Raw genomic sequence first — 115,343 nt, 5'->3', positions numbered from 1 at the left:
TGATCATATCGTTGCCGCTGCCCATTAGGCTTAAGGTTTCTGTAACTTCATTAGTTTCCAATTTGATTACTGAAATTGTGCCGTCCTGACCATTGACCACATAAGCGGCAGGATAGTTTATATTCAGTTTTGGATCGGACATATTCATATCATCCATTTTACTGCAAGAAAACAGCGAAACGGTCCCTAAAATTAAAACTCCAAGCATTGAACTAACGGTTATTATATTTTTCATTTTTTGATTTGGGATTATTTGATTGTTTCTATAGTTGATCCACAGCTTAACATCTGTGAACCGTAATACGGATTCTTGATGCCGCTTTCTTTGCTGAGCCAATTCGCATCAACCATTGGACAATGATTATAATAAACCGGCTGCGGCTGATCAGCAGTTTTTATAAGATCGTACGTGTTTTTGGAAAGGCTTTTAAAGGATTCCCTTTGCTTTTTTACATCTTGGTTTTCAGAAATATTTGTGGCATCTGAAGCTAAACTTTTCATTGCATTCATCCATGCAGTATGTTCTTTTGGCTTTAGGTTCTCCATTTTAATAGCATTGATTGCAGTAAGGAGCTCTTTAGATTTCAATGCGGCAGTTTTAGCATCTGTTTTCACCAAAGCATCTTTTACATCAAAGTAGCTGTCGAAAATTGCTTTAAAAGGACTGTTTTCTTGTGCATCTGCAGGAACTGCGGCTGTATGCTGTGAATGATCCATTTTACCCATATCCATTTCGGATTTTTTTATTGGAGCCGCCATATTTGTTCTTTCATATTGGCAGCATTGTGGAAGTTTTGCATAGGCGTCACCAGGAGCTAAGAACTGGTCGCTGTCATATCCTGCTAAGGCAATTCTTTTCAGGACTTCATCCTGATTTGTTTTCTTCTCATCATAGGTAATAGCCGCTATTTTGGTGTTTTCATTCCAGTTTACCGAAGCGATATTTTTGATGTTTCCTGCTTTTTCAATAGCAGTTTTGCACATTAAACAATTACCATAAATTTTTGCATTTATGTTTTTTGCATTTTTTATAGGTGCGCCAAACACTATGACTGACAGCAATAGAGTGATTGCCATCAATCCTTTTTGAATTGATTTCATTTTAAAATGTATTTGAAGTGAATATTGCTTTTGAGAAATAATTGCATACAAGAACTGTATAGAGAATTATTCTACAAAAAGCGAAAAATAAAAAAATGAAGCAGTTAGGCTTCCTTTTTTGACACACGTATGGCTGTCAAAAAAGGTATTTAGCTTATTTTAGGGATAAGCCAGATAGTATAGAAACCAGAGAGAATGGAGGTTTCTGAACTGTGGAATTTTTGTTTTTTAGAAAAAACACTTATAGTGATGTTTTTAAAGTCAAGTTGGTTAAAGAAAGTAATTCCTCCGTTACAGATTGAGACACAACCGCATGACTTGTGCCCACATTTATGACCGCAGCAGCCATCATTATTTTTTTTGGAATGACTGCCATCTTTCGAGCAGCAATCATTGTCATGATTTTTGGAAGCTTCTTTAGTATAAGAAATCTTTCCAGAAAGTTTTCCACAAGCAAAAGTAGCCATTGGCATCAAGAAGAAACCTAAGGTAATAATTACTATGATGTGGAATCTTTTCATAAGACATGTAAAATCGTAAACAAAGATAATTATAAAAATATCTCTGTTTATAAATGAAATGTTAAAATTGTTATTTTTTCATAGTTTATTTAGAAATGGATTTTTCTTCCCCTGTTTAATAGTCTGCATTGAAGGCAGTACGCTATTGAACAGTAATTATTTTTTTTTGATTTGAACAATCTAAGAGGAAGATTGCTATAAATCAGCAAGGAAAATTTCAGTGTCTGAAATGTTATAAAGCGGAAAAACCGAAAGTTCTTCGGTTTTTCCGCTTTTAGCATTGTTCTGCTTTCTTCTTTTTCATTCGGGAGCGAATCTGATAAAGGTTTTTTTTCATCAAACTGAAAATAGCTTTATGATGTTTTGAATTGTGATTCCTCAAACCACGGCACTGTGCTATTTCCATTTTAGAAAGAGAAACCTCTATAGTTTCGATTGGTTTGTTGTCAATGCGTGCAGAGAAGAGCAGGGAATCTATCTTTTTGAAATACTCATTGGTAAAAACACAGTGTCTCAGGCTGTCGCCTTCGGTCATAAATTCAGAAACATTCTCCAATACTGAAATAGTAATTCCTGCCCCTGAAAAGCATAACCCGAAAAACTGTTTTTTCTCCTCAGCATACAGACCTTGCGCTTTTTCTATTTCCGCACGCATTTTCACAAGATATTTTTTTCTCAGCAACTGCTGTTTTTTCTCCACCAATCTGTCATGCTCCAAGTGTAAATCAGCAGGACAGACGAGCAGGGCGGAGGTTATGTCTTTTTTAAACCAACGCAAAAGTTCGATATAATCCTCCCAAATTCCAAAATCGGAAACTGTATAATTCTTTTTAAGACATATTTTTACGGCCTGCCAGTTGCGCAGGACATGCTGATGGGGAGATTCAAGGTAATAGCGGAGCCATGAAATCTGCCTAGTTTTCAGCAGAGTTTCAGCACAGTGGTCTTTTAATAATGATGAAAGCAACACCTGAGGTGCTACCTCATAAAAACTTGTCTTAAAGCCATTTCGTTTCAATACGGGAAGCACTTTCAAGCGTGGATAAAACCTGTAGGGGTTGATTCGGTACTTGGGAGAGTTCTGAAAATCCTTTGGGCGGATTTCAAGGGGCGAATAGTACTGCCATGCATCGTATGCGTGCGAAAAAACATTTGTACTGCGTGACATGGTGCGCACTTCGCCTTTTGGGTTTATCCAATGCTGCATCACTTCGGTATGGGAATAGGAGGGCAGACAGTTCTTCTTCATCTGTTTGGTCGAACAAATGATGCGCACTATTTGAAAATCCGAAAGACAAGTTACTACTGCGCTGTATTCTATTTCCTTGAAATGCACTTGATTGCAACCGTGCATTTTAAGTTTTCCTTTACAGGCTAAGCAAGCCGTAAATTTCGCAGACTGTTTTTCGGATTCGGGTTTCCAAGCGTTTCCACAGTCCAGACAGTGAAATTTTCCACGTGATAAAACGCCCCATTTCAGAAAAATGGTCTTTTCTGCCCATGAGTGTATTTCGGGGGTAATGGGCGCAAGGGATTCGCTTAATGCGACTATCTGTTTTTCTATGGCGGTATGCGGTTTCATAAGTCAAAAAGTGTTAAGGTTTGCTGTACGGGTTTCGCTGTATGCAACACTACAGTTTCAGGTCTTGCGACCTGCGGAGTCATTTCAGGAGCAGAGCTGAATAAATCAGCCTTTACAGGCTGATTTACCACCACTTTACAGTTGATTGGTGCAGGCGCACCAATACTGTCATCGTTATAATATTTGAGTGCCATATCAAAGATTTCCTGATTGTCAAAGGCGCACAATCCTGTTTTTTTGACCTCGCCAAAAATGTAACTGCAACAGCTCTCGATGTTTTTGGTTTCTTTGGCAAGGCTTTGGGCAAAGGCTGAATCGCCCTGCGCAGTTGTATTGAGATAATTCTCTATAGCAGTTTTAAAGTCTTCAGATGGTTTCATGATGGAAAAAGTTTGATTAATAGCTATTGTTCAAAGACATCTCTGTAAATGCCGTAGCAGTACTCCTCAAAGCAGAGCCAGCATAAAAAAGTATAGTGGGGCAGTTTATAGCGGTTGGCTACAGGCTCTCCGAATGCTTCTTCCAAGTCCTCTTTGATGCCTTCCAAATCTTCAATGTGTTTGATGTAAAAAGCTTTGCAGTCGTTGTGGTAGATAAATTCCCCTATCATACCGCTGATACAGCCCCCTTTCTGTAAGTCTTCGAGGAAAGACTTCAACTGCTGTTTTTTCTTTCCGTTATAGCTATCCAAATGGCTTAAAATGATTTCGTTGAATACATGGCTTACATCGTAGTCCGTATACTCGTTTTTGTCTAAGGCTTTCATAATGTGATTTTTTGGCGTTTATAAATACAATCCTAGTATCTGCCTTAGAAAGGCAGGTCATCGGGATCGTCTGAGGAATTTTGTTTTTTAGGTGCAGAAACTGCGCTCGCAGATGTGTCCTCTTTTTTGGCAAAAGCCAAAATCTTAAGGCTGTTGATGTGAAAGGTTAAAGACCCCATAGCCGAGCCGTCGTGACCGATATAAGTACTCAGCCCCACACGCCCGAAGAGCTGAACTAGCGTCCCTTTTTTAAGCCATTCGGCAAGTTTGGCATTGAGCCAATACGAGCAGTCGATAAAAGTTGTAATCTGTTTGTACTCGGTGCTTCCTTTGGGTTTGTAGCTATCATTGATGGCAATGGAGAAGTTAACGACCTGTTTTTTATTTCCCACTTTACGGGCTAATGCATCTTTTGTAATACGTCCTGTGATTTCCATGATTTTAAATTTTAGCGTTACTGTTATTTAAAATTTCTTTCTCCCTGCACTCCCAAAAATTGTTTTCAAAAGAAAAAACGGGAAAAAAGAAAGCAAGAATCAAGTGACCGGTTATGAGGATGCGGAGTGCTATAAGTCCCGAAGGGTGGCAAGCGAAAGCGGCGCCATTATGCGCATGCAGCATACGGCGGGCACTATCTTGGCTGCCTTTTTATGCCGTTTCGAATGAAAATGAATACTTATCTATTTGCTGATTTTTAAAGTTTTATGCAGTTGGTTTTACTACAACAAATGTGGCAGGACTTGAATTCTCATCTTTAGGGTACTGGCTGGATTCGTTATTAGGATGGGTTATGGTCAGCTAGCTATATGGGAGTTATTTTGAAAGAGAATTGATTGTAATCTTTAAGTAAATTTTTTAGATATGCTCTGAATACTGCTGAAGTCCAATATTAGCGAGGTTTTATAGGTTTGTTTGTGTGGTAATATTACGGTTAACCGTAAAAAAAATACGATTTTTTAAAAAAATATTACACTTTTTGTGTTTTGAATATCAAAATTTATTAAATTTGTACCATAACCTACAATAAAAAAACAGAAAATGTACACTGAAATATTAAGAATCATAGAAGGAGGATTGTCGAAAGACTCTAGCAAAGTTTATAGTTATGCTAAGCTTCTTGCTGATAAAGTCATGAAAGACGGTGATGAAAAGATGTCAAAAATGATTTTAAAAGTAATCGAGAAAAAAGAGCCCAGTGTGGCTGTGACTATGGATGAGTTATTGACTGTGCCTGTAGATCATGAAAGCAGAATGAGTATTGTTGATATTGAGATTCCAAATAAAAACGCCAGTCCAATTGTGCTGCCCCCATTGATGCACAATAAAATTTTGGATTTTATAAGTGCAGTTAAGCATCAGAATAAGTTAATTGGACACGGAATCGAAACTTCTAATACTTTGTTGTTGTATGGTATGCCTGGAGGCGGAAAGACAACTCTTGCGAGATATATTTCTCAGCAGACAGGCCTGCCTTTAGTTATTGCAAGATTTGATGCAATTGTATCTTCTCTACTTGGGAATACCGGAAAAAATATCAGAAAAATATTTGATTTTGCTGATAATAAACCCTGTATTTTGTTTTTAGATGAATTTGATGCAATTGCAAAAGCACGAGACGACCAGCATGAACTTGGTGAGTTAAAAAGGGTAATAAATAGTTTATTACAGAATATTGATAGTTTTTCATCAAGTAACATACTTATTGCGGCAACAAATCATCCTGAATTATTAGATAAAGCGATTTGGAGAAGATTTAATCATGTAATAGAGGTCGGAATGCCAAAGGAAAATGAAATCAGTGAATTATTAAAAGAGTTTGTAAACGATTTTAAAACTGATTTTTTTGATGATAAAAAGAAATACGACAGACTAATAAAATTATTGGAGGGTAAATCCCCATCAGATATAAAAACAATAGTTAATAATTCAAAGTCACAGGTTATTATTCATGAGAAAGAGGTACTAACTTATGATGAGCTACTTTTTGAAATTTTTGAATTTAATAATCACGGATCTTTTTCTTATGACAAAATGATTGAATTTTTAAATGATAATGGTATTTCACAAACAGCAATTGCAGATAAAATGAATGTTTCATTAAGACAGGTAAGAAATTATCTAAATAAATAATTAAGATATGGCAACCGAAAGAAATTTACCAATTAAGTTTTTCCAGAAAAGAGAAAAAGATGAATCCGGAACTGAAGGTGCCGGAGGAGGTCCTATGCCTAAATGGGTAAATAAGGACAACATCGCTGGAAAATCTATAATTTTTAGAGAGAAATTGATTGAGGTTGACCAGCTTTTGAAACGAAAAGTAAGTTCGGATAATTATACTCCAACTGTTTTAAGACTTAAAGTCAACGAAGACGCACTTGCCAAGAGATTTCGTAAAGAAATAGCTTTGATCTTCAATGTGGATAAAAAACTTAATTTAATAGGTTTCAATTCAGAAAGTGAATTACTGGTTAAAGTGGACAATGCACGTGATGTTAAGAAGATGATCGATAATTTTGCAAAAGCAGATCAGAATTTTATTTCAGATTCAATTATAATGGGTATCGATGCTATTGAGAATATTGAAGTTTATCATCCATTAATTAATGTTAATCCAAATACCGAATCTAAGATAAAAGTTAAGCTGTTTAATTATGGAGACAGTGAATTAAATAGAATTCTTATCCAGAACTTTGAATCTTTCTGCCAAAACAATGATATTGATGCAGAACAAACTGTTTATTCTGCAGACCTCAACATATATAGTATCGCTTCTATTACTGAAGATGCTCTTGATTTGCTGCAGGATTTCGATGGAATACAAATGATAACAGAAATGCCTACTTATGACATTACTTTTGATGAAATGATCGGTGAAGACGAAATTCCCATAAAATATCCAAAAGCTGGAAAAGAATATCCGATAGTAGGGATACTGGATTCGGGTGTGGCAAACATTCCGCATTTCGAGCCATGGTTGGAGAATGACCGCAGCACTTATTTTATTGATGATGTTATTAATAAGGGGCATGGAACTTTTGTTGCAGGCGTACTGTTGTATGGAGATGATTTCCAGGGTAATAAATATACCGGTCTTGAAGGGTGCAAAATTTATGAGGCTATCGTTATTGCAGATAAAAACAAACAGGCTATTTCTGAAGATGAGCTCATTGAAAACATCAGGGATGCGGTAAGCAGAAATAATCATATAAAAATTTGGAATCTCTCACTTGGTACTGCTACAGAAGCAGATTTATATGAGTTTTCAGATTTTGGAAAAGCATTGGATGAAATTCAGGATCACAACGATGTGCTGATTTGCAAATCGGCAGGAAATTGTGAAAATTTTAAATTCAAAGCACCAAAATCAAGAATCGCTAATTCAGCTGATACGGTTAGAGGGCTGGTAGTGGGATCGATTTCACATGATCAGAATGCAACGGATCAGGTAGGAAAGCATAATCCTTCGCCTTTTTCCAGAAAAGGTCCCGGGCCTTCCTATACGATAAAGCCTGATCTTACTCATATTGGAGGAAATGCAGGTTTGAATTCTAGAAATACTGCAATTTACAATACTGTTAAGTCATTTTCGACCTCTGGAGGGGTAGCTCATAATGTCGGTACAAGTTTTTCGACACCGCGTATTACAGCTATTGCTGCGGGTTTAAATTTTAAGCTAAACGAAATGTTTAGCCCAACGCTGCTTAAGGGCTTAATCATACATTCTGCGAAATATCCAGATGAGATGAAGATGGAGCTTGCGGAAAAATTAAATCATGCCGGATTTGGTCTGCCTACCAATATTGATGATATCTTGTATAATGAACCAAATGAGATTACATTAATTCTGCAGGATAACTTAGAAAAGGGAAGCTTTATTGATATTTTGGATTTTCCATTTCCTCAGAGTATGATTGATGAGGATGGATATTATTATGGAGAAGTTACAGTTACGCTGGTAACTTCTCCAATTCTCGAAGTTTCACAAGGAGTAGAATACTGCCAAAGTAATATAGATGTTATGTTTGGCAGTTATGATACTAAAGTAGCCAGGGACATTACCCAGAAAACGATTAAAAACCCAATTGGAGCAGATAATCGACAAAATCTTTTGGCGCCTAATCTTTATTCACGAAAAACGCATAAATCTGTAACGGATAAATTTTCAACAGAGCGTATGCTTATTTCTTACGGAAATAAATTTCAGCCGGTCAAAAAGTGGTGCGTTAATTTTGATGATTTCACTCCTGCCAATAAAGAGCATTATTTAAAAGGCCCTAAAAACTGGTATTTAAAACTCGAAGGTTTGTTCAGACATTATACCGAGGCGAAGGCAGAAGCTCAGAATTTTACACCTAGTCAGGAATTTTGCTGCATAATAACAATAAAAGACACAAAGAAGCGCGGTAATATTTATAATGAAGTTACTCAGCTATTGAATAGTTTTAGCTTTATCCATGGCAATGTTAAAATTAGACAAGAAGTTGAAGTGAGAGTTGATAATAAAAATTAATAAAATGAGATAATTGATAAACATAAAAAAACCCAATCAGAACTTGGCGGTGCGGATTGGGTTAGGGAATAAGTTTGTTCGACTTCTATATAGAGGCTTATCACCTCTGTATCCCTGCATTTGTTGTGTAAAACTAAGTTGTTTTTTTATCAAAAACAAAATTTTAACAACAAAAGTCTGGTTCTTCCACCTCTTGGAAGTTCTTAAAGTCTTTAGAGGAAATTTTATATAAATAATAAAACACAAGTACAATGGAAAACTCCAATAATAAAAGCGGTCATGTAGAACCAAATAAGCATGAGGATAAAAACTCAGGCTCTGTCCTTAAATATGTAATTGAAGGAAAAGACTATTTCACAAAAGACCAGTATAAGACCGGTAAGGAATTAAAAGCAGAAGCAGGTATTCCTCTTGAAACAGAACTTTACCTGTCCATACGCAAGCCTTACAGTGATGAATTAATTGATAACGATACGAAGGTCAATCTTGCCAGACCAGAAACAGAGTATTTTTTTGTGAAGAAGAAATTGCATTTCACCATAAACAAAATACCCTTTATTTGGTATAAGCAATTTATCAATGGTGCCAAGATTAGGGAATTAGGCAATATTGATCCCAATGACGATTTGTATCTCGACATCAAAGAAGGCTATGAAGATGATTTTATTACTGATGATGAGATTGTAGATCTTGCGCGCCCTGGTGAGGAACATTTTTTTTCCAAGCCAGCAAAGGCTGATTTCATAATTATTGTAAATGCAGCTCCAAAAGAATGGAAAAAAAGAACCATATCCTTTCAGGAAGTTGTTGTGCTGGCATTTGGATTGTATGATGATAATCCAAATAAGGGATACACGGTTACTTACAGTAGAGGTCATGATCCTAAACCAGAGGGAACGATGGTTAAGAATTCGGTGGTTAGGGTTAAACATAAAATGATTTTCGATGTCACAGCAACTGATAAGTCATAGTGTAGATCTGAAGCGTCTTAGAGACGAAGGATATGAAATTGAAGTAAATGGTGGATTTTTATTAGTCCACCATATACCTTATTTGAATGATAAGAGGGAACATCTTTTAGGAATATTGGTAAGTACATTGACCTTAAAGAACAATGAGACTACTGGCGTGCCTGATAATCATGTGATTTACTTCATTGGTGAGAACCCATGTAATGAAGACGGCTCCCTAATAACGGCTATTCAGCACAGTAACGTTGATGCAACGCTCCGTGATGGAATAACGGTGAATCGTTCTTTTTCTAATAAGCCTGCCGCAGGTTATCCTAATTACTATGAGAAGGTAAAACGTTATGCGGATATTATTTCGGCGCCAGCTAAATTTTTAAACCCCTCGCTTACCGAGAAGACATTTAAAGTTATAACTGATCATGATAATCAGGGTGTATTTCATTATTTGGATACTAATTCAAGCAGAGCAAATATAGATATGCTTAATAATACATTCTCTAACCAAAAGATAGCCATTATTGGTTTAGGCGGTACCGGAGCGTATATTTTAGATTTGGTAGCCAAAACACCAGTAGCCGAAGTGCATATCTATGATGGTGACAGTTTTGATCAGCATAATGCTTTCCGCTCGCCTGGTGCAAGCTCCATTGAAGATCTTCGTGCAAATTTGAAGAAGGCAGAGTTTTATGGTACAACCTATTCTAAAATGCACAGGAGAATAATTTCTCACCCTTACTATGTAAGGAAAGATATTTATAGCGAACTTGATAATATGTCTTATGTATTTATTTGTGTTGACAAAAACAGTGTCAGAAAATCTATATCTGATTATCTTGCAAGTAAAGGCATATCATTCATTGATGTAGGACTAGGGGTAAATGTGGTGGGTAATAAACTTATGGGAGCAGTTCGCGTAACATCCGCAACAGCAGAAAAAAGTGATCATTTGCCCGATAGGATATTTAGCGAGGACAATGATAATAATGATTATGTCACCAATATACAAATCGCGGATTTGAACTGTCTTAACGCTGCATTAGCGGTAATAAAATGGAAGAAGCTCAGTGGTTTTTACGTCGATCTGGAGGGGGAGCATCACAGTTCCTATTCAATTGGTGTTTCTAAAATTTTCAATGAAGATGCTACAGTATAGATTCGTTGAATTTATACCGGAAATATTGGAAGACGGAGTCTTGTATGTTTCCATGGAATATTGTACAGCCATACACAAATGCGTGTGTGGCTGCGGCAATAAGGTAGTGACCCCAATTTCTCCTACTGGCTGGCAACTTGAATTTGACGGTAAATCGATCTCATTATCTCCTTCTATTGGAAACTGGAATTTTGATTGTCAATCGCATTATTGGATTAAAAAAAATGAAATTAAGCATGCAATAAAGTGGAATCAGGATGAAATACAAGAAGGCAGGGATAATGATTTGAAAATGAAAGATGATTTTTATTTTTCTGCAGATAAAAGATTAGATAAGACAGAAGAAATATTAGATAAGCCCAAGTCGAGACATTGGAACTTAAGGCACTTTTTTAATTTTTTTTATAAATTTTAATAATCAGTTTAAAATTCATTTGCAGAATATGATAATTGGTACTTCTACTTAAAAGAAATGTTAATCATAAAATGAGAAGCAGATTATAAGTTTTAAGTAATAAGTTCTTTTAAATTAAATTGAACTTATTACTTTTATTTTTTAAATTTTAGATTTGTAATATATTCATTATGCTAAAATTGCCTGCTCATTTGAGTACATGTTCTTGTATAATAAATGTAGATGTAAGGTTGTATTGCAGTTAGATGACTGATTTGTTATGATTTCATTTTCTGTCTGGGCAGATTAATCTCATGTTCCTGCGGATAAGGTTTACGATGTGTCATACTTACATCTTCTCGAATCTGTTCGTGCACTTTATATTGTCTGTCATTGGTATTTGAATATCTGGGGTCAGCAATGAAAGGCATTTTGGCCATTTTGGTTACAGTAATAGTAGGGAAGTGATAATCGACCTCAACATTTCCTAGTAATAAATAACAGCCTCCTCCCTGAAATGGATATTTTGCAAGACTGTCTGTAAAATGTGCAGTATCGAAAAATTCCCCATCAGCATCAATCCAAGTTCCGAAATACATAGCACCCATCTTAGTAGGGACATGCTTGCGTGAGATGAGATATGCCAGCATGCGGACAGTTTTCTTATGATGCATCAATAAATTCTTTGCCATTACATCACCTCTGAATTTTGTCTGCAATAAATCAAAAGGGGAGCAGGATACAGGGAAACTTAAGAGCTCTATTTCATCAAAGGCATCTTCAAATTCAGAACGTTCCAGTTTTGGAAGCTCATATTCCTTGACAGGTTCCTGAATAAGCATCAGGTTTCGGTTCTCAGGCTTAAAGTTGACTAAAATAAGCCGTGCAATTACAAGCAGCTGGTTTTTTGATTTACCTGTGAAACGGAATGCGCCGATGAAAATAAGGATCTGTATTCCTTCGATACCGATAGGAATGCGGTTGATAAAATCTTCAAGCGATTTGTATGATCCGTTTTTTTCACGTTCCTGCTGTATAAGAAGAGCGATTTTAGATTCAAAACTCTGAAGGTGCATAAAGCCCAGATAGACATCTGTGCCGTATAGTGTGGTTTCAAATTCACTTTTGTTTACACAAGGATTGTGAATTGCAGCTCCCGACATTTTTGCTTCATAGACATATACTTCTGTGCGATAAAATCCTCCCTGATTGTTGATTACAGCCACCATAAACTCAACAGGATAATAAACCTTGAGATAAAGGCTCTGATAACTCTCTACCGCATAAGATGCAGAGTGTGCCTTACAGAAAGAATAACCAGCAAAAGACTCTATCTGGCGATATATTTCCTCACTTAGCTTTAGCGGATGGCCTTGCTGTACACAAGATAGAAAGAAATTATCCTTCACTTTCTGCAGTGCTGCCTTAGAACGTCCTTTCCCTGACATGGCACGGCGCAGTATATCTCCATCAGCTGCTGGCAGTCCGCCATAATGCAGTGCGATTTTGATAACATCTTCCTGATATACCATAATACCGTAAGTCTCGCCCAATTGTTCCTGAAAAACAGGATGGAAATACTCAAATTTGTCTGGATGGTTATGGCGGAAGATATACTCTTTCATCATTCCTGACTGCGCCACGCCCGGGCGTATGATAGAGGAAGCCGCTACCAAAGTTTTGTAATTATCACAATTTAAACGACGAAGCAGTCCCCGCATGGCTGGGCTCTCAATATAAAAACAGCCTATAGTCTTTCCTATTGCAAGGAACTCATTGCACTTAGCCTCATTTTTTGAAATTGTAGTATCACGGATGTTAAGACGAATACCACACGGCGCATTTTGAGGGCTCTCCGGATGAGAGCGGGTAAGTATAGCTCAATATGGTGCCAAGTCCGCTTGCTTCGCTCAGGCGGTACGCCAGCATTGTCTGCTGCATGAATTCCGGATTGTCGTAGTAGCACATGAAAGCTATCGGATCGCTGCCGGAATCACAGCCGTTCAGCTCTAGGAATACATCAGTGGCGTCAAAGACAGATGTCGAAATAAAATCGGCAATCAATTCTGCCGCGGTTCCTCTGGCGCTGCCCGGAAAAGCATCGGAAAGATGGGATATCCGGAGACTGCTGGATTGGGAACTGCGGCCGCTGTAGTGCAGCACGTCAGCGTCGGGAATAATAATGAGATTCCCCTTGAGCTTTTCAGTTTTTAATTCGCGGCGAAGCTGCAGAAGAGAAGCGGCGGCGTAAAATCCGCCTTCTCGGATTCCGGCCGCTACGGTAAGGGTTGGACCTTTTTCGCGCCCCCTGATAAGGGTTACCGGAAGGTCAGCCCAAACCGAATCCGAGGATTTCAGACAGATGACCGTATCAGTTATCGAAGCATCCTGTTTTTCCAGGTACTTCTTAAGCGAGTTCTTTTGAGACCGACCGATGCAGGCTTGCCAAATGAAGCTGATAGGATCAAGGGCGGAAGCCTTTATTTCCGGAGAGCCTTCCCCGAAGGGAAGGCAGTTCCGGAAAAGCCTAATTAAGCTTTCAGACCAGCACGCTGAGTGCGGCAGGCTCTGCCGAAATCCGGCAGATGTTGGTCCTTAATTTATAATGCTCCCCGTCGATCTGCGCGTCGGTGAAGATCTTCATTGGCATTTCGATCTGCAGGCTCTGCACCAGATGGTGCTGTGCCTTTTTGAATCTGCTCACCGAACGGGTCAGGATGCGGTATCCAAGGGCTATCTTTTCGAAAAAGGAAAGCTCGGGAATGAGCACCAGGTCAAGTTTTCCGTCGGTCAGCATCGCATCGGGGGTAAGGGTCATATTATAGCCCATTTCATTGGAATTGGAAACAAAAACGATAAAAGGCCTGATGGGAATCACCCTGTCATCAAAAGAAACGATGGCCGGCTGTGCCCTGTACTCAAAGGCTGCCGCAACTGCGGCCTTTACATAGGCAAAAAGCATCCTTTTTCCGGAATGCTCGTACTTTCTGATGATCATGGCGTCGATGCCGATGCCGGTGTTGCTGAAAAAATAATGCTGGTTGATCCTTCCCGCATCTATTCTTATTTTCCTTCCTTCCCTGATCACTTCAAGGGATTTTCCGATCTCATGCGGTATGTTCAGATGCGAGGCCAGGCCGTTTCCCGACCCCAGCGGGATGATTCCCAGCTTCACATCGGTGCCGATCAGGCAGGAAGCCACCTCATTTACGGTTCCGTCGCCTCCGCAGGCGACGATAATGTCGGGATTATGCTCGAGGGCCTTCTGCGTGAGGACAAGCGCGTGCTTTCTGCTCATGGTGTAGTCTGTCCTGATCTTATACCGGTCAGAGGGAAAAAACTGCCTGATGTAAAAATCGGGCATGCTGTGCCGTCCTGCTCCGGAGACCGGATTTATTATGAAATGTATATAGGTCATCGCTTATTTTAAAAGTTTGTTTGTAAAAAGGTAATCGGCGGTCTGGTACCATGCGATGGTCTCCTCAAGAAAGGGCCTGTCCATCGGAAGGGGGCTCAGGCTGTTGTCCGATTTTTTCCAGCTGTAGAAAGCCTGCTTCTTCTGGTCGGAGAGTATCATGACCCGGCTGCCTTTCATGAGCGCGAGCTTGCGGTAAGTCCCCAGGAAGGCACGCTGCTCGAAATCGGGGTCAAGGATGTCCCTGCCGAAGAAATCGGATTCGTAGTGCCATTTGAACATCGAAAAGACGGTAGGCCAGAGATCGATCTGCGAGCACTGCTTGTCCACTTTTTGGCTGGCCGTTTGGGGCATATTCACGACAAAGGCTGGGATATGGTAGTTGGCAATGTCTATCTCATCCTTTCCGGCGCTGCTGGCGCAGTGGTCGGCAACGACGATGAAGACGGTATTCTTGTACCAGGGCTTTTTGGACGCTTCTGCAAAGAGCCTTTTCAGGGCATAGTCGGCATATTTGACGGCGCCCTCGCGTCCCGTGCCGGACGGGATGTCTATCCGGCCCGAAGGATAGGTGTACGGCCTGTGGTTGGAGGTGGTCATCACGAAATTCAGGAACGGTTTTCCCTGCTTATGCTTCTGGTCGGCAGTGGTAATCATTTTATTGAAAATATCCTCATCGCAGATTCCCCATGCATTCTCGAAGGTGACCTCGCTGTCTGCGATATTGCGCCTCACCGTGCTGATGCGGTCGCTGAGCACGCTTCCGCGCCCTCGGTCATAAATGCTGAAGCCGTTGCCCCCGAAATAGGAGTTCATGTTGTCGAAGTAGCCGTCACCTCCGTAAAAAAAGCTGCAGTCATAGTTCTTGGAACTGAAGACATTGCTGATGGTGTAGAGATCCTGGTTTTCAGGCCTTTTGACAATCGACTGTCCCGGGGTTGGCGGTATGCACAGTGTCAGCGCCTCCATACCGCGCACGGTTCTGGTTCCGGTGGCGTACATGTTGGTGAAAAAGACGCTCTTCTGGGCAAGGCTGTCCAGGAAAGGGGTCAGGTTCTGCCTGTTTCCGAATTCTGCCATAAAATCCGCACTGAAGCTTTCCATGAGGATAAAGACAACGTTGCTGCGCTGCAGCGGCGACTGGGCATCCTTTATGCTGCGGTGGATCGAGTAGCCTGTGGTGGCAAAGGATACCGTGCTGTCTGCCAGTTTTGATTTGACGATTCTGAACGCGCGGTCATTTTCGATGGAGGTGTAAAACTGTTCGTACTTCATCTGGTTATTGCGGAAAGCGGCAAAAAAGGAATAGATCCCCGATTTGGAAATTTCGGAATTGTAACGGTTGGCGGACCATTCTGCCTGGCTGCTGGAGATAAAAGTGATATAAAAGGATGCCGCCGCCGTGAAGAGCAGCAATATGGAAACCCTCTTCACTATGTCCGTGTTGCGGGAGAATGCGGCGGCAAAGGCTCTTGATCTGTAAAAGGCAAAAAGCACAAGTGCGGTAACTATCACGACAGCTGATACGAGAAGTGGCAGCGGATAGGACTCCTGTATATTGGCAATGACCTCGTAGGTGTAGATCAGGTAGTCCACGGCAATAAAATTGAAGCGGGTCCTGAATTCCTCCCAGAAGGTGATTTCGGCCAGAAAGGTGAAAACCAGTATGAAAACATTCAGCGCCGTAAAGAACCAGATTACGATCCTGTCGGCCAGCGAGCCTGTCCATCGTCCCGCAAATACGGTATAGTAGAGAACGGCAGGATAAGAAATAAGCGCAATGGTTCCGATATCAAAAAAAAGCCCTGTAAGGAGCGTGCGGATGACATCAAAAAGGCTTTGCGAGACCTGGCCATGCTGCCAGATAAAAAGGATGATGCGCAGCAGCTGCGAAAACAGCAGAAACCATGCAATAAAATGAACCAGCAGTGCGTATCTGCCGGTTCTGATAGACAATTTACCCATAACTCAATAATAACTCAGCAAAGTTTACATTGCAATGTTGTAGTCATTCTGAATTTTTGGTTTTTATTAAGAAATAATAGCCCTGTTTATGAAAAAAAAGCGCATTGCGGCCTGCCGTTCTCCTATGACGCATCCGAGCGGAAACTGCCTGCGCAATCAGGTGCCGCCGCTAGAATTTTACGCTGAAGCAGTGGAAATCGTTATAATAGGAGTAGGAGATCTTCCAGCCGCTTATCTCGGTTATCTTCCTGATGATGGCCAGACCCAGCCCGCTGCCGTTTGCCGAGGCGCCGCCGCTGAAAAAGCGCCCGAAGAGCTTCTCAATGGGAAGCGGTTCGGCCTTTCCGGTGTTGAGGACCATCAGCTCGCGGTCCAGCGTCCTGATTATGATATTTCCCTCGGTGCGGTTATGGCGGATGGCGTTAAGCACCAGGTTGTTGATCAGGATTTCGGCAAGGACCGGGTTGGCTTCTATTTCGAGCCTTTGGGACAGCTGCACATTGATGGCGACCCATTTCTGGCCGGCCTGCTCGGTAAAGAAGTCCAGATGCTTTTCTATATGCCCATTGACCGAGATGCAGGTTTTTTCCAGATAGATCTCATGCTCTATTTTGGATAGCAGCAGCAGATTTTTGTTGAGCCTGTTGAGCTTTGCCACATCCCTGCTCAAGGCTCCCAGCACGCGTGTCTGGTCCTTGTCGAGCCTCATCTGGAAAAGGGTGTCGATCTTGTTCTGGAACAGTGCCAGGGGGGTCTGAAGCTCATGGGCCGCATTTTCGACAAACTCCCGCTGGCTTTTATAGATGGCCGTATTTTTTTCGATCAGTGCCTCAAGGCTTCTGTTCAGGCGTTCAAATTCGTCGATGTCAGTCTCCAGGAAATGGGGGGGCTTGTTCTTGTCGATCTCAAATTCATGGATCTGGTCCAGGGTGTCATAGAAGGGCTTCCACCGTTTGGAGGCCGTCTTTTTGGAGAGCCATACAATGCCGATGAAAAGCACCAGAAGGATAAAGGTGAACATGCCTGCGATGGTGAAAACCATCCTTTCCATTTCCAGCAGGTGGATCTTTTCGGTATAGGTGTATTTTTTGCCGGCAATTTCCACAGGGGCGTATATGATGCGGAACGGCTCCTTCTCTTCCGCTGTCGAGTCTTCGATCACGGTGCCCACAATGGAATCCCTGGTGACGCCCATATCGGGCATAATGGTGAAATGCAGGTTGTACCTGTTCCAGGTCTTGATGTCTTCGGGAGTGAAATTGCGGCTGGACTGGTTAATGAATGCGTTTTTATGCTGCACGAGGACCTCCTCGGTTTCGTAGATGAAAAGCCACTGGCTGACAAAGTAGAAGATCGGAGCGCAGATTAGAAGGATGACGGCGGCAAGCACGAGAAAATCGCGCGTGGTTTTGCTGAGCAGTTTTTTACGATTCATTTTTCCCATTTGTATCCTTCGCCGTAAACGGTTTTAATGTAGTCGCCCGATCCGGCTTTGGCGAGTTTCTTTTTGAGGTTTTTGATGTGCGCATATATGAAGTCATGGCTGTCGAGCATATCGGCCATGTCGCCCGATAGGTGCTCGGCGATGGCTGCCTTTGAGAGGACCTTGTCATTGTTGCCGATCAGGAACAGCAGAAGGTTGAGCTCCTTTCTGGTCAGTTCGAGCTTTTGGCCATTGACCAGCACGGTTTTGGTGAACACTTCAATCCTGATCTCCTGGAACACCACGCTGTTGCTACCCTTGAAGTTCCTGCGGCGCACCAGCGCCTGCATCCTTACCAGCAGTTCGGCAAGGTGGAAGGGTTTGGTGAGGTAGTCGTCGGCGCCAAGGCTGAAGCTTTCCAGCCTTGTTTCCAGGGTCTCTTTTGCCGAAATGATTATCACCCCGTCGGTCTTGTCTTTGCTTCGCAGCTCCCTGAGGATGTCAAAACCGTCCCCGTCGGGAAGGCCAAGATCAAGAAGTATGCAGTCGTAGTCATAATTGTCGATCTTATGGATGGCCTGCACATAATTGTGCGCCGTTTCGCATTTTACGCCGTTGTCCTTGAAATAGCTCTGTATGCTTTGAGCGATATCCTGTTCGTCTTCTATGATTAAAATTTTCATGATGCCATTTTCTTACCGCCCCATGACAGTGCATATGCCCACTAAATTTAAGAATTTATGGCAATATGTGCGCTGCGGGGCATCATTTTTTTTTAAACGGCGGGGCCGTTTATATATTACAGTCTGTAATAATACGGCTCAATTTTGAATTAATTCTGAATTTTTGCCTGCAGCGTGTTTTTTTGCCTCAAAAACTGCCTTAACCTATCCGGGCTTTGATAAAGATTCCCCCAGCCATGAAAACTGGATGCCGGGAGAATCAGATCAAAAAAAACACGGTTTGGGAACATATAAATGTTCTTGTAAGGCTTTATTTTTCAGCGCTGGACCATGCTGGAAATAATATTGATGCTCAATGCCAGTATGGTGGTGTTGAACATAAAGGAAAGCACGCCGTGCACCAGTGCGGTCCTCCTTATCTTCCTGTCCAGTATGGCGACATCCGATACCTGGAAAGTGGTGCCGATCACAAATGAGAAATAGACAAAGTCCAGATAGTCAGGTTCGCCTTTTCCGGGAAAATCAAGGCCGTTGAGCGAATAGTGGAGGTTGGCGTATTTGAAGGCAAAGGTGGTATGGACCACCGCCCAGGCAGTTCCCACCGATGAGAGCGTCATCACCACGTGCAGCGCCAGCTCGGAACCAGTCTTCTGGTCGGCTGAAACATACAGCAGCACTATGCCCAGAAGGCTTACTGCCGTTGTAAGTAGCATGAACAGGGACAGCACAGCGCGTCCCGAGTCCTGGTCTTTGGCGTTCTTCTTGAGCTCGGCCACACGGCAGGTGAATATGGTGAACCAGGAGAAAAACAGCTGGGTTAGCGAAAAAGCCAGCCAGACCGCCATGATGTGCACCGAAGGCCTGCTGGTTCCTATCTCAAGGACAAGGGCCGTGAGCAGCCCCGCCGAAGCGGAAATTGCCAGCCTTGACCTGTTGCTGAGCCGGTTGATAAATACTGTTCCATTCATATGAAATTATTTTTATGGCCGAGGCCGGTTGTTGATCCTATCGGTAAATGTTCATATTTTCGTCGTAGATGGGGCTTTCCACATCCAGAAAGTTCAGCACGCTGTGAAAGACATGGTACTGGGTCACCGTTTTATTGGCCTTCAGCTTTTTTGAGCCGGGCGATGCCCAGACAATAAAGGGTATCTCGAACTGCTCCTTCGGGGCAATGCTCATCGGAAGGCCGTGCATGTAGAGATTGTTTTCCCCGAGGGACTCTCCGTGGTCGGAAACAAAAATCATGGTGCTGTCAAATTCCTTGAGCTCTTTCAGGTTCTGGATCACGCGGCTGAGCAGGTAATCGGTATAGACTATCGTATTGTCGTAGGCGTTCATCAGTTCCTGCTTTGAGCAGTCGGCAAGCTCGACGCTGCTACAGACCGGACTGAACTTCCGGAAGCCTGCCGGATACTTGGCGCTGTAATTCGGGCCGTGGCTGGTGCTGGTATGCAGCACCAGGAGTATCTTGTCTTTTCTGCTGGCCAGTATCTGCTCTTTGAAAAGCGCCAGCAGGATTTCGTCATAGCCGCAGGCTTTTCCCCTGCAGGCTGCGCCAAGGTATTTCCTGTCCTGGTAATTTTTGATGTGCAGCGGCGGCTCTCCCCAGTTGGCGGTCCTCCATATGACCTCCACATTGTTCCGGAAGAGGTAGTTGGGCAGTATTTCGTACAGCTCATCCGTCTTTTTGTAATCCAGGATCGCCTTTACCCCGGCCGTGGTGTAGGTTGCGGCGGAAACCGCGTCCAAAGGGTGCACATTTTCTATGTCTGCAAGCATCGGATTGGTGTTCTTCGGATAGCCGTACAGGGAGAAATTGGCCTTTCTTGCGGATTCCCCGATGACCAGCACCACAATGGATTTCTTCCTGCTGCTGATGCGGGCATCGGGAAGAAGGATTTCCTTCTGGTTTTTCTTATACTGGTGCACGTAGAAAAGAGTGGTGTTGACCGCATAGGACCAAGGCATTGCCAGGCCTCCCAATTTTTTGGAATTCTTGTCGATCCAAAGCCAGCCGGCAGAATTGATAAAAACCAGTGCAAGCGCAATGAGAAAGCTTCCCGAACAGAGCGCTGCAAACCTTTTAAGGGGCTCTTTTACGGTCCTGATCCTCAAGAGCGCCGCCGAGGGAAGTATCCCGAGCACGAGCACATAGAGGGCCAGGGTGATAGAAAAATAGGCGCTTGATTCCGCATAATTGGTGTTGAGGATATTCCCGATCATGCTTTCGTCTATGATCACGCTGTAGGCATTGATAAAATACAGGGCCGCCGCGCTGAGGGCAAAAAAAAGCGAAATGATAATTCTGCCGATAAGTCCGGCAAGGTAGACCAGCAGATAGAAGACCAGGAAATCCAGCACAAGCATCAGCAGGATGAGGCTGGCTATGGTCATCATGCCGCTGAATCCCGCGTAATTGAGGTTCCCGACCACAAAAGCGAAGAAGGGGATATGGAAAAATATGCAGTTGGCCAGGCTTGCTAAAGCCGCCAGACGGGCTGCCGGAAGACTACCTTTTAACATATGCGGCGGTTATTTTAAATAAAGATACGGATAATGCGGCAATTGAGATGTAAAATACCAATAGGTTCTCCTGCAGGATCTTTCCGGCCAGCGCAAGCCAGCACACCGTAAAGCCAATGATGAAGAAGGGATAGTATCTTCTGCAGCCTATCCATTTCCAGATGCGCAGGCGCAGGGAGATGAAAATTCCGGCAAGGGCGCAGCAGTATCCCAAGATGCCCCCGATAAGAACATCAATAGGGTAATGGGCGCCCACGGCCACACGTGTGAGGATGAGCGCGATTCCAGCGGCCACAAAAGCCGCGCACCATAAGATCCTGTGCCTCAATCTTGCAGGCATGAAGGCAAACATCAGGAGGGAAAGCGCCGTAAAAATGGTGATGGAGTGCCCGGACGGCAGGCTGCTCTGCCCGGACAGGACCTTTCCGATTATGGTAAAGCTGCCGGTATCATAAAAAGCCGCCGGCCTTGGGACATGGAAGATTTTTTTCAGCAGGCTGGAAAGCAGGCAGGAAACCAGGAGGGCGGAGGCAAGGCATTCCCATATTTTCGGGGCGTGGAGCACAAAAATGCTGAGCAGGGAAACCACCACCAGCGCATTTCCGGTTTCGGTGAGATTGTACTGCACTTCGGGATATCTGGACAGGGCCGAATTGAGCAGGAAGAAATATTCCCGCTGGACCATGATGTAGGATTCCGCGCGCAGCGCATCAAGCATGAACAGGAATGCGGCGATGAGCAGCAGCAGGAGCGCAGGCAGGACGAAAAGCGATGGACGCAGCCTGGAGAAATTGAATGAGACATAAATATCCATCAAGGGATTCACCTTTTCGGACCTGATTTTCTGGATGCCCCCATCGGCATCTTCAAGGAATAGCTGGCGCATTGTCTAGGACTTAGTTAATGATGGCTTTACATTGGCTTAACCAGGGCAAAACATATCGGATTATTTTTGCCGAAAGTTTACAATCCAATTTTGTAATCATCCTGAATTTTCGCCCCTCCAATAGCGGCGGGAGGAATCCTGCACGCTTCAATTCGCTTGCATACAGCGCTTTACGGGTTATGCTTTTTCTTAAAAATAATCTCCGGCGCCGCGGGAAAGGCGGCAGATAATGGAGGCATGGAGGCCGAGAATTTTATAATTGAAAAATTTAGATTATATAAGGGTGCGCATGGCATAATTTGCTAATTTTAGTTCCGTGAAATTCATCTGCAGCATACTGGCCCTGATCATAGTCGCCCTTTCCAGCATTCCGTGCGAGAAGGGAGCGGGCTCTTCGCGTGGGGCGCACCCCGCTTTGAGCATGGCTTCGGGCAGTTTTCAGCCTGCCGATGCGTGCTGTCCGTTCTGCACCTGCCTGTGCTGCCGCAGCATGCCGGCTCTTGCGCCTGCCGCTGCGCTGCAGGCTCCCGTGCCGCCTTGGTCACCTTTCCCATGCGCAGGCTATATCAGGCCTAAAGCCTATTGCGCCTTCCGCTGCTCCATCTGGCAGCCTCCGCAGACTGGCCGCTTTTTATCCTCCTAGGGTTCAGAGGGGCCATAGGAGCGGATCTGCGCATACCTGCTGCAGCTTCCGCACTTCCATTCACGTCCAGACCGCTGCAGGCGGGGCTCGCGCATCAGCGTCTGAGCCCGGCCGCCATTTCTGCGCTTTCCATGCGCCGCCCGCCGCCATAAGGACGGCAAAGCGCAAGCCATGGACGGATGCAGGGGCATGCCGTTTGGCTTTTCAAAAATTTTAGAATTACATTATGCAGAAAATATCCAAAGCGCTCTATGCGGCGGCAATGCTGCTGCTGGCGGCTGCGCTCGCTTCGAATGCCGCGCTCTATTTTTCAGAAGGGGGAATCCCGGAAACGGCGAAGGCCCTTAATATCATGACTCCCATTGTTACCCTGGCGTATCTGCTGTCGGCTGTCATCATCTATAGAAGATCTAAAAAAAGCAGCAGAAATGGGAAGCGCTAAAATAACATCAGCAATAAAGGAAATGGCAAAAGCGCTTGGTCCGGGCCTTATTACGGGGGCCAGCGATGACGACCCTTCGGGAATCGCAACCTATTCGCAGGCGGGCGCCCAGACGGGCCTTGCGACCTTATGGACCGCGCTGCTGACTTTCCCGCTGATGGCCGCCATCCAGGGAATGTGCGCCAGGATCGGACTGGTTACCGGCAGGGGCCTCACCCTGACCATCAGGGAGCATTATCCAAAGGGGCTGCTCTACGGCGTGCTGCTGATGAGCTTTCCCGCCATTACCCTGAACATCGGGGCCAACATAGAAGGCATGGCTGCGGTGGCAAACATGATTTTCCCCGCTGTGCCGGTGCCGGCCTTCTGCCTCTGCATCACGGCGGTGCTGATAGCTGCAATCATCGCCTTTCCGTATCGGAAGATCGCCAATATCCTAAAGTGGCTCTGCCTTTCGCTGCTGCTTTACATGGCGGTGCCCTTTATGATGGACCAGGACTGGGTGGCTGTCGCACGCAATGCCTTTATACCGACAATTGCCCTGAATAAGGATTTTATCCTGATACTGGTGGCCATATTCGGCACGACGATTTCGCCCTACCTCTTCTTCTGGCAGGCCACCATGGAAGCGGAGGATGCGGCCCACGGCAGGCAGGACCCCGCTTTGGGCAGGCGCAGTCTGGCCGATATGAGAAAGGATGTAAATGCGGGGATGCTGCTTTCCAATCTGGTCATGTTTTTTATCATACTCACTGCGGGAAGCGTGCTTTATCCTGCCGGCATACGCCGGATCGATACGGTGGCGCAGGCGGCGGCGGCCCTTGAGCCCCTGACGGGCAGGCTGACCTATCTTATCTTCGCGGCGGGCGTTCTGGGGACTGGATTTCTGTCCATACCGGTTCTTGCGGGCTCGCAGTCCTATATGCTGGCGGAGACCTTCGGCTGGAAAACGGGCCTTGATAAGAAATTCCATAAGGCCAGGCTGTTTTACATTTCCATAATCTTCTCGCTGGCGGTCAGCGTAGGGCTTGACTTTTTCGGGATCAGCGCGATACAGGCGCTGCTCTACACGGCGGTCTGCTATGGGCTGACTGCGCCGGTGATGGTTGCGGTGGTCCTGCATATCGGCAGCAATAGGAAAATAATGGGCGAAAACACCAATTCGATGCTTTCAAACGCATTGGGTGCCATTGCCCTTATCATCATGTCGGCGGCGGCTTTTGCGCTGCTCTACTTCCTTTTTTTCTAGGGGGATGCGCCATCAGGCGGCCCGGCGGACGGGGACAAGCCCGATGCCCCAGCGGGGCATCGGGTTTTTTTCTGCCTCCGCGCTGCGGAACCCTTAAGTAAGTTTTAACACCGCATCGGCTGGAAATGTGTGGGCAAATGGCTATTTTTGGACGGCAATCTGCCACAAAAAAAAAGAGATCTCTGCAATGGAAAAAACGATACGGCTCAAAGTGAGGAAAGATCTGGATGCACAGCAGCAGTCCAGCGTCATAAGGCTGAAAGGCACCCTCATTTCAAAAGGATATACCCAGATCATCCATATACTGGATCTGGACGAGGAGTTCCATATCAATACCTTTGAAACGCCATCTGATAAGACAGCAGAAGCGATGCAGTACATTGCGGCTTTCATCAGTGGGGAAAGGCTGCTGGATGCCGTCATGACGGACTAGCAAGGGAAAAAAAATCCCCGCAGCATTGCCTCAACACGTTGCCTCGGAGGCTCAGGGTATTGGTGAAATCCCCCGCTTCTCGGCCTTTTCAGACCAGGTGACCTGCCAAGTGCGGCCATCGAGCTGGTCTGCGAGGATAAACGTGTACGCATCGGCTGTAGGATAGAGGAAGAACCTTCCGTTCTTTTCCTGTCCGGCAGGAACCAGGCTTTGCAGGGAAAGGGGCTGCAGGGACTTCTTTTTATCGGTGCCCCACTGCAGCTGCCAGAGCTGTCCATTTCTTGTGTCGAGTTTAATGAAAGCGGAAATGTAATGGGTTGGAATAAGCCTGTAGGCGATGCCCATGTCAGGAGAAATATAAGAAGGTGCCTCTGTATGGCTTTGAGCCGGTGCGGTCAGGGCGATAAAACAAATAATAAGGGAAAATACTGCTGTTTTCATGGTCTATTAATTTTTGGCAGGGTTAAAAAAATTGTGTCTCCGGTTTTGCTCTTGTCATACAGGCTATTGGATATCAACAATTCTGCCAAAACAGTAATGCCTTTAATATTGGAGAAACTTAGGATGATGCGGTAAGACTGGCTGAGCAATACAATGGGCCGTTCAGTAAATCGCGAAGGAAGCCCGAAAGGATCTGAAATATTGGAAGCTCAGCATAATTTCAATACAGGGCATCGCATTCCATTACCAGACTGGCAGGTCTGAACTTTTAGTCTTGCATATGCTGCAAATAATTGTAATTTTATAAAAAATCTTACTAAAAACTTTTATCGCATTGATGAACATTGATTTTCTGGATGCAGGCTGTGCGGATGCCATCCATATTAATTTTAAAGGCACTGATGATAAAACGCACAACATCTTAATTGACGGCGGCAGCGAGAAGGGCCGCCTTTATGAGACAGGGCTCAGAAAGAGACTGCATGAGATAGTCAACATCAGAAAAGAAATAATTGATATATGGATCATTACCCACATTGATGATGATCATATAGGGGGAATTCTGCGCCTTCTTAAAGATGCTGACCTTCTGCAAGCCGTGGATCTGTCCAGAACCACTTTCTGGTTCAATTATTCGATCTGGGACTATGACACCGGCATCCGGACCAATAACCTAAAAAATGTTAAGCAGGGAATTACCCTTAGGGAGTACCTTGCAGCCTATTCTCAAGTAAAAAAGGACATAACTGACAGCCACCCCCTGATTGATTTATGGGGAGCCAAATTGATTATCCTGTCTCCCGACAATGCAAGATACAACTCGCTTCTCAAGCTGTGGAGAAATGAGGAAGTGAAAATGAGGGATAGGGAGCCTTCATCTTTAAAAAGCATAAGAAGTAATGACTACGGCAGAAGAATTGAGGATTTCGATACTTCAAGAGAAGTGAAGGATGCATCTGTGGAAAACGGATCAAGCATCAGCTTTATGCTGCAGTTCAACGGCGAATCGTTCCTGTTCACTGCCGACAGCCACCCTGATGTTCTTGCTTCAGCCATTAAAAGAAGATTCGGGGAAGAAAAGATTAAGCTGAAGCATATGCAGATTCCGCATCACGGAAGCAGGTACAATACAAGCAATGCTCTTTTGGAGCTGGTTGACTGCGAAAATTACATTATTTCAGCAGATGGATACAACCGGTCAAATCTTCCCAACAAGGAAACTTTAGTGAAAGTGCTTCGCGCCAATCCCGATAAAAATATCAAATTTTTTATAACGCAGGAAAATGAACTTACAAGGAACATTTTTAAAGCAGATCCAGAGTTTAATATTAATCTAACATTTCCCACGCCGGGAAACAGCCACCTCCACTTTGAAATAGGATGACAGCAGAAAAAGATTTTATAGTAAGAATTGAAAATCCCCAGGGATTCGGCAGCGGACTTCTATATTCGCCGGCCGGCCAATCGGAAGAGGCCTATGTGCTTACGGCAAGACACGCCCTTGTTGGGGATAATGGGATTCCATGGGAATACGATGAGCTGTCAGTCGGATTTCTTACTGATAATGGATGGTCTGAATATAAGCTGCAGGAAGGGGATGTAATATTATTTGGCGAAAATAATGCAACTGAAGATTTAGGCGTACTGGTAATCAAAAAGCAGTTCCTTCCCGTATCGCTTGACTATGATAGATGTCCTGGAATCTGCCTTGTTCCGGCTAAAGGCCATGAACTTGAGATAACCGGTTTCCCCAAAGTGGTTCTTAATAAATTAAAAAGAACACTGCACCATTTGAAGCCCCTTAAGGATAGAGATTACGAAAGGCAGATACAGATTGAAGTATCGGATCCCCTGACCGGGGAATACAATGACGACAACCTTGTGGAAGGCTATTCCGGAAGTCCGGTATTTGTCAAATTGAATGGCAGATATTTCTGCTGCGGCCTATTTCTTGCCTATGAGACAAAAAATAAAAGGATATTGGGGATCGATCTTTCTCTGGTAAATAATCTTCTGGCATCAAGATCGCTGCCCCTTTTATCATTGCTGCAGATAGAGACAGACCCTACCGTGCTTGAAGCAGCTGAAAAGCTTAATGAAAATTCTTTCAGGGTGCTTTCAAGAATACGAGACAGCGTCGGCAAAGTCAACCTGCCTAGGACCGAAATTTCAGCAGCTGCTTTGGAAGTTATAAGAAACGGCAAGCTGGCAATATTTACAGGAAAGCCGGGAAGCGGAAAATCAGCGATGGTTAAGAAGATTTTGGATGGATTAAAAAATGATTTTGAAATATTTGCTTTTCAGGGTGAGCAGCTGGACAAAAAAAGCATCGAAGAGATATTTGCAGATAAGCCTTTCTGCTTCGGCATATCCCTTTCAGAGGTTCTTGATTCCCCGCTATTCGCTAAAAAGAAAATTTTCCTTATAGACAGCATCGAAAAAATACTTGAAACGGATAATGCTGAGACGATATTGGATTTTTTTGAACTGCTTTTTAGAAGAGAGGATATTACATTAGTGTTTACCTGCAGGAGCTATGCGGCCGAGCATCTAAAAATCCGTTTTTTAAGGCAGTTTCCCGCTTTTCCCGATTTTGATGTGCCTGCGCTTGATGGAGCGGAGCTGGAATGCATCGCTGAGAGCTATCCGATGCTGAGAACCTTAGCAAAAAATAAATCCCTTTTGAAAGTTCTCCAGATTCCCTTTAATCTGGATAAGGCAGTGTCCTTACCTCAGAATTCGTTAGAAGATGATATTGATACTGAAGCTAGGTTCAAACAGATCATGTGGGAATATGTGATTGAAGGGCGCGAAAAGGAATCAGATCCGCTAAAAAGACAGCTGCGCGGCGAGACATTTATGGAAATTGCCCTGAAGAGGGCTTCGGCAATGAGCGCATATGCAACTGTTGGGCACGCGCGTGCCGACATACTTCACGAGCTGACCGCTGACCATATTATTGATCCCGAACCGGTATACAGAAGAAGCTTTGCGGCAGCTCATGACATCTATGAGGACTGGGCACTGACAAGGCATATTGACAGCAATTATCTGCAATACATTGCTGAAGAGGGCAATTACGGCGCTTTTTATGATGCAATAGGAACCTCTCCGGCAGTCCGGCGAGCCTTCAGAATCTGGATATCAGAAAAAATACAGGCAATGGACGGATCTGCAGGCCGGCTCGTAAAATCAACCCTCAACGGTTCGGCAATCCAAAACTACTGGAAGGATGAAATATTAGTTGCTGTCATGCAGTCGCATTACAGCAGTGATTTTCTGCGGGAAAACAAGGATTTTCTATTTTTAGATCAGTTTAAATATTTCATAAGGATAATTTTTTTAGTTCGGGTTTCGTGCCAGAAGCCGGATTTTTCCCTCCTTAACGCATTGGATGTGGACAAAAGGACTCAGGTATATCACAATATCAATCTGGTGCCCTACGGTGAAGTATGGGCCAATCTCATTGAATTTATTTTCTTAAACCTGAATCTGCTGCAGCCGCAGATGAGATTGATACTGTCAATGCTGCTGCAGTGGGAGAAAGGCCTGAAAAAAAACGGACCTTTTCCTGCCGGGGCCGAGCATGCGGCTAAAATTTTAATATGGTTTTACAATAATTTTACATCAGGCGTCTCATCTGACCAGGGAAGGGCTAAAACTGAGAATCTTGAAAATGGAATATTAATGCTTTTCCGTCTCTCTGACTTTGTCAAAGATCAATTGAAATCATTAATAGAGGATGCATTCAGAAATAAAAACAGGGATGCTGATTTTGAAATCGGCAATCTGTATGACAAGATTTTAGAGTATGCCCTTGACGGGTACGAAGGGCAGAAAATATGCAAAAATTTTCCTGAACTTGTCCTTGAAATTGCAGAAAGCAAATGGTTTTATTATCCGCCGACTCCTGAGCAGATTGCAGAAATGAAGAGGCAGTCCATCCTGGGGCCGTACCACCGGTCGATGATGCACAGCGAGCAGGATTTCGGCTTCAGAAGGAGCACAGAAAGGCATTATTCACCTGGAAGCCCTTATGAAACGCCTATATTGAACCTTCTGCTGTATTCTCCCTTTGCAACTGTAGATTTTTTAGTGAAGCTGTTTAATCACGCTGCCGATTCCTATATCAAGTCCGATTTCGGCCGGGACAATGAATTTCTGCATCCTTCCGACCATCGTTCGCAGATAACTGTTATAATGGACGACGGAAGAGAGATTAAGCAGCATGCCAGCCCTTCATTATGGATGATGTTCAGGGGAACCTATTTTAATTCGCCCGATGTTCTGAAATCCTGCCTAATGGCAGCCGAGTGCTATCTGCTTCAGATCGGCCGGGATATAAAAGAGAACAAGCATGACCAGTACACTAAATTTTTAAAGGCTTCCTGGGACTACACCTTTGAGGCTTTTTTAACCAGATGCAACAGCGTCATGGGGTCGGCAGTGCTTATAAGTGTCGCTAATGAGCATATGGATCTTGCCGGTAGAAGAATTTTTCCTTTACTGAAAATAAGGGAGATTTATCATCTGGATTTCCACAGGTGCCTTAAAGAATCAGAAGCCTACAGTCCGCTGAGCTATAAAAAGCACCGACAGCTGCGCCATTTGCAGCTGCAGAACTTCCAAACACTTAAGCATAGAAGCAAAAGCATTGAAGATCTGGTTATGAACCTGAGTTTTGGAGAGTTTCAAACCGAAATCTTTGAGATAATAGATAATTTTTATCTGGAAAGCCCGACAGACCAAAACTGGCGTTTTGCACTTGCGCGCATCGACCGCAGAAAATTTAGAATAGTAAAAGAGGTTGAAAACGGATTTCTATTAGAAACAGAACTGGAAGATGACTTACAAAAGGTTGTCGAGGAAAATAAGACAAAGGAGGAGGCGAACCATCTGGTATTATATGCCGCCCACTGGTGCATGCAGAAATTAAAGCATGAAACCGCTGAAGAGGACAGTTATGAAAAATGGTCGGAGTTTCACAAAATCTCTGTGGATGCCCAAGATAATATAAACATCGCCGGGCGGCATAAGCAGCCTGTGCTGGTGGCAGCAATTGGAATAAGGGATTTCTATTCATCATTAAGCGCAGCAGAAAGTGAATGGTGTGAAACAAAAGTAAACGAGCTGTTTAAATACGAACTCTTCGAAAATAGGCTGCTGGATTTCATGAATTCCAAATACACGGTGTATGAAACAGATGCTGCCTTTTCTGTTGTTCCAATTTTGATGCTCAAGTCGGATGAGAGGGAAAAAAAGATTTACAAGCAGAATATTCTTTATTACTTAACGCATTTTCACCAGAGATCCGAGCATAATTCCCTGAGAGCGTCAATTAACAGCTGCCTATGGAAGCATGATCCCGGTTTTGTATTAAACTGCATCTACTGCATTGTGGAGTATTCAAAATTCTCGCACCTTAAGCACAGGCTGGAGCATTTAAGCGGATATAAATCTTATAAAAGAAATTTCTTTTCCATTATAAAAACAGCGCATTATAGAATAAGGTTAAAAATAAATCCGCATTATAAACCCAAAGGCCGCATTGCGGGGCATATCAAATACAACGATGCCCTTAAACAATACAGCGCCGGTTTTGATGCCATTATGAATAGGGTCGCTGAAGAGGAAACCCCAGTGGAGATTGCAATTCCCGAATATCAGTCAAATGCAGGGGACTGGCTGTTTGAAGCCTTGAAACTGGTGCCGGCTGAAACAGAACTCAAAATCCTGCGGGACTATTTCAAGAATGTCTTGAATTTCATTTTTGAAACCTTTGCAAAAGATTCCGATCCATATGACGACACGATCCATCATTCCCTGCAGCAGTTTTTTCAAGAAAAATTTGCACTGTTTTTACTCAGCCAGCCTGAGGATACTGCAATTGAGAACTTTAAAGCATTAATTGACTGGGCTTATGCAGATGGCGTAAAAATCTTGTATTCCAATAAAAAATATGAATTTACCGTTAAGTGCCTGGAGGAAGTGGTAAACCAGTTTTTAAATGATGAATCCAAAGCGGCAAATTTCTGGATTTTATGGAGTTATTTAAGCCATAAGATTTTAACGGCTAAGATGTTTATTTTTGATAAAGCCTTTCTTTTTAACCATCGCATACTGTTCTTAACGCAGTTGGATTGGAATCCCCTAAAAAATAAAAAGCATTTTTTTGAAACTTTTATACTCCAGGGGGGAGACCTTGAATCTTCGGGAAGATTAACTGCCGGCATTGGATTTGAGGAATTAATGCCTGACGCTGTCAGCTGGCTGGCTGAACGCATTAAAAAAGAGTGGCCCGGAAATAAAGGCTGGGATTTTTATCTTGAAAAAATTATTATCCAGACCTATTATGACGGCCGCATGAGAAGAGAAATCACGGCAACCGCCAGATTAAGGAATGATTTTATTGCGCTGCTGGACAAGCTGATAGATCAGAGCGCTTCTTCTACAGCTTATATAATCCGTGAAGATTTCATATCTTCAAAAGGCCTGGCGTAAAATTGGTGACATGTTTCAGTAACTCGGAAAAAAACACAGAAAAGATAAAAAAGATTCACGGTATTTATGAACCGCACCATTTTGTCTTTAATGACTGTACCTTTGCCTTTAGTGCAGACAGGTCGTTAATCTCATGGAGATAAAACAGTCCAACTAAAATATAATGGGAATTTGGCTTAACGTCTTCATTGAAGGTATCCGTAAAATAAAACTGCGGGTCTGCTGAATTATAAATTAAGGCATATGCATTATCAGGATTCGGAGCCGAGATGCATCCATTAAACAGATTTACAATCTCCTGATCAGTAAGCGTGGATAAAAAGTGGCAGATTAGTTCATTCATGGCATTACTTGTAAAATTTATATTCAATTCCAAATTTAAATACCGATGCCGGCGTAGATCTGGTTGGGAAAAAACGGATAATTAAAGTATCTCTGTTTTTTTTAGCTGTGATCTTATAGCCTCTTTCTTCCATGTAGGTGGAGGTTTTGTCCTGAGCATCAATAATTTCAATTTTGGAAGGATTTTTTGAAACCTTAAAAATGGAATTATGTGTGTTTTCAAATATAAAAATATTTCCTTGTTTTTCAACTTCAATGTAATCTGCAGAAGCGGTGTCCGAGCTCATGATCCGCTTAGCTGCCCCTGAATTTAGATTATAAGTGGTTTCAACCATTTTGCCATAGCCCGGTTTCGAACTGCACGAGATTATCTTTCTGGATATCAACATGCCGGGCAAAAACGGTTTTGAATGCCTGGAGCAGATACGCAGCGGCGTAAAAGTGATCATGCTTTCCACCAGCAGCAATGCTGAAAACATACAGCGCTCCTATGAACTGGGAGCTGATTATTATGCCGTGAAGCCCAGCACCTTCCAGGCCCTTAAAGACCTTCTGCAGAACGTAATGGATATGGACTGGAGCATTGCAGGAAGAAACAGGGCAGAGTTCCTTCTGGTTTGAGATGGCGTTTATCATAAAAAAAATACAGCCCTGCAGTTCACATTGCAGGGCTGTTATTTTATAAATTAAAGCCGGTTTTACAGAGCGGCTTCTTCTTCTGAAAGTGCCTGATCAGATACGTCTTCCTGAATATTCTCCGCAGCCGCTTCCCGGGATTGAGCCTGAGGTGCGGCGGTTTTTTTCATTAGGATATAAAAATCCCTGAGATGCCACCATGCAGGACAGCGGTCCACAGGTCCGCTGAAGTTTCTGATGGTGCTGTAGCAGCTCCTGAGAAAAACCTGCGTATCGGTAATATTTGCCCATTCGGTCAGTCTTAGTTCCTTGGGCGGTGGATTGCTTTCAAAATAGCGTTTTATTTCTTCGTGGTTCATGCCGCAAATTTAGGCAAAATCCGCGCTCTTACAAGGGATGGACGGGAGTATGGCGCTTGATATGCTGAGGATTCATCCGCTTTTCCAGCAACGTTTTGATAACCAATTGCATGCGGTTTGCTAAAAATCTGTCCCCTTTTAATGCCTTAAGAATATTTCTTTAAGACCTAGCAGTGAAGAGGCAGAAAAAAAATACTTATAGGAAAAATAGACCATTTTTTATAAATAATGGATGAATTTTCATAATAATCACTCAAAGCATTTGATCTAATTTGGCACTTTGAAATTATACTGCAAACTAAATCGTTTTCCATCGGCAGAAAAACTGTCTATTGACGAAATTAATGATGTAGTAGAAAAAAATATAGGACATGAAAATATCAGATTCTTTTAAAAGTGCAATAGTTGAAGCCATCTGCCTGCTTTATATACTTCTTTTCGTCTATGCTTCTGTAAGCAAAATTATTGATTTTGAGAATTTTCAGGTGCAGCTTGGACAATCTCCCCTTCTTAGTGCATTTGCTGTTCCTGTTTCCTGGGGAGTTATTATAAGTGAATTAGGAATTGCTCTAATGCTGGTTTTTCCTGGAAGCAGGAAAATCGGGCTTTACGCAGGTTTCTGTCTGATGACGATGTTCAGTGCATATATTTTTATAATTCTTAATTACAGTTCTTTTGTGCCATGTTCCTGTGGCGGGATTTTGGAAAAAATGAGCTGGGGGACGCATTTGGCATTCAATATCGTTTTTGTTCTGCTTGCCGCCTTGGCTATTACAGTATATCCCGACCATAACAGGTTGTTTTCAAAAATTTCCAATTCAGTAATTCTTTCTTTGATCTTTATTTCAGGAAGTGGTGCAGTAGCAGTTCTGTTTCTTGCTTCTGAAAAAATTATGCATTATCAGAACCCGTTTATAAGACGCTACCCGCATCATCCTGTTTCAATAGAAAAAACCATAGATTTAAAATACAACTCCTATTATTTCGCAGGCTACGGAGAGGGAAATCTGTATCTCGGAAATTCAACGGCACCTTTCAGCCTTCTTTCCATTAGTAGCCAGATGGAACAGAAGAAAATAAGAATAAGGCTAGACAGGGAACGTTTTGACTTCAAATCGGTCAGAATAGCAGTCCGCCCTCCATTCTTTTATGTTTTGGACGGGGTTGTCCCTGTCATATTCCAGGGTAAAACATCTGAGTGGAAAGCCCTGCAATTGGCCACCACCCCTCCGTATTTTAACATTGCATATCCTGCCGACAGTACTTTGGTTGTTTTTAGGGGAATGAGTTCAAAAACGCGGAATAATGTCATAGGAACTTACCGATGGGGAAAAAACAGTAGAACAATAATAAGTCCTCATTTGCTCCAGAAGCAAATCGACGGAATTTTTGATACGGACGGCATGCTGCATTTCAGTCAAGAGTTGAATAGCATTATATACTTGTACTCATATAGAAATGAATATTTAGTAGCAGATAGGGAAGGAAAATTAAACTTTAGAAGTCATACTATCGACACCAATTCGCATGCCAAAATAAAAGTTGCTTATTTAAAAGGAAAATCAGAACGAGTAATGTCTGCTCCAGCAATTACAGTAAACAGATCAAGCAGTGTAAATGAAACTTTTCTATATGTAAACTCAAATGTCCCAGGCAGATTTGAAGGAAGACAAAAATGGGAATTGCAGTCTGTTATTGACGTCTACGATTTAAAAAAAAGGTCTTACGTATTTAGTTTTACAATTGATCGCTTGAATGGTAAAAAGCTTCGCAACTTTTATGTTGTTCATGGTAAAATCTTTGTTTTAATAGGTACAAAACTAGCTATCTATAAATTTAGTAATGAAGTAAACAAAAAATATTTAAAAGCTCCTGAAGCTTAATTAAAAATATACTTGCGCATGTATCAGGAATTAGATCGAAAACCTGTAAAAAAAAGTAGATCATTTAACTTTTTAAAAAATAATACGTTATGAAAACCACAATTTCAAGAAGAATGATGCCCTTTGCTGTTTTTGTTTTGGGTATCGCAGGTGCTTTTTCAACTGTTTCAATGCAGAGTAGCGATAAATTAGAGGCTACCGATATTACAGGATATGTTGATAACAATGATGGAGGCAGCCCATGTGACTTAGCAGTAACCTGTCAAATAGAGTCCACAGATGAAATCTGTCGCCAATTTGATGATTCTGGTCCAGAAGCGAAGGCAATGTTTCCAAATGAGACATCTTGTAGTCGCACAGTTTTTCGTGTTGATCCTGAATAAGCCAGGTTCTAATATTTAATAATGCAATGCAGTTCGAAAGAACTGCATTGTTAATTTAACTATTGTTATTTTAATCCTTCATTGATCCATGGAGCTGGTGGTTCATTTTTTAAAAAATAGGCAAACCACTGAGTTAACCTAACCGAAAGATCTTTTTGATTTCTATGGTCTCTTAAAGTGTGTCCTTCTTTAGGATACACTAACATGATGTGTTTTTTTTCAAGGCGGCGCAAAGCCAGAAAAAATTCAACGCTTTGATCTAACTTTACTTCAAGGTCGCTGTCTCCTGTCCATGAGAGTAATGGCGTTCTAATCTTTTCAACATGTTCAATAGGCGAGTTCTTCCTATACCCATCACGATCATCAAAAAGTGATTTCCCCATTCGAAATTGTTGACTTTCAAAACGCCAGATATCTGGTTTCCCCACTGCCGGTCCAATTGATAGATAAAAGGTGGATAGATCTGTTACAGCCGAACCTGAAACAGCTGTGGCAAAAAGATCTGTTTGTGTAATAATATAATCAGTTTCATATCCTCCAAATGAATGTCCAATAATCCCGATTTTGTTTGGAATTACATATCCTTTATTTATGATTTCCTTTGTAGCCGAAATTATACATTCAGTTGCAGAAATTCCTGGATTTCCTATTTCATAAGAAATATCAGGAGTAAGTACAAAATAACCTTGTGTTGTAAAATTTGTAATATTAAACCCAATCCCAGAATACAAAGTCGGAGGTATATAGTTGTGAAGTCGATTAGAAAATTTTTCATAAATATAAACAATCATAGGATACTTTTTTTGAGGATCATATTGCGCAGGATAATATAGTAACCCTTTATGCACTTTTCCATCTCTAGTACTATATGAAATCAGTTCGTTTCTACCCCAATAAAATGACTTCTGTTGCGGATTACTTTGAACTAGTGTTTTTTTTACTCCTTCAGTGCTTACAAAAACAATTCTTGGTGGCAAATAATGCCCTTCCTCCCTGTAAAATAATGTAGTAGAATCAGGAGATTGGGTTAGCTGATCAAAATGAGAATTATCAAGTGTTAACAAATTTTTATTTTCTTTGGCACCCAATTCAATACATCCTTGCGATCCATAGTCGGTCAACCGTTCAAGTAAAATTCTTTTTGTAAGATCTACACCATCCAACATCCAACCATTATAGTTTGAGGAGCCGCGAATAATTCTTGAATAAGCAGGATGTCTGAATTTCGTATTTGTTTCTCTGCCCTTTGTTAGCCGGCGTGAAGAGGTCCCATCAGTTTTAAAAGCCCATAGATCCCAAGTGTCATATAATAGTACTTCCTTATCGCCAATGCTCCAGCCATATTGTTGAAAGGCATCCGCGTTTCGTGGATGCTGCTTTTTATTTTGAAAAAAGTCAGTGCCTGAGTTTTGGGTAATATTTTTGTGTGTGTTTTTTTCAATATTGTAAATCCACCAGTTTTTGTCACGGAAATACGAAATAAATTTTCCACTCGGAGATGGTATTAATAACGAGGGATGTGCAATGTTTTTTCTCAAAAACAGGGTAGTTTTATCATTGTCAAGATTATAAATATAGAAATCACTTATATCATCTTTACCATACTGTGGGCCATATTTTACAGTGTTGAAAAGTATAGCATGATTCTGTGTCCCGGTGAGCATAAATTGAGGTAGACTGTCATTAGAAATCATTTTGAAGTTTTCATGTTCTGGTAACCACTGAGCCAGGTATGTATCTTTAAAAGAACTTACTTTTTCTTCCTGAGGATAAATATTATAGGTATTTCCGTACCATACTTGTGGGCTAATATCATTTGCGTTGAGCTTTGATTTCTTTTTCTGTACTATAAAAAAGACACGTTTTAAATCATCTGAAATTTTTATTTTATGACTTGCTACAGTAATGAATACTGTATCGCTTAAAAAAGGGTCTTGAATTTGTTGAGTACTATAAAGTCTATTATTTTGGAAATTATAATAGTATATGCTATTTTCAAACCTCTTTTCTTTATTAGTTTTTTTATAAAAAGCCAATGCTTTTTTTTCTTTTCCTTGCCATACAAGATCTGTAAAAATATACGGATCACTTGCAATTATTTTTATTTTATTTTGGTTTGACAATGTTAAAATGTTTACAGTACTTCCTTTCTTAGTTCTAACTACAAATGCGATCAGTTCGTTTGATGGGGATGGTAGAAATTCGGTTACTCCGCGTATCTGCATCTGAACTGCACCTTCGAGAGTTCGCACGATCATTTCACTATCTTTGTTTTTTCGATTGACTAGGAGTACAAGTTGTTTTGTATTGGAATTGTAGGTATATTTCACGACTTCAGGTAGCTCTTCTTGTTGTCCAGTTTTAAGATTGAGAAGTTTTACTGCACTAGGGGTCTTACAAATAAACCAGTTATTTTCAAGAAAATTACCCTTGTATCCATAAGGAAAACTATATGTTTTTTCTGATTTTGTATTTTTTACATAAAGCGTATCTTTATCACTTTCATATTTGATGGTGTAACTTGCCCACAATCCCTTCGTACCAACATTATCAAGGGTTAGCTCTCCCCATTTTAAATAGTCCTCGACAGTCAGTGCCCTCTTTTGCATTGCCTGCCCCCATAGAGAGCAGGTAGCCAATTGCATAACTAAATTTAAAATTAGAAGTAATATTATATTTAAGTTTCTTCTATGTATCTTAAATACACTATTTAGGATGTTCATAATTTTTTAAAGTTTTTAAAAATCTAATAGCCAGTATTTTGAGGCTTAAGATTAGGATTTAAAGTTATTTCAGTTTCAGGTATTGGTAAAAGCTCATAGCTTGATTTCCAACCAGGTTTATTTCCTAATTCTGTATCAAGTTTTCCAGTTCGTTTTAGATCAAAAAATCTGTGCCCATTTTCAGTGAAAAGTTCTTTTCTTCTTTCTGAGAGAATGTATTCTAGAATTTCTTCAGCTGTGCCTTCTGTAACGTTTCGAATTCCTGCGCGATTTCTGATTTTGTTTAAATCGTCAACTGCACCAGTTAAATTTTGCAAATAGACTCTTGCTTCTGCTCGAATTAAGTATTGTTCAGAGAGCCTCATTATAATGGTATATTCTCTTGAAGGTGTAGTAGGTTTTGACTCTTTATATTTATTTGCATAATACCATTTTCCACTTTGACTGGTCAAAGAAGCGATCCACATGCTCTTTCTTTGATCTTCCGCACTGAAACTGTTAACTAATGATTCGCTTAACGACATTAGCGGCGGCGGACCGGATACAAAAATATAATTCACTGCATCATCAGTGTTTTTGCTTGCTGAAGCTGGCATAAACTGCCAGATTGTTTCGGTTGAATTTTTTAGAAAAACTTTATTTAGGTTTACTTCAATTTTGTACAATGAATTTTCTATAATTGAACTGCTCATACGATCGGCTTCATCCCAAGCTCCTTGATATAGATAAATTTTTGCCAACAAAGCTTTTGCAGTTAAAGAATTCGGACGAGTCCTTTCGGTGGAAGAATATTGTTGTGAAAGCATTTGTTCTGCTTTCTTTAAATCTTCGATAATATATTGGTAAACCTTTTCTACTGGTAGTCTCGATGTTTCAGAATTTTGCTTATAGTCCGTAGATTTAATATAAGGAATTGGACCATATAACTGCAGAAGATAAAAGTGTAGTAATCCGCGCACAAAATAGGCTTCGCCTCCCAGTTGCGTTCTTTGTTGTATATTTAAATAAGTACCTTCTACACCGTTTAAAATTGCATTAGTTTCATAGATCTGATTGTAGGTATTATTCCATAAAAGTGAAATTGTACTGTTACTTGGCAGAATGGTGTTGGCAAAAAACGATGCGGTTGGGCTTGTTGGTGATCCATAAAAAGTTAATTCATCAGTATAATTTCCTAGTTGCACTGATAGACCATATAGTCCTCCTGTAAGCATACCGACGTCACGCATTTTCGAATATACATCGGCCATAGCTGCATTGGCAGAAGCATAGTCCCTGAATACAGCCGTACTGGTCAGCTGGGATTTAGGCAGATCAACTTCAACAAAGGAATCACAGGAAAGCAGCATAAGCAAAGTGCCGAAAAAGAAGGCTCTTTTGAATATGAGGCTGGAAATGTTTTTTTCAGTTCTATAAAGTGTTCTCATAATTATTTTCATTTAAAAAGTTAATTGCAGGCCTGCTGTCACTATTTTTAGGGGAGGCAGATAGCCCCTGCTTTTAAATTCAGGATCACCATCCATATATGGCGTAAAAGTCAGAAGGTTTTGCCCTTGAATCATAAGTGTGCACAGAACAGTTTTGGAAGCCAGTGGCACGTCGTAACTAAGTGCCAGCGTTTTCAGGCGTACGTAGGAGGCATCAGCTACGGTGGCATCGCTGTTCGTGTAAAACGACTGGGATGCTACAGCGGCCGAACTGTATCCGGCAGAATATAATTGGTACTGAGCATCTTGTGTCGCACTATTCCAGCTATTATTCATCTTTACTGGCTGGTTGATCATCAGTCCAGCAAGTCCGCTGCCGTAATTCAGATTACGCTGCTTAACAAACTGAAAAAGAAAATCAAGTTTCCAATTTTTAAAACGTAGCTGATTCTGAAATCCTCCGAAATAGTCGGGATTAAGATTGACAATCGTTTGCCTGTCGTCAGGGGAGGTGATTCTGCCATCACTGTTTTGATCGGCAAATGTATAGACGCCCTTTACGGGATCAACTCCCGTGTACTGGTATCGCAGTAGGATGTTCAGGGATTCTCCTATTCGATACCTGTTTTTGTAGGTAGAGCTGCCTAAATCGGGAAAGCTTAACAGTTCGTTACTCATAAAGCTTACATTCACGCTACTGTTCCAATTGAAATGCCTACTATTGAAGTTTTCGGTGCGGAGCGTAAATTCCCATCCAGCATTCTGAACTTCCGCTCCAAGGTTGGCCTGAAGCTGTGTAAATCCTGTGGTGGCTGGAAGAGGAATTCCTACGAGTTGATTTGATGACCGGTTGCGGAACCATGCCGATGTAAAGAAAATACGGTCTTTAAAAAATCCGACCTCTAGTGCGGCCTCCAGTTTTTTATTGATTTCCCACGCAAAATCAGGATTAAACAGTCGGGAAGGCTGTAATCCAATGATGTTTTCATAAGATATACCAGTAGAGTTGTAGGTGTCAAAAAACTGATAATCACCAATCTGGTCACTTCCTGTCGTTCCGTAGCTGGCGCGGAGTTTCCCAAAACTAAGCCAGGAACTGTCCCGAAACCAGTTCTCCTTCGAGAACAGCCAGGCTGCACCGACCGCTCCAAACATGGCAAATTGTTTTCCAGGACCGAACCTGCTTGAACCATCACGACGCATGGTCAAATTTACAATATAGCGGTTCTGCCAGTTGTAATTTGCCCTTGCAAAGAAAGCTTGATATTTGTAAATGGTCTCGTTGCTAAAAATGACTTCTTTAAAAGTAGCCGATGCAAGATCGTAAATAAGGCTGTTGGAAGTAAAGCCTGTTCCTAGCTGGGACAGCTGCTGGCTGTTCTGCTGTTGGAAAGTTCCGCCAATAAGAATATTTATTTTTCCATTTCCTAAACTGCTGTCCCAGGCAAGCTGAGGTTCGATGATCCATGATGATCGTTTAGTGTTAGTCATCAATATACTGGAATTGGAACTGTTTAATCCCGAGCAAGGATTATACATCGTGGACGGCGAAGTGCGGTGCTCATAATGCTGGAGATCGGTGTAGCCGAAACTGCTTTTCAGCACCAAATCAGGGATTATCTGATAGGTTAGTACGGTGTTTGCTGTGAAATCTTTGGTTTTAAATTTGTTTTCGGCCAAAAGTTTGGCCAATGGATTGCTCCATGTTCCTTTTTCCCAGTTGAGGTCTCCATTCGCGTCGTATAAGGATGGTGCATTGGGAGGAAGGCTGCGCGAGTCACTGGTCAGGTCAGTGGCAGGCTGGTTGCTGTTCTGTACATTGTAGCCCCCAGAGAAGGTAAAGTTGAAACTGTCGTCTTCAGAGGTATGGTTAAGACTGAGATGTGTTCCTCCCTTTTTATAAATAAAGCTGCCGGGAAGTACGGAAGATTCCGTATGATAGCTGGAACTGATAAGAAACGGGGTACTTTTTGATCCGCCACTTATGGTGCCCTGCATGTCCGTAATAGTAGATGTACCTCCAATCAATTCTTTTTGCCAGTCTGTGGAACGGTTCTGGTCCCATACTCCATTGAGATCATAGGCATTAGCGGGGTATGCATTTATTTTATCATTTATGAATGCCTGCCGGCGCATGGAAAGATACTGCTGTGTGTCCATCATTTTTATAAAGCGCGCAACTTTTCCAGCACCGGTTGAAGCATTGATTGTAAATCTGGTTTTACCTTCTTTGCCCTTTTTGGTTGTTATCAGCACTACGCCGTTTGCACCGCGGGACCCGTAGATGGCCGTGGCATCTGCATCTTTCAGCACCTCGATACTTTCAATTGTATCGGGATTGATATTATTCAAGGGACTCGTGACGGAAGGAGTAACCGTGGATGTCTGGCTGTAACCAATGGCATCAGAGGCGTAGGGTACACCGTCAATTATGTACAGTGGAGCATTGCCTTCTGTACGGATACTGTTCTGCCCCCGGATCTGTATGTCAAATCCCCCGCCTGGTATCCCTGTGGTCTGGGTCACATTTACTCCAGCCATCCGGCCCTGCATCGTGGCCAATACATTTGTCACGGGCTGGCTTTCAATATCTTTAGACGTAATTCTGGCAATGCTTCCAGTCCGTTCGCTTTCCTTTACTGAGTAATATCCTGCATTTACTTTTACTTCCTGCAGAGTAGTGGTGTCATACTGAAGCACAATGTCGATTTTTGTTCGGCTTTTGACGGGGACGTAGGCGGTCTTGAAACCTAAATAGGAAACGACCAAAGTATCTTGGGCTGGCGTCTGAATACTAAAATGGCCATTGTAGTCAGAAATCACCGTAGTTTTAGAATTACCTTTTATTGAGATAGTAACACCAGGCAGGGGACCGCTGCCGTCGGAGACGGTTCCTTTTACCTGATGCTGTTGGAATGATGATGTGCTACGCCGCAGACTGCTTTTTGCGGCTGAAGGTGAGAAAGACAGAAGAAAGCCTGTAAAAATTAGGCAATAAATAGCTTTCCCACCCTTGAAAAATGAAAAATAATTCATAATATTGGATTGGTTAGTTGAACTTGGTTTTGATTAGCTAAGGTCCTCTACACTAGTTTAGTCGCTGCGGTAGGGGACTGCTTTTTTGAAGCGGCATTTGATGCCGAGCTTCAAATTTTGTGGTAAAAAAGTTATTTCATTGGCGCATTTATTAAGATTTCAAAAATTAGATTGTGATTTTTCAGCCTGTTGCTAAACATATGCTGAACCTGCTGGGCAATGACCCGGCCCTAAAACTAATTCAATGGCAATACCGTTTCGGGCCAGGCATTACAAAAACAGAACAATTATTACATCATATCTGACCTTCTTAAAGGTTAAACAAATGAATGCGTTTCTTTAGAATTTAAGGAATTTGCTTTGAGAAGTTGGATTTCGCCTAAAAAAGTAGGCGTGGGTTAGTCTCAACTTACACACTAGAAGGATTTACTGGACTACCTTGCGCGCATAAGTGAGCCCACGCCGTTTATGGCGTGAGCATTTACACTTATCTTCTTGCGCGCGGTTGAAAAAGTGTCCAGTTTTTTCTAGTGCAAGGTTCAAAGCGAATGCTTCAAATATTTTCTATGAAGTTATCGCAAATTTATATATTAAAAAACAAATATAGTAAAATTTTTTTACAAAGCAATCTGTAGATTGCCTTTTTTCTTTTTTTTAAAAGCGATTTTTATATTATGGAAGAAGATGGTTTTAAAAAAGAGAGAATCAAATTAGGAAAAAGAATTATGCATCTGAGAAATCAGTGTATTAATAAAGATAATGGCAAGCCAATTTCACAAGAAGAATTAGGGTTGAGAACAGGATATGCTAAAAATCACATTGGAAAAATAGAAAGAGGTCAAACTAATCCGAAAATTGAAACCTTATTTTCAATAGCTATGGAGTTGAATGTAGATATAAGAGAATTATTTAATTTTGATTAAAAAGTTCAAGAATGTCTAATTTAATATATTACTATGAAATAGAGAAAGATGCCTGTGAGCATCTTTTTTTATGCCATTTTTTTAATAAAACAGGTATTAGTACTGTAAACATTCCATCATTAAAAGATTATTTTGCAACTTTTTAAAACAAATTACGGAAAACCGTACGTTAATGCCAATATGTCAATATAGGTTTGTTTTAAAAAATAAAAAATGGGACCAAGCAGTTAACCTGAACCGTAAAAACAAGAAATCTTTTTAAAATTTATGTACCAAATAGATATCCACAGCCTGCAGCAGTTTGACATTCTGCTAGTCAGGTTTCCAGAAAGTGAAAGTAGTCAACAGATTAGAGAGAACTGTAATTCAGAGTACAGTCATGCCATAATTTATTTAGGAGGCGGGGCATTTGTAGAAGGAATTGAACCAGTAGTTACTCTGTTTTCCTATCATCGATATTATTTCCCAGATCTTGAGGATGTCAAGATCTTAAGGCTAAGTGATGCAGCCGGAAAAAGTTTTAATGGAGCAGCTGCTGAAAGAGCATTAAGAAGCCTGGCTTCCTGCAATTACTCAAAAAGGCTTTTGTATCATATTAATAAAAAAAACATCGACGAAGATGTTATAACCGACTTTCTTGAAAAGAAAATCTGGAGGAACGGCATCGTTTGCACTTCTTTAATCACACTTCCATATTATGCTGGGGGTGTAGATTTTTCATCAAAAAACGAACCTTTTTATGCCCATTTTGGTGATATTGAAAAGCATAAAGATTTTATAGATGTAACAGCATCAACATTTCAACAAATCAAGGAAAAAGATTTAAGAAAAGATGCATATAATTACTTCACTACTTATGAAACAGGTTCTATACTTGAGAAGCAGGCGGCTATAGTTGTGGAATTAAATACGTATGTCCAGCATAAATATCGAGATATTACTCAGCATCCTGAAAAGTACGAAGATATTCGTATTGCAGAAGAAAATTTAGGTTTCAGCAGCTGGGAGGATATTTTACCAAACCTAACTCGATGGTTCCTTTCGGAAACCGGAAAAAAAATTGACGAAGAATTGTCTGAATTAATCCTTTCCAGTAAGTATAATATGCTCTGGTTTGAGGAAATACATAAATATCCAGAACAATTCTTCCCCTTATATTATTGGAAGTTTAATTCTTTTGGCCCAAGTAAGGATGATATTAAATTTTATACTGATTCAATATCAGAAACATATAAAAGGATAAAAGAAGATGAAGAAAATACATTGAAAAATTTTCTTGGCTGTCCCAGCAAGACGTATCATATTTTATTTAACATGTATCGCTCATACACAGATCTATTAGTCGGTGCTCTTGTTCAATATGAAGAATTACTAAAGTATGTTTAAATAAGATTAAACTAACATATTGCGTACGGAAATTATAAATTGGTAGATGATTAATTTATATTTCAAATGAGATCAGAACGGTAAGCATTCATTTTTTGATTTGAATCAATCCAATGTTTAAATATACTTTGCGATTCGTACTTATTTGTTTGATTAATGAACATTACTAATACTTACTTAGAAAGGGGAGAAAAAATAACTTCATAATACATTAATATATTAGATGAAAAAAAGCGTATGGCAGAATTCACATAGCGGAAAACAGCCGATTAGAGTCCTAAAGCATAATTTAACGACAAGACTTGTTAATAGAAACAAAGAGTATATAGAATCACTTCAGTCTAGTTCAATTCTGGACGAAAAGATACAATACCATGATCAAAATTTACCGTTAAATAATAGGCAAGGTCCTTTTATCTATGAAAATGGTTTAATAAACATCCACGAAACATTCTTATCCTACATTTGGATTAACTGTTATTATTTTGTTGTACTGCATGAAGAAAAATATGCGCTTCCAAATCTGATTGATAAGGGAGAGATGGAAAGCAGGCCATATAGCGATGAGCTTTTAAGTGAAGCAGAGGACCTGTTCAGTTATGCACTCACTTTGGTTACGGGGTTCACAGATTGGGATAAGGAAACATTGCCTAACCCTGAATATTTTGATGAGGAAAGTCCGCAGGGCAATTATATTCTGCATGTCAATGATTTATTTGTTGAAGTATTGAATTTTATTCTTTATCATGAAACTGCTCATGCTGAATTTCAGCATATAAAAAAAATCAAAGAAGGAAAGCTCTCTAATGAAGAAATTAAGGATTTGGAAATTGAAGCTGATTCACGTGCAATTGAATTATTAATACAGAATTCCAAAAACAGGCAGAAAGCCGAAATCGCGATTGCTATGGGTCTAGCCTCTATACTGTTTATAAAGAATTCCTTAAAGGGAGGAAGCACCCATCCTGATGTAGACCAGCGGATAGAAAATGCTATTGAAATTCTGCAGCCATCAGAAGATAGTGAAATATGGACAACATTGTGCTTGTTTATTAAGACTTGGGATAGACAATATGGCTTAGGATTAATTGAAAATAGAATCTGTACTACCATTAAGGATGTTTTCTATGATTTACTAGAACAGGCCAAAAAAATAGGATAAATTTTCGTAATTAAGTGAATTAGAAAAATGACGAAATCAGATAAAGAGATTGCAGATTACCTCGGTAAAAACGGCCAAATTTTCTGCGAGGAGTTACATGACCGCAGCCATCATTTTTTTCGGACTCTTCCCCATAGCTATTTTGCAATTGCCTGTGCAATTTCATTAAGCTGGACCGGACATGCAAAATATGATGATGATTTTATTTTTTATGCGTCAGCATATATTGATGCTGCAATAGCAAAAGATCCAAAAATTGCAAAATTATACAGTCTAAGGTTTGGAGAAGAAGGATTGGATACTGCGCTTACAAATTTTAGAATTTATCTAAACAGGGTAAAGAACCTAATGCCGGATTTCAATGTTTGTTCAATCCAAGATATCAATGTTCTGCAGCAAAGGCTTCTAAATAAATTAACTGTGTTTAGAGATAATGGAGAAGTTATTGGGATAGGCCCATGGCTTTTTTTAGGTGCTTTTAAAATTATTTTGGAAGATCAGAAGCGGTTTTGGCAAAATGATGGAATCGATGCTATTGTCATGCCGACTGGATTGGAGGTAGATAGAGGCATTGTGCGTTTAAAAAACGAGGGCTTTTCCTTCATGAAGGATTTCGACCTGCATTGGCTGGAAGAAAATAAGGGGACACTTTCTGATAATTACGCCACGTGCATTATGGTTCATTCGCATATTGTGAAAATTGCGAAAATCAGCGGAACAACCGCTTTACAAATTAATAGTGCTTTGTATAAATACGGAAGAAAGGAATTGTAAAATTAAATTATAAAACTGTTAAATAATGGAGCCACTTATTTATTATCCGACTTTTGAGCCGCCAACTGATGCTTGGCTTAAATTTTCATTATTATATTTCGAAAATTTCAGGCCTATTATTCCTTACAGCCGCCGCAGACTGGTTAGTGACAATTATACAAGGATAATAGAGAATACGGATTTAATAAGACCGTACAGCCCTGGAGCGGATGTGGGATACAGAGCCTCGCTGAAAGCCATCGAAGAAGTAGATAAAATCTTTGACCGCACGCACGATAGAAGTCTTTTATTCAATAGTGCAAACTTGATCAGAAAGTGGGAAAATAGTGCTAATTGGAATTTTAATGTTTACCATGAAAAATTCTCAGACATATGGGCGGATTATTGTGAGCGAAACAATATTGGACGCAGAACCGAGAACGGCATAATGCTGCCTGAGGAGCTGGCGTTTCTATTTATGACCTATCTGGCAAAGGAAATTGCATTTGAGGAATCTGCAGCGATAATAACCGACAATAACAAATACGACAATTTTACCAATTACTCCCGTTCTACAACTCCGAGCTTGAACAGGACGACCAAATTTGCCAAAGGAATCATCAATCTTCTTATTCCTAAAAATTTGGCAGATATACCCTTTGAAAGGCTGATTGAGTTTCGTGAAAATAATAGGGATTATTTAAGGGCATTCAACTCAGAACTTCAAAATATCCAAGAGAAAATAGGTGAGGGCTATAGCGAGCAGGACTTTATAAACAGCTACAACAATATTTATTCCGAGTTCAGCAGGCAGGTGGTCTTGACAGGGATAGGATTGGCTTCAATACCGTTTGCCGCTTATATGCTTATTAAAAACCCAGCGGCAACCGCTCCGGAATATGTGAAGGAAATATTGGGAGCATTAGGTATTGCACTTGGCGGAGGGTACACACTAAATAAAGGACTGCGTGATAACGAGACAGGAAGATACTGCAAAAAATATATAACCAATCTGGAAAGGATAAGATAATAAACAGATTTTATAACCATAGAAGAATAAGACCAACAATGATTATTAATAACCTCACAAGGCAAAATCATTTGCATCATGTAAAGCAAATTTTTCAAGGTGCTAAAAATGTCTTTATCATTAGCCCGTATATTACAAAAAACATTGCCCTTTTAGACTTTGCTGAGTTTAATAGTCTTGAGAAGGTCACTGTCGTGACTACATTAAAGCCTTTTGATAAAGATCAATACTCCAAAATAAATTATTTCAAAGAGCTTTATAACATTTTTAATTCAAGAAATATAGAGTTTGAAATCCTAATTGATAATTTCCTGCATGGCAAGATATTCATAGGTGAGAATACTGATGGTTCAGCAAAAGCAATCATAACTTCAGCAAACTTCACAGACAGAGGTCTTAGGATCAACAACGAGTGGGGTATATTAATTGAAGATGCGGTGGAAATACGCAAAGTTAAAAATGGAATAATAGACAAGATAAAATTCAAGAGTTTTAACGAACAGAAAATTGATGCCTGTCTGGAAAAGATTAATGACACTCCAGAACCGAAAGGAGACATCAATCCGATCAAGCTAAATTTGTCCTTACTATTTGAAAGCAGGGAAAATTATCTTCAAATAGAGACCAGTGCAACATTTTGGCTAAAACCTATTGGCGTGTCACATGATACAATTCCCCTATCTGAAAAATTTGATGAGGTGGATAGCAATCTGCATTTTTCAAAGTTAAAACCAAGGGGAGTAAGGAGAGGGGATATCCTTATCTGTTATGCGGTAGGACATTTAAATATTCTTTCAATATATAGGGTTAATTCTGGACTTGAAAATACAGGAAATGAAAACGACAGATGGCCGTATTATTTTGTCGGTGAGAATTTAACGCCGAATTATGGGAGAGAATGGGCACAACAGCATATAACTGTTACCAATCAGAAAAATTTCTTTTTACAGAATACTGCATTAGACATAACTCCAAGTGGGAAAAACAGTTTCGGCAGTTTAATGAGAGGGGCGGACAAACTTAAACTGACTAAAGAATTCGGAAATTTTTTACTGGATAAAATACTAAAAATAGATTCGGATTTAGAAAAGTTATAGAAAATTTGATCATTAACCATTGAAACCTCGTTTTAAAAACTTTTACAGAAAAGCAAAGTTGGACTGTGATTATTTTGCTTTACTATTATGGAATGTTCTCTTCCTTTCTTAATTCTTCTATAAAATATTTTGGTGTTATCCCGGTAAAGCTTACAAAAGCCTTTACGAACCGCCGGGTAGTGGAGAATCCGGCTTCCAGAGCCAGGGATTCATGCGTATAGTTCTGGAGGATCTTCTCATTGCGTATCCTCTTGGCGATGTAGTCTATCTTAAGGGAATTGATGTACTGGTTGAACTTTTGGCTTCTGTGGCGCATAATTATAATTGACAGATATCTGGTATTGGTATTGAAATGGCCCGCCAGTTTGGTGAGATCAAGGTCTTTTTCCAGAAATTTCCTTCCCGCCTCAAATTTTTTCAGGGACTGCAGCACCGCCTGCTCGACATCGGTGCTTATCGCAAAATCGAGCTCGTCGGTTTTCTCGGACTTGGCTCTGGTTTCATTCTCAATTTTCTGCAGCAGCTCCTCATATTTTTTTCGCGATTCGCTTCTGCTTTTGAAGAACCATATTATCCCTAACAAGATAAGCAGAAAAAGTATGCTGATAACCGATATGGATATGCGGTCGTTATTTTTCTGGCTCTCAACGGAATGTCTTAGGATCTGCTGTTCCCTCAAAAGATCCTGGGTTTCATATTCCTTTCTGATTTTTCCCTGAAGATAGGCATAGGTCACGTGAAGCTTCTTATCCACTGCCAGGAGGCGTTCCACGTAGTGCAGCTGCGCCTCAATCATCTTCCTGTCCCTGTAGTAGGAGATCATATATTCATAAGCCTGCCTCAAATCAGGCCTCATATATGCATGCTGCGAAAACCCCAGATCCACTTTTTTGAAGTAAGGCAGTGCTTTTTCCTTTTCATTAAGGCCCCAATAGCATCTGCCGATATAAAAACTGCTTACCATTTCATTTGAAAAGTCGCCGTTGGAGCGGATAGCGGCCAGGGAGGACTGCAATTTATGAAGAGCAGACTGGTAATTGTGGATCATGCACTGGTTTATTCCCTCCGACTGCACAAAGTAATGCTGCATGTCCAGGTTTCCGGTTCGTTTTCCCTCTGCAATTCCAAGCCTGTTGATTTCGGTGCTCATACCGTGGTTTCCCACCATTTTGTAGCAGGCTCCAAGCGAATGCAGGGAATTCAGGTAAGCCCTGGCATCATTATCCTTAAAATACGCTATGCACTGGTTAAATAGCGAGATGGCTTCATGGTAATATCCGAGATAGAATTTAATCTGGGCAATCTGGTATTTGGTCTTATGGATGAGGTAGCCATCATCTGTTTTGGATATGTACTTATCAGCAATCAGATAGCTGTCCATTGCTTTTCTAAGACGCTTCTGCCCATAGTAGGCCACGCCTCTTGACAGGTAGGCCGAACCGATGATTGAATTGTCATTCGATTTTTTGGCAGCCATGACCATGCTGTCTGCATAGATGAGCTTTAGGGCTGCAGGAGCATAATGGACATAATTCTTGTAGGCATTTGAAAGCTCCTCCCAATTTTTCTCCAATTTGGCCTTATCCAAAAAAGCCTTAAGGTAGATTTCTCTTTGAGAGTCATTCTGGCCCTGAATTTCAATACGGTCAAACAGATAGTCAAAATCCGCGCTTTTCAAGGTGTCAGGAATTCTGGAAATGGTTTTTTGTGCATTAACATAACAAGCAAAGCACAAAGAGATAACCAGTAGATATTTTACCATAGATTACATTTAAGCGGTTTGTAATGAAAGCAAATCGTTCGGGCCAAAAATTTTTCTGTCAGGCAATCCTGTTTGAAATAGGAAATGCAAATGGCTCAAATATAGCTATAAAAAAGCTAAATGCGATGAAATTTAGGGTTAAAAAAGCTATGTCGATTTTCAGAAAAAAGACAGTAGTATTGCAGTAAAGTGCAATATAAGTGTTTGTATGTGATGATTTTAGCCGATAGATTTGCTTTTGAATTCAAAGCGAATTTCTGGAAAGACTCCAGAGGATAGTTCTGCTTCTCCCGGGTGAAAAATGAACTGAAAATAAATCAGTAACATTTAACACTTCAAACATGAAAAACTTTAATCTATTGCTTGCAATTCTGCCATTTTTCACAATAGCCTGTTCCCCAGAGCCTTCAAGCGGAAATGCAGAGTATGCGCAGGCTGCAAAGAACTTAGAAGAAAACCATTCGGATGCGGAAAATCTGGACAACCCGTATGATGCCGCGGGCAGCTTCTACAGCAAAATACTTGACATTATGGATACCGACAGTCTGGAACTGAATTCAGTGGAACATGCAGCAGTAATGATAGACTCTATAGCCGATACATATCCCGAGCTGGACGGAACGGCGAATGATGCGGTCCTGCACCGAAGGCTTCATCAGCTGACCGCCATTATTGCCAGTGAGTCAACGATGGATGACATTCTTCCATCCTCCATACTCGGTCAAGAAGCCAGAACCAGCCTGATGCAGCTGGAAGGCCTGCTCACGATGCATGCCGATGATCCATATGAGGCGCTGTATGCCCAGATTGTTTCCTACGAACAGGATGTACTGGGCAATTCTTCGCTCAGCACCGGCGATAAACAAATCCTTCTGATAACATCCTCGGTTGTCCGCTATTCGACTGAAAGAAAAAGAAAGGACAAGGACTGGGAAACGTCCGTGACAAGGATTGCCCAGACAGTTTTCGCATCCGAGGATAATGTTGTCTTAGGGCTTAAAATGGCTGCAGCCGTCGGCATATGTCAAAAGCACAGCATCGGGGATTAGACCTGCGTACCATTTTGGAGCGTTATAAGAGAGCAGCGGGAATCTTCACATGCCTTTTCCTTATAGCGCTGAATCTGGCAAGCCTCTATCTTGTCGTAGATCTTATGAGCTACGATGAGATGGTGGGCTATCTAAGCGGCGGCGAGATCAAGTATTCAGGAATACGGCACTTTATTTATGTGCTGCTTGCCATACTGGTCAATATACTATTTATCTTCTTTGTGACATGCGGCTGGCTTGCAGGAAAAAAAGCCGGTCCTTGAAAGATACAGGCTCTTCAAGTAAAATGATATACAAATACAATCAATATTTTGAATACACTAACAGACAGTCTTTGGCGGGATAACCTTAAGGTGGTCTACCTTTATGATATCGGATCGGCCAAAGCGCTTTCCAAATTTATGGTTCCAGGCTGGATTACCCTTGTGGCAGTGGTGTCGGGTTCCATCAGGTTCTCAGAATCTTTATGCGGTGCGGAAATTTCTGCTGGTGATATTTATGCAGTTCCAGGCCGTGCCGAGGTCGATTCCTTCTCGGGAGTTCTCCGCATATGGCTGGTATCCTGCACTGCAGAATTTGCCGTTTCCAGCAGGATAGTAAGGTTCGGTGCCGGCTATATGGAAATTTTTGCCCGACAGGAATCTCCTGTTCTTGCAGTTAACGGAAAAGAACTGCGGCATGTCATATTGCTTCTGCGGCTGCTGAAGAAAAAGATCGGCAGCAGGCATGCAGTGTTCAAGGACGAAATGGTGCTGCTGTATTTCAATATGATTGTCTACGAGTACATCGATCTGCGCTACAAATACGGCAAAAATAAGGCAATTCTCCACTACCGGAACGATAAGATCGTAATGGATTTTATCAGCCTGGTGCAGCAGAATTCGTCGAGGCACCATGATGTGAAATTTTATGCTGAGTGCCTGTTTGTCAGCAGCGGCCATCTGGGCAAAGCCGTAAAAGCAGTTTTGGGAATCTCCGCCAAACGTTTTATAGAAATGGCCGTACTGTCGGAGGCCTATCTGCTTCTGGCCGATACGCAGCTTTCCGTTTCCGAGCTTGCCGAACATCTCAACTTTGACAGCCCTGCGGCGTTCAGCGGCTTTTTCAAAAAGAATACCAGACTTTCACCCACCCAGTACCGTCTGAGCCTCAAGTTTTAATACAGCACCTATTCGATTATGCTAATAAATTCAACTAACCGTATTATCTTTTACCAGCAGGTTTGCTTTTGAGAACGGCGTAATGACTGTTTCTGCTGCCAAATGACAAAGGCAGGCAGTGCACCTTTTGCGGCGCCCGGAATTTTTGTAAAAGATGTTACATTAAATCCTTCGAGTATGAATTCACTGCATTCCATTATTTCCCAAATCACTATTAAAGAAGACAAGTTATCCTGCCAGACCGCCCATCTCATTGATGAAGCCCATCAGATGACACTCTATCTGAGGGAGGTGCTCCAGACGGTCCGCCAGCATGTGCTGGAAAAGGGATTCGAGGATGAGGCTGAGGAGATCGATTTTTTCAGGAATATCAAGCCCCTGATTCTAGGGAAATTGATCTTCTACAATAAAGTTTTCCGCATAGAGACCATCTGTCCGGTAAGGGAAGGGCAGGTCCATCAGAAATTTTTCATGAGCCATCTCCAACAGCTCAAAGCCCAGTTCAAAGAATGCATCTTCAGCACAAACTTTTACCGTTATTACAAATCAGGGAGAAATGACCGGGATGATGAATACTTTTTACGGGGAAAGATCAATTACAGCGATGGGCTGAACAGCTATGTTTTCGAGATAGACCACAGGTTTTCGACCTATTATGACAATAAGATTGCAAGAATAATCGCCAATGAGCTGATCTATAATTATCTTACAACGAAGATAAATCCAGAAGAATCTTCGCATTCTTTCCCCGCAGGGACGGAATCCTCCAAAGAAATTTTCTGGACGGATTCCAAAAACGCGCTTATCGAACTTATCTATGCACTTTACGCATCAGGAGTGGTTTCGCACGGTAAGATCGGCATACGCAGGATAAGCCTTGTTTTTCAGCTGCTTTTCCGTATTCCTCTGGGAGACGTTCATCATTCCTTCCACAGGATGAAGGACAGGGCCGGAACGAGGACTTCCTTTTTGGACCACCTCAAGACGTCCTTGGAGCAGTATATGGACAAAGAGCTTTAGTGGACTGGAGATAAACGGTCCAAAAGCATTTCTTTTTTACCCATAATGGCCAATTGGCACGGATTGCCGGCCCAATTTTTTGAAAGCCCCATTTGTCCGCTAGCGGTCAAATGGGGCTGATTTATGCTGCCGCGAAACGAAAAAATGAATCTGCCAATGGGCAGAGCTTGGCAGATATTGATCTGCGTAGTATGCAATTTTGCAGTGTGCAACTCAAAAATACTGGATTATGAACGTGGAGCGATTGGAATTTATGGCCTGGATGGAACGCATTATGGAGCGGTTCGACATCCTTAGCGAGATGGTAGGCGAAAGCAAGAGGAAAAATATAGCCATAGACGGGGAGGAGCTTCTTGACAACCAGGATGTCCTGCAGATGCTTAAAATAAGTTCGCGTTCGCTACAGCGCTACAGGTCCTCGGGAAGGCTCTGCTATTATACGATCAGCGGAAAGATCTATTACAAGCTTTCGGACGTGCAGCAATTCATACGGGAGAGCTTTTCCGCACATACCGCCAGGAGAAAGCCGATTGGAGACTAACGCGGACATCCGGTGCCAGCACTATTGCCGGCGCGGGCGCGGGCACTACTTTCGATTATTAACCAAAAAAACAAAGTCATGAGTAAACAATCCGCTGAAAAAGCGAAATGGCCGGAGGAACTCTCGGACATCCTGCTTGTGTTTGATAAAGAAAAAAAGAAAATCCAGGCAGTGAAAAGTATTGATGAGAATGGAAAAATGCAGACGGTGGATCCGACAGATAAAAACCGGAACCAATTTATGAGAGTGGACAGGAATGGCGATTTCTTCTCCAATTTTTTTTCCAATTTTCTGAGCCAGCTGAAAAATCCCACCAGCTTTTCATTTTTCAAGGTGCCTTTTGCCATTGGTGTTAATACGGCAAAGGAAATGCAGCTGCACGCAGACAATCCGACGCCGCAGGGCGAACTGCTCATGCAGCAGCACGAAATTAAAGCGAGTGAACCTGAACAGGACAAAAAAGAGAATAATCCAATAAATAAAAATCATATGGAAGCAACACAGACAAATGCCGAGACGAGCGAATACCGCTACAAGCCGGAACAGATCGACTGGGAGACCATGAACCATCTTGGGCTCAGCAAGGAAAAACTTGAGAAACTGAACCTTCTTGAGCCCATGCTCAAAGGCTACAAAACAAACGAGCTCGTGCCCATAAGCCTAAATCTTGGGACTGCCGTTACAAGACTGGATGCCAGACTGTCCCTTAAAATGAACGAGGAGGGAGAGGTTGTGGTCGCCATACACGGAATCCGAAAAGGGCCCAACCTGAACTATCCCTTCTTCGGCCATGAGTTCAGCAGAGAGGACAAGGACAACCTGCTGAAAACGGGAAACATGGGACGCGTGGTGAATCTGACCAATCCGAAAACCGATGAGGTGCTGCCGTCTGTGATCAGCGTGGACAGGCTGACCAATGAAGTAGTGGCTTTCAGGGCCGATTACATCAAAATACCCGATGAAATAAAAGGTGTAAAACTGAGCGAAGATCAAAAGCAGACCCTTTCGGAAGGAAAACCGCTGCCATTGGAAGGGATGATTTCCAAAAAAGGAGAACCGTTCGACGCGACTGTGCAGTTCAATGCCGACAAGCGTTTTGTGGAATTTCTCTTCGACAGGAGCATTGGCAGCAAACAGGTGCAGGGCAATGAACAGAACCAGACTGGGGAAGCACCGAAAAACTTCAGGGGAAAAGAACTGGATGATCAGCAGCATGAGAAGCTGCAGAACGGCCAGACCGTATACATCAGCGGTCTTGTAGACAAGAAAGGCAGGGAGTACAACGGATACATCACTTTCAGCAAGGATAGCGGCAGGACAGAGTTTTCGTTTGACAACCCGTCAAAACTGAAGGAACAGGCGAAGCCTGCTGAAGAGAACAGGGTACAGACGGCGGTGAACTCGGAGGGAAAAACCAATGAGGCGACCAAAAACCTGCAGGAACCCTTAAAATCCGGCCAGTTGGGTCCTGACACCCAGAAACAGAAAGAAGAGCAGCAGCCTGAAACCAAGTCGAAGGGACGCAAAATGTAGCATGTCATGAAAGTAGTTATTGCAGAGAAACCAAGTGCTGCAAGGGAGATAGCCGTACTGCTGGGAGCCAACGAAAAAAAGGATGGGTACCTGGCAGGAAACGGCTATTTTGTTACTTGGGCTTTAGGACATCTGGTGGGTTTGGGCCTGCCGGAGGATTACGGCATAAAGGGCTTTGAGAAAAGCTCCCTGCCGATACTTCCGGATCCCTTTTTGCTTACGGTACGAAAACAAAAAATAGATGCCGGTTACACTGCTGATGCAGGTGCGCAGAAACAGCTCAAAACCATCAAATATGTTGTAGGTCTGAGCGACCTGATCATAGTGGCCACCGATGCAGGTCGCGAGGGGGAGCTGATTTTCCGCTACATCTATGAATATCTTGAGTTCAGGAAGCCTTTTGTCCGCTTGTGGATCAGCAACCTCACCGAGAAAGCCATCAGGAAAGGATTGGAGAATCTGAAGCCAGCCTCTGAACTTGACGGACTGTACCTCGCGGCGCAGGCAAGGAGCAGGGCGGACTGGCTGGTAGGGATCAATGCCTCGCAGGCCCTGAGTCTTGCCCAGGGAGACGGAGTCTTTTCCCTCGGAAGGGTACAGACACCGACGCTGGCGCTCGTATGTTCACGCTACCTGGAAAACAAATCCTTCAACATCGAGCCCTACTGGCAGCTCCAGCTGACGCACAGCAGGAATTTTATGCTCTTCACAAGCATCAGCGAGAAGAGATGGGACAATAAAAGGCAGGCAATGGACGCACTGAGGGCGATCGAAAGAAATGCCGCGACGGCGTGGGTATCATCTGTAGAGATCAAAAACTCAACAGAACAGCCGCCTCTGCTTTTTGACCTGACTGGACTGCAGAAACAGGCCAGTACGGACCTCAGCCTTTCGGCCGGTGAAACGCTAAGCATTGCGCAGAGCCTTTATGAAAAGCAATTCATCAGCTATCCGCGAACCGGCAGCAGGAGTATTTCCGCGGATGTATGGGATGAGATTCCCAGCCTTATAAAAGCATTGGGCACCCGTGAAAATTTCAGGGAGGCTATATCCACATTGAAACTGGGGCGCCTGAACAAAAGGATTGTCAGCGAAGCGGGAGTTACCGACCACCACGGCCTGCTGCCGACGGAACGAATCCCATCGGCGCTGTCCGGGAAGGAGACGGCGATCTACAACCTTATTGCCGGAAGGCTTCTTGAAGCAGTGTCCGAACCGTGCATCAAGGAGATTACCAAGGTAAACCTGCAGGTGCTGCATTTTGATTTCATCCTCTCAGGGAGCAGGATAATCGAATCTGGTTGGCGGGGTGTAAAAGCCCGCTTTTTGGAAAGTGGTGAGCCGGGACAGGAACTCCCTGAAATCAAAAGGGGCGATGAGCTTAAAATCAAAGAGTCCGCGGTATTGGAGAAGGCAACAAGTCCGCCTGCCCTTTATACCGAGGCAGGGCTTTTGAGTGTAATGGAAAATGCCGGAAAAAAGTCCCAGGACCTGCAAGAACGGAAGATCCTTCAGGCCATTGGCATTGGAACGCCTGCAACCAGGGCGGCGATTATCGAAACATTGTTTGACCGCAAGTATATCCAAAGACAGGGCAAATCATTAATCCCAACGGAAAAGGGGCTTATGGTGTATGAGCTGGTGAAGGATAAAAGGATTGCCGATGTGGCGATGACGGCCCAATGGGAAACAGAATTGTGGAAGATTGAAAACAAAGAGGCTGATGCGGCGACATTCCAAAAGCAGATGGAATCCTATGCCACATCCATAACAAAAGAGCTGCTGGAAACCCCACGTCCGCATGATATGGTGCCCGATCTCTGCTGCCCCAGATGCAACATAAATAGGCTGCTTATTACAGAAAATATGGTCAAATGCCCTGAAAAGGAATGCAGGTGGGTTCAGTTCCGAAATGTATGCGGCGTACAGATCAGTCTGGCTGATATCGAAATACTGCTCCGTACTGGGAGAACCCCGCTGCTCAAGGGAATGAAAAGCAGGGCTGGAAAATCATTTGATGCCTATATCGTGATGAATTACAAGGCTGAGACTTCTTTTGAATTTGCAAAAAAGTAAAGGCTGAAATGAGAATCTTTTCCTAACAACATCTTTTGACTTTATAAAGAAACCAATCCAGCATGACTATGAATTTTGAAAAACTAAGCCTAAGGATACAGCAGACCAGTAATTATTTGCGGCTAAATGCCGTAAAGGCGGTGAATATGCACATCACACTCAGAAACTGGCTTACCGGCTTTTATATTGTGGAATTCGAGCAGCATGGAAGCGACAGGGCTGAATACGGTGTGAAACTGCTTGAAAACCTTGCGAGGAAAATCACGGTAAAAGGATTGACTGCGCCCGAGCTGTCCCGATGCAGGCAGTTCTATCACAGATATCCGCAGATCCATCTACTTTTGGAAAAAGATCTTAAAAGCCTTATCCCTGAAGAATTTTTTGGTGATTTTTCTGCTGAAAATTATAGTCCTGCAATTCTTGGGTCGGCAACCCAAGAATTTGAAGGGATCCATCAAGGGGAATGGACAACCCACTTTTTTATGTTGTTCCAGTCAGTTTCCTACAGCCATTTTACCGAGCTTATCAAGATTGAGGACATTTCGAAACGACGTTTCTACGAGCTTCTTATCCTAAAAACGCAGCCCACGGTAAAAGAACTCAAGAGGCAGATCGACAGCCTTACCTATGAAAGGATAGGGCTTTCGCAGAATAGACAGCATTCCTTTGCCGAGGCGATGAGGAGTATCGCGCCAGAGGATTCTCATGACATGGTCAAGTCACATTATTTTTTTGAATTCCTAAATCTGGTTCAGCCCAAACTGATTGAGGAAAACGAGCTTGAGTCTGCCCTTATTGAGCATTTGCAGCAGTTTATGCTGGAATTGGGAAACGGGTTCTGCTACGAGGCGCGGCAGAAGAGGCTGCTCATAGGTGACGAGTATTATTTCGTCGATCTGGTTTTTTATCATCGAATACTAAAGTGTCATGTCCTTGTGGAATTGAAAACTGAAAATGCAAAACATGAACATATCGGCCAGCTTAAAGCCTATCTGAGCTTCTACAAGAAGAATATTCAGGAAGCCGGAGACAATCCCCCTGTAGGAATCCTGCTTGCCACGAACCAGAACAGGACCCTGATTGAATATGCGATTGCGGAGAGCGATCTGGAAATATTTGTAAGCCAATACCAGCTGCAGCTTCCCGATAAGGCAGAATTAAGGGAATTTATCGAGAACGAATTGAGGAAGGCAAAGTAAGTAAAGCTGGCAATAAGCCCATCGTATGATTTTTAGAAAATTTCACTGTTAAATTTATAAGCTATAAAAAAGAAAGAGGATAATGTTTCAATTATCCTCTTTTTTATTTTCCTTAACCACCAGATGCTGCAGGTCAGGGTCATGGGCAATACGGTCCAGTTCGTCCTCAATAATCCGGACAACATTCTTTTTGATCTGCCTGTAGTTGGCCTGAATTTCAAGTTTCATATTATCCCGTCCCTCCGCGTCGGTAAAAGGCATGATTTCAGGTATGGGCTGGTAGTCCTTCTCTTCACGCGCAACCTGCTGTGTGTCCACCACGATTTCGGCATGAAAGATTTTCTGCTCGATACGCTGGTCGAAATTATCCGATACCGCACCAACGAAAATGCCCTGGGTAAGTGTTGAGATTTTGGATGCCGGAATAAGGCTGTCGAGCTGTGTGGAAATGGATGTGGAGGTATCCGTGCGGTTGATTGATATGCTCTGTCTTTTCTGCAGCACCTTGCCGAACCGCTCCGAAAGGCTCTTTGCGGTTTCCCCCACAACCTGGCCGCTGAAGATATTGCCGACGGTATTTTGGATCACCTTGCTTTCCTTGTCCCCATAATCACGGTTCAGCTGCGAGAAATCTTGAAAGCCCAGACATACAGCTACCTTGTTGCTTCGGGCTGTCGCAATAAGATTGTCAAGTCCCCTGAAATAGATGGTTGGAAGCTCGTCTATTATTACGGAACTTTTCAGCTGCCCTTTTTTGTTGATCAGCTTTACGATGCGGGAGTTGTATAATCCAAGGGCTGCGGAATAGATATTCTGCCGGTCGGGATTATTGCCCACGCATAATATCTTGGGTTCTTCGGGATTGTTGATGTCGAGCGAGAAGTCATCACCGGTCATCACCCAATACAGGCTAGGGGATATCATTCTTGACAAGGGAATTTTTGCCGAGGCTATCTGTCCCTGAAGCTGATCCTGCGCGCCCCCTTTCCAAGCATCCATAAATGGGGAAAGGTAGTTCTCCAATTCCGGATAGGAGGTAAGAATGGTAAAGACATCGGCGTATTTTTTGTTTAAGAGCTCTATGGCATGCGGAAATGTGCAGTATCTTCCGTTTTGATAGATCTTAAGAAACCAGATTATAGCGGCCAGAAGTATTATGGGACTCTCGACAAAGAAGTCTCCCTGCTTCTGTATCCAGCTGCGGTTCAGGTTGAGCATAATGGTATAGGCAGCCTCATAGGCGTCGGAGATGTCCGTCATAAATGCAGGGTTCAGAGGGTTGCAGCGGTGGCTTTTTCTGGGGTCGTCAAAGTTGATGATGTAGAATTTCGGACTGACGGGATACTTATGGTGATGCTGCAGCAAATGGTTGTAGGCAATAGTGGAAAGGTCGTCGAACTTGAAATCGTAGATATACATAGCAAAGCCTTTCTCTATCTGCTGCTTGATATAGTTGTTTATTATGGCGTAGGATTTCCCTGATCCTGGAGTACCCAGCACTATTGTTGCTCGGAAAGGGTTTACGATGTTTATCCAGCCGCTGTTCCATTTGTTTTTATAATAGAAGCTTGTGGGGAGGTTAACGGAATATTCGTTTTCAAGCAGCCTGGTTTCCTGCTGAAAGCTCTCGTTTTCATTGTTGAAAACGTCTTCCATAAGGCTGGTGCGGAGAATGCGGCTGATCCAGATGCCAGCCACCATCAAAGCAGTGTAGCCGATTCCCGAAGAAAACATATACAAGAGATATGAAACCTCCCGCAGGAACCCGTTCAAGAAAAAAAATATGAAGCCAAGAGCCAAAACGGGATAGATTTTAGTCCAGGTAATCTTTTCGTTCTTGACACCCTTGGTTCCCAGGCAGCTGAGTATAAGAAGTAGCTGGGCAAACAATTTGCTGTACAGGACATTCGAGAACAGTCCGGCAGTACGGTCAAAACCGCGCAATATAGTATCTATGGTTTCCAGTGTCCATCCTCTTGCATTAAAAAAACCGTAACAATACCAGTAAAAGTGCATCAGTAGAACAAGTATGCTAACCGCGCGCATGAATGCCATAATTTTGGCAAGTCCCCTTAAATCATCTTCTCCCTGCATAATTGTAATTATTAAACTGTTGCTTTTAAGATATATGTTTTTAATCCTGTGGACTATCACAATGTAATGTGTGGCCATAAAAGACTTTGTCTGGCACGGATATCATGTCTAATTACGGCGTTTGGTTCTTTTCCTGATTTTCCTTGCAAACTGCAGCTCTTCAAAATTTTCGTCTTGCATTGTGGGCAGAAGAGTCACCAGTTCCATTACCAATTTCTCATTGTGCACCAAGTTTGTATTTAGGAATTCAAAGAAATGATGCTGGTCTTGGGGAGATGAGTCCATATTTTGTAGATCAGAAAATTTTGATTGTTGCAGTGTTGAATTTTCGATTTGCTTTTTATTACCATCTTTCCAATGTTCGTTTAAGCTGTTGGCCGACAATTCCTTTGCAAGGCGTGAGCCATTCCACACACTTTTTGAGTGATGGTCGACAAAAGTTGCTCCGTACATACGCCCATTGTCATTTCTCCGTAATACTGCAGTGACGCCAATTTCGGCAAGCAGTTTTTTAAAGGACTGCTCGTCGTGGGAGGAAAGGAAGGCCTTTGAGACGGCAGTCTGCAAATGCCTTCTGACAGGGCTGTCTTTCATTTCCAACCTGCTTTTAGAAAAATGCCGATTCAAGGATTCCAGACCAGCTTTTGTTCCCAGCCTGGATGCTTTTAGAGGTCGGCCTGCTTTTTGGCCAATTTCGTTCAATGGGAAATACAGAAGGCCGCTACGCATTCTTCCCTGTAATTCTCCCTCGATCTTATCACATGTAATATTGAAAAGGGAAAGCAATGCATTGTATTCCCCCAAGGACTGGAAACTGTACAAATCAGGCAGATGTCGAAGTACCGCAGTGATCTGGCTTTTCAGCTCGTCTGCTGCGTAATGTACCGGAAGCAATATTTTCTCCTTCTCATTCTGCCTGCCATCTGTTGCTTTTCTAAGTCCGAAGTCTGATTCCAAATCACGGCAGATTTTCATGGAACGCATCTTCTCAAACTTGTCGGAGATTTTTTTCCCCTGCCCATCCACGCAGACCGTGACGATATGAATGTGCCGCCGCGCTATATCGGTATGTTTGAAGACGACATAGGGCTGTTCTGCAAAACCCATTTCGCGCATGTACCGCTCTGCCATCTTCCTGAATTTTTCATCAGAAACATCATCCTTAGGGTCCGGGTTCAGCGATATGTGAAGCGTGTGCTTTTCCGTTCTGCGGTTTACTGCCAGATAGGGAGCGAATGACTGCGCCAATTGCGCAACGGAATACTTTGCGTCAGCGGTCTCGATCATCTTGTTTGAAAATAGAATCCTGCCTTTCTGCTTATCAACCTTCTGCTGATTGTATGCCAGTGCGCCATATAAGTTGCTGCTCCTGCCGATTTTTGCTATCATTTTTTTTGGAATTTTTCTTCAAAGTCTTGTGTCAGCTGGATGATTTTTTGGCACAAGGATGCCATTTCAGCAGTCTGTTTTTCCAATTTATAGAGATAGGCGGCTGCTTTTTTCTCCGAAAAATGTCTGTACAGCAGTTTTACAAGCTGGTTGTAGTTCACTCCGATGGAACGGAACTGTCCGTAAAAAGTGGTCAGACGCATGTAAAAGTCAATGGTTCCCTTGTCGATCCTTATCGTCCTGAGCTCCTTTTCGAAGAGTCGAGCAACAATAAATTTTGCCTTATTGTCAATTCCAGAGGCTTCAAAAAGTGAAAGAAGTTTTGCGTTCTCCCTGTCTGTCAGCCGAAAAACATGCCGATGTATACTCGGTTCCTCTTTCGGTGTCCGCCCCATTTTTTTGCGTCCTTCATATTTTTCCCCATGCATAATATTTCATTTTTAGCATAATTTAAAACCCTGACTTCGGAAGGGTTTTCCGGCCCCCCGGCAGGGCAAGTTGTTTTGAGGCACCATTCGAATTTCGAGTGCCTCAAAACACAACTTGCCGTGTTCTGGTGAACACAGAAAAATCCGCCCTTCGGGACGGCTTTCATGTAGAAGGGAGGAACAGGTTTTGACTGTTCGTTCCTATCTCCCAGCGTTAGATTTGTTTTGGGTTCTTGTCTGCTGTTCACTATAATGCAAAGTAAGAGACTCTTTAGCGCATCCATGCATTCAATGCTTACACCAAACTGCGACAATGAAAGCCAATGCATTCCCCAATCACATATAAAGGTTGATTTCCTTGTTTCTTTGCCCTTACATAGCAGTGTACAGATGTAGGTATGTTGTTATGTGCTTAGACAAAAGGTTTTATCGGTACGTGTACAGACAGACTTTACTCTGTGTAGGGTTCAGTGGCTGTAAGTATATATAACTCTCTGTTTGCAGGCGATTATATACAGATATAGGAAATTAGGTATAAAATTATTTATGACAGGAGCTCCGTACGCAGATAATTATTATCGTAGATGAATGCTCGCATCGGTACGAATTGCAGTAGATATGCACATACCCATGTGCACACATACATTCGGAAATATTGCATTACTGCACATCTTTTTTTTTAATCATTTAAACGCAGAATAATATGGAATCGGAAAACAAAACAAAATTTATCGCTTTTTCCTCCCAGAAAGGAGGTGTAGGAAAATCTACTTTTACTGTCCTTGTAGCAAGTGAACTGCATTATCGACAGGGTTATAATGTGGCAGTTTTTGATGCGGATTTCCCACAATACAGCCTTGTGAAAATGAAGAATCGGGATCTGGGAATGGTGATGGAAAACGAGTTTCTCAAAAAGGCCGCATTCAGGCAGTTTACGTCGATTAACAGAAAAGCGTATCCCATTATTGAACATAAGGCGGAAGGTGTCGTTCAGGCTGCGATCGAGTTTTTGGAATCCTCAGACCTTCGGTTTGATTTTATTTTTTTTGACCTTCCCGGTACAGTAAACACTCCGGGAATTTTGAAGGCACTTGCAGGCATGCATCATATTTTCACCCCTATAACCGCAGATCGAGTGGTAATGGAGAGCTCGCTGGTATTTACGCAGCTCATGAACGATGTTATAATGAAAAAGGGAAGTACTTCGATTAAAAGCATAAATCTATTTTGGAATCAGGTAGACGGTCGCGAACGTTCTCCTCTCTATGAGCTGTACAGCAAGCTTATCGGTGAGCTCGGATTAACCATTATGCGTACGCAGGTCATGAACAGCACCAGGTTCCGCAAGGAAAGCGAAGCTGCCGCCAAGACGGTTTTCCGCTCCACTTTGCTGCCTGCGGACGAGCGCCTAATGAAAGCCTGCCGAATGGATCAGTTTATTGCAGAATTTTTTGAAATAATCAATTCTTGAAGCCATGGGAAAGGAAAATATCATCGGTAGCAGTGATGAAATCAATGAAGAATTGATGATGAACCTTATTGCCGATGGGGTCAAAAAAGATGGAATACGACTAGAAAATCATAAGATTGAAGAGGCAAGCACCCCAATTGAAAAGCCAAGCATAATCGAGCGCAGCAAGAAAAGAAAGTACCATGAAGATTATGAGGCTATCTTTTTCAAGAGACCCGAGACCAATGCCCGAAATGGAAAAACGGTATACATACGACCTGATTTTCATGAGAAGCTGACACGCATTGTACAGGTAATAGGTGAGGACAAAATAACTATATACGGGTACTTGGACAATCTGCTTGAGTATCATTTTCAGGAATTCGGCGATCAGATCATCGCTAGTTTTAATGAGAAGTATAAACCAATAATGTAGTATGGAAACATTAATCGTTATATGCCTGCTGATAATCATAGTGCTGCTTGCGCATGATAAATTTCCAGCAAGAGTATCGAATCCAGAAAAAAAAACGGGAAATGTAAAACGCAGTGGAAAAGTGCCTAATATAATCGGACTGCCCAAGGGTTTCAAAAGCCTCCTAGCGCCACAGGAAGCCAATGACTGCCATCTCAAGGCAGCTGGAGATGAAGTGCATAATTTTGATGAAGAAATCAGTAGCGAACAACGCACAACAGATTGGCAGGATGAACGCGATGATGCAAATGAATATTTGCCTGATTTTGAGCAGGAGGAGGAAGAGTGGAACAATTTTGGAATTTCCAATGGGAATAGCGGTTTTGCCCAAGGGGTTACCTTCGAAGAATTAAGCTCAGTGGGGATGATGCTGCAGGTGGAAGACCTGGAGCCATCCCAAAAGGAAACAGCAGCAGCGTTGATTCAGAAAATACAAGGAACCGAATTATTCGACCTACTGGAGAATTCCATGGAAGGAGCGTCCCGGAAAATGGCAGAGCTGTTGGAAGGGAGGCTCTCTTCTTTAAATGTAAATCCCTCGACAACTGGAGGGAAAAATGATGACAGCGATTTTGATATCCTCGACTTTATGTAAAAGAGATATGATTCAGTAAAAATCTATTATTTATTGTTTACAAATAAGTACTGTTCTTGTTATATTTTGTTACTTTGTAGCAAACAATATTAAAATTAAGCGATGTCAGAATTATTGACTAGTCCATACAATAAACTTACCTTATCTGGTCATGAAACTTTTCACTGCAGGCAATTGTGGTTAAAGAAAGGTTATGATTTTGTAAATAACGGGAACAAATTTACCGACGTTGAAGCAGTAGTTTTACTTGGTGTAGGTAAGAATATGGTTGCTTCAATATATTTTTGGATGAAGGCATTTTCGTTGATTGATGGAGAAGGTAAACTTACAAGTTTGGCACATTATATTTTTTCTTCAGAAGGCAAAGATCCTTTTCTAGAAGATGAAGCGACCTTGTGGCTTCTTCATTATCATTTGGTGAATCAGGGTTTTTCCTCGATCTATGATTTGATTTTTAATTATCTGCGAAGAGAGAAAATAGAGTTTACAAAAGAAAACTTTTTATTATTTGTACAAAGAAAGGCAAATGAAATAGGTTTTACTCAATTTAATAAGAAGACTGCTGGGACAGATTTTGATGTATTAACGAAAATGTATATCAGAACAACCGATCAAGTGAAGGATAAGGAAGACACTTTTTCAGGATTATTGGCAGACCTAAATCTAATACAGGAAGAAAAAAAACAAACATCATTATATTCCATCCCGAATGAGAGTAGAAACAATCTGCCTGAGGAAATTATCCTATATACAATTTTGGATAAACAGGATTTTCAAAACTCGGTAAGTTTAAATATGCTTTTTCAGGACAGGAATCAGGCTGGATCTGTTTTTGGCATAACCAAAAATGCATTGATGGAAAAATTGGAATCTTTAGCTAATAATCCAAAATATAAAAAATACGGTGTGACGTTAAGTGATCATGCCGGCATTAAGGAACTACAGTTTGTTTCAAAACCTGATAAATTTGAAATACTAAATCATTATTATGGCAATTAAATTCAGTACATCCACTAATATCATTCGTGATACGGATAGGGAATTGACTTATATTCCTACTCCTAATGCTATTAGGATAAGTAACCAGATAAGTAATGATTTTAAACAAGGAACAAGGTCATTTAACATAATCGGATCATACGGGACAGGAAAAAGTTCTTTTCTTTGGGCGGTGGAGCAGACCCTCAAAAAAAACAAAGCATATTTTGGTTTGAACTTGCTTGCAGATCCAAAAATTGATTTCATAAAAATTATTGGAGAATATCAGTCTCTAAAACAATCTTTCTGTGATTTTTTGCAGATCAAGAATGATAAGGATGCAGTAGAGAATATATTCTCTGAAATTTTTAATCGCTATTACCAATTAGGTAATAAAAGCCCGCTTCTTTTTGTGGTTATAGATGAGTTTGGGAAATTTTTGGAATATGCGTCCCAAAATGATCCTGAAAAAGAGCTGTATTTTATTCAGCAACTAGCAGAATTTACTAATAATTCAGATCATAACATCGTTCTATTGACAACTGTGCACCAAAATTTTGATGCCTATGCCATTAATCTCGATTCAGCACAAAGACAAGAGTGGACCAAAGTGAAAGGGCGGTTCAAGGAGATTACTTTTAATGAACCGGTCGAACAGCTGCTGTATCTTGCCTCTGAACATATCGAGGAGAAACAATCTGCAGTTAAGAAGGAAAAGAATGTAAATGATATAGTAAATCTGCTGACTCAATCTAAGGCCTTCAACATCAATGAGGATTATGTGAAGGAAATAGCAAAAAAATTATATCCCCTTGATGCCATTTCTGCTTACGTGTTGACCCTATCATTACAGAAGTATGGACAGAACGAGCGTTCTTTGTTTTCATTTTTGGAATCAACGGATCATACAGGCTTATACCAGCACAGTATACTGAGTGACAGTTTTTATTCCGTATCAGAGGTGTATGATTTTTTGATGCACAATTATTTTTCCTTTCTGAATTCAAGATACAATCCTGATTTCGGAGCATGGAAATCTATTAGAACATCTTTGGAAAAAGCGGGAACGTTATTCGATCATAATCTGTCAGATTATGAAAAAATAATTAAAACAATAGGCTTGCTGTCCATTAATGCTCAGTCAGGCTCATTTATTAACCGCGATTTTTTGGTGGCTTACGCTGAAAGAAGTCTGAATATTTCAAATGCGCTGAAAATAATCGAAAATTTAGAATTAAAGAAAATTGTTCTTTACCGAAATTACAATAACCGTTATATTCTTTTCGAAGGCACCGATCTTGACATCCCTACAGCACTGTATGAGGCAGGAAACAAGATTGATGATATTACCGATGTAGTGACACTGCTTAATAAAAATTATTCGCTGCCACCCGTATTAGCAAAAAGGGCAATGTTTGAGACAGGAACACCTCGTCTGTTTGAATATAAAATATCCTCACATCCAATTTCATTAAAACCGGAAGGAGAAGTGGACGGCTTTATCAACTTGATCTTTAATGAGTCGGATATCCTTACAGATATCGAAAAGGTATCGTTTGAGAATCAGGAAGCGATTTTGTACTGTTACTATTTAAACTCAAAAGAGATTAAAGATCTGCTATTCGAGATTGAGAAGACCAGAAAAGTTATAGAGGAAAATCCTGATGACAAGGTCGCTGTAACCGAACTTAAAAATATTGTCCTGCATCAGCGAAATTTGCTAAACCATAAGATACAAAATAGTCTTTTCGGCGAGAAAGCTTCTGTTATATGGATCTTTTCTGGACAGAAGAAAGAAATAAAATCACAAAAGGAATTTAATTCTTTCCTTTCACAAATCTGTAAAACAGTTTACTCCAAAACGCCTTATTTTAATAATGAACTTGTAAACAAACATAGAATATCAACATCTATACATACAGCTAAAAGGAATTATTATAGAGCTTTGGCCAATGACTGGGATATTCCTCAGCTTGGCTTTTCTGCTGATAAATTTCCGCCAGAGAAAACCATATATCTTTCTTTATTGGAAAATAACGGGATTCAGCTGTGTAATGATAACTCTTCAAATTTGGTGCAGCCGCACGACGAAAATGGATTTCACAGTTTATGGCAAGCTTCTGTTGAATTTTTGGATAGTGCCAAAGCCAGCAAAAGAAGAATTTCGGATTTCATCGAAGTCCTAAGTAATAAGCCCTTCAAGTTGAAGCAAGGTTTTATTGATTTTTGGGTTCCATCTTTTCTATTTATAAAGAGAGATGAATATGCCTTGTTCAACGAGAAGATATATACGCCGACAATTAATGAGGATATTTTGGAACTGATTGCAAAGGTTCCAAAAGATTTTGAAGTGAAATCATTTGCGCTAGAAGGTGTTAAACTGGATATCTTTAACAGCTATCGTAAATTTTTAAATATTGATTCAAATAATAATGGCAGCGCGCAGACCTTTATTGAAACGATCAAGCCTTTTCTAGTATTTTATAGGGCACTGCCGGACTATTCAAAGGAAACCAAGCGTTTGTCCAAAGAAAGTCTGGCAATCAGAGAAGCAATAGCGAACTCGAAGGATCCCGAGCAGTCTTTCTTTGAAGATTTTCCTACTGCATTAGGCTATTCGGTTTCCAAAATACAGAAGGACAGGTCAGAATTGCAGCACTTTATCATTCAGCTTCAGGACTCAATCAAAGAAATTCGAAATTGTTTTGATGAATTGGTAAACCGATTTGAATCATTTCTTCAAGACAAATATTTTGACCAACCGCTAGCTTTTGAGGATTATCAAGCAAAATTTCAAAAAAGATATAAGAATCTACATCGTCATTTGCTTTTAAATTCACAGAAATCCTTTGTTCAGCGTTTAGATTCTCAAATTGAAGATAAAAAGGCGTGGCTCAATTCTTTAGCCCAATCTCTGATGGGCAAATCGCTTGAGAAATTTAAAGACGAGGACGAACTTTTGCTTTATGACAAATTTTCAGATATGATTTTAAGCCTGGACAGTCTGAATCGTATTTCAATGGTCAAGTTCAATGAAGAAAAAGAAATTGCCATCGATTTGCAGATAAATTCATTTGGAGAAGGCATGACCAATAAGATCATCCGACTGCCTAAGGGCAAGACCAAAGATGTGAATGTCTTGGAAGAAAAAATAAAAGAGATGTTGTCGAAAGATAAAAGTATTGATTTGGCCGCTGTAACTGCCGTTTTAAAAAGCCTATTATAATGAGAAGAGTCAGACATGTGCTAGGGATATCAGGAGGGAAGGACAGTGCCGCCTTAGCAATCTATATGCGAGAGAATTATCCGGAATTGGATATCGAATATTACACTTCAGATACGGGAAAGGAACTTGAAGCTACTTATAATCTGATTGAAAATCTGGAGAATTACCTAGGCAAGGAAATTTACAAGCTACCAGTACTTTCTGATGAGAGCCTTAATCCTTTTGATCATTTCATTAAGATGTATAATGGCTATCTTCCTGGAAATATTTCAAGGTGGTGCACGAAAAAATTGAAGTTAGAACCTTTCGAGAAATATGTGGGAGATGATTTGGTTATCTCATATGTAGGTATACGTGGTGATGAGGACAGAGAGGGATATATTTCGAGGAAATCAAATATACAGTCGATTTTTCCATTTCGAAAAAATATGTTCAGCGAGGATGTTACAACTAAATTTCTTGGCAATAATAACATTCCAAATGTTTTCAATTTTTATGCGACTTTGGATTTAGGGGAAAAGAAGGAAAGAATTTTTGAAGTTATAAATGAAGAAATTTCAATTAATTTCAGCCAAAGCCAAAAATTGAACATTCTTTTAGATCTGGGGGTGAAGGAGTATAATCATGCGGTTTTCCATTTCCTGAAGACAACCGATTATCCCTTGTCTCAAGAAGTTGAGTTTCCTTTGGTTGATAATGAAGATCTATTGGTTCGGGATGATATTTTTAGAATACTGGAGGATTCAGGTGTTGGAGTTCCGGAGTACTATAAAGCCATTGAATTTGAAGTGAATGGTAAAAAATCGACCTATGCAAGAAGCCGTTCTGGTTGTTTTTTCTGCTTCTATCAACAAAAAATAGAATGGGTCTGGCTGTATGAGCAGCATCCGGATTTATTCTTCAAAGCGATGGAATATGAAAAAGACGGTTACACATGGATACAGGATGAATCGCTCGCAGAACTGGTAAAGTCGGAAAGAATTGAGAAAATAAAAGAAGAATATATTAAACGCAAAGAACGTAAACAATCTAAAGCACAGTCACCTTACCTGTTGGATATCTTGGAAGATGCTGAAGGTGAAGGCTGTGCAAGCTGCTTTATTTAGACGAAATTGAACTTCCAAAATACCTGGGGAGAATTGCTATCCGTTTAATATGGTATTATTTAATTTAAGCAACGGCTTAACAATAAGCGAAAGTCTGGTCACCTAAACATAAATTACTAGTCTTCCAGACTACCCATCAGTTGCTCCATACCGAAATTAAGGAGAAAATCAGAGTAATAACTGTCGAATACGTCGCTGATATAGGTGTCGACAGTTATTTCTTCTTCGATATTATCCGAAGGGGAAAGTCTGTAATTCTTCTTTTTGGTTATCATATACAAAAACAATGAATGAAAGTAAACCGCTGCAATATATCTCTTTTGCGCAACTATTATCTGATCTTCATTTTTTAGCTTTTTTCGATAATTGAGAAAGACATTACTGTCTATGTTAATGTAGATTTTCTCCAAGATATCTCCAGAAGCTACAGGAGCCAAAACTGTATCATAGTTCATGGAAATACCGCTCTTTATTTCGACTTCATCCCATTGTTCTTTGGAAACTTTAACCAGTTCCGGCAGTCCTATGTTATCAAAACTTTCCGTTTCCTCGGGAGCAGGTTCTTTCTTCTGCTCGGGGTCGACGATTTTAAGGAAAACAATTTCCTGAAAAAAGTCTTCACCTGCACCTTTCAGGCTTGCCTGTATTTCTATTTCGTCTCCTTGACGTAAGTCAGTGTCAGGATTCAATGTGATTTTGATTGTACCTTTGTCAGGGCTAGATTTGATGATATTCAGCAACTCTCCAGGTTCTTTTGTATTTCCCTTTTCATTTCCACCGTTACTATCTGTTCGTTTAACCCTTAGGATACTAACCTGCAAATCTCCTGGATTATCAGTCCTGTCAAAATAGTGGTCCTCCACATCTGTTTCAAAGCGTAAGGTCTTTTCACCTCCAACTGGAACAGGAATAGGACTGTTTGCTTTATGTTGCAACTTAAAAAAACTTGGAAAGCGCTCGGGTTTGAATGGCACCTGTTCCTTAGCAGGCCTATTTAGTGTCTGCTTTTTTTCGGGTTTTTCTTTTGCTCGTTCCTCAAGTTTAAGTGTATTTTGCAATAACTTGAATAGATCACTGTCTTTTGACAGGTTTTTTGCAAAACTTTTTATAAGCTCGGATGTGTCTTCACTTTCTAGACCAATAGAATCCTTCCTGCGTTTGTTAATTTCGTCAAGTTTTGATTTAGTTAATTTCTTGCGCAGATAGTCCCTTAATTCTTCGGCTTTAGCTCCATTTTTTAAACGATCACGCGAAGCCATAAAAAGGTCTTTTCTAAACTCATATTTCATTTTTGTACAATCTACATTGATCAGGAGGTAATCCTTCAATAAGTTGTATTTCAGACCTCTGGTGATAAATTCGGACGTATAGTGTCCATGTACCTGACCATTCATCGAAAACAAAGTTGACATATTGTTTTTAAAGAATCTGCGCTGTATATCTGCTTTGGTTTCTTTTACGGTTTTGCCGTCCTGTTTTGCCTTGAAGAGATAGCACGTTACTTTCATCTTACCGAATAGAACGTCTTCGTATTCTTCAGAAAACCAGTCTTCGACATAATCCTTTTCCTCTTCCAAACGTCTTTGCAGTCCATAAACTGTAGTTTCTAAAACTTTGTTATTAGGATAACGCTCTTTGGTATCGATTGTAAAGACCGGCAGAACAGGTTTGAACAAAAATTCATTCAGATTTTGATTTAAATCCTGGGCAAAACCGGAAACTCCTTTCATCTGGTACGAATACATCTTAATCACCGTGCCGGTGGTAAACTCGCGGTTGAGCAGCTTTAAATCCAACTTAGTTGTATCAAAGGACGGAATATTGTTGTCGATCTTTAAATACTCATACCAAGTGTTTTTTTTAATTTCCAATTCATCTTTGGACAACGGATGTTCCCTCACTAGTGTAAAACCAAATTTTCCTAAACCGTCAAACCTTTTAGAAGCTATCAGTTGATATCCTTTGCCGCAAAAGACAATGGCGCCACTTCCTCCCATATTGTATTTCCCCTGTACAAAATGAATTTCATTTTTGTTTCCACGCATCAGGGAGAGAAAAGTACTTTCGAAATTTTCGGGATGCTGCCCCTCTCCATTATCGTAAATGATTACTGAACTTTGTCTGGTGGGACCGTCAGCAATAATTTGTATGTCTTCAGCCTGTTTCCTTCTGGTACTGTTCAGATCCCAATTTTTATTGTCAACGAAAAACAATTCAACAGCTTCGTCCATTGATTTTGGAGCATTTTTAGCTTTAGGGTCCAAACCTGCCTCAATACATTTTTTCATCAGGATGGCATCTATGGAATTGGTTACCTTTTCGACGAGCGCTGCAATCGGGTTAGACTGCTGATTTTCGATTATACTGAAATTTGATTCGTTTTGCCCAATGGGAAACCAGTTCTCCGCCTTCGATAGATGGAAATCAACAGAAATTAGTTTGTCTACATCTAATTCAGTCTTGCAATTATATATGGATTCAAATAAAGCTTTCAACATAAGGAGTTTAATTGATTATTTTAAAATAAATATATTAATTTTTAAGCTATTTCTTAATAATACAGATAAAATGCTGCAGGTAAAAAATGGAATCGGTATTTCTATTATAAATCTAAAGTCCTCTTCAAGTCCGTTTTCGATATGATATCATAAGAGTACTTTGAAAGTGATCTTTTGCCGATACTTCTGCTGTCAGCATATGTACCGATTATTACTCTTTTTAGAAAATTGTCGTCAATACCTGCCTGGTCGCCCAATATGCTTTTCAATTCATGTATTTTTGTTTCATTGTAATAAACGGATTTGAAGAGTAGTTCCTGCGCAACGTCCTTATGCAGATTGTATAGTTCTTTTATTAGAAATGTCTTGCAAGAATTGTTGATGCTGGTTTTTAAGTCCGCATCTTCGGTCAAAGTTGTCACAACGATTTCAAAGCTATCCACATCGGCGACTATTTCTTCAATAACGTCCTCGCGATATTTGATTTCAAATTGGAAATCGTCGTTCTTAAACTCCATAAATGGGTGGAGATGCGGTTCGAGATAAAAATCCTTAGCACCTTTTAAACTTGAGTTACAGATATGGCAACTAGGTATCAAATTGTAAATTGATATTGATAGGAACGGATATTTTGATTTAGGAAAAAAGTGGTCAAGTTCGGGCCTCGTTTTTCCATGGTCGTTATAGCTGGTGTTGATATAGTTCCTGTTGCAATAGGGGCATACATTAACATTGAGTTCATTTGTCAATTTATAGGCTCCCCAAGGTTCTTTTGCCTCAATTAGGGCATCATAATTGAAAATGGTGTAAATCTTGGAATAAAAGTCCTTTACGCTTTCAGTAAATTGTCCTTTAAGCGCTGAAAACATTGATTTTAAAAGATTAATGGGAATTTTTGCTCCTGCATTTGGGTTTGGAAATAAGGCGGGATTCAGTTCCGTTTTTAAGCCCACCAAAGTGTCACGATATTCATTTTTCCTGCGAAGTACCTCAACTTTTCCAACAAAACTCTCTGCCTTTCTGTTGATGCGCTCACATATTTGATCAAATGTACCGAGAGCTAAAAAACTTTGATACTGTGAAAGTAAAGCTATTTCATTTATTATATTTGTTTGATAATGTTCAATTTCTATTTTTAATTCATGCGGTCTGCCGACAACAATGGATTTCAAAATATCAGGATTGTCCCGCAGTCTGATAAAATAATTGCGTTGGGATTCTTCAATTCCTTCATCTTCGGCAAATGAGTTTATTTTTGCATAACCGTCAGATGCTGTGAAATAGGTCCAATGAGAATCGAGTATGGAATCGGGTATACTTCCTATAAAAATCATGATGCAGTCAGTTTAGAAATTTCTGATTTATGCCATTTGATCTGCGTTTCTTTTGATAATTGGCTCAATCTCTTTTTTAATTCATCTTGCAGCCTAAAGCGTAAAACCGGTTCTCCAATCATATCAACCCTTTTTTGGTATAATTCAACATTATCCTCGGTCATTTCCTTTATGTCATTCAAAAGAGTTGTAATCTTCCTCTTTGCGAATTCCCCAATCGAGCCGTTCTTCAGAAAAAATTGTTTTGTATACAACTGATGGATATTTGCCCCAAAAGAAGATTCTTCATTTAGCTGTCTACTTGGGTTGCAATTATCATCTAAAAGAATGACATTTTCTTTTGGAAGATCAGAGATTAGAAATGGGGAATGCGAAGTGAGAATCAATTGAACTTTTGAGGATTGAAACACATGTGAGATAAACCAGATGAGATCATTTAGAAAATTCTTTTGCCATTCCGGATGCAGATATAGGTCACCTTCGTCTATACATATCAATAGGCTTTTGGAGTTTCCTCTAACTTTTTCACTCACCGAGTATAGTTGCGAAAATAAATTTAGGTAGGCTCTCATGCCTGAACTCAATTTAGACCAATCATGCGATATGAGTGATGGATTATTAAAAAGATCTTGTTTATTGTCTATAAGATCTTTGAACTCATTACTAAAATCCACAAGAATTGAATTGCTGTATTTTTCTATCTGTCCAAAGTTAAAATTTTGGGATTCCAATTCCTGCAGCAGATCATTGTACAAACTGTAATCTGATTCGCTCAGGTCTTCAATTTCACTGTGATGAAAACTGTTTAGAAAGGCAACAACTTTTGGATTTAAGGTCGCGATAGCTTCTGCCATTCCTTCCTGTCCAACTAATTGAACACCGTCCAAAAAATCATCCATCGGGACGTTTTTAGAAATTAGAAAACTAAGCAGATTAACTGCCAGTCCGTATTTAAATCTATTGTAGTTAGATGTTGATTCCTGGTAAATTGCCTTTCTGTAACGTTTGATGATACCTTCAATTTTATCTTCAGCAATAAAAGCACTTTCAAGTTCCGTAAAAGCAATTGGATTAAAAATGAACCTGATCTTTCTTTCTGGATTGTTATTGGGATTTAATTTTTGCCAAGTGTCACTAAAAATTGGAGAATCGACAAATCTGATCTTATTTGACTGCAATTTGTTCATTGCTTCGAATGAACAATTATTGATACTGCTTCCTTCAAAAAGATATTCCTTATTATCTGCAACATTGGAGTAGAACATGGTCTCCCATTCGCTGTTAATATCAGCTTTTTCTAATTCAACTTCCAAACATTCAACTTTCGAAGTCGTAATACTCTTGCCCTCAGTTCTGCCAAAAAAATAAGGTTTGTCATTCTTTTTAAAAATCAAAACATAATTAGGGCTTAATCTATCCCTTCGCCCTTTACTTATTGCTGTAAGTATAAAATCTATAATATTACTTTTACCTGATGAGTTTTTTCCAATAATAGCCGTGACCTGAGAAATATTAGATATCCTTTCTAAAGGTTCAGAACTGAAGAAATTCTCAAGATAATTAATTTCATCGCCTTTAAATTTCAAGATGCGGCCACGTTTTTTTAAGGCATTACTGCCATCCAACAGGTTAATTGTCAAATTATTTGATAATCTATCGTAATTGATTTCATATTGGTTGGAAAAATTTAAGCCTTTATTATTGATATTTCTGAAATTCTCAATCCATACGTAGAGTAGTTCCATTATAGTTATTGGTTAGTAGTGTTATATAATAATATTTTTAGGTTAAAAAGTGCAAAAAAGCGGTTTAGTTAATTGATAAAGTTATTGATCCGCTCGATGAGTTGGTGAATCTCACTCTCGGTGTTATATTTACCTATCGAAATGCGTATGCTGTCCATGGCATCATTAGTGCTTAATCCCATTGCTAAAAGGACGTGAGAAGGTTGTACTAATGCAGAGGTGCAGGCAGAGCCGTTGCTCACGGCAATGTCACTGTTAATTCCGATAAAAACTTCGCTGTCAAGGCCGAGTATGCACACATTTACGGTATTGAAGATTCTTGGTTCCTGTACGCCATTAATAGAAGTCTGGCTCATTTTTGACAATTCAGATTCAAGTAAGGTTTTGAGCCGCACTATATGATCTTCATTTTTCTGCATTTCTTCCCTAGCAATTTCGAATGCTTTTCCTAATCCGGCAATTAAAGGGACATTATGCGTGCCGCTTCTCAAATTGTCTTCCTGACCACCGCCGTGTATTAGTGGCTGTATTTTATCATTACGGGTTATTTCGGAACCGATATAGATTCCTCCAACACCTTTACTGGCGTACAATTTATGGCCAGAAAAGCAGAAAATGTCAATATTAGAGCTTGTTACGCTGATAGGCAGTTTTCCGACTCCCTGAGAGCCGTCGCAGACGAAATACACCCCCGCGGCTTTAGTTATTTTCCCAATTTCATTAATGGGGTGAATGACACCAGTTTCATTATTGACCCACATTAGACAAACCAAAAGAGTATCCTCTTTAATTAGGGATTTAAGGACTTCAAGGTCTATGGCTCCCCCATTATTAACAGGCAGGTAATCGATTTCATATCCGATGCTTTGCAAATACTCACATGTTTCCAATACGGCTTTATGCTCGGTACTGCATGTTATGATGTGTTTTTTTGAATTTTTAGGGCTTAATGCAAGACCCTTCAATGCCAGGTTGACGCTTTCAGTCGCGCCCGAGGTAAAATAGATGCTTTCTGGCTCAGCATCAATCAAATCAGAAATGCTGGTTCTTGCTTGTTCTAAAATTAATTTGGATTTAGATCCGAAATTATAAAGACTGCTTGCATTGCCATAAAGTTGATTGAAGTAAATATTAATTACCTCAACAACTCGATTGTCAACGGCAGTAGTGGCATTGTTGTCTAAATATATTAAAGTATCTCTCAAAAAAGTAAATTTTGTTAAGTGTGCTAATATAATAAATTTTAGTTGTGGGGCGCTTCACAATGCCAAATTATTCCTACGACTGCCAGTGCTCTATGTTATGCATCTTTCCACAACACCTTTGCTCCAAAGCCCGCACTCGGCGGGAAAAGACAAAACTTTAAAGTGTTTGGTTATGGAAAAAAAGAGAAAAGAAAGCCTGCTTTCGGCATCCATGATGGTGCTGGCAGGCATTGGCGCAGCCGCGCAGGGAAACGGAACTGCCGGCATTACGGAGGCCACCCAGATGGTGACCTCTTATTTTGATCCCGCAACCCAGCTGATCTACGCCATAGGGGCGGTGGTTGGGCTGATTGGAGGTGTTAAGGTGTACAACAAATTCAGCAGCGGTGACCCCGACACCAGCAAAACCGCCGCCAGCTGGTTTGGGGCCTGCATCTTTCTGATCGTTGCGGCCACGATCCTAAGATCCTTTTTCCTTTAATGCGCTGCGCTATGACTGCTTACAGCATCAATAAGGGCATCGGCAGGACCGTCGAATTCAGGGGGCTCAAGGCGCAGTATCTCTTCATTTTTGCGGGAGGGCTGCTTGGGATGCTCATCTTGACCATGATCCTTTACATGGCAGGCGCCAGTTCTTACATCTGCCTTTTTTTGGGCGGCGGGGGATCTACGCTGGTTGTCTGGCAGACTTTTGCGCTGAACAGAAAGTACGGAGAGCATGGGCTGATGAAGATCGCGGCAGGGAAAAGACATCCGCGCTACATCGTGTGCCGCAGGTCGGTACGAAGATGTTTGAAATGTTCAGCCAAATCCGCCGCCTTATGAGGAATTCGTCAAAGACAGCAACGCTGGAGAGCAGATTACCCCTGCTGGCGGTGGAGCAGAACTGCATCATCTCCAAGGATGGGGATGTTACGGCCTGCTTTGCCGTATCGCTTCCGGAGCTTTTTACTGCGGGATCGGCAGATTATGAGGCCATCCATTCCGCCTGGCACAAGGCGGTGAAGACCCTGCCTGATTTTACGGTCGTGCACAAGCAGGACTGGTATGTCAAGGAAAACTACAATCCGAATATGGAGGGGGAGGAACAGAGTTTCCTTGCAAGAACCTTCGAGAGGCATTTCAACGAACGCCCGTTCCTGAACCACTGCTGCTATCTGTTCCTCACCAAGACCACACGGGAAAGGATGAGGATGCAGAGCAATTTCTCATCGCTCTGCAGGGGAACGCTGATTCCGAAAGAAGTCAGGGATCCAGAGGCTATCAGGAGATTTATGGAGACTGTGGCGCAGTTTGAGCGCATCCTCAACGACAGCGGGCTTATCAGGCTCAATAGGCTGACGGAAGAAGACCTGACGGGAGCCGATCACAGGCAGGGGATACTGGAGCAGTACCTTACCCTTTCCAAAGAGGAGGGCGCATCATTGGAAGATATCGCCTTGGGAGCTGAGCAGGTTAGGGTGGGTTCCAAAAGGCTTTCGCTGCATACGCTTTCCGATACGGACGACCTCCCTGCGGCTGTTGCATCCGATACCCGCTACGAGAAGCTCTCGACCGACCGCAGCGACTGCCGCCTGTCTTTTGCCGCTCCAGTCGGCCTTCTTCTGGGCTGCAACCATATCTACAACCAGTACCTGTTTCTGGACAGCAGCGAGGAGAACCTGCAGAAGTTCGAGAAGTCGGCGCGAAACATGCATTCCCTTGCACGCTACAGCAGGGCGAACCAGATCAATAGGGAATGGATAGAGAAATACCTGAACGAGGCGCATTCGTTGGGGCTCAGTTCCATCAGGGCGCATTTCAACATTATGGCATGGTCGGATGATCCTGCAGAGCTCAAACAGCTCAAGAATGACTGCGGCAGCGCTCTGGCGCTGATGGAATGCAAACCGAGGCACAACACGGCTGACGCCGCGACGCTGTATTGGGCGGGAATGCCGGGCAATGCGGGCGATTTCCCATGCGAGGAAAGCTTCTACACCTTCATTGAGCCTGCGCTGTGCCTGTTCACACAGGAAACGAACTACCGCAGCTCCCCATCGCCGTTCGGCATCAAGATGGCCGACAGGCTCACCGGCAGACCGATCCATCTGGATATTTCGGACCTGCCCATGAAGCGCGGGATCATCACCAACCGCAACAAGTTCATCCTCGGGCCTTCGGGAAGCGGGAAGTCCTTCTTTACCAACCATATGGTCAGGCAGTACTACGAGCAGGGTGCGCATGTGCTTCTGGTGGATACAGGGAATTCCTATCAGGGACTGTGCGGGCTGATCAACAGCAGGACCCGAGGGGAGGACGGTGTCTACTTCACCTACACGGAGGACAATCCCATTGCCTTCAACCCCTTCTATACCGATGACAAGGTATTCGATATAGAGAAAAGGGAAAGCATCAAAACCCTGATAATGACCCTGTGGAAGCGGGATGACGAGCCTCCGACGCGTTCGGAGGAAGTGGCGCTTTCCAATGCCGTGAACGGCTACATCGAGCTGATCAGGGACAATGGGCTGGCTCCATCCTTCAACGGATTCTACGAGTACGTAAAGGGGGATTACCACGAAATCCTGAAAGAGAAGCAGGTGCGCGAGAAGGACTTTGACATCGCCAATTTTCTGAATGTGCTGGAGCCGTATTACAGGGGAGGCGAGTACGATTACCTGCTGAATTCGGACAGGCAGCTGGACCTGCTGGCTAAACGGTTTATAGTCTTTGAAATCGATGCGATAAAGGACCACAAGATCCTGTTTCCCATAGTGACGATCATCATCATGGAGGTCTTCATCAACAAGATGAGAAGGCTGAAGGGGGTGCGCAAGCTGATCCTTATCGAGGAGGCTTGGAAGGCGATCGCCAAGGAAGGAATGGCCGAGTACATAAAGTACCTTTTCAAGACCGTGCGCAAGTTCTTCGGCGAGGCCATAGTGGTGACCCAGGAAGTGGACGATATCATCAAATCTCCCATTGTGAAGGAGAGCATCATCAACAATTCCGACTGCAAGATCCTTCTGGACCAGCGCAAGTACATGAACAAATTCGATGACATACAGGCGATGCTCGGACTTACCGACAAGGAAAAGGCGCAGGTGCTTTCGATCAATATGAACAACAGTCCCTCTCGTCTCTACAAGGAAGTCTGGATAGGTCTGGGAGGAACCCAGTCCGCGGTGTATGCCACCGAGGTGAGCCTGGAGGAATACCTGGCCTACACGACCGAGGAAACCGAAAAGATGGAGGTCATGCAGGCGGCTGCAGAGCTGGACGGTAACGTCGAGCTAGCCATCAGGCATATTGCGAAGCTGAGATGGGAGAGGGAAAACGAGAATAATCAATAATCCAAAATCTATAGAAAATGAAAAAAATGCTATCAATGGCGTTTGCGGCAGTCATGCTTGCCGCTGCGCCGTGCGCAAAAGCGCAGTTTGTGGTTACAGACCCGGCCAATCTGGCCTCGGGCATACTCAACAGTGCCAATGAAATCATACAGACGTCCTCGACGGTCTCCAATGTAGTGAAGAACTTCAAGGAGGTGCAGAAGGTCTACAATCAGGGAAAGGAGTATTACGACAAGCTGCAGGCGGTGAACAACCTGGTGAAGGATGCGCGAAAGGTGCAGCAGACCGTGCTTCTGGTGGGAGATGTATCGCAGATCTACGTGCAGAATTTCGGCAGGATGATCAATGACCCCAATTTTACGCCGCAGGAGCTCATCGCCATCGGGAATGGGTATACGGCGCTTCTGGGAGAAAGCACCGAGCTTTTGAAGGAGCTCAAACAGATCGTGAGCACATCGAGCCTGTCGCTGAATGACAAGGAGCGCATGGACCTGATCAACAGAATCTACAAGGAAGTCAAGGAATACCACAGCCTGGTGCGATACTACACCAACAAGAACATATCGGTGAGCTATCTCAGGGCGAAAAAGAAGAACGACGCCAAAAGCGTGCTTGACCTGTACGGGACCTCCAACCAGAAATACTGGTAGGCATGGAGTTCAATAATCTCCATGAGGTGCTCCGCTCGCTTTACGATGACATGATGCCCCTTGCGGGGGATATGGCGGCGGTTGCGAAGGGGCTGGCAGGGCTTGGAGCGCTGTTCTACGTGGCACTGCATGTCTGGCAGGCGCTGGCAAGGGCGGAACCCATTGACGTCTATCCGATGCTGCGTCCCTTCGCGCTTGGCCTGTGCATCATGTTCTTCCCGAGCATCGTTCTGGGAAGCATCAATGCGGTGCTGAGTCCGATAGTCAGCGGAACCCACGGCATACTGCAGGGACAGGTTCTTGACCTTAACAGGCTGCAGCAGCAGAAGGACCAGCTGGAATATGAGGCGATGGTCCGCAATCCCGAAACCTCTTATATGGCTTCAGATGAGGAATTCGAGAAGAAGCTCGACGAGCTGGGATGGTCGCCCTCGGATATCGGGACCATGGCGGGGATGTATATGGACCGGCAGGCCTATCAGATGGAAAAGATGATAAAGCAGTGGTTCCGGAACTTTCTGGAGGTGCTTTTCCAGGCCGCGGCGCTGGTGATCGACACCATAAGGACGTTTTTCCTCATAGTGCTTTCCATCCTTGGGCCGATTGCTTTTGCCATATCGGTCTGGGACGGTTTCCAGTCGACGCTCACCCAGTGGATCACCAGATATGTCAGCGTGTATCTGTGGCTTCCCGTAGCGGACCTTTTCAGTTCCATGCTGGCGCGCATCCAGTCGCTGATCATCGAAAGGGACATCGAGATGCTTTCGGACCCGGCTTTCATACCCGACACCTCCAATACCGTCTACGTGATTTTCATGATCATAGGCATTGTGGGCTATTTCACGGTGCCGACCGTGACGGGCTGGATCATCCAGGCCGGAGGCGGAGGCAATTTCATGCGCAATGTGAGCCAGACGGCCATGAAAGCCGGGAACATCGCCGGAGCGGGCGCGGGTTCCGCCGCAGGAAATATAGCAGGAAGGCTGGTCAGCAGATCCTGACAACCGATAAAAACAAAGAAAATGGAATTCAAGACATTACGAAACATAGAAAACAGTTTCCGGCAGATCAGGCTCTACGCCATCGTTTTTGCACTGCTCTGTACGGGAATCACGGGATCCGCCCTGTGGTATTCCTACCGTTTTGCCGATCGGCAGCGCGAGAAGATTTATGTGCTGGACAACGGGAAATCCCTGATGCTGGCACTGTCGCAGGATGCGGCGGTCAACAGGCCCGTCGAGGCAAGGGAGCATGTGAGGCGTTTCCACGAGCTTTTCTTTACGCTGGCTCCGGACAAGGACGCCATTGAAAGCAATATGAAGCGCGCCTTCAGCCTTGCCGACAAAAGCGCCTTCGACTACTACAAGGACCTGTCCGAGAAGGGCTATTACAACCGCATCATATCGGGCAATGTGCAGCAGCGCATCGAGATTGACAGCGTGGTGTGCAGCTTCGAATCCTATCCGTATTCGGTTAGGTCGTACGCCAGGGAATTCATCATACGTTCGAGCAATGTGACACAGCGGAGCCTTGTTACCTCGTGTCTGCTGGTTAATTCCGTGCGCTCGGACAGCAATCCGCAGGGCTTCAATATTGAAAAATTCGCAGTGCTGGAAAATAAGGATATGCAGATCATTGAACGGTGAAAAAGGAAGATATGAAAGTTTTGATTGACCTTGATGAAATGGCAAAAATCCTTGCAGATAAAGGATATGACGGCTATTTCCACACGGAGGGCTGCTGTGCGGGCCGGATGAAGGAGAGCATCAGCGAATTTCTGGAGAAATGGAAAAACGGAATGGATGCCCCGCGGTCGGCAGATTCCCTTCATTTATCGACCTATCTCGAATGGAATGGCCAGGACAGGGATAAGATCAGGTGCGATATCCGGGTGGGATATGCGGATGGCAAATTTGATTTGGACGCGGCCGAACTGAACATCACAAAAACTGACCGGTATGGCCAGATATTGAAGAGTTTTAAGCTCTGCAATCTTAATTCAGATTCTTTTCCAACCAGAAGGGAATTGATTGCCGGGGCGGCAGTTAAGAATACTCAGGAGACGGCTCGGGCAAATAGGGGATTTAGAATGTGACCGGCTAATAATATCAGGAAATGGAAAACTTAAAGGAACGCATTGACCGCTGGCTTGGGCAGCTAGACCGAAAATGGACCGCTATGCCGGCCAAGAGCCGGCGGAGGATGATCATTCATCTATTTGCCGCGTACGTCCTTCTGACGGCGATTGCCCTTTTGAATATATGCCGTGATGTCAAGGCGGCGAGAAGCTGCCTGAGACTGGAACATATTCAGGATCCTTCGCCAGCAGGAAAGGAAAGTCCTGCGGTAATAAAGGGCTGCATGAATAAATTAAAAGATTAAGATATGAAAGAAAATAAGAAAAAAGAAGGCGTTATGCTTTGGGAGCATGGCGCTGAAGAAAAATCAGACAGTGTGGACGAAAAAAGCGGCAAAATGGAGAAGCTTAAGAAATCGCTCATATTTGGGCTGATGGGAATCGTATGCGCAGGTTGCCTTTATCTGATATTCAGGCCCTCGCCCGAGAAGGAGAGCGGGCAGGCCATCGGGCTCAATAACATCGTTCCGCAGGCCGCAGACAATGAAATGCAGGCGGACAAGGCAAAGGCCTATGAGCAGGAGATGCTCGAGCAGAAGCAGGAGGATAAGCGCAGAGCGCTTACCACGCTGGCGGATTATTGGAAACAGGACAGCGTAACGGCAGATGAGTCCCCCTCATCTGCAAATGCGGTGCAGACGGCAGGACAGGAACCCAGGGAGACAAATTCTGCGCTCGGCACGTACCGAAAGGCACAGAACGCACTTGGCAGCTTCTATCAGGACAGCGGTGGTGAGGCTGATATGCTGCGCAGGGAGGTTGCCGAGCTCAAATCGGAGCTTGCCCAGAGGGATGCTGCGCCTTCGGTGACGGTAGACGGACAGCTGGCGCTTATGGAAAAGTCGTATCAGATGGCCGCGAAGTACCTGCCTTCTGCACCTGCCGCCCAGCCGCTGCAGAGAGCTGACTCGTCTTCACGTGCCAAGAGGCCTTCAATTGCAGATGCGCCTTATTTTGCGGGAGCTGCACCTGAGAGGAAAACTGCCGTATCGGTTCTTCGCCCTATGGCGAATGCTGGTGCGGATGCTGAACGCGGCGTGCGGCCGAATGCCCGGTCTTTTTACACGGCGGATGCCAAAGAGCGGGAGGTTCCTGTCAGGAACAGCATCAAGGCCTGCGTGGACCAGACGCAGTCCGTGGCAGGAGAGAGCGCTGTAAAGCTCCGCCTGCTGGAGCCGGCGGCCATACCCGGCGGCACCCTTGAGAAAGGGAGCGTGCTCACCGCCACAGCGAAAATACAGGGCGGGCGCCTGCAGCTGAAGATCAGCTCCATTGCCTTCAATGGAACCATCCTGCCTGTTGATATCAGCGCTTTTGACCTGGACGGCCAGCTGGGCCTTTTGGTGCCTTATTCGGCGGAAAGGACGGCTGCGGGGCAGATGGCGGGCAATATGGGACAGCAGTCCGCAACGAGCCTGATGCTGACCCAGTCGGCAGGACAGCAGGTGGCCGCAGATCTCAGCAGGGGAGTCCTGCAGGGGATATCAGGATATTTCTCCAAAAAGGTAAAGACGCCAAAGGTAATGCTCAAGGCTGGGCACCAGCTTTTTCTGGTCTCCAAAAAACAATAGCAATCAAAAGAATATAAAGATGAAAAGATATTATGAAAAATACTGGACGGCGGTGCTTGCAGTTCTCTGCGTCCAGCTGTGCTTTCCGCAGAGCAGCCTGCCGGTTATGGACGAGATCAAAGCCTGCCGGTTAGGCATAACCTATGACAAGACCTCGCACCTGATTTTCCCGTCGGAAATCCGTTATGCCGACCTTGGAAGCGGGCTGCTCATGGCTGCAAAGGCCGAGGATGCGAATAATGTGCTCCGGGTCAAGGCGGCTGTAAGGGATTTTGAACAGCAGACCAATCTTTCGGTCATTACGACCGACGGCCGGTTCTACAGTTTTGATGTGCACTATGATCCAAATCCGAAGATTCTGGGCTATAATATAGGTGCGAATGGGAATGCAGGATCGCAAAGCACCCTTTTTGAAGAGCTTGGTGAAAGCTCCCCAAGCACGGCGGAATCTGTGATGAAGCGCATCTATGACAATGATAAGCGGGTGATAAGGCATATCAGGACTAGGAATGCCGGAGCAGAATTCAGGCTGAACGGGATCTATGTCCATGATGGAAAATACTATTTCCATATCGCCCTGTACAACAGCACCAATGTGCCGTACAGGATCGATTTTCTGAACTTCAAAATAGCCGACAGGAACAAGGCCAGACGCACTGCGGTGCAGCAGAAAGCCATATCGCCTCTGCGCGTCTACAGGCCGGCTGGCGAGATCAAGGCCGGAGGCTCAGAGCGCTGCGTATACGTACTGGACCTTTTCACCCTTACGGACGGCAAGCTGCTGCTTATCGAGATATACGAGAAGAACGGAGGAAGGCAGCAGACCCTGAAGATTAAAAATTCGGATCTTCTGAAGGCGTGTCTTCCGGATACTCCATAGAGGAAATCCGTGCAGGATAGAAGTGCAGGTCCGACGTAAATTCCTTAACAGACGGACAAAATAAAACCGGCCATATAGGTCGGTTTTTTGTTTTGTAAAACTTCAATAGTTTGTTTTGTAATATTTTAAGCGTCTTATTATTAAGTTTTGCTTTAATGATTTTTTCTGCATCTATAGACCGCTGCGTTTGCCGAATACGGGCTGGAGAGCATCCCAGAGCTGCTGTTCGAGGATCTCGACAATGAAGCGCCCGATGGCCTGGTTGCTTTGCGAAATTACCTGATAGGCTGATATGGACACCTCGTAATCCGCATCCCCGTCCCATCTGCAGAGGTGCATGGCATAGGTGCGGGAGCTTTGGGTTCCGAGATGGTCCTTGACCCTTTTGCGGAAATCGGTTGTCGAGCTGCCGACATAAAGGATTGTGGAGGTTTTTTTATTATACTTGGAAAGATTCACCCTGTCCCTGTTTTTTGTTTTGAGAAGGTTCAGCGCATGATAAGCTTCAAATGCCTTCAGCATTGCCTTTACCTTTGATGCGGACTTGATTTCAAAGACATAGATCAGCGGATAATCGCTTTTGGCAATCCTGTGCAGATGTTTCCCAAGCACTTTACTGTTTCTGAACTCCGAGCAGTGGAATGAGGTTTCCAGAAACGGTTCTAACGTAATTTGTGATATCTGCTGCGCCACATCAAGGGCAAACCGCTCCGATTTTCCGACGAGGTCTTTAGTGTCTATTTTCATTTTCCATGGAATAATTTCAAATATACAAAATGATGGAATTGGATTGAAATAATAATAGGCGTGTTTAAAGGGGTTTCTTTTGCTTCTCCTATGTTTGTATAATATAATCTAAGTGAAGAAGGGCGAGAGCAGATTTTGCTTTAAATAGCCTTATGGTATATTCAAGAAAAGAGACTGCCTCCTCTTCTTTAACCTTTTTAGAATCTGAACAGAATGTAAGGAATTTGCTCATTATAATGAGTCTTATAGCCAGTATATCCAGTCAGGAGAAAAGATTAAGAAAGGTTATCACTTACCTAAACCATATAAGATGAAGGTATTATTAAAGCAGACAGTAGGAATTGATGTTGCACAAAAAGAATTAGTTGTATCACTTGGTAGAATGGATGAACAGATAAACATAGAAGTCTATGCCTACAAAGTATTTCCCAATACTAAAAAAGGTTTTTCAAGTCTTGTATCGTGGGTAAATAAGCAGACATCAATTACAACAGAAGTACGCTACATTATGGAAGCTACAGGGGTCTATCATGAATCCTTAGCTTATTACTTATTCAGTATAAAAAAACAAGTCAGTATCGTTTTACCAAACAAGATCAGTAATTATGCTAGAACACTAGATATAAAAACCATAACTGACAAGAGCGCTTCACAAGCCATTTCGAGATTTGGTTTGGAAAGGCAATTGGAAATTTGGCAACCTCCTTTAAAAATATTCAATAATTTGAGACAGCTTTGTCGAGAACGAGAGCAGCTGGTACATGAGCGTACAATGTTAAAAAATCAACTGCATGCAGAACACACTTCTGCAACATCAAGTGAAAGCTCAGTGAAACGAACTAAAAAAAGAATAGCTCTTATTGATTTGCAGGAGAAGGAGATAAGAGAAGAAATTGCTGTACTTATCAAAGGAGATCAAGCTCTAGTAGAGAAGATAAAAATAGTATCTTCTATTCCAGGAATTGGAAATTTAACCGCTGTAACCATTATCGCAGAAACCAATGGATTTGAGTTAATAAAGAATAAAAGGCAGTTGGTGAGTTATGCAGGATTAGATGTAAGGGAAAAGACATCTGGAACCTCAGTGAAATCCAAACCCCGAATATCCAAGCGGGGTAATCGGAATTTAAGGAAAGTAATGCACTTTCCGGCACTGGCTGCAATCAGGACTGATGAAAGGTTCAGAGATATTTTCTTAAGAATAGTTTCAAGGCATGGTATTAAAATGAAGGCTATAGTGGCCATCCAACGAAAACTACTAGAATTGACTTTTATCTTATGGAAAAACAATGCATTTTACGATTCAGGTTTTAATCACGACCAAGTTCCATCAGCATTAATAAAAGCATAAAAACTATAAAATAAGTTGAAACTAAATCGTACAATTAAAAAGGGTATTAGCTTGTTTGCTATTATCTTAGGATTCTACTTGTTGAATTTAAAGCAATCCTGCTTTTCAAAAACATTATATGTATCTCCGGAATCAAGTTGATTTGATAATTTATAGCACTCAAGTTATTAGTATGGGTGTATTATTACCCATTATGTATTTTAAAATTGAAATAATAAGTATCCCAATAAAGAACCACCTAAAACAACGAATGCACTGTTGATTTTTTTTAATTGGAAAACGATAATGCCACTGATGAGAGCGATGGTAATGCTTCGCCAATCGGTAATGGTTTCTTTGCCCATTGTAAAACATACTGCTGCTATAATAGATACAGATGCGACATTTACGGCATCTAAAAAATCGGACAGCCCTTTAGAATTTCGTAATTTTCTGATTAACGGGTTAAGCAGTGCCACAAAAACAAATGAGGGAAGAAAAATGGCAATGGTTGAGATAATTGCTCCATAAAGTCCGTTTATCTGAAATCCAATGAACGTTACCGAAGAAAAGACTGGTCCAGGCGTGAACTGACCTACCGCTATTGCATCCATTAGTTGTTGTCTTGTGAGTAAACCTGTCGCTACCAGTTCCGTATCTAAAAAGGCAAAAAGTACATATCCGCTACCATAAAGTATGGAACCGATTTTAAGGAACGTCCAAAATAGTTTTGAGTTTGTGGTTGTCCAAAAAGTTGTTTGCACAATTTGAAGAAAGGTAAGCGGAACAATACTTTGCAAAGTATCATTTTGTCTGTTCTGAACCGTATGCAATCCAAATGCTAACAAACCTGCACCAAACATCAAATAAATTTCATTAACTCCAAACACTGCCGCTAACAAAACAGTAATGCCGATAAGACCTAAATTTATGGACTTGACAGATTGTTTTGCCAATGGATAAATTGCTGCCAGAATGATGGCTATTATAGCAGGTTTGATACCATAGATAAAAGGTTGTACTTCGGGTAGCTGTCCGTAAAGATTATATAAATATGCGAAAATTCCAGTGATAAATACGGCAGGTAGAATAAAGCATAAACCTGCTATTATCAATCCTTTCCAACCTCCTTTGTCATAACCGATATGAATGGCCATCTCCGTACTATTTGGACCGGGAATAAGATTGGTTGCTCCAAGCAAGTCTAAAAAATGCTGTTCGCTCATCCATTTTCGTTTTATTACCACTTCATCCCGCATCATAGCAATATGAGCTGCCGGACCTCCAAAACCTATAAAGCCTAATTTGAGAAATAGTTTAGCAATTTCTTTCTGGCTAGCCTTATTTCCCATTATTCATTATCTTATTATCAATAGACCAAAGACCGCCACCTTTTATAAATAGAAAGATACTCCCCAACAGCATCGCCCAGTCTGTCCGGCTTCCGTGCATCATTTCCCAAAATCCTTTTTCTGCCAATACTTCCGATTTGGTTGTTGCAATAGCAACTATCATTATTATAATCAATGGAATACTTGCCAATCTTGTCAAAAGCCCAACAAGAATAAAAAGTCCGCAACTAATTTCAAAACTGCCAACGAACGGACCTAAAAACTCAGGATTTGGTAAACCGATTTTAGCGAAGCGACCTGCCCCCAATGTATCAGCAAATAAAAACTTCTGTATTCCTTCAGAAAGAAATACGGCACCTACCATCAGTCGAATAAGTATGGCAGTTTTTGATAGGTCTGTCTTAGTTATTTTTTGAAACATCATGATTAAATAGTTTTATGAATTTTGGATTGTATTTTTTATATAAATGAGCTGCCATGAATGCAATTGGTATACTTAAAATAGCAGGAACTAGAATATCAGTGGGATAATGTACGCCTAAATAAACCCTGCTTACACTAACAAAAATTGCCCAAGGGATAAGAATAAATGGCAGCCATTTTAGACTATGCTTAGCTACTATGGTCAAATAAAATGCTAAGGCAAAGACATTTGCAGCGTGTGAAGAAATAAAACCGAACTTGCCGCCACGATAATTGTTTACTATATGCAGCTGGTCTTCTAATTCTGGATTATGACTTGGACGAAGCCTTTCAAATAATGGCTTAAATATGCCGGAAGCCAGCTGGTCACTCATTGTGATGAGCAAGGCAATTAGTAAAATCATCAGGATAGCATCCTTTTTATATTTCAAGGCTAGCAAAATTATCAATGCAACATAAAAAGGCAGCCATGTGTATTTACCGCTGGCAAACCACATTATATTGTCCCAAAATTCATTATGGCTTCCATTTAGCCATAATAGAATATTTGTATCTATCTGTTTAATGTGTTCAAGCATTATTTTCTGATGGGTGATTGTCTTTCTGTCGGCGTTTTTACAGTGAAGAAAGGTACTTTTTCCATTGCATGACAGCTAACGCAGCTATTGGTAAGCATTTGGAAGTTCTTATTAAAAACAACTGTATCCCTTTTTTTTAGTGCCTCACTCATTTGAGGGAGTGTAACAGTTAAAAAATGATGTGCGGAAGGTGCCCGTTTAGGTCTTCTTTCCAATCCATTTTCTATCGCCTTTTGGATTTTTTCGAGTTGATAATCGGCATACTCCCAGTTTTCGTCCTGTCCCGCCCAATACAATTCCTGGTAGCGATAGCCCGTTTCCACCATTGCCATGTCAAAACCACGAAATTGATTTTCTATCGTTTCAAGTTTCTTCTGCTCGTTTCCTTTTATCCACTGTCCCTGAACAGCTTCTTGTTTTTGATTACAAGCCAAAAGAAAAAGAAATATTAATATAGATGTTAAATATCTCATTGTTTACAACTTTACATTACACAAATTTCGTACAATACAAATCATTTAGAACGGTATATTTGAAAATAACGTAGTGTATTTTAGGTATTTCGGAAGGTTTGTGGCGTAACACCTGTGTGGCGTTTAAAATACTTAACAAAATGGGAAGTGTCATTAAAATTCAAACTATAGGCAATTTCAGAAACACTACTTTCTGTATAAATCAATTGTCTTTTTGCTTCGCTAATGATATGCACTGCAATTACTTCTGCTGCCGACTGGTCTAATGTTTTACGGCAAATTGCATTGAGATTTTGTGGTGTAGTGTAAAGTTTTTCTGCATAGTAGGCAACATTATTTCGCAGATCATTTGTTTGGTTGAGTAGTTCCCTGAATACTGCAATTATATTATCCGTTTTACTGGTTTTAATTATCAAAGGTTTTGCCGCAATCAATATTTTAGCAAATAGTGCTTTTAGTAATCCTTCGGTAACGGTAAAATCTTTTTCTCTAGTGAGCAGTTGGAATAAAGTATCTATATTTTCTGTTTCTTTCAGATGAATGCAGCTTAAGCCGCTTAGTTTAGATAAAAGACTTTTAAGCTCACTGTCCATCGACTGGTCGACAAACCTCTTCTTTAAGAGCAGTACAAAACCGTCTGGTGTATCGGTCATATCCCAATGATGCACCTGCTCTTTACGGACAAAAAATACAGTTGGCGGCTTTATTGAAAATGAAGTATGGTCTATGGTGTGAAAGCCGCTTCCTTCTCTTAAATAAATAATTTCAAAATAGCTGTTGTGTTTGTGCGGTTCAGTCTTGCGAATTTCTTTTCTGAACGGTGCAACTTTTAATAATGCTGCCGCTTCAATTTTGGTTTTTATGGATATGGTCTTTTTCAATCCGTTATAACTTCTATATTTGATGTTTATAAAATTAACTATAATATTTCTTGTTCAACCATAAACTTGCCTTGACTAAAAGTATCAATACGGGCACTTCAACCAATGGCCCAATAACGCCCACAAATGCCTGCGGCGAATGGATACCGAAAACCGCTATGGCTACAGCTATTGCCAATTCAAAATTGTTTCCAGTGGCAGTAAAGGCGATGGATGCGTTTTTATCGTAGGGAATTTTTAAGGTTTTATTGATAAAGAAGCTCACGAAAAACATCAGTACAAAATAGATGATTAACGGTATGGCTACTTTTACCACATCCAATGGCAACTCTACTATTTTATCGCCTTTTAGACTGAACATTAATGCGATTGTAAACAGTAAAGCATATAATGTAATGGGTGATATTTTGGGTACGAATATTCTGTTATACCACTCTATGCCTTTTGATTTTACCAATGCGTAACGGCTTATAAAACCTGCTAAAAATGGAACACCCAAGTATATGATTACACTTTCTGTTACATCTTTCATCGATACGCTTACGTTGTAGTTGGCTAAACCTAATTTGCTTGGCAATACGTTGATGAACAGCCAAACTAAGAAGCTGTAAGAAAGTATCTGAAAGATACTGTTTAAGGCTACTAACATCGCTGTATATTCTCTATTTGCTTTAGCCAAGTCGCTCCATACGATTACCATTGCAATACATCTTGCCAAGCCTATCAATATCAAGCCTGTCATATAATCAGGTTCGTTGTGTAAAAACAGAACGGCTAAGCCGAACATCAACCCAGTACCAATAACCCAATTCAGCATTAACGATATGCCAATTACTTTTTTGTCCTTAAAGACTTGTGGCAACAATGAATAATCCACTTTTGCCAATGGCGGGTACATCATCAGTATTAAACCTGTTGCCAATGGAATATTTGTAGTGCCAACGGATAGAGCATTTGTAATTTTTGAAATCTCTGGAAAGAAATAACCCAATGCTACACCTAATGCCATGGCAAGGAATATCCATAAGGTCAGGTAACGGTCAAGAAATTTTAATTTTACTTGCATGACTTATCGGCTGATTTTTGAGAAGACATAAAACATTTCCGCTGCTATCTGCAAACTTCTTTCAGCATACACCTTTGATTGTTCTGGTGTATGATCTGAAATTTTGGGGTCTTCAAATGTGATGGGGATTCTCCTTTCCGCTCCTGCAATAAAGGGGCATCCGCCGTCAGCCTGTGAACAGGTCATAATAGCTGCAAACGCTGATACAGGATTGAAAGGACTATCATACTTTTTAGAAAAGCCAATTACAGGTAAAGTATTATCGCTGTACTTTATAGCATATACAGGATTATGAGTGTCTGTAATTTTGAAAATGTTAAATCCTTGATTAGTTAATGTTTCTGCTACTTTAGGGAATAGTGCCGTTTCTTCTGTACCGCCCGAATAACAGTTTAAATTTGGTATGTTAAAACGTGCTGCTGCTGCCTGTGCCCAAACCTGCGACAAATGGCTTCTGCGGGAATTATGCGTACAAATGAAGTTGATATTTATATCTTGTTTGTCGTTTATCTTTTGCTGTACAAAATCGATCAGCGGTTGTAATATTACTTTGCGCTCCTCGCTGATATTTTGCAGTTGTAACTGCTCGATTGTTTTTATTAATACTGAATACATAATTTGATCTTTAATTTTTACGAAAACTGCAGAATACAAAATTCTGATTGGTTTCAGATGGTGTCGTATGGTCAATGGTAATACAGCCTATTTTTTGAAAATGATTTTGAAACAAATCTGTCATTGTCTGTTCTGAATATTGCTTAATTTCAATACCGCTGCATTTTGTAGGACCTTGTTTGGAAAAAGTGCCAATTACCAAAATGCCATTTTGGGGAATAGCTTTGGTTGTAGTTTCTACATAATTTTCTATCTCGTTTTTATCCGTCAGGAAATGAAATGCTGCCCTGTCGTGCCAAAAGTCATATTGCTCCGTAGGTATAAAATCTGAAACATCTGATACGATCCATTTTATTCTATCGCTTTTACTGCCTAATCTTTCCTTTGCCCGTTGGATAGCGGCATTTGAAATATCCATAACAGTAATATCTTCGTAATCCAGCTCAAGTAAATGGTCAACAAAAAAACTATCTCCACCACCTATATCAATAATTTTAGCCGTCTTTGGCAAGTTGAATTGATGAACAAAATGGAGAGAAGTTTCAGGATTAGGCTGATACCAGCTCACGGTTTCTAAAGGTTTGCTCTCGTAAATATTTTCCCAGTGGGATTTTCGATTGAAATGTTCCATATTTCTCTTTTGATTTTATGATTAACAGCATCCGCCACCGGGTGTACAAGCATTATTCGCTGGTAATGCTGCCAAATTTTTCTTTTGCTTTTCAGTAGGAATACCGCAAGTATCTTGCGCTAAACAAGCGGTCTGTTTGTTCTTTAATACAAAATGGTTTCCGTTAAAATCCAAATCATATTTACCAATTGTTTCGCTTTGGTATTCCACTTCTATCTCGGCATCTTCGATACCCAGTTTTTCTTCCGAAAGTTTGATGATGCTTAATAATTTGGTTGGCTTTAACCTGTGTTCAAAATCGTTGGCATTCCATAATTGAAAATTGACAACTTTTTCGGTGCGAACTACGCCACCGCAGTCAATAAAATTTTTAGTGATTTGCCCAACTTCCGTAACGTGGAAATGTTCCGGTACAAATATTCCGTTCTCTAATTGGAATTCAACATTATCTAATGCTGGTAAGATTTCTTTGATTTTTGATATTTTCATTGTTTTTTATTTAATTGTTATATTGCTTTATTACGATTAATATATTAAAAAAAATGCTTAACAGCATTTATAAACCCCTACATTATCTACAAAGAACATATTGAGTTCATTTTTTATCTGCTGCCAAACATTTTCATCAATGCAGTAACATACACTGGTTCCCTCGATGCTTCCTTTGATGATACCAATATTTTTAAGTTCTTTTAAATGTTGTGAAATCGTAGCCTGTGCCAATCCCAATTCTTCCACTAAGTCATTACAAATGCAAGCGTTCTGTTTAATGATGTACTGCAGGATAGCAATTCGGGCAGGATGAGCCAGTGCCTTTAAAGTGGTTGCTAAACTATTTTGCTGTTCTGTAAATATTTCTGTTTTTGTTACGCCCATCTTGTCTGTAATAATACATCGCAATATTACGATAATGTATTTAAAAACAAAAATATTTCCTTTTTTTATTTAAGAGATTTAGAAAAGACCTTTTCAATTTCAAATAAAACTGATAAAAAACTTGAATTATAACACAGAATCTTTTCTTTGGACGCCGGAGCGGAAAGAAAAGAAGCCCGCAGGAAAGCTCAAGGGATATGGAATCCCTTATGAAAGCTTCCCGCATCGCTTATGGTAAAACGGCGCTCTGTGCCTTTTGGCATTAGGGATGCACCGCCAAAACGCAAAAAGGCACCCGACCGGAGGAAGGGAGCCATTTTTGCCGCCCGCATCTGCGGGTCATCCCACTTTGAGGCGATTGGACTGGAAGTTTTTGAGGTTTAGGAAGAATCCCCTGTTTTCAGTCATCCCGAAACGGAACAGATTCCAAAGGAGGGAGCATCCCAACTGCGCAAGAGCCGAGTTGATGAACAGATCCTGCTTCTCAAGGCTTTCGGCAAGCGAACAGCTCGGTGTGCCGTCAAGAGTTTCGGACTCTTGGAGCAGTTCCCCGAATTCGTCGGTGACAAAGGGCAGGACAGGGACAGTCTGATAGATTTGGGAATCGGGCTGTCTGATTTCAGAAATGGTGGACAGTAAGACCTGCCCCGCATGCTGGCTGTTGCCGAAATCCATCCAATATTTTGGAGTGTCCCTCTGCGGAATGTTTCGTTGAAGCGAGGCGAGGATTTCCGCAACCTTGAAGCGGGACTGCACGCTGTCGGTGCAGGTGATGTACAAATTTGCCTGCGCATTTTTGGGCAGTCTGCCGAGTGCATCCTTTTCAAATTTTACGCTTTCGGCTTTCCAGTCCGTACCCATGAAGCGGTTGGCACGGTTGATAAGGGCAACGGATTTGTGCAGTCCTGTTTCGCAGGGCGCAAAACGCTGTCTTCCGAGATTGGCGTCGCTTATCAGGTCGTCATCCCAAAGGCGGACACAAAGCCCTGCATGACCGAGCGCTATCAGGCTGAAGTTCATTTCCATGAGGGCGGTCAGCACTTTCGAGCCTGTACCGCCAGCGCCTATAAGGTTTACTGTAAGCGGGTTTGTGGGGCTGATGAGATAGGTGTCGGCAAAATGCATTTTGGTCTTTTCTGTTTTCATGGCAGTAGGCTTTTAAGTGTTCTGCTGTTTTTTTTCAATACTTCGGCAGGGAAAGGTCTTCCTGATGCAATCAGGTCTTTCCACAGGCTTATGCAGCATCCTTTTACGGGACTATTTTTGCCTATGAGGTGGCTGAAGTAGCTGTTGAAGAAATAATCCTCCCACGCCCCTGTAAATTCTTCAAGCGAGGCGGAGTTTTTGATGCTGATGCTGACCGACCCCATGCATACCCTGCCGTCCTCGTAGATGTTCAAAAGAGGTGCATGGCAGAGGGCTGTCTTTTCGGTAGGTCTTCTATTGCCGGCAATGGCAAATACCCTGAGGCTGTTTCTTGTCGCCTGCCATATCATGGCAGGCATGTGCGCCTTGCCGTCCGCAATTTCAAGGCTTTCTATGAAATGCAGGGTTCTCTCTTGGGGTTTGGTATACCAAAGCACAGCGCCCCTGTCAGGGCTTGGCATGATATGCAGTATGTTTGCGGGCAGGATGCCTTCGGATTTCAGAAAGGCGGTCTGCTTCTGCTTTTCGGTCATTAAAGCCTTTGCAAGCGCCTGCGCCTCACGCTCGGTAAGCGGGTGTGCGTTGACAGGCATTCCGTCCCCGTCCATATCGAAATGCTCGACATACACCGACCTGTCCGCAGACTGGCTCTGATAGAACACAAGTGCGGAGGTGGGATGGTAAAGGACGCCCAGCTGTTCGGAAATATAGTTTCTATTATTCATCGTCGTTTGATTTGTAGTTGTACAGCAGTCCGCACAGGTCATCCAAGAGGGAAAAGAACCTGCGCTCGAAATCCAGGCTTTGGTGCTTCCGCGTGCCAATGTCGAATCTTTTCGAGATGGTCGGCTCGTGCATCTGGCTGTATTCGTTGAATTCATTGTTGATGCTCTGCTCAAGGGTTTCATAGAGCCATCCTTTGGTATGCGAAATAAAGGAAATGTATTTGTGCATTGGGATGCTTTCGGTGTCCTCTTCGTCATTCACGTCCCCGTTGCAGGCGGGGGCATTTCTAAAGATTCCCTCGTTGGGATAGTCGCTGTAAAGCCTATGCGCTTTTTGGGCAACCGACAGGCATTCCCAGTCGAATGCATCACGGCATTTGAAGCTGCGCAGGCGCTGTCCAAATAGCCTCAGGCTGATTGGATTGTATATTTTTTTTTCGATAAAGTCCCCTATAATCTCCGCCCTGTCGAACTCATGCAAAAAGCGTTCTCTCTGTTCGCCTTCGTCGTCCTGCTCCGTCCATTCCCTGTGCATTTCATACATCCAGTACAGGTAGCTGTCCTGCTGTCTGTAGTAGGGGACTTCCGCAATATGGTACAGATAGGAAAAGAGGCTTAAAAGCAGTTTGGCATTTCTTTTGTACCACGCATCGTGGCTCATCCAATACAGCGGTTCGACGGGTATGTAATACAGGGTCGTCCCTGTATCGCAGGTTTCCTCGCTTTCAAGATAGGTTTCAGCACCGTCCTGTATCAGACTGATTTCGGGGCAGTCCGCGTACTGTTTTTTCAGCATCCGCTCCGCATCCCACAGCGACAGCGCTAAATTGTACGGATATTCAAAGCAGTCGGTCTGCATGGGGGTGATGCCGTAATGCGCTGTCAGATGCGAAAGGGATTTGTAGAACTGCGGCTGCATTCTTTTGTGTTCCCTACGGGGCTGTACGGTTTTGCACTGCTCCAGTTTGGGCAGGAATGATATTCTCAGAAAATTATCGGAAGCATTCCGACAGGGACTGATTTTGCTCTGTCTTTCTGAATTTCCCCCGCGTCTTTGGGTCTGTGCATCCAAGCCATGAAATTTCCCAGCTGGTCGTGCAGCTGTCTTTGTCTTTTCTGCCGCGGCAGGCTTATTGTGCCTGCTATCGTTTTTTTTCTGCATGGTTCATTGCCTTTAAATTAGGTTATCCTTTTGTTCCCATTACGGTTTCGAATCTGTATTCCACCGCATCGTCCCTGATGACTGGCGCTGAAATTTTGGAGGTCGTCAGGATAGGGTATGTCGGGGCGTAGAAATTCAGCACCGCCTCGACGCTCCATCTAGGTTCGGGGTCGCTCAGCCTTATCTGCTGACCCTTTTCAATGATTATGAAAACCCGCTGTAGGTGTGTTGCTAGTAACATATCGCTGCATTTTAATATTCATATTCCTCTTGGTCTTCTTCTTCCTCTTCATATTCCTGCTCCTCAAAGGACATTTCCTCATCGGGCTGAATCTCTGCATGTTCGGGATAGAGCGCCTCTTTGGGCGGTTCGGGCTTTTCCTGTTCTGAACCGAAAAGGCTCGGAGCGGAGAACCTGTCCGACAGGGATGTTCTCTTTCTGCGTATTTCGTCGGCTCTGTCGGGAAATTCCGCCGCTTCGGGAACTTTCATCCAAGCCTCACGGAATCTGCCCTGTTTTCCAGTTCTTCAGCCTTTGTCATGGCATCGCTGAATCTTTTGTCTTTGGCTTCGTGCTGCTTTTTCTGCGCATCGGCTTTCTGTTTCTCCTTTGCCGACTGCATTTTCACCTGTTCCAGCTGTTTCATGAAAGATTCCATGTCTGCCATCAGTCCCGATGCGCTCTGCATCGGGGCGGTAATGGTGTGAAAGAAACCGCTGTCGAGTTCCTCTGCTGTTCCTCTCAGGTTGAGCGGGGGTATGATGTTTTTGGCATTGTCCCCGCAGGCTTCGTTTTTAAGCATGACCGATACGACAAGGATGCCTTCGGTCGATTTTGCGATGGTCAGGTGCAGATCCCCTGAAATGTCCATCTGTCTTATCTGATTGAAAAAATTGCTGTTCATAGCTGTAGATTTTAATGTCTGTTTTTTATCGGCTTCACATACTGAGAAGCTGTAAGACGGCCGCTTTGAAGGCAGCCGCCCGTCTTTTTTTAATTCAGCATCAGCGCCTTATTGCCGTCCACGGCAAAAGAGGTGCAGAGTTCGAAGGCTTTCTGCGATTTCAGCTGTGCCGTTCCTCCCATCACGATGGACTGCAGTTTTGCTTCATCGTCCTTGTAGGTGCGCACGTTCTGATAATATCCTGTCACGGCATTGTATGCGCCATAAAGCGTTCCTTTTGTGGTTTCCATCTGTTGGGTGTCGCTTGCCATGGCATAGGCAAAAGCATCTTCCACGGTGTTTCTGAAAATGGCGGACACTGCATCATCTGCGCCAGTTTTAAGCATTTCCAGAGTTTCCCTGTTCGGGCATAATGCCAGCTGAATCAACTTTTTGACCTCTGTATCCGTAACTTTTACTTTAGCCCAATGGTTGAAGATGTCCTCCAGCTGACTGCTGAGCGTGTTTGCCAGTCCCATGACCTTGTGCGCATCATCAAGGCGCTGTTTTGCTCCCGAAGTGTGTCGGATGCGCACCACGTTGCTCATGCTGCGGAGCGAGGCGTTAAGTGTGTTTTGGCATACGATTCGGATGGGAGTGAAGGCTGCTGTAATGCTTCCGCTTCCATCGTGGGAGGTGGTCAGGAAAATATATTTTTCAGTCACATCATCCCCGCTGCCGACCCTGATGTAGTCGGGAAGCTTGGCTGTAATGAAGATGCGTTCCCCGTTCCCTAACGCCCCTGCGGTTTCATACAGGATGCCTTCGCCGCCGCCGACTATGGCGTCAAAAAAGCTGAACGCCTCACGGTTCTGTACTATATGGTAGTCTTTCCCCACTACGCCCAAAACCGTATTGCTGTCGGTGCGGATGGTCGAGAAATAATCGGGAACGTGCAGTTCTGCGCCTGCCGTCACAGTACCGTCCTGCATTTCCTCCTTTGCCAAGGCTTTGGTGTATAAAGGCGTTTTGGCGACCTCGTAATCCAATTGGGCGTGCCTGATGGCTTCTGCGCTTGTCGGATAGTCCTGCACCGTTTTTCCGAGATTGTGCCATGCTTTCTGCTTTACGCTGAAAAATGAATAATTTCCTGTGCTGCTGTTGTAATTGATATTGTGTGCCATGATAATTGTTTTAAAGTTGAAACTTGATATTAATTCCTATGTGAGCCTTAAAACGGCAGGTCTTCCTCAGGTTCCTGCACAGCAGGTCTGCTGCTTTTGTTCTGTGTTGCCGTAACTTCGCCCTGTTCCTTTTTTACGCCTCCGTGCAGCTTAATCTGCGAGGTATTGAAGTTCAGTCCCGCATGCAGTTCCCCGTCGCTTCCTTTCCATGCTCTTGCGCTTACCCTGCCTGACAGTTCCACAAGAGTTCCCTTTCTCAGTATTTCCGCTACTTTCGGGCTAATCCAGTAGGCGCAGTCGAAGTAAGTGGTCTGTTCCACTCGCTCGCCCTCCTTGCTTCTGTAGCTATCGTTTGTCGCTATTGAAAAATTCACGACCTGTCTGTTTCCTGACAAGGTGCGTACCTCTGCGTCTTTTGTTACTCTTCCGATGATGTTCATGATTTCTGATTTTTAAGGATTAATTTTTTTTGAAATTTTATTTATTCGGCAATGACGAGGTGGAGCTGTTTTGTTTCATTTTCCGCTTCCAATATTTTATTTCTCATTGCTGACATTTTTTTTATTCGTTTAAAGAGCCGGTGTATGCTATGTTTTGTTTCATGAGCATAAAAAGGTTAGTGTTTAGCAGAAGCAAGGCTTTGATGGAAAATACGACCCGTATGGGTGGAGATTTTATATCAAATCCGCAGGACATGGCCTTGCTTCTGGGTTAAGAACACGGAGATACCTTTGCTCCTGAAATAAGACAGAAGCATACAGGCTGTTGGCAAAAAAATAACGGGAAGCCATGTGACTAGGATATTAGAGCGGGAATAGGATGCAATCTGAAATTCTGAATTAGATAAATTGGTATATATTATTGGAAAACAGGTATTTGTACCTGTTGTCTGTTTGATGTTTTTTCTATATTTATTGTGTGTTTTGCGTTTGACATTTTTCTAGATTTAGAATTATGAATAATTGGGCGCAGATTTGAATTGTATAAGATTCGATACCTGAATTAAACTAAGATGAATATTGGTTGGAACATAAATATTAAGTGTCATTTAATATGATTTGTTATGGGAGAAAATTATAAAATGGAACTGGCGGAAGCTGTTGAGATGGCTAAGCAGGAACTTTATGGTATTCCTGGCGTCCTAAATATTGAGCAGGGCTTTAGATTTAAAAATGGATGGATTACGGACGAAGAGGTCATCTCTGTGCAAGTTGCGGAAAAAATTAATGAAAAGACGCTGCTTGAACTGGCGGTGAAACCTCTGCCTGCAGAGTTCATGGGATACGGAATCGATGTGGTGGCTGCGGGATTCGAACAGCAGCTTGAATATTTGGGGGTGGATGTAAGCTTTTGGGCTGCGCCAAAGCCAGGCAATTATCGTGAGCCTGCAAATATTGGGCTGCCCCGTGTAGTTGAGTATATGGAAGCGGTTTTTCATGTTAGCCCTGATTCGGGATGGCCAAATCTGAAGGATTTTCTTAAAAGAGTAAGCAGCAGGCTTACTGCAACCATGTACGAGTGGGAGGCTGAGCACATTAGTTCGGCAATTTTTGAGGCTGTGCAAAACTGCAACGGGAGCCTTAGAATGGTTACCCAAAACGATGGCACTGATAGAGCGGTGAATAATATGAAGAGCCGTCTAGGGAGTAAATTTGAGCATGTCTGGTCATCTGTAGGAAGCGGCAAATTAATTGCGAGCGACTATCATATAAAAGTAGCAGCGCGAGATGATGAGGAGTTCTGGCTGAGCAGCGGAAATTGGAAGAATTCGAACCAAGCCGATATTGATCCGGCAGGCAAGGGCCAGGCTATTCCCGGACCGCTTGCGAAACATAACCGGGAGTGGAATGTGGTAATAAAAAATGCGACGTTGGCTACCATTTTCAGAAAGTACATAGATTGGGATTATCAGGAAGCGCTGCGTGTGCCTTTCGATGTTAAAGAAAAGCTCGCAAATTCCTATGTCTTTATCTCTAAGGGGATCTGTCCTCCAGTACCTCCGATAGTAAGATATTTTAAGCCGTTGACAGTTAAGCGCATACTTGATGTGCAGCCTCTGCTGACTCCGGATAAAAATTCTGAGGGCCAGCGTATGTTCCTTTATCATGCGACAGAAATGGTTAAAAGTGCAAAGGTTAGCATTGACATTGAAAACCAGTCTTTTTCATTATTGGAGAACAACGATCCTGTTTATGAAAGCTTTTACAGGGCGGTTGTCGAAAAGCAGAGCAATGGCGTGGCGGTGAGGATAATTTTCAGGGATCCGCGTGAATTTGGGGCTAAAGGGCAGGCTGGTTTGGTTAAAACACTCACAAGGCTTAAAAAATTTGGCTTTAATACTGATAATATAAAAGTACAGTGCCGATGCCATACCAAAGCAATAATTGTTGATTCTTCAGACCAAGCCAATGCTCAGGTTTTATTCGGAAGCCATAATTTAACCACGACGGGAGCCATGTACAACAGGGACGCCAGCTTATTGATAAGAGACAGGCCAGTGGCGCAATATTTTCAGGAGATTTTTGATTTCGACTGGAGCAATTTAGCGGTTCAGCAGACTGTCGAAGGCCTTACTGCTGTAAAACTTGCTTTAGCGTCAGAAGCGGCGCCGGAAGGATTTAGAAAGGTTCTGCTTTCTGAAATTTTAGGAGAAGCTTAGGTAAATGAAACAGGTTTAAGATTTTTCAAAATCTAAATCTGTGCAAGACGATTATCTTTACTGTAAACGCTCGGCAAAATCCAGGATCTTGCTGCCGTTTATAGCCGCTCCAAGGTTAATTGGCAATTGCGTCTTTACAATCTTTTTCTTTTTGATTGGCACTCTTTCTATTTCTCCTTCAGCGGTGTATTGCGGTCCCTCGTATAAAATACCAAGCAGGATTATCCGATATTTGACAAAATAATGGTTTTCATTTCGATCCATATATTGGCCGATATTGTAAATAATGATCGGCGATCCGCTTGAGCCGGGAAAACACGCCGCATCAATTAAAAATTCATCGTAGCCAAGATATGGCAGTCTTGGGCTGGTTGCAGTAATTCCTTTTCTGACAATGGGTTTGTTGTTGTGGTCATCCCAAATGTTTTCAGGATATCCGACCATTATGATTTCTTCGATGGCACATAAGTTTTCAATTTCCTGTTTAGTGGGGATATGGCTGGAGTCAAACGCTCCGTAAAAAAAATCTTCTTTGATTAAGTGCTTAATTGATTTTATCGGCAGAATGCATAAGTCGACTTCGTCGTCGGGATGGTTAATCCAGTGCGATTGGAAGTCTTCAAGGAAAATTGTCAAATGTTCAGTGTTAATCTGTTCTCCATTTTGGTCTTTCTTGGTTAGGGTAAACTGGCCATTCTGGACTCCATCTACAACATGACAGTTGGTTACAATCACTAAGCTATCCAGTGTTTCTGGGGTTTGCGGATCGAAATCAAAAAAGAAGCCGGTACCTGTGCCGCCATTTTTGCCAAAAGTTTCTATTCTGACAGTTGCTGATGTGATAAGATCGGTAACGGAAATATCGTTGGAATTCTTGTTTGAGAGTTCTTTTGCCATAAAGTTTTATATTTTATCAGGGGTGGTTATTTGCAGATCTGCTGATATAATAGATTTTTAAGCCAGCTAGTTCCGGCTGGAATATTTCATGTAAGCTTCAACTTCAAGATGGAGCCGAATTATGTCTGCGATGAATTTGGACGCTGTTGAATTCCGCTTTCCAAGCAGGGATCTGGCTATTGAACCCTTCGCAGCGCCTGATGCTCCTTGTCCGCTGTAAAGCAGATTGTGTTTTATCTTATTTTTCAAGGGCATTAATTCATCAGGAACAGGAGCGCGCAAAGCGGACCTTATCTCAAGCTCGGATTCAATCAATCTTTCCTTTGCGTTGCCTTTTCCAATGCAGAGTTTATAAATTGCTGCGGTACTTTTACCGATAAAATAATTAAAACTCGGTTTCATAATTATGTGAAATTATAATAAGACGAAATTTGAATCCTTATTGAAAAAATCCTCACACCTTTTTTTAACCATTTTATAGCTGCTATCGCCGAAATAATATTTTTTTAAGTATTCTATCATGGTACGGCATCCGCTTTTGTCGTAAGCTGCAATAGATCTGGCAACAGTTAGATCTATATTTTCGGTTCTGAAAGCGGGACTTCCACCCTTGTGCAGGGGTGTAGTTTTAGGCACCAGTTCAAAATGACCGAATTTGCCGGTAGGCTGATGGATCAGGTATTCCACTTCGTATTCTTCTGGGTTTTCTTTTGGAATTTTTATGTTCTTAATCCTTTTAAATATGTACTCTGCTTCCAGCTTAAGAGGCGGATTTCTGAAAACGTTGTTCTCGTATGCCCAAATGAAATAATCTAAATCGGCAAACAAAATCTGCGGCAGCGTCTTGCCCAAATGCTTTTTTAAATTTACTGCTGTAAATACCATAGCGATTTCATTTTTTTAATTAAAATGCTGATTATTGGCGGAATTCTAATGTAAATATACTCTTTAAAAATAACAAATCAGCTATCTCTAATTGATAGACATGTGCTTCCACTTTATGCCAGTGAAAACCGATTTATACATCATGACATTTAATTAAAATAAATTTCTATCTAGTGTAATTATAATCTAAAATGGATAATGAGATGGAAAACGAGACAGGTTACAATGAGTCGAAAATTACAACTGAAAAAGCACTGCAGATGCTTAAAACTGAAGGCTTGGAGGTGACTTTTGAACAGGCTGAAGAAATCTTGTATTTCTTGAGAAAAATTGCTAATATCGCGGTGGTTAAACATTTAAATAAAACAGAATGAGCAAGATAGCAGATTTGTATATCAGGGTAAGCACTGATGAGCAGGCTGAGAAAGGCTTCTCTCAGCGCAATCAGGAAGAGATGCTGAGAAAGTACTGTGGCATCAACAGAATTCAGATACGCAATGTGATTTACGAAGATCATTCGGCAAAAACTTTCAACAGGCCGCAATGGAAAAAATTTCTTGCCGACATAAAAAAACGCAAACATAAAATAAGCCTGGTCCTTTTTATGAAATGGGATAGGTTCAGCCGAAACGCGGGCGATGCCTATCAGATGATAAATCAATTAAGGGCGTTGGGAGTCGAACCGCAGGCAATTGAGCAGCCGCTGGATCTTAGTGTTCCGGAGAATAAGATGATGCTGGCATTTTATCTTGCTGCGCCTGAGGTTGAAAATGACCGCAGGGCGCTAAATACGTTTCAGGGCCTCAGAAGGGGCAAAAAAGAGGGCAGGCATATGGGAATGGCTCCGTATGGCTATGCTAACAAAGTTACCGAAGATGGAAAAAAGTATATTGCAATTGTGCCAGATAAGGCTGCAAACGTTGTTTGGGTATATGAACAGATTGCAAAAAATATTTTCAGTACCGAATCAATATATCAGACAGCCAAAGAAAAGGGCATGGGGATCTCTAAGAACAACATGTGGCTGATTATAAGAAATCCATTATACTGCGGAATGATAGTAGTTCCAAAGTATCGAGATGAGGAGGAAAGGCTTGTAAAGGGGCAGCATGATCCAATAATCAGCCAAGATCTGTTCTATAAAGTTCAGGATATACTCAATAGTAAAGCAAGGACGTACAGGCCAAAAATCAAAACAATTGAGAATTTTCCCCTCAGGGGATTTTTTGTCTGTCCTAAATGCGGACAGAAATTGGGAGGCAGCAAGTGCAGGGGCAGAAGCAGAGATTACTTCTATTACCACTGCGATAAAGTATGCAAGTGGAGGGTAAATTCCGAAATGGCCAATAGTGTATTTAAAGGGCATTTAAATAAGTTCAAGCCTCTGGCCGAAGTAAGAAAATTATACAGTGCAGTTCTGCTTGAAGCATACAGGGAACATACAGGATTGGTTATAAATGAGAAAAAGAAATCCCTGGAACAGATTGGGGTTTACGAAAAAAAACTGGCTGTTGCCAGAAACCTGCTGGTTACCGAGAAGATAGATGCCGATGACTATCATTTAATGAAGACAGAATACAATGCTGAGATCAGCAGGCTTGAAAATGAGATTGGAAATGTGGATGAAGACCGAGCCGATATTGAATCTTTAATGAACACAGGACTGCAAAACCTAATAAAGCTCGGCGAGGCCTTTGGTGACGGGTCTTTAGTCGACTCCAGAGAGATAATCGGTTTAATTTTTCCCGAAAATTTCACATTTCAAAACAATAAAATCCAAACCGCTAGGGTCAACGAAATGTTCAAGTGCATCTATCTGGTAAACAATAGATTACGGGCAAAAAAAAACGGAACAAAAGATGATATTTTTCTTTTGTCCCGAGTAGTGACCTCGACTGGATTCAAACCAGTAACCTTCTGAGCCGTAATCAGATGCGCTATTCAGTTGCGCCACGAGGCCTTTTTGTTATCAATTAGCTATTTTTTTGTAGCTTTGTTGATTGCTTATTGCGGGTGCAAAGATAGACATAAATGTGACATATACAAACATAAAATAAGATAAAAATAAAAAAAAATGAAGATTGAAAATTATATACGTGATATTCAGGGATTTCCAAAAGAAGGAATTTTATTTAAAGATATCACTCCGTTGTTAAATAACGTCGAAGCCAGACAGGAATGCTTGTCAATTCTGGTAAATTCTCTAAAAGGGCAGAAAATCGATAAGGTAGTAGGAGCAGAAAGCCGCGGCTTTTTCTTCGGAATGTTATTGGCACAAGAATTAAAAGCAGGATTTATTCCGGTTAGAAAACCTAAAAAACTGCCTTTTGATATTATTTCAGCTTCATACGAATTAGAATACGGAACAGACAGTCTCGAAATGCATATAGATGCCATAAAAAAAGGCGATCGTGTTTTAATTCATGACGATGTACTGGCAACCGGCGGAACAGCAAAAGCCGTTTGTGAATTGGTTGAAAAACTAGGCGGAGAAATTGTACAATGTAATTTCCTGATGGAGTTAACTTTTCTAAACGGACGTAAAAAAATTAAAGAATATCCTGTTTTTGCTGCGCTGACTTATTAATTATACAAATACAATTTTGTGTTTAACGGCATACAGTACTAAACCTATTCTGGTTTTTATTTCTAATTTATCAAATAAACATTCCCTGTAACCGTCGATGGTTTTAGGACTCAGGCACATTTCTGAAGCGATTTCTTTGTAAGTCATCTCGGTGCAGGCATGTTTTATAAAAACCAGTTCTTTTTCTTTTAAATTCACTTTTTTATTATCACTGTTGACCTTGTTAATAAGAATTCCCGAAACCAGTTCGGTGTAATAAAATCCTTTTTCTATAACACATTCAATAGCATCTTTAAAAATATCTGGTGACGTATCTTTCAGCAGATAACCTTTTGCGCCATTTGTAATCATTTTTATGATTATTTCCTCATCGTCATTTACAGAAAGAGCAATTACTTTTAAATCAGGTCTGTTTTCCTTAATCCATTTCATAGTGCTTAAGCCATCTAAAACAGGCATATTTACATCAAGCAAAACTAAATCTATATTGGTTTCCGGGTTTTCCTGCAGATAGGAAATAAAGACTTTTCCATTCTCAAATCGGTCGATAACTTCGTAATCTCCAAAGCTTTTAATTAAAAGTTCTAATGACTGGGAAAAAAGCTGATGATCGTCGACTATAATAATTTTACTTTTAGTATTCGGTTTCATTGGTTGTTGTTAAAGGGTATTCTAAGGTTACGGTTGTTCCTGATGCATTTTGATTCCATGATTAATTGAGCGCCAATAAGTTTAGCTCTCAGTTTCATGTTGGTTAATCCTAATCCGGAATTTGCTTTGTTAATGTCATAGCCAATTCCGAAATCCTTTAATTTTAATTGAAAAAGCGTTTCGGTTGTTGTAATATTTACTTCGTATAAATCGCTGTGAGAGTGTTTTAGGCTGTTGTGTAAAGCTTCCTGAAATATTCTGTAAATGAATAAATCGTGTTCTTCATTAATTTTCGGAATTTCTCCCGTTAAAGTATAACGATAATGAATTTTCTTCAGTTTTTTTACACGTTCTAAATCTTGTTTTATGGCTTCTATGAAGTTGTTTTGCAGTAGATTATCTTTATTAATAATGCGGGATAAAATTCGGAGTTCGTCTAATGCTTTTGCCAGAACATCTTTAAGATCTTTTAATTCTTTTACCTCAATGCTTTTGCTGCTGATAGACATATTGAGCTGCATTATGCCAACAGAAATAATCTGCCCAATGTTGTCATGAAGTTCTTTGCTGATTTCAGAAAGGGTCTGGTCTTTTATTTCAATTCTGGTTTTTACAAGTTCTGATTGGAAATACATTTCAGCTTCCATTTTTTCGACTAAGTAGTTGTTTTTCTTCTTTAAAAAATACAGGAAAAGAACCAATACAGTAACAAGTAAGGTTAAAAAAACGATACTTAATGAAATGACTAATAATTGTATTTCTTTTCGCTCCATAGAAATCCGATTATGTAACAACTGTGCGCCAGGATATTTAAAATAAATAATACCAGACTAAACACTGAATCATCTTGTTTAATGAGAAACCAGTTTATAGCCAGCATAAAAGGCGTAAAAGGGACATGAAAAACCAATATTCCTAAAATATACCAGAAAAAAACAGATCGTTTAAAGTTTAAAATTTTGTCTGAATTAAAAATCTCTACCAGATATAAACATGATAATATTAATACCAATACTACTCCAATCGCAAAACTATAGGTAAAAGAACGATTAGGGTCTTCTTTAAAATACATGATGTTTAAAAAGAAGGAAAGCATAAATAGTATAAGAAAATAAACTGCGGTCAATCTGTAATTTATTTTTAGCAGAAGACTTCGCAGTAATAAAATATAGGCTGAGAAACTAACGAACATATAGAAATTATAGACATAATAATTTAATAAGCCCGTCCAATACGTAAAATAGTATCCTACAAATTCTATTAGTGCAGAAAACCAGATTAAAATTACTAAAAATTTAGCTTTCTTACCAGGTAATTTATGCATTGAAATTAATCCGATGCTTCCTGATAATAAAGCTAAATAAATGATATAAGATCTTAAAAATTCAAACATAAGTTAATTAATAGATTAAGCTTGGCGGTCTGCCGATGTTTCCATAGTTCATAGGTTCAAGGCTTTGTATATCAGCTGGTGCTGCGTCTTGAACTAAAGCAAAACTTTGAATTTTTGCGGTATTGTCTTCGACTTTTTTTCCCGTAGGGACCAAGAATAGGGTTGTTAATCCGGCTTTTTCACCGTGTTTTTCGTCATCTGGATATACACCAAAGTAAAAGCGTATACCATCTACGTTGTATCCGTCTTTTGCACCATGTGTTTTAATGTAATGAATATAGCTTTCTAATGCTTCTAATGAATACCAAATAGCATTAGCATCTTCTTTTTTAGCTCCTTTTGCTGTTAAAGAAGCAGTTTTCTTATTGTTGTAATTAATATTTAACTGCTTTGCAAATTCTTTAGTTATTAACTGACTAGGTTTTGCGGGTGGATTTTTCATAATTATTTAAAATTTAATTGGTTAATGGTTTAGTTTACTGTTTTTTTATTTGTTGATGGAACAAAATTATCTGAAACCCAAAAACACCACAAGGGGAAAAATACCCTTTTTTAGTTAGGTAAAATTATTTAAAAATTTGGGGTAAAGTATTGTTTAGTAGTTAATTATAATTAAATAATTTTACAACATTAATTTTAAGCACTAAATAGACCATTTAAATATGTTATTTATACGATGTAGAAATCAAGAGCTTCCTGGGTAACAAAACTTAAATTTTACAGCTCTTAATCTAAAAGCCTAAATGAATTTCAGTAAAAAAATAATTCTAAATAAAAAGGCATGAGAACTATTAAATTAGGAGTAAAATCCAATGAAGTTTATTACTTAAATGAGCTTCTCGTAAAATTAGGGTACAGCATTGTAGTTTCTGATAGTTTTGGAACGGCAACAGACAAGTCAGTCAGAGATTTTCAATTAAAAAACAATTTGGTTGTAGATGGAGTAGTGGGTTTGAAAACGTGGACAGTACTTTTAGAAAAAAGTAAAAATAGTAATACGTCAAATTCTAAGCTGCTTTCAGAGCAAAATCTTATAGATTTCGCTAAACAGTTTAATCTTGAATTGGCTGTTGTAAAAGCTGTAAATGAAGTTGAAAGCAATGGAAAAGGTTTTTTAGTCGACGGAAGACCAAAGATTTTATTCGAAGGTCATGTTTTTTGGAAACAACTGGAAAATAGAAATATAGACCCGCATATCTATGTTAACACTTTAAATGAGAATATTCTATTTGAAAAGTATAACAGAAAATATTATGTGGGCGGAGCCGAAGAATACAACCGTTTAGAAAAAGCAGCAAGTTTAGGCGCAGATAAAAAATTTAGAGATGCCGCAAATTGTTCGGCTTCATGGGGACTTTTCCAAATAATGGGCTTCAATGCAGTGCCAATTGGTTATCAAAGTATTGATGAGTTTGTTATTAAAATGAACGAGAACGAAGGCGAACACTTAAAAGCTTTTGGAATGTTTTTAAAGAAAAATAATTTGATAGAAACATTACGAAGTAAAAACTGGGCAGTATTTGCTTTAAAATACAATGGCCCGGCTTATAAAACCAACAAATATGACGAAAAACTGCAGCGTGCTTATTTGAAATATTCTAAATGAAACAAAATAAAACCCGACAGGTTTTAAAATCTGTCGGGTTTGAATATTTATATAGATAAAACTATTATCTTAAGCTTGCGCCTAATTCAGTTTCAAAGGTCTGCTGTAATTTCGACATGATTTTATCGATTTGAGCATCTGTAAGCGTTTTTGTATTGTCCTGAATAGTGAAACTCAAAGCATACGACTTTTTCCCTTCAGGAAGCTTATTTCCTTGGTAAACATCAAATAAATTGATGTCTTTTAAAAGCGTTTTTTCAGTTTGTCTAGCCAGATTAAAGATGCTTTCGTAAGTTGTTTTTTCGTCGATTAACAAAGCTAAATCTCTTCTTACTTCTGGATATTTAGGAATTTCTGTATATTTAATTTTTCCGGTAATGATTTTTAAAACCAAATCCCAGTTGAAATCAGCATAATATACATCCTGTTTAATTCCGAAATGCTTTAAGATTGATTTTTTAACCACTCCCATTTCAACTAATGTATCATTGTTGTAGCAAATAGAAGTTCCTTCAGAGAAAATATCTGACTGAACCGGAGCATTCGAAATTTTTTCAATTCCTAAACGAGCCAAAACAGCTTTCACATAACCTTTTAGTAAAAAGAAATCTGTTCCTTTTTGAGGAGTTGTCCAGCTTTCTTTGTTTCTGTTTCCAGAGATAGATAAAGTTAAATGTTTGTGCTCTTCGTAACCGTTAAGGTATTTATGGTATGATTTTCCAAATTCAAATAATTTTAAATCTGAATTTCTTCTGTTAATGTTGTATGAAACTGCTTCTAATGCTGAAAACAATAACGACTGACGCATTGTTGATAAATCACTGCTCAAAGGATTTAACATCGTAACGTTGTGTTCTTCTTTTAAAGCTGTAGATAATTTAGCATACGCAGCTGTTGTTAAAGAGTTTGCCATCATTTCATGAAAACCTTGTGAGTTTAATTGAGAAGCAATAACATTCTGTACTTTATAATCTTCAGTTCTTGGAGAATTGGCTACTGTTGCATTGAATTTTTTAGAAAACTCAATATTGTTGTAACCGTAAACTCTTAAGATTTCTTCGATAACATCAATTTCACGCTGTACATCTACACGATATGCAGGAATAGTTAAACCTAAACCAGTGTCAGAAACACTGTTTACTTTAATATCTAAAGAAACTAATATTTTTTTGATTGTATCTTTCGGAATTTCCTGTCCGATGATTTTAGAAACGTGGCTGAAATTTAATAAAACAGAAAAATCTTCTACTTTTTTAGGATACACTTCTACAACATCAGAAGTAATTTTTCCGCCAGCAACTTCCTGAATTAAAAGTGCAGCACGTTTTAAAGCATACTCAGTTATAGTTGGGTCAATTCCTCTTTCAAATCTAAAAGAAGCATCTGTATTCAATTGATGTCTTTTTGCGGTTTTACGAACACTTACAGCATCAAAATAAGCACTTTCTAAGAAAATAGCAGTTGTTCCTTCTGAAACACCTGATTTTTTTCCACCAAAAACACCAGCAATACAAAGCGGTCCTTTTTCGTCGCAGATCATTAAATCTTCTGCATGCAAAGTTCTTTCAACATCGTCTAATGTAGTAAACTTAGTTCCTGCAGGTAATGTTTTAACGATTACTTTACCGTTGATTTTTGCAGCATCAAAAGCATGAAGCGGCTGTCCTAATTCATGTAATACATAATTAGTAACGTCAACGATATTATTTTTTGGCGTTAAACCAATCGCTTTTAAGCGATCTTGTAACCAGTTTGGAGATTCCTGAACCGTAATTCCTGAGATAGTTACACCGCAGTATCTTGGTGCTAAAGCTGGTTCTTCAACATTAACATCAATTTTAAGCGTACGCATATCTACTCTAAAGTTGCTTACAGACGGCGTAATTAATTCTATATTAACACCGCGTTGCAGCATTCCCGCTCTTAAATCACGTGCAGTTCCAAAATGGCTCATGGCATCGGCACGGTTTGGTGTCAATCCAATTTCGAAAACTTCATCATTTGCAATCTGGAAAACTTCAGAAGCAGGAGTTCCCGGAACCAGGTTTTCATCCAGAACCATAATTCCGTCGTGGCTTGTTCCAAGGCCTAACTCGTCCTCGGCACAAATCATCCCGTGGCTGTCCTGTCCGCGGATTTTACCTTTTTTAATAGTAAACTCAGTGCCTTCCTTATCATATAGAACAGTTCCAATAGTAGCAACCGGCACTTTTTGTCCAGCAGCAACATTTGCAGCACCGCATACAATTTGTACAGGAGCTTCTAAACCAATATTTACAGTAGTAACTTTTAATCTGTCTGCATCAGGATGTTTTTCGCAGGTAAGTACATGTCCTACAACAACTCCTTCTAATCCGCCTTTAATAGACTGGTATTTCTCGACAACTTCAACCTCAAGACCTAAATCTGTCAATAATTCAGAAGTTTGCTCAGATGTCCAATCAGTTTTAATAAACTGTTTTAACCAGTTGTAAGATATTTTCATTTTAGTTTAATTCTTTTTATGAGGATACAAATATAAGAATTGAGAATTGTAGTAAGAAAGAAATTATTTGGTTTTTTCTTACTGTGTTTTATTTATGAAAAAGCTTACAAGAATAAGTATTTTGTATTTTTAATATTAAAATTTTAATAAAAAAACATTAAAAGAAACTTATAAAATCAAAAGTGTAATATTTGTGCTATTAGATGAACGAAAAGTGCTATTCTCTTCGGGAATATGAAGGTAAATTTGAAATAAATCCAAAATTTACTAATTATGAGCACAACCGCACAAAGACCTGAATTTAAGGCAAAATACGACAATTACATCAACGGAAAATTTACAGCTCCTATTACAGGCGAGTATTTTGATGTAGTTTCTCCTATAGATGGAAAAGTTTTTACAAAAGCAGCACACTCTGGTAAAGAAGACCTTGAAAAAGCGGTAGATGCCGCGCACGAAGCGTTTAAAACATGGGGGAAAACTTCAGTAACAGACCGAAGTATTTTATTGAATAAGATTGCACAAAAAATCGAAGACAATTTAGAGTATATCGCTACGGTTGAAACGATCGATAATGGAAAACCAATTCGCGAAACCCTTGCGGCAGATATTCCGCTGGCAATTGACCACTTTAGATATTTTGCAGGAGTAATCCGTGCCGAAGAAAGTTCTATTGCAGAGCTGGATTCGCAGACCGTTTCGATTGCATTAAGCGAACCATTAGGTGTTGTAGCACAGATTATTCCGTGGAATTTTCCAATTTTAATGGCTGTATGGAAAATTGCTCCGGCACTTGCAGCAGGAAATACAATCGTTTTAAAACCAGCAGAAAGCACACCAATTTCTATAATGGTTTTAATGGAATTAATAGGCGATATTCTTCCTCCTGGAGTTTTAAATATTGTAAACGGTTTTGGTGCTGAACTTGGGCGTTCGTTGGTTACAAACAAAAAAGTTGCTAAAGCCGCATTTACAGGTTCTACTACAACGGGACGTTTGGTAATGCAGTACGCGACTGAAAATATTATTCCGGTAACTTTAGAATTAGGCGGAAAATCACCAAATATTTTCTTCCCTTCTGTAGCAGATCATGATGACGATTTCTTCGATAAAGCCATTGAAGGCGCAGTATTATTTGCCTTAAATCAAGGTGAAATTTGTACTTGTCCTTCAAGATTATTGATTCATGAAGATATTTATGACAAGTTTATTGCTAAAGTAATCGAAAGAACAGAAGCTATTATTGCCGGAAATCCGTTAGACAAATCAACTATGATTGGAGCGCAGACTTCATTGGTTCAAAAAGAAAAAATTCTGTCTTATATTAAATTAGGAAAAGAAGAAGGAGCAGAATTACTGACTGGAGGTGATGTTAACCATTTGGGAGGTGATCTTGAAGGCGGTTATTATATCAAACCGACTTTATTTAAAGGCCACAACAAAATGAGAATTTTTCAGGAAGAAATTTTTGGGCCGGTTTTGGCAGTAACTACTTTTAAAACTACCGAAGAAGCAATTGAAATTGCCAATGATACTATGTACGGTTTAGGTGCAGGAGTATGGACACGTGATGCACACGAAATTTATCAGGTTCCAAGAGCGATTCAGTCAGGTCGTGTCTGGATAAACCAATACCATTCTTATCCTGCAGGTGCTCCGTTTGGAGGATACAAACAATCCGGAATTGGTCGTGAAAACCACAAAATGATGTTAAGTCAATATCGTCAGACCAAAAACATGTTGATTTCTTATGATAAAAAGAAATTAGGTTTCTTTTAAATAGTTATTTGATTGGTTTAAAAGGTAAGTTTTCGGACTTGCCTTTTTTTAATTTAATAAAAATGTCATGATAAAAAGGTTAGATGCAACAAAAGAAGCTGTAGAATTAATACAAATTCTAAAAGAAAAACATGGTGATTTGATGTT

The 115,343-nt window shown here is 41.5% G+C and carries 104 protein-coding genes, 1 tRNA gene and 2 pseudogenes (2 of these 107 only partly in view); 50 read left to right on the top strand and 57 right to left on the bottom strand.

The features are described from left to right. The 7 genes from FJOH_RS15925 to FJOH_RS15895 form a co-directional block, all read right to left on the bottom strand. On the bottom strand, positions 1-235 hold the beginning of the coding sequence (locus tag FJOH_RS15925) for a hypothetical protein (RefSeq protein ID WP_008463763.1). It extends 836 nt beyond the left edge of the window; the window shows 235 of its 1,071 coding nt (coding positions 1-235); the start codon lies at positions 233-235; its stop codon lies beyond the left edge, outside the window. 14 nt (positions 236-249) lie between these two features. After that, positions 250-1,101, bottom strand: a complete 852-nt coding sequence (locus FJOH_RS15920) for a DUF3347 domain-containing protein (protein ID WP_008463764.1) — start codon at positions 1,099-1,101, stop codon at positions 250-252. A gap of 149 nt (positions 1,102-1,250) precedes the next feature. Next, positions 1,251-1,622, bottom strand: a complete 372-nt coding sequence (locus tag FJOH_RS26835) for a hypothetical protein (protein WP_035690951.1) — start codon at positions 1,620-1,622, stop codon at positions 1,251-1,253. Between the two features lie 274 nt (positions 1,623-1,896). Next, positions 1,897-3,204: a PcfJ domain-containing protein gene (locus tag FJOH_RS15910; protein WP_008463765.1), complete on the bottom strand. Its 1,308-nt coding sequence runs from the start codon at positions 3,202-3,204 to the stop codon at positions 1,897-1,899. Continuing rightward, complete coding sequence (locus FJOH_RS15905; RefSeq protein ID WP_008463766.1) at positions 3,201-3,584, bottom strand: PcfK-like family protein; 384 nt, start codon at positions 3,582-3,584, stop codon at positions 3,201-3,203. Before FJOH_RS15905 ends, FJOH_RS15910 begins: the two co-directional genes overlap by 4 nt. A gap of 23 nt (positions 3,585-3,607) precedes the next feature. Beyond that, positions 3,608-3,970 carry a DUF7222 domain-containing protein gene (locus FJOH_RS15900; RefSeq protein WP_008463769.1) on the bottom strand — a complete coding sequence of 121 codons (363 nt, stop codon included), beginning with the start codon at positions 3,968-3,970 and terminating at the stop codon, positions 3,608-3,610. Positions 3,971-4,014: 44 nt separating this feature from the next. Beyond that, complete coding sequence (locus tag FJOH_RS15895) at positions 4,015-4,407, bottom strand: single-stranded DNA-binding protein (RefSeq protein ID WP_008463770.1); 393 nt, start codon at positions 4,405-4,407, stop codon at positions 4,015-4,017. A 601-nt stretch (positions 4,408-5,008) separates the two neighbouring features. On the opposite strand from FJOH_RS15895, the gene FJOH_RS15890 reads away from it, so the two are divergent. From FJOH_RS15890 to FJOH_RS15870, 5 genes are all read left to right on the top strand, one after another. After that, positions 5,009-6,100, top strand: a complete 1,092-nt coding sequence (locus FJOH_RS15890) for an AAA family ATPase (protein ID WP_008463771.1) — start codon at positions 5,009-5,011, stop codon at positions 6,098-6,100. 7 nt (positions 6,101-6,107) lie between these two features. Beyond that, entirely contained in the window at positions 6,108-8,480 is a 2,373-nt protein-coding gene (locus FJOH_RS15885; protein ID WP_008463772.1) for a S8 family peptidase, read from the top strand. Between the two features lie 251 nt (positions 8,481-8,731). Next, positions 8,732-9,451, top strand: coding sequence for a multiubiquitin domain-containing protein (locus tag FJOH_RS15880; RefSeq protein ID WP_008463773.1), 720 nt, complete (start codon positions 8,732-8,734; stop codon positions 9,449-9,451). Further along, positions 9,426-10,604: a ThiF family adenylyltransferase gene (locus FJOH_RS15875; RefSeq protein WP_008463774.1), complete on the top strand. Its 1,179-nt coding sequence runs from the start codon at positions 9,426-9,428 to the stop codon at positions 10,602-10,604. Before FJOH_RS15880 ends, FJOH_RS15875 begins: the two co-directional genes overlap by 26 nt. After that, the gene (locus FJOH_RS15870) at positions 10,591-11,019 is read left to right on the top strand and encodes a DUF6527 family protein (protein ID WP_235023017.1); all 429 of its coding nucleotides are present in this window, start codon (positions 10,591-10,593) and stop codon (positions 11,017-11,019) included. Before FJOH_RS15875 ends, FJOH_RS15870 begins: the two co-directional genes overlap by 14 nt. A 257-nt stretch (positions 11,020-11,276) precedes the next feature. On the opposite strand, the pseudogene FJOH_RS15865 reads toward FJOH_RS15870, so the two are convergent. From FJOH_RS15865 to FJOH_RS26600, 8 genes and pseudogenes are all read right to left on the bottom strand, one after another. Beyond that, positions 11,277-12,830, bottom strand: a pseudogene (locus FJOH_RS15865) (helix-hairpin-helix domain-containing protein); the annotation flags it as partial. A 707-nt stretch (positions 12,831-13,537) separates the two neighbouring features. Continuing rightward, positions 13,538-14,416, bottom strand: a complete 879-nt coding sequence (locus FJOH_RS26620) for a diacylglycerol/lipid kinase family protein (RefSeq protein WP_044047782.1) — start codon at positions 14,414-14,416, stop codon at positions 13,538-13,540. A 3-nt stretch (positions 14,417-14,419) separates the two neighbouring features. Beyond that, positions 14,420-16,378: an LTA synthase family protein gene (locus FJOH_RS15850; protein ID WP_008463802.1), complete on the bottom strand. Its 1,959-nt coding sequence runs from the start codon at positions 16,376-16,378 to the stop codon at positions 14,420-14,422. Between the two features lie 169 nt (positions 16,379-16,547). Next, the gene (locus FJOH_RS26615) at positions 16,548-17,813 is read right to left on the bottom strand and encodes a sensor histidine kinase (RefSeq protein WP_235023016.1); all 1,266 of its coding nucleotides are present in this window, start codon (positions 17,811-17,813) and stop codon (positions 16,548-16,550) included. Next, positions 17,810-18,484 carry a response regulator transcription factor gene (locus FJOH_RS15835; RefSeq protein ID WP_008463807.1) on the bottom strand — a complete coding sequence of 225 codons (675 nt, stop codon included), beginning with the start codon at positions 18,482-18,484 and terminating at the stop codon, positions 17,810-17,812. Before FJOH_RS15835 ends, FJOH_RS26615 begins: the two co-directional genes overlap by 4 nt. A gap of 317 nt (positions 18,485-18,801) precedes the next feature. Further along, positions 18,802-19,452, bottom strand: coding sequence for a DUF1345 domain-containing protein (locus tag FJOH_RS26605; RefSeq protein WP_008463808.1), 651 nt, complete (start codon positions 19,450-19,452; stop codon positions 18,802-18,804). Positions 19,453-19,489: 37 nt separating this feature from the next. After that, on the bottom strand, positions 19,490-21,010 hold the full coding sequence (gene eptA / locus FJOH_RS15820) for a phosphoethanolamine--lipid A transferase EptA (RefSeq protein ID WP_008463809.1): 1,521 nt from the start codon (positions 21,008-21,010) through the stop codon (positions 19,490-19,492). Beyond that, positions 20,997-21,896 carry a phosphatase PAP2 family protein gene (locus tag FJOH_RS26600; protein ID WP_008463810.1) on the bottom strand — a complete coding sequence of 300 codons (900 nt, stop codon included), beginning with the start codon at positions 21,894-21,896 and terminating at the stop codon, positions 20,997-20,999. The genes eptA and FJOH_RS26600 overlap by 14 nt, the downstream gene beginning before the upstream one ends. Positions 21,897-22,765: 869 nt before the next feature. On the opposite strand from FJOH_RS26600, the gene FJOH_RS15805 reads away from it, so the two are divergent. From FJOH_RS15805 to FJOH_RS15795, 3 genes are all read left to right on the top strand, one after another. Further along, the gene (locus FJOH_RS15805) at positions 22,766-22,981 is read left to right on the top strand and encodes a hypothetical protein (protein WP_008463811.1); all 216 of its coding nucleotides are present in this window, start codon (positions 22,766-22,768) and stop codon (positions 22,979-22,981) included. Continuing rightward, positions 22,968-24,230: an NRAMP family divalent metal transporter gene (locus tag FJOH_RS15800; protein WP_008463812.1), complete on the top strand. Its 1,263-nt coding sequence runs from the start codon at positions 22,968-22,970 to the stop codon at positions 24,228-24,230. Before FJOH_RS15805 ends, FJOH_RS15800 begins: the two co-directional genes overlap by 14 nt. Before the next feature lie 187 nt (positions 24,231-24,417). Beyond that, positions 24,418-24,663, top strand: coding sequence for a hypothetical protein (locus FJOH_RS15795; RefSeq protein WP_008463813.1), 246 nt, complete (start codon positions 24,418-24,420; stop codon positions 24,661-24,663). A 51-nt stretch (positions 24,664-24,714) separates the two neighbouring features. On the opposite strand, the gene FJOH_RS15790 is transcribed toward FJOH_RS15795, so the two are convergent. Next, complete coding sequence (locus tag FJOH_RS15790; protein WP_035690985.1) at positions 24,715-25,104, bottom strand: hypothetical protein; 390 nt, start codon at positions 25,102-25,104, stop codon at positions 24,715-24,717. A gap of 337 nt (positions 25,105-25,441) precedes the next feature. Here FJOH_RS15790 and FJOH_RS15785 point away from each other — a divergent pair, with 337 nt between their 5' ends. Both FJOH_RS15785 and FJOH_RS15780 read left to right on the top strand, forming a co-directional pair. Continuing rightward, positions 25,442-26,488 carry an MBL fold metallo-hydrolase gene (locus tag FJOH_RS15785; RefSeq protein ID WP_008463814.1) on the top strand — a complete coding sequence of 349 codons (1,047 nt, stop codon included), beginning with the start codon at positions 25,442-25,444 and terminating at the stop codon, positions 26,486-26,488. Beyond that, positions 26,485-31,605 carry an ATP-binding protein gene (locus FJOH_RS15780; RefSeq protein WP_008463815.1) on the top strand — a complete coding sequence of 1,707 codons (5,121 nt, stop codon included), beginning with the start codon at positions 26,485-26,487 and terminating at the stop codon, positions 31,603-31,605. Before FJOH_RS15785 ends, FJOH_RS15780 begins: the two co-directional genes overlap by 4 nt. Positions 31,606-31,669: 64 nt before the next feature. Here FJOH_RS15780 and FJOH_RS15775 read toward each other — a convergent pair whose 3' ends face one another. The 4 genes from FJOH_RS15775 to FJOH_RS15760 all read right to left on the bottom strand — a co-directional run bounded on the left by FJOH_RS15775 (position 31,670) and on the right by FJOH_RS15760 (position 32,942). Then, complete coding sequence (locus FJOH_RS15775; protein WP_123875688.1) at positions 31,670-31,948, bottom strand: hypothetical protein; 279 nt, start codon at positions 31,946-31,948, stop codon at positions 31,670-31,672. Between the two features lie 4 nt (positions 31,949-31,952). Continuing rightward, a complete protein-coding gene (locus FJOH_RS15770) occupies positions 31,953-32,282 on the bottom strand; it encodes a hypothetical protein (protein ID WP_123875689.1) in 330 nt (109 codons plus the stop codon). Continuing rightward, positions 32,275-32,583 carry a hypothetical protein gene (locus tag FJOH_RS27455; protein WP_435528787.1) on the bottom strand — a complete coding sequence of 103 codons (309 nt, stop codon included), beginning with the start codon at positions 32,581-32,583 and terminating at the stop codon, positions 32,275-32,277. Before FJOH_RS27455 ends, FJOH_RS15770 begins: the two co-directional genes overlap by 8 nt. 62 nt (positions 32,584-32,645) lie before the next feature. Beyond that, a complete protein-coding gene (locus FJOH_RS15760; RefSeq protein ID WP_008463822.1) occupies positions 32,646-32,942 on the bottom strand; it encodes a DUF6965 family protein in 297 nt (98 codons plus the stop codon). Positions 32,943-33,313: 371 nt separating this feature from the next. On the opposite strand from FJOH_RS15760, the gene FJOH_RS15755 reads away from it, so the two are divergent. Beyond that, a complete protein-coding gene (locus FJOH_RS15755) occupies positions 33,314-34,825 on the top strand; it encodes a MauE/DoxX family redox-associated membrane protein (RefSeq protein ID WP_008463824.1) in 1,512 nt (503 codons plus the stop codon). 89 nt (positions 34,826-34,914) lie between these two features. Further along, the gene (locus tag FJOH_RS15750; RefSeq protein WP_008463825.1) at positions 34,915-35,208 is read left to right on the top strand and encodes a DUF6520 family protein; all 294 of its coding nucleotides are present in this window, start codon (positions 34,915-34,917) and stop codon (positions 35,206-35,208) included. Between the two features lie 65 nt (positions 35,209-35,273). Here FJOH_RS15750 and FJOH_RS15745 read toward each other — a convergent pair whose 3' ends face one another. Genes FJOH_RS15745 through FJOH_RS15735 form a run of 3 tightly spaced genes read right to left on the bottom strand, consistent with a single transcriptional unit; the run spans position 35,274 to position 42,394 of the window. After that, a complete protein-coding gene (locus FJOH_RS15745; protein ID WP_044047779.1) occupies positions 35,274-37,931 on the bottom strand; it encodes a S9 family peptidase in 2,658 nt (885 codons plus the stop codon). 23 nt (positions 37,932-37,954) lie between these two features. Then, positions 37,955-39,358 (bottom strand): RagB/SusD family nutrient uptake outer membrane protein, encoded by a 1,404-nt coding sequence (locus tag FJOH_RS15740; RefSeq protein ID WP_235023015.1) that lies wholly within the window; start codon positions 39,356-39,358, stop codon positions 37,955-37,957. A 12-nt stretch (positions 39,359-39,370) separates the two neighbouring features. Beyond that, the gene (locus FJOH_RS15735; protein WP_012025071.1) at positions 39,371-42,394 is read right to left on the bottom strand and encodes a SusC/RagA family TonB-linked outer membrane protein; all 3,024 of its coding nucleotides are present in this window, start codon (positions 42,392-42,394) and stop codon (positions 39,371-39,373) included. Between the two features lie 674 nt (positions 42,395-43,068). Between FJOH_RS15735 and FJOH_RS15730 the strand changes: the two genes are divergently transcribed. The 6 genes from FJOH_RS15730 to FJOH_RS15705 all read left to right on the top strand — a co-directional run bounded on the left by FJOH_RS15730 (position 43,069) and on the right by FJOH_RS15705 (position 48,745). Next, positions 43,069-43,317, top strand: a complete 249-nt coding sequence (locus FJOH_RS15730) for a helix-turn-helix domain-containing protein (protein WP_012025070.1) — start codon at positions 43,069-43,071, stop codon at positions 43,315-43,317. A gap of 267 nt (positions 43,318-43,584) precedes the next feature. Then, the gene (locus FJOH_RS15725; RefSeq protein ID WP_012025069.1) at positions 43,585-44,703 is read left to right on the top strand and encodes a hypothetical protein; all 1,119 of its coding nucleotides are present in this window, start codon (positions 43,585-43,587) and stop codon (positions 44,701-44,703) included. A 223-nt stretch (positions 44,704-44,926) separates the two neighbouring features. Further along, positions 44,927-45,865 (top strand): phage exclusion protein Lit family protein, encoded by a 939-nt coding sequence (locus FJOH_RS15720; protein WP_012025068.1) that lies wholly within the window; start codon positions 44,927-44,929, stop codon positions 45,863-45,865. Positions 45,866-45,892: 27 nt separating this feature from the next. Next, the gene (locus FJOH_RS15715) at positions 45,893-46,639 is read left to right on the top strand and encodes a hypothetical protein (RefSeq protein ID WP_012025067.1); all 747 of its coding nucleotides are present in this window, start codon (positions 45,893-45,895) and stop codon (positions 46,637-46,639) included. A 25-nt stretch (positions 46,640-46,664) separates the two neighbouring features. Further along, positions 46,665-47,648 carry a hypothetical protein gene (locus tag FJOH_RS15710; protein WP_012025066.1) on the top strand — a complete coding sequence of 328 codons (984 nt, stop codon included), beginning with the start codon at positions 46,665-46,667 and terminating at the stop codon, positions 47,646-47,648. Between the two features lie 38 nt (positions 47,649-47,686). Then, the gene (locus FJOH_RS15705) at positions 47,687-48,745 is read left to right on the top strand and encodes a phospholipase D family protein (protein WP_012025065.1); all 1,059 of its coding nucleotides are present in this window, start codon (positions 47,687-47,689) and stop codon (positions 48,743-48,745) included. A gap of 85 nt (positions 48,746-48,830) precedes the next feature. On the opposite strand, the gene FJOH_RS15700 is transcribed toward FJOH_RS15705, so the two are convergent. Continuing rightward, complete coding sequence (locus tag FJOH_RS15700) at positions 48,831-50,507, bottom strand: AraC family transcriptional regulator (protein WP_012025064.1); 1,677 nt, start codon at positions 50,505-50,507, stop codon at positions 48,831-48,833. A gap of 23 nt (positions 50,508-50,530) precedes the next feature. On the opposite strand from FJOH_RS15700, the gene FJOH_RS27005 reads away from it, so the two are divergent. From FJOH_RS27005 to FJOH_RS15665, 8 genes are all read left to right on the top strand, one after another. Then, complete coding sequence (locus FJOH_RS27005; RefSeq protein ID WP_159436631.1) at positions 50,531-50,695, top strand: hypothetical protein; 165 nt, start codon at positions 50,531-50,533, stop codon at positions 50,693-50,695. Positions 50,696-50,848: 153 nt separating this feature from the next. Continuing rightward, on the top strand, positions 50,849-51,556 hold the full coding sequence (locus tag FJOH_RS15695) for a hypothetical protein (RefSeq protein ID WP_012025063.1): 708 nt from the start codon (positions 50,849-50,851) through the stop codon (positions 51,554-51,556). A 311-nt stretch (positions 51,557-51,867) separates the two neighbouring features. Continuing rightward, the gene (locus tag FJOH_RS26280; RefSeq protein ID WP_012025061.1) at positions 51,868-52,716 is read left to right on the top strand and encodes a helix-turn-helix domain-containing protein; all 849 of its coding nucleotides are present in this window, start codon (positions 51,868-51,870) and stop codon (positions 52,714-52,716) included. 177 nt (positions 52,717-52,893) lie between these two features. Further along, the gene (locus FJOH_RS15685; RefSeq protein WP_044048337.1) at positions 52,894-53,736 is read left to right on the top strand and encodes an RteC domain-containing protein; all 843 of its coding nucleotides are present in this window, start codon (positions 52,894-52,896) and stop codon (positions 53,734-53,736) included. A 229-nt stretch (positions 53,737-53,965) separates the two neighbouring features. Then, the gene (locus FJOH_RS15680) at positions 53,966-54,277 is read left to right on the top strand and encodes a helix-turn-helix domain-containing protein (protein ID WP_012025059.1); all 312 of its coding nucleotides are present in this window, start codon (positions 53,966-53,968) and stop codon (positions 54,275-54,277) included. A 78-nt stretch (positions 54,278-54,355) separates the two neighbouring features. Beyond that, entirely contained in the window at positions 54,356-55,810 is a 1,455-nt protein-coding gene (locus FJOH_RS15675; RefSeq protein WP_012025058.1) for a DUF4099 domain-containing protein, read from the top strand. A gap of 6 nt (positions 55,811-55,816) precedes the next feature. Further along, positions 55,817-57,886, top strand: coding sequence for a type IA DNA topoisomerase (locus FJOH_RS15670; protein WP_012025057.1), 2,070 nt, complete (start codon positions 55,817-55,819; stop codon positions 57,884-57,886). Between the two features lie 68 nt (positions 57,887-57,954). Then, positions 57,955-59,085, top strand: coding sequence for a PDDEXK nuclease domain-containing protein (locus tag FJOH_RS15665; RefSeq protein ID WP_044048336.1), 1,131 nt, complete (start codon positions 57,955-57,957; stop codon positions 59,083-59,085). Between the two features lie 87 nt (positions 59,086-59,172). On the opposite strand, the gene mobC is transcribed toward FJOH_RS15665, so the two are convergent. The 3 genes from mobC to mobA form a co-directional block, all read right to left on the bottom strand. Then, positions 59,173-61,179, bottom strand: coding sequence for a conjugal transfer protein MobC (gene mobC / locus FJOH_RS15660; RefSeq protein WP_044047778.1), 2,007 nt, complete (start codon positions 61,177-61,179; stop codon positions 59,173-59,175). 108 nt (positions 61,180-61,287) lie between these two features. After that, entirely contained in the window at positions 61,288-62,568 is a 1,281-nt protein-coding gene (gene mobB / locus FJOH_RS15655) for a conjugal transfer protein MobB (RefSeq protein WP_012025054.1), read from the bottom strand. Beyond that, positions 62,565-62,996: a conjugal transfer protein MobA gene (gene mobA / locus FJOH_RS15650; protein ID WP_044047777.1), complete on the bottom strand. Its 432-nt coding sequence runs from the start codon at positions 62,994-62,996 to the stop codon at positions 62,565-62,567. Before mobA ends, mobB begins: the two co-directional genes overlap by 4 nt. A 703-nt stretch (positions 62,997-63,699) precedes the next feature. Between mobA and FJOH_RS15645 the strand changes: the two genes are divergently transcribed. The 6 genes from FJOH_RS15645 to FJOH_RS15620 all read left to right on the top strand — a co-directional run bounded on the left by FJOH_RS15645 (position 63,700) and on the right by FJOH_RS15620 (position 70,826). Beyond that, positions 63,700-64,467, top strand: a complete 768-nt coding sequence (locus FJOH_RS15645; RefSeq protein WP_012025052.1) for a ParA family protein — start codon at positions 63,700-63,702, stop codon at positions 64,465-64,467. Positions 64,468-64,471: 4 nt separating this feature from the next. Then, on the top strand, positions 64,472-64,882 hold the full coding sequence (locus FJOH_RS15640) for a DUF3408 domain-containing protein (protein WP_012025051.1): 411 nt from the start codon (positions 64,472-64,474) through the stop codon (positions 64,880-64,882). Position 64,883: 1 nt separating this feature from the next. Further along, positions 64,884-65,516, top strand: coding sequence for a hypothetical protein (locus FJOH_RS15635; RefSeq protein ID WP_012025050.1), 633 nt, complete (start codon positions 64,884-64,886; stop codon positions 65,514-65,516). Between the two features lie 102 nt (positions 65,517-65,618). Beyond that, on the top strand, positions 65,619-66,515 hold the full coding sequence (locus FJOH_RS15630; protein WP_012025049.1) for a DUF4007 family protein: 897 nt from the start codon (positions 65,619-65,621) through the stop codon (positions 66,513-66,515). Next, a complete protein-coding gene (locus FJOH_RS15625; RefSeq protein WP_012025048.1) occupies positions 66,505-69,720 on the top strand; it encodes a hypothetical protein in 3,216 nt (1,071 codons plus the stop codon). The genes FJOH_RS15630 and FJOH_RS15625 overlap by 11 nt, the downstream gene beginning before the upstream one ends. Beyond that, positions 69,720-70,826: a phosphoadenosine phosphosulfate reductase domain-containing protein gene (locus FJOH_RS15620; protein ID WP_012025047.1), complete on the top strand. Its 1,107-nt coding sequence runs from the start codon at positions 69,720-69,722 to the stop codon at positions 70,824-70,826. Before FJOH_RS15625 ends, FJOH_RS15620 begins: the two co-directional genes overlap by 1 nt. Positions 70,827-70,942: 116 nt before the next feature. On the opposite strand, the gene FJOH_RS15615 is transcribed toward FJOH_RS15620, so the two are convergent. The 4 genes from FJOH_RS15615 to FJOH_RS15600 form a co-directional block, all read right to left on the bottom strand. Then, complete coding sequence (locus FJOH_RS15615) at positions 70,943-73,324, bottom strand: hypothetical protein (RefSeq protein ID WP_012025046.1); 2,382 nt, start codon at positions 73,322-73,324, stop codon at positions 70,943-70,945. Positions 73,325-73,428: 104 nt separating this feature from the next. Continuing rightward, on the bottom strand, positions 73,429-74,658 hold the full coding sequence (locus tag FJOH_RS15610) for an HNH endonuclease (RefSeq protein ID WP_012025045.1): 1,230 nt from the start codon (positions 74,656-74,658) through the stop codon (positions 73,429-73,431). Further along, the gene (locus FJOH_RS15605; RefSeq protein ID WP_012025044.1) at positions 74,655-76,403 is read right to left on the bottom strand and encodes an ATP-binding protein; all 1,749 of its coding nucleotides are present in this window, start codon (positions 76,401-76,403) and stop codon (positions 74,655-74,657) included. The genes FJOH_RS15610 and FJOH_RS15605 overlap by 4 nt, the downstream gene beginning before the upstream one ends. A gap of 68 nt (positions 76,404-76,471) precedes the next feature. After that, positions 76,472-77,608, bottom strand: a complete 1,137-nt coding sequence (locus tag FJOH_RS15600) for a cysteine desulfurase family protein (protein ID WP_012025043.1) — start codon at positions 77,606-77,608, stop codon at positions 76,472-76,474. Between the two features lie 172 nt (positions 77,609-77,780). Here FJOH_RS15600 and FJOH_RS15595 point away from each other — a divergent pair, with 172 nt between their 5' ends. Genes FJOH_RS15595 through traN form a run of 10 tightly spaced genes read left to right on the top strand, consistent with a single transcriptional unit; the run spans position 77,781 to position 86,181 of the window. Next, positions 77,781-78,089 carry a DUF4134 domain-containing protein gene (locus tag FJOH_RS15595; RefSeq protein ID WP_044048334.1) on the top strand — a complete coding sequence of 103 codons (309 nt, stop codon included), beginning with the start codon at positions 77,781-77,783 and terminating at the stop codon, positions 78,087-78,089. An 11-nt stretch (positions 78,090-78,100) separates the two neighbouring features. Beyond that, entirely contained in the window at positions 78,101-78,433 is a 333-nt protein-coding gene (locus FJOH_RS26595) for a DUF4133 domain-containing protein (protein ID WP_073099504.1), read from the top strand. Further along, complete coding sequence (locus FJOH_RS15585; RefSeq protein WP_012025040.1) at positions 78,430-80,943, top strand: TraG family conjugative transposon ATPase; 2,514 nt, start codon at positions 78,430-78,432, stop codon at positions 80,941-80,943. Before FJOH_RS26595 ends, FJOH_RS15585 begins: the two co-directional genes overlap by 4 nt. Positions 80,944-80,960: 17 nt before the next feature. Then, on the top strand, positions 80,961-81,593 hold the full coding sequence (locus tag FJOH_RS15580; protein ID WP_008463828.1) for a DUF4141 domain-containing protein: 633 nt from the start codon (positions 80,961-80,963) through the stop codon (positions 81,591-81,593). Positions 81,594-81,595: 2 nt separating this feature from the next. Beyond that, complete coding sequence (gene traJ / locus FJOH_RS15575) at positions 81,596-82,594, top strand: conjugative transposon protein TraJ (RefSeq protein WP_008463829.1); 999 nt, start codon at positions 81,596-81,598, stop codon at positions 82,592-82,594. A gap of 21 nt (positions 82,595-82,615) precedes the next feature. Next, positions 82,616-83,239 (top strand): conjugative transposon protein TraK, encoded by a 624-nt coding sequence (gene traK / locus FJOH_RS26590; protein ID WP_008463830.1) that lies wholly within the window; start codon positions 82,616-82,618, stop codon positions 83,237-83,239. Then, on the top strand, positions 83,236-83,688 hold the full coding sequence (locus tag FJOH_RS15565; RefSeq protein WP_235023014.1) for a hypothetical protein: 453 nt from the start codon (positions 83,236-83,238) through the stop codon (positions 83,686-83,688). Before traK ends, FJOH_RS15565 begins: the two co-directional genes overlap by 4 nt. Before the next feature lie 20 nt (positions 83,689-83,708). Next, positions 83,709-83,975, top strand: coding sequence for a hypothetical protein (locus FJOH_RS15560; RefSeq protein WP_008463832.1), 267 nt, complete (start codon positions 83,709-83,711; stop codon positions 83,973-83,975). Between the two features lie 3 nt (positions 83,976-83,978). After that, entirely contained in the window at positions 83,979-85,301 is a 1,323-nt protein-coding gene (gene traM / locus FJOH_RS15555) for a conjugative transposon protein TraM (protein WP_008463833.1), read from the top strand. A gap of 19 nt (positions 85,302-85,320) precedes the next feature. Further along, positions 85,321-86,181 carry a conjugative transposon protein TraN gene (gene traN / locus FJOH_RS15550; RefSeq protein ID WP_008463834.1) on the top strand — a complete coding sequence of 287 codons (861 nt, stop codon included), beginning with the start codon at positions 85,321-85,323 and terminating at the stop codon, positions 86,179-86,181. A 171-nt stretch (positions 86,182-86,352) separates the two neighbouring features. On the opposite strand, the gene FJOH_RS15545 is transcribed toward traN, so the two are convergent. Then, positions 86,353-86,928 carry a hypothetical protein gene (locus tag FJOH_RS15545; protein ID WP_008463835.1) on the bottom strand — a complete coding sequence of 192 codons (576 nt, stop codon included), beginning with the start codon at positions 86,926-86,928 and terminating at the stop codon, positions 86,353-86,355. Positions 86,929-87,238: 310 nt separating this feature from the next. Here FJOH_RS15545 and FJOH_RS15540 point away from each other — a divergent pair, with 310 nt between their 5' ends. Continuing rightward, positions 87,239-88,279 carry an IS110 family RNA-guided transposase gene (locus FJOH_RS15540; RefSeq protein WP_008463836.1) on the top strand — a complete coding sequence of 347 codons (1,041 nt, stop codon included), beginning with the start codon at positions 87,239-87,241 and terminating at the stop codon, positions 88,277-88,279. 200 nt (positions 88,280-88,479) lie between these two features. On the opposite strand, the gene chrA is transcribed toward FJOH_RS15540, so the two are convergent. The 17 genes and pseudogenes from chrA to FJOH_RS15455 form a co-directional block, all read right to left on the bottom strand. Next, positions 88,480-89,610, bottom strand: a complete 1,131-nt coding sequence (gene chrA / locus FJOH_RS15535) for a chromate efflux transporter (RefSeq protein ID WP_008463837.1) — start codon at positions 89,608-89,610, stop codon at positions 88,480-88,482. Beyond that, positions 89,600-90,034 (bottom strand): DoxX family protein, encoded by a 435-nt coding sequence (locus tag FJOH_RS15530; protein WP_008463838.1) that lies wholly within the window; start codon positions 90,032-90,034, stop codon positions 89,600-89,602. Before FJOH_RS15530 ends, chrA begins: the two co-directional genes overlap by 11 nt. Further along, a complete protein-coding gene (locus FJOH_RS15525) occupies positions 90,012-90,611 on the bottom strand; it encodes a phosphatase PAP2 family protein (protein WP_008463839.1) in 600 nt (199 codons plus the stop codon). The genes FJOH_RS15530 and FJOH_RS15525 overlap by 23 nt, the downstream gene beginning before the upstream one ends. Beyond that, positions 90,611-91,084, bottom strand: a complete 474-nt coding sequence (locus FJOH_RS15520; RefSeq protein WP_008463842.1) for a hypothetical protein — start codon at positions 91,082-91,084, stop codon at positions 90,611-90,613. Before FJOH_RS15520 ends, FJOH_RS15525 begins: the two co-directional genes overlap by 1 nt. Before the next feature lie 80 nt (positions 91,085-91,164). Further along, positions 91,165-91,965, bottom strand: a complete 801-nt coding sequence (locus tag FJOH_RS15515; protein WP_008463844.1) for a helix-turn-helix domain-containing protein — start codon at positions 91,963-91,965, stop codon at positions 91,165-91,167. Positions 91,966-91,999: 34 nt separating this feature from the next. Further along, on the bottom strand, positions 92,000-93,031 hold the full coding sequence (gene arsB / locus FJOH_RS15510; RefSeq protein WP_012025037.1) for an ACR3 family arsenite efflux transporter: 1,032 nt from the start codon (positions 93,029-93,031) through the stop codon (positions 92,000-92,002). Positions 93,032-93,034: 3 nt separating this feature from the next. Further along, a complete protein-coding gene (locus FJOH_RS15505) occupies positions 93,035-93,646 on the bottom strand; it encodes an arsenate-mycothiol transferase ArsC (RefSeq protein ID WP_012025036.1) in 612 nt (203 codons plus the stop codon). Between the two features lie 10 nt (positions 93,647-93,656). Next, positions 93,657-94,277, bottom strand: coding sequence for a class I SAM-dependent methyltransferase (locus FJOH_RS15500; protein WP_008463852.1), 621 nt, complete (start codon positions 94,275-94,277; stop codon positions 93,657-93,659). A 21-nt stretch (positions 94,278-94,298) separates the two neighbouring features. Then, the gene (locus FJOH_RS15495) at positions 94,299-94,766 is read right to left on the bottom strand and encodes a DUF6428 family protein (protein ID WP_008463854.1); all 468 of its coding nucleotides are present in this window, start codon (positions 94,764-94,766) and stop codon (positions 94,299-94,301) included. 57 nt (positions 94,767-94,823) lie between these two features. Beyond that, entirely contained in the window at positions 94,824-95,153 is a 330-nt protein-coding gene (locus FJOH_RS15490) for an ArsR/SmtB family transcription factor (protein WP_008463857.1), read from the bottom strand. Positions 95,154-95,492: 339 nt separating this feature from the next. Then, a complete protein-coding gene (locus FJOH_RS15485; RefSeq protein ID WP_008463859.1) occupies positions 95,493-96,299 on the bottom strand; it encodes a PRTRC system ThiF family protein in 807 nt (268 codons plus the stop codon). Beyond that, entirely contained in the window at positions 96,296-97,024 is a 729-nt protein-coding gene (locus tag FJOH_RS15480; protein WP_008463861.1) for a PRTRC system protein B, read from the bottom strand. Before FJOH_RS15480 ends, FJOH_RS15485 begins: the two co-directional genes overlap by 4 nt. Then, positions 97,017-98,186: a hypothetical protein gene (locus FJOH_RS15475; RefSeq protein WP_008463863.1), complete on the bottom strand. Its 1,170-nt coding sequence runs from the start codon at positions 98,184-98,186 to the stop codon at positions 97,017-97,019. The genes FJOH_RS15480 and FJOH_RS15475 overlap by 8 nt, the downstream gene beginning before the upstream one ends. 22 nt (positions 98,187-98,208) lie before the next feature. Continuing rightward, positions 98,209-98,427 carry a PRTRC system protein C gene (locus FJOH_RS26585; RefSeq protein ID WP_008463865.1) on the bottom strand — a complete coding sequence of 73 codons (219 nt, stop codon included), beginning with the start codon at positions 98,425-98,427 and terminating at the stop codon, positions 98,209-98,211. A gap of 11 nt (positions 98,428-98,438) precedes the next feature. After that, positions 98,439-99,058 (bottom strand): annotated as a pseudogene (locus FJOH_RS26580) (PRTRC system protein E). A 122-nt stretch (positions 99,059-99,180) separates the two neighbouring features. Further along, positions 99,181-100,254, bottom strand: coding sequence for a DUF932 domain-containing protein (locus FJOH_RS15460; RefSeq protein WP_008463869.1), 1,074 nt, complete (start codon positions 100,252-100,254; stop codon positions 99,181-99,183). 47 nt (positions 100,255-100,301) lie between these two features. Next, positions 100,302-100,694, bottom strand: a complete 393-nt coding sequence (locus FJOH_RS15455; RefSeq protein WP_008463870.1) for a single-stranded DNA-binding protein — start codon at positions 100,692-100,694, stop codon at positions 100,302-100,304. Between the two features lie 623 nt (positions 100,695-101,317). Between FJOH_RS15455 and FJOH_RS15450 the strand changes: the two genes are divergently transcribed. Further along, on the top strand, positions 101,318-102,913 hold the full coding sequence (locus FJOH_RS15450) for a phospholipase D-like domain-containing protein (RefSeq protein ID WP_008463871.1): 1,596 nt from the start codon (positions 101,318-101,320) through the stop codon (positions 102,911-102,913). Positions 102,914-102,970: 57 nt separating this feature from the next. Here FJOH_RS15450 and FJOH_RS15445 read toward each other — a convergent pair whose 3' ends face one another. The 3 genes from FJOH_RS15445 to FJOH_RS15435 all read right to left on the bottom strand — a co-directional run bounded on the left by FJOH_RS15445 (position 102,971) and on the right by FJOH_RS15435 (position 104,695). Further along, positions 102,971-103,810, bottom strand: a complete 840-nt coding sequence (locus tag FJOH_RS15445) for a S1 family peptidase (protein ID WP_008463872.1) — start codon at positions 103,808-103,810, stop codon at positions 102,971-102,973. Positions 103,811-103,876: 66 nt separating this feature from the next. After that, the gene (locus FJOH_RS15440; protein WP_008463873.1) at positions 103,877-104,212 is read right to left on the bottom strand and encodes a hypothetical protein; all 336 of its coding nucleotides are present in this window, start codon (positions 104,210-104,212) and stop codon (positions 103,877-103,879) included. A 12-nt stretch (positions 104,213-104,224) separates the two neighbouring features. Next, positions 104,225-104,695, bottom strand: a complete 471-nt coding sequence (locus FJOH_RS15435) for a hypothetical protein (RefSeq protein WP_008463874.1) — start codon at positions 104,693-104,695, stop codon at positions 104,225-104,227. 203 nt (positions 104,696-104,898) lie between these two features. Here FJOH_RS15435 and FJOH_RS27000 point away from each other — a divergent pair, with 203 nt between their 5' ends. Then, positions 104,899-105,069: a hypothetical protein gene (locus FJOH_RS27000; protein WP_157498535.1), complete on the top strand. Its 171-nt coding sequence runs from the start codon at positions 104,899-104,901 to the stop codon at positions 105,067-105,069. Then, positions 105,066-106,616, top strand: a complete 1,551-nt coding sequence (locus tag FJOH_RS26575; RefSeq protein WP_012025034.1) for a recombinase family protein — start codon at positions 105,066-105,068, stop codon at positions 106,614-106,616. Before FJOH_RS27000 ends, FJOH_RS26575 begins: the two co-directional genes overlap by 4 nt. On the opposite strand, the gene FJOH_RS15420 is transcribed toward FJOH_RS26575, so the two are convergent. After that, positions 106,582-106,655 (bottom strand) — tRNA-Arg (locus FJOH_RS15420). The two genes, FJOH_RS26575 and FJOH_RS15420, sit on opposite strands and share 35 nt — an antisense overlap. A gap of 114 nt (positions 106,656-106,769) precedes the next feature. Here FJOH_RS15420 and FJOH_RS15415 point away from each other — a divergent pair. Further along, positions 106,770-107,282 carry an adenine phosphoribosyltransferase gene (locus FJOH_RS15415; protein ID WP_012025033.1) on the top strand — a complete coding sequence of 171 codons (513 nt, stop codon included), beginning with the start codon at positions 106,770-106,772 and terminating at the stop codon, positions 107,280-107,282. On the opposite strand, the gene FJOH_RS15410 is transcribed toward FJOH_RS15415, so the two are convergent. From FJOH_RS15410 to FJOH_RS15395, 3 genes are all read right to left on the bottom strand, one after another. Beyond that, the gene (locus FJOH_RS15410; protein ID WP_012025032.1) at positions 107,283-107,933 is read right to left on the bottom strand and encodes a response regulator transcription factor; all 651 of its coding nucleotides are present in this window, start codon (positions 107,931-107,933) and stop codon (positions 107,283-107,285) included. Further along, complete coding sequence (locus tag FJOH_RS15405; RefSeq protein WP_012025031.1) at positions 107,930-108,706, bottom strand: sensor histidine kinase; 777 nt, start codon at positions 108,704-108,706, stop codon at positions 107,930-107,932. The genes FJOH_RS15410 and FJOH_RS15405 overlap by 4 nt, the downstream gene beginning before the upstream one ends. A gap of 627 nt (positions 108,707-109,333) precedes the next feature. Continuing rightward, entirely contained in the window at positions 109,334-109,768 is a 435-nt protein-coding gene (locus tag FJOH_RS15395) for a hypothetical protein (protein ID WP_012025029.1), read from the bottom strand. 339 nt (positions 109,769-110,107) lie between these two features. Here FJOH_RS15395 and FJOH_RS15390 point away from each other — a divergent pair, with 339 nt between their 5' ends. Further along, entirely contained in the window at positions 110,108-110,932 is an 825-nt protein-coding gene (locus tag FJOH_RS15390) for an N-acetylmuramidase domain-containing protein (protein ID WP_012025028.1), read from the top strand. A 64-nt stretch (positions 110,933-110,996) separates the two neighbouring features. Here the strand turns inward: FJOH_RS15390 and pheT are convergent, their stop codons facing one another. Beyond that, positions 110,997-113,417: a phenylalanine--tRNA ligase subunit beta gene (gene pheT / locus FJOH_RS15385; protein ID WP_012025027.1), complete on the bottom strand. Its 2,421-nt coding sequence runs from the start codon at positions 113,415-113,417 to the stop codon at positions 110,997-110,999. Positions 113,418-113,690: 273 nt separating this feature from the next. On the opposite strand from pheT, the gene FJOH_RS15380 reads away from it, so the two are divergent. Beyond that, positions 113,691-115,196, top strand: a complete 1,506-nt coding sequence (locus tag FJOH_RS15380) for an aldehyde dehydrogenase family protein (protein ID WP_012025026.1) — start codon at positions 113,691-113,693, stop codon at positions 115,194-115,196. A 67-nt stretch (positions 115,197-115,263) separates the two neighbouring features. After that, on the top strand, positions 115,264-115,343 hold the 5' portion of the coding sequence (locus FJOH_RS15375; protein ID WP_012025025.1) for a DUF779 domain-containing protein. The gene runs 295 nt beyond the window's last position; only the first 80 of its 375 coding nucleotides appear in the window; its start codon is at positions 115,264-115,266; the stop codon falls past the right edge of the window.

This window comes from Flavobacterium johnsoniae UW101, assembly GCF_000016645.1.
Lineage (GTDB): Bacteria > Bacteroidota > Bacteroidia > Flavobacteriales > Flavobacteriaceae > Flavobacterium > Flavobacterium johnsoniae.
Note: the sequence above shows the minus strand (reverse complement) of the source record. Positions and strands in the feature narration are given on the sequence as shown.

Bases quoted from the DNA above. Each gene is read 5' to 3' on its own strand.
- FJOH_RS15715 (WP_012025067.1), top strand. From the start codon at position 45,893: ATGACGAAATCAGATAAAGAGATTGCAGATTACCTCGGTAAAAACGGC.
- FJOH_RS15540 (WP_008463836.1), top strand. From the start codon at position 87,239: ATGAAGGTATTATTAAAGCAGACAGTAGGAATTGATGTTGCACAAAAA.
- FJOH_RS15730 (WP_012025070.1), top strand. From the start codon at position 43,069: ATGGAAGAAGATGGTTTTAAAAAAGAGAGAATCAAATTAGGAAAAAGA.
- FJOH_RS15805 (WP_008463811.1), top strand. From the start codon at position 22,766: ATGCAGAAAATATCCAAAGCGCTCTATGCGGCGGCAATGCTGCTGCTG.
- FJOH_RS15395 (WP_012025029.1), bottom strand. From the start codon at position 109,768: ATGAAAAATCCACCCGCAAAACCTAGTCAGTTAATAACTAAAGAATTT.
- FJOH_RS15850 (WP_008463802.1), bottom strand. From the start codon at position 16,378: ATGGGTAAATTGTCTATCAGAACCGGCAGATACGCACTGCTGGTTCAT.
- FJOH_RS15475 (WP_008463863.1), bottom strand. From the start codon at position 98,186: ATGCAGAAAAAAAACGATAGCAGGCACAATAAGCCTGCCGCGGCAGAA.
- FJOH_RS15750 (WP_008463825.1), top strand. From the start codon at position 34,915: ATGAAAACCACAATTTCAAGAAGAATGATGCCCTTTGCTGTTTTTGTT.
- FJOH_RS15435 (WP_008463874.1), bottom strand. From the start codon at position 104,695: ATGGTATTTACAGCAGTAAATTTAAAAAAGCATTTGGGCAAGACGCTG.
- FJOH_RS15440 (WP_008463873.1), bottom strand. From the start codon at position 104,212: ATGAAACCGAGTTTTAATTATTTTATCGGTAAAAGTACCGCAGCAATT.
- FJOH_RS26575 (WP_012025034.1), top strand. From the start codon at position 105,066: ATGAGCAAGATAGCAGATTTGTATATCAGGGTAAGCACTGATGAGCAG.
- FJOH_RS15720 (WP_012025068.1), top strand. From the start codon at position 44,927: ATGAAAAAAAGCGTATGGCAGAATTCACATAGCGGAAAACAGCCGATT.
- FJOH_RS26615 (WP_235023016.1), bottom strand. From the start codon at position 17,813: ATGAATCGTAAAAAACTGCTCAGCAAAACCACGCGCGATTTTCTCGTG.
- FJOH_RS15740 (WP_235023015.1), bottom strand. From the start codon at position 39,358: ATGAGAACACTTTATAGAACTGAAAAAAACATTTCCAGCCTCATATTC.
- FJOH_RS15680 (WP_012025059.1), top strand. From the start codon at position 53,966: ATGAACGTGGAGCGATTGGAATTTATGGCCTGGATGGAACGCATTATG.
- FJOH_RS15520 (WP_008463842.1), bottom strand. From the start codon at position 91,084: ATGAGATATTTAACATCTATATTAATATTTCTTTTTCTTTTGGCTTGT.
- FJOH_RS15585 (WP_012025040.1), top strand. From the start codon at position 78,430: ATGAGGAATTCGTCAAAGACAGCAACGCTGGAGAGCAGATTACCCCTG.
- FJOH_RS15410 (WP_012025032.1), bottom strand. From the start codon at position 107,933: ATGAAACCGAATACTAAAAGTAAAATTATTATAGTCGACGATCATCAG.
- FJOH_RS26835 (WP_035690951.1), bottom strand. From the start codon at position 1,622: ATGAAAAGATTCCACATCATAGTAATTATTACCTTAGGTTTCTTCTTG.
- traM (WP_008463833.1), top strand. From the start codon at position 83,979: ATGAAAGAAAATAAGAAAAAAGAAGGCGTTATGCTTTGGGAGCATGGC.
- FJOH_RS15405 (WP_012025031.1), bottom strand. From the start codon at position 108,706: ATGGAGCGAAAAGAAATACAATTATTAGTCATTTCATTAAGTATCGTT.
- mobC (WP_044047778.1), bottom strand. From the start codon at position 61,179: ATGCAGGGAGAAGATGATTTAAGGGGACTTGCCAAAATTATGGCATTC.
- FJOH_RS15890 (WP_008463771.1), top strand. From the start codon at position 5,009: ATGTACACTGAAATATTAAGAATCATAGAAGGAGGATTGTCGAAAGAC.
- FJOH_RS15910 (WP_008463765.1), bottom strand. From the start codon at position 3,204: ATGAAACCGCATACCGCCATAGAAAAACAGATAGTCGCATTAAGCGAA.
- arsB (WP_012025037.1), bottom strand. From the start codon at position 93,031: ATGCAAGTAAAATTAAAATTTCTTGACCGTTACCTGACCTTATGGATA.
- FJOH_RS15625 (WP_012025048.1), top strand. From the start codon at position 66,505: ATGGCAATTAAATTCAGTACATCCACTAATATCATTCGTGATACGGAT.
- FJOH_RS15875 (WP_008463774.1), top strand. From the start codon at position 9,426: ATGTCACAGCAACTGATAAGTCATAGTGTAGATCTGAAGCGTCTTAGA.
- FJOH_RS15415 (WP_012025033.1), top strand. From the start codon at position 106,770: ATGAAGATTGAAAATTATATACGTGATATTCAGGGATTTCCAAAAGAA.
- FJOH_RS15920 (WP_008463764.1), bottom strand. From the start codon at position 1,101: ATGAAATCAATTCAAAAAGGATTGATGGCAATCACTCTATTGCTGTCA.
- FJOH_RS15490 (WP_008463857.1), bottom strand. From the start codon at position 95,153: ATGGGCGTAACAAAAACAGAAATATTTACAGAACAGCAAAATAGTTTA.
- FJOH_RS26595 (WP_073099504.1), top strand. From the start codon at position 78,101: ATGACTGCTTACAGCATCAATAAGGGCATCGGCAGGACCGTCGAATTC.
- FJOH_RS15620 (WP_012025047.1), top strand. From the start codon at position 69,720: ATGAGAAGAGTCAGACATGTGCTAGGGATATCAGGAGGGAAGGACAGT.
- FJOH_RS15835 (WP_008463807.1), bottom strand. From the start codon at position 18,484: ATGAAAATTTTAATCATAGAAGACGAACAGGATATCGCTCAAAGCATA.
- FJOH_RS15735 (WP_012025071.1), bottom strand. From the start codon at position 42,394: ATGAATTATTTTTCATTTTTCAAGGGTGGGAAAGCTATTTATTGCCTA.
- FJOH_RS15605 (WP_012025044.1), bottom strand. From the start codon at position 76,403: ATGGAACTACTCTACGTATGGATTGAGAATTTCAGAAATATCAATAAT.
- FJOH_RS15445 (WP_008463872.1), bottom strand. From the start codon at position 103,810: ATGGCAAAAGAACTCTCAAACAAGAATTCCAACGATATTTCCGTTACC.
- FJOH_RS15390 (WP_012025028.1), top strand. From the start codon at position 110,108: ATGAGAACTATTAAATTAGGAGTAAAATCCAATGAAGTTTATTACTTA.
- FJOH_RS15760 (WP_008463822.1), bottom strand. From the start codon at position 32,942: ATGAACCACGAAGAAATAAAACGCTATTTTGAAAGCAATCCACCGCCC.
- FJOH_RS27000 (WP_157498535.1), top strand. From the start codon at position 104,899: ATGGAAAACGAGACAGGTTACAATGAGTCGAAAATTACAACTGAAAAA.
- FJOH_RS15630 (WP_012025049.1), top strand. From the start codon at position 65,619: ATGTCAGAATTATTGACTAGTCCATACAATAAACTTACCTTATCTGGT.
- pheT (WP_012025027.1), bottom strand. From the start codon at position 113,417: ATGAAAATATCTTACAACTGGTTAAAACAGTTTATTAAAACTGATTGG.
- FJOH_RS15500 (WP_008463852.1), bottom strand. From the start codon at position 94,277: ATGGAACATTTCAATCGAAAATCCCACTGGGAAAATATTTACGAGAGC.
- FJOH_RS15380 (WP_012025026.1), top strand. From the start codon at position 113,691: ATGAGCACAACCGCACAAAGACCTGAATTTAAGGCAAAATACGACAAT.
- FJOH_RS15800 (WP_008463812.1), top strand. From the start codon at position 22,968: ATGGGAAGCGCTAAAATAACATCAGCAATAAAGGAAATGGCAAAAGCG.
- FJOH_RS15880 (WP_008463773.1), top strand. From the start codon at position 8,732: ATGGAAAACTCCAATAATAAAAGCGGTCATGTAGAACCAAATAAGCAT.
- FJOH_RS15755 (WP_008463824.1), top strand. From the start codon at position 33,314: ATGAAAATATCAGATTCTTTTAAAAGTGCAATAGTTGAAGCCATCTGC.
- FJOH_RS15710 (WP_012025066.1), top strand. From the start codon at position 46,665: ATGGAGCCACTTATTTATTATCCGACTTTTGAGCCGCCAACTGATGCT.
- FJOH_RS15675 (WP_012025058.1), top strand. From the start codon at position 54,356: ATGAGTAAACAATCCGCTGAAAAAGCGAAATGGCCGGAGGAACTCTCG.
- FJOH_RS15560 (WP_008463832.1), top strand. From the start codon at position 83,709: ATGGAAAACTTAAAGGAACGCATTGACCGCTGGCTTGGGCAGCTAGAC.
- FJOH_RS15665 (WP_044048336.1), top strand. From the start codon at position 57,955: ATGAATTTTGAAAAACTAAGCCTAAGGATACAGCAGACCAGTAATTAT.
- FJOH_RS15705 (WP_012025065.1), top strand. From the start codon at position 47,687: ATGATTATTAATAACCTCACAAGGCAAAATCATTTGCATCATGTAAAG.
- FJOH_RS15870 (WP_235023017.1), top strand. From the start codon at position 10,591: ATGCTACAGTATAGATTCGTTGAATTTATACCGGAAATATTGGAAGAC.
- FJOH_RS15525 (WP_008463839.1), bottom strand. From the start codon at position 90,611: ATGCTTGAACACATTAAACAGATAGATACAAATATTCTATTATGGCTA.
- FJOH_RS27455 (WP_435528787.1), bottom strand. From the start codon at position 32,583: ATGATAAACGCCATCTCAAACCAGAAGGAACTCTGCCCTGTTTCTTCC.
- FJOH_RS26605 (WP_008463808.1), bottom strand. From the start codon at position 19,452: ATGAATGGAACAGTATTTATCAACCGGCTCAGCAACAGGTCAAGGCTG.
- FJOH_RS15780 (WP_008463815.1), top strand. From the start codon at position 26,485: ATGACAGCAGAAAAAGATTTTATAGTAAGAATTGAAAATCCCCAGGGA.
- FJOH_RS26600 (WP_008463810.1), bottom strand. From the start codon at position 21,896: ATGCGCCAGCTATTCCTTGAAGATGCCGATGGGGGCATCCAGAAAATC.
- FJOH_RS15495 (WP_008463854.1), bottom strand. From the start codon at position 94,766: ATGAAAATATCAAAAATCAAAGAAATCTTACCAGCATTAGATAATGTT.
- FJOH_RS15885 (WP_008463772.1), top strand. From the start codon at position 6,108: ATGGCAACCGAAAGAAATTTACCAATTAAGTTTTTCCAGAAAAGAGAA.
- FJOH_RS15725 (WP_012025069.1), top strand. From the start codon at position 43,585: ATGTACCAAATAGATATCCACAGCCTGCAGCAGTTTGACATTCTGCTA.
- FJOH_RS15610 (WP_012025045.1), bottom strand. From the start codon at position 74,658: ATGATTTTTATAGGAAGTATACCCGATTCCATACTCGATTCTCATTGG.
- FJOH_RS15745 (WP_044047779.1), bottom strand. From the start codon at position 37,931: ATGAACATCCTAAATAGTGTATTTAAGATACATAGAAGAAACTTAAAT.
- FJOH_RS15635 (WP_012025050.1), top strand. From the start codon at position 64,884: ATGGAAACATTAATCGTTATATGCCTGCTGATAATCATAGTGCTGCTT.
- traK (WP_008463830.1), top strand. From the start codon at position 82,616: ATGGAATTCAAGACATTACGAAACATAGAAAACAGTTTCCGGCAGATC.
- chrA (WP_008463837.1), bottom strand. From the start codon at position 89,610: ATGGGAAATAAGGCTAGCCAGAAAGAAATTGCTAAACTATTTCTCAAA.
- mobB (WP_012025054.1), bottom strand. From the start codon at position 62,568: ATGATAGCAAAAATCGGCAGGAGCAGCAACTTATATGGCGCACTGGCA.
- FJOH_RS15700 (WP_012025064.1), bottom strand. From the start codon at position 50,507: ATGGTAAAATATCTACTGGTTATCTCTTTGTGCTTTGCTTGTTATGTT.
- FJOH_RS15775 (WP_123875688.1), bottom strand. From the start codon at position 31,948: ATGAATGAACTAATCTGCCACTTTTTATCCACGCTTACTGATCAGGAG.
- FJOH_RS15615 (WP_012025046.1), bottom strand. From the start codon at position 73,324: ATGTTGAAAGCTTTATTTGAATCCATATATAATTGCAAGACTGAATTA.
- FJOH_RS15545 (WP_008463835.1), bottom strand. From the start codon at position 86,928: ATGAAAATAGACACTAAAGACCTCGTCGGAAAATCGGAGCGGTTTGCC.
- FJOH_RS26620 (WP_044047782.1), bottom strand. From the start codon at position 14,416: ATGACCTATATACATTTCATAATAAATCCGGTCTCCGGAGCAGGACGG.
- FJOH_RS15480 (WP_008463861.1), bottom strand. From the start codon at position 97,024: ATGAATAATAGAAACTATATTTCCGAACAGCTGGGCGTCCTTTACCAT.
- FJOH_RS15795 (WP_008463813.1), top strand. From the start codon at position 24,418: ATGGAAAAAACGATACGGCTCAAAGTGAGGAAAGATCTGGATGCACAG.
- FJOH_RS15905 (WP_008463766.1), bottom strand. From the start codon at position 3,584: ATGAAACCATCTGAAGACTTTAAAACTGCTATAGAGAATTATCTCAAT.
- FJOH_RS15790 (WP_035690985.1), bottom strand. From the start codon at position 25,104: ATGAAAACAGCAGTATTTTCCCTTATTATTTGTTTTATCGCCCTGACC.
- FJOH_RS15640 (WP_012025051.1), top strand. From the start codon at position 64,472: ATGGGAAAGGAAAATATCATCGGTAGCAGTGATGAAATCAATGAAGAA.
- FJOH_RS15530 (WP_008463838.1), bottom strand. From the start codon at position 90,034: ATGATGTTTCAAAAAATAACTAAGACAGACCTATCAAAAACTGCCATA.
- traN (WP_008463834.1), top strand. From the start codon at position 85,321: ATGAAAAGATATTATGAAAAATACTGGACGGCGGTGCTTGCAGTTCTC.
- traJ (WP_008463829.1), top strand. From the start codon at position 81,596: ATGGAGTTCAATAATCTCCATGAGGTGCTCCGCTCGCTTTACGATGAC.
- FJOH_RS15460 (WP_008463869.1), bottom strand. From the start codon at position 100,254: ATGGCACACAATATCAATTACAACAGCAGCACAGGAAATTATTCATTT.
- FJOH_RS15485 (WP_008463859.1), bottom strand. From the start codon at position 96,299: ATGAAAACAGAAAAGACCAAAATGCATTTTGCCGACACCTATCTCATC.
- FJOH_RS15505 (WP_012025036.1), bottom strand. From the start codon at position 93,646: ATGTATTCAGTATTAATAAAAACAATCGAGCAGTTACAACTGCAAAAT.
- FJOH_RS15685 (WP_044048337.1), top strand. From the start codon at position 52,894: ATGAATTCACTGCATTCCATTATTTCCCAAATCACTATTAAAGAAGAC.
- mobA (WP_044047777.1), bottom strand. From the start codon at position 62,996: ATGCATGGGGAAAAATATGAAGGACGCAAAAAAATGGGGCGGACACCG.
- FJOH_RS15580 (WP_008463828.1), top strand. From the start codon at position 80,961: ATGAAAAAAATGCTATCAATGGCGTTTGCGGCAGTCATGCTTGCCGCT.
- FJOH_RS15450 (WP_008463871.1), top strand. From the start codon at position 101,318: ATGGGAGAAAATTATAAAATGGAACTGGCGGAAGCTGTTGAGATGGCT.
- FJOH_RS15770 (WP_123875689.1), bottom strand. From the start codon at position 32,282: ATGGTTGAAACCACTTATAATCTAAATTCAGGGGCAGCTAAGCGGATC.
- FJOH_RS15670 (WP_012025057.1), top strand. From the start codon at position 55,817: ATGAAAGTAGTTATTGCAGAGAAACCAAGTGCTGCAAGGGAGATAGCC.
- FJOH_RS15595 (WP_044048334.1), top strand. From the start codon at position 77,781: ATGGAAAAAAAGAGAAAAGAAAGCCTGCTTTCGGCATCCATGATGGTG.
- FJOH_RS15455 (WP_008463870.1), bottom strand. From the start codon at position 100,694: ATGAACATCATCGGAAGAGTAACAAAAGACGCAGAGGTACGCACCTTG.
- FJOH_RS15895 (WP_008463770.1), bottom strand. From the start codon at position 4,407: ATGGAAATCACAGGACGTATTACAAAAGATGCATTAGCCCGTAAAGTG.
- FJOH_RS26585 (WP_008463865.1), bottom strand. From the start codon at position 98,427: ATGTTACTAGCAACACACCTACAGCGGGTTTTCATAATCATTGAAAAG.
- eptA (WP_008463809.1), bottom strand. From the start codon at position 21,010: ATGTTAAAAGGTAGTCTTCCGGCAGCCCGTCTGGCGGCTTTAGCAAGC.
- FJOH_RS15645 (WP_012025052.1), top strand. From the start codon at position 63,700: ATGGAATCGGAAAACAAAACAAAATTTATCGCTTTTTCCTCCCAGAAA.
- FJOH_RS15785 (WP_008463814.1), top strand. From the start codon at position 25,442: ATGAACATTGATTTTCTGGATGCAGGCTGTGCGGATGCCATCCATATT.
- FJOH_RS27005 (WP_159436631.1), top strand. From the start codon at position 50,531: ATGAAAGCAAATCGTTCGGGCCAAAAATTTTTCTGTCAGGCAATCCTG.
- FJOH_RS15695 (WP_012025063.1), top strand. From the start codon at position 50,849: ATGAAAAACTTTAATCTATTGCTTGCAATTCTGCCATTTTTCACAATA.
- FJOH_RS15900 (WP_008463769.1), bottom strand. From the start codon at position 3,970: ATGAAAGCCTTAGACAAAAACGAGTATACGGACTACGATGTAAGCCAT.